We start from the raw sequence: 115,343 nt of genomic DNA on the forward strand, positions 1-115,343 counted from the left end.
CGAACTGGAGCCGAATTCCATGGCAATCACCACCTGCTGAACCAGATCGGCGGCGGACGGGCCAACAATGTGGCAGCCCAGCACCCGATCGGTCTCGGCATCGGCGATGATCTTGACCATGCCATCGGTGTCATTTGCCGCGAGTGCACGTCCGCTGGCGGCAAACGGGAAAACACCCACTTTAAAGTCTACGCCGTCTGATTTCAGTTCCTGCTCGGTGCGCCCCACGGCAGCCACCTCAGGATGCGTATAGATAACAGACGGGATGCAATCGTAATTCAGTTGCGCCTTCTTGCCGGCGATACGCTCCGCCACCATGACGCCCTCTTCCGAGCCCTTGTGCGCAAGCATGGGGCCGCGCACCACATCGCCCACCGCATACACATGCGGCGCTTCCGTTGCGCAATAGTCATTGACGTATATGAAGCCGCGCTCGTCGAGGTTGACGCCACAATCCGTCGCCAACAGGTCTTCCGTGCGCGGGCGGCGGCCGACAGACACAATCAGCTTGTCGAACACCTCCCGGTGTTCGCCATCGGCATTGGTAAAGGTGACCTCCACTTTGCCGCCCTTCACTTCCGCACCCGTCACCCGGGTGCTGAGGCGAATATCGAGCCCCTGTTTCCGGAAGATCTTGCCGGCTTCCTTGGCAATCTGTGCGTCCATCATCGGCAGCAGATCATCCAGTGCCTCCAGCATCACCACTTCGGAACCCAGGCGTGCCCAGACGCTGCCAAGCTCGAGGCCAATGACACCCGCGCCAATGACGCCAAGCCGCTGCGGTACTTCACTGAATTCCAGTGCGCCGGTGGAGTCGACAATGTACTCGTTGTCCACCGGTGCCGGCGGTATGGCGATGGGGCTGGACCCTGCCGCAATGATGATGTTCTCAGCCTCAACGACGCTGACCTTGCCGTCCTTGTCCGTCACTTCAACCTTGCAGCCGGCGAGCACCTTGCCGCGGCCCTGGATGCTGGTGACACCGTTGTGCTTGAACAGGCCGGTAATGCCCCCGGTGAGCTGGTCAACGATTTTGGTCTTGCGCGCCATCATCGCCGCAATGTCCATACGCGGCTCGTCGATGGCGATACCGTGCAGGCTGAAATGATCCCGCGCTTCGACAAACTTCTGGCTACTGTCGAGCAGCGCCTTGGAGGGAATGCAGCCCACGTTCAGGCAGGTGCCACCCAGGCGGGTCTTACCTTCCGTATCCACCCATTGTTCAACACAGGCCGTGGTCAAGCCGAGCTGGGCCGCTTTGATTGCTGCCACATAGCCGCCGGGGCCTGCGCCTATTACCACTACGTCGTATTTGTCAGCCATTGTCTTTCCTATTCCCGTCGAGTGCTTACAGCTGCAGCAGAATGCGGGCCGGATCTTCGATCAGGTCCTTGACTGCCACCAGGAACTGTACCGCCGTCTTGCCGTCAATCAGGCGGTGATCGTAGGACAGCGCGAGGTACATCATGGGCAGTATCACCACTTCTCCATCGACGGCCATGGGCCGCTCCTGGATTTTGTGCATGCCCAGAATACCCGTCTGGGGGGGATTCAGAATCGGTGTCGACATCAGCGAGCCGAACACGCCGCCGTTGGTGACGGTGAACGTGCCGCCGGTCATGTCATCAATCGTCAGCTTGCTGTCGCGGGCGCGCAGGCTGAGGTCGCGAATGGCCGCCTCCACATCTGCCAGGCTCATGAAGTCGGCATCCCGCAACACCGGCACCACCAGTCCGCCGGGCGCGGAGACCGCGACACCGATGTCCTGATAGCCGTGGTACACCACGTCGGTACCATCGATGGACGCGTTGACTTCGGGGAATCGCTTCAGCGCCTCGCAGCAGGCTTTGACGAAGAAACCCATAAAGCCCAGGCGCGTGCCGTTGTGCACTTTCTCGAACTGCTCTTTGTATTTCTCGCGCAGGGCCATGACGGGGGCCATGTTGACCTCGTTGAACGTGGTCAGCATCGCGGTGCCGTGCGTGGCTTCCAGCAGGCGCTCGGCAATGCGGGCACGCATGCGCGTCATCGGCACGCGCTTCTCTACGCGCTCACCAGTCGGACCGGCGGGCACCTGCGGCATGCTGTCTTTGCTGGCGCTGGCCTTGGCCGGGCTGGCGGCCGCTGCAGGAGCAGGTGCCGGCTTGTCTTTCAGGTGCGCCAACACGTCTTCCTTGGTGATACGACCGCCCTTGCCCGTGCCGGCAATGCTGGCGGGATCGAGTTTGTGCTCGGCAACCAGCTGACGCGCGGCAGGACCCATCAGGCCATCTGCCTCATCGCTGTCCTTTTCATCGGCGCTGTCGGCGGGTTTGTCGGACGCCTTGTCCGCCTTTTCCGCCTTGGGTGAAGCGCTCGCCGACGCGCCCGCTTCCAGCGTCGCAAGCAGCTGCTCGCTCTGGATGGTCTCGCCTTCGGCTGCATGGATCTTGCTGATCACCCCGTCCTCCGGAGCCACCACTTCCATCACCACCTTGTCGGTCTCTATCTCCACGATCAGTTCGTCGCGAGAGACCGCCTCCCCTTCCTGCTTGTGCCAGGTGGCAATTTCCCCGTCGGCAACGGACTCGGGGAATGCTGGGGCCTTGATTTCGATAGCCATTTCGGTTCCTTTGGAAAGTGCTAGTTCTGGTTCTCTTCGAGCCAGGTCGGTGCCAGGGCATCGTTGATAAACGCTTCCTGCTGCGCCAGGTGCAGGGCCATATAGCCCGCCGCCGGTGCCGCTGAGGGTTCCCGACCCGCGTAGCGCAGATACACATCGGGGTTATGGGCATACATCACACGCCGCATGTGATGCTGGCTGGAATACCAGGCACCCTGATTCTGGGGTTCCTCCTGGCACCAGGCGGCGTCGGTGACATTGGGGTAGTTACCGAGCACCTGCAGCAGCTCTGCCTCGGGGAACGGATAAAGCTGCTCGAGCCGAACAAGTGCCACATTCTCAAGGCCGCGCTCGCGGCGAGCGGCCAGCAAATCGTAATACACCTTGCCGCTGCAGAGAATAAGACGGGTGACCGCGGCCTTGTCGAGGTCGTCGGAGTCATCCAGCACGTTGTGGAAGTGCCCGTTCGCGAGATCCTCCAACGAGGAGACGGCTTCCTTGTGCCGCAACAGGCTCTTTGGCGACATCACCACCAGCGGCTTGCGCAGCGGCCGGATGGCCTGACGCCGCAGCATGTGGAACACCTGCGCCGGGGTGGTGGGCACACACACCTGGATATTGTGCTCTGCACAGAGCTGCAGAAAACGCTCCAGACGCGCTGAGGAGTGCTCCGGGCCCTGCCCCTCGTAACCGTGCGGCAGAAGCATGGTGAGGCCGCAAAGACGCGACCACTTGTGCTCACCACTGGTAATGAACTGGTCGATCACAACCTGCGCGCCGTTGGCGAAGTCGCCGAACTGCGCTTCCCATATCACCAGCCCGGTGGGTGACGTGGTGGCATAGCCGTACTCGAAGGCGAGCACCGCTTCCTCTGAAAGCAGTGAGTCGTAGATGTCGAAAGGGGCCTGTTCATCGCTGATATGCTGCAGGGGCACGTAACGAGAAGCATCCTTCTGGTTGTGCAGCACTGCGTGACGGTGCGAGAAAGTGCCACGGCCGACGTCCTGACCTGTAAGGCGCACGGGGTACCCCGCCTGAAGCAGGCTGGCGTAGGCCAGGGTTTCTGCGGCGCCCCAGTTCAGTGACATGGCGCCCGCCGCCATCTTGCGGCGGTCCTCAAGAATCTTGCTCACCTGGCGCTGCAGGGGGAAGCTGGGCGGCGGTGTGTTGGTCAGTTGCGCCAGCTGCTGCAGTGCATGCATGTCCATGCGGGTATCGCAGTGCAGCGTCCATTCATGGCCCAGATAGGGATTCCAGTCAACAAAGAGGCTGACGTTGGGCTCGGACACCAGGCCGCTGACCAGTGGCTCGCCCCGGTCCAGCGACTCGCGGTATTCATTGACGAGGTACTCGTCTTCCTCGGCACTGAGGACACCGTTTTCAACCAGCTTCGCCGCGTAGAGGTCGCGTGTTGTCGACTGCTTGCGAATGCGCTCGTACATGCGCGGCTGGGTCACCGAAGGCTCATCAGCCTCGTTGTGACCGCGCCGGCGATAGCACACGAGATCGACCACCACGTCGCGCTTGAACGTGTTGCGGAAATCCACCGCCAGCTGGGTGACGAAGTGCACCGCCTCGGGATCGTCCGCGTTGACGTGAAAAATCGGCGCCTGCACCATTTTGGCAACGTCAGTGCAGTACTCCGTGGAGCGCGCATCCTCGCGATCACTGGTGGTAAAGCCCACCTGGTTGTTGAGCACGATGTGCAGTGTGCCCCCCGTCTTGTAGGCACGCGTCTGGGACATCTGGAATGTCTCCATCACCACGCCCTGCCCGGCAAATGCCGCATCGCCGTGGAGAACCACCGGCACAACGGTATCCCCGGCCGGGTCTTCGCGGCGGTCCTGCCGCGCGCGCACGGAACCCTCTACCACCGGTGACACAATCTCCAGGTGTGAGGGGTTGAATGCCAGCGCCAGGTGAACCTCGCCCCCTGAGGTCATCAGGTTCGAGGAAAAGCCCTGGTGATACTTCACGTCACCAGACTTGTCGTAGACCACGCGCCCCTCGAATTCGGCAAACAGATCCGAGGGCTTCTTGCCGAAAATGTTGATCAACACGTTGAGGCGGCCGCGGTGGGCCATGCCGATGACAATTTCCTTGGCACCATAGGAGCCGATGCGCTGGACCATCTCAGAGAGCATGGGGATGAGCGACTCACCGCCCTCGAGGCCAAAGCGTTTGGTACCCGGGTATTTCGAACCAAGGGACTTCTCCAGCCCCTCTGCCTTGATCAGCCGGCGCAGGATCTGCTTGCGTATATCATCGGAAAAAGCCGGTGCGGAACGCACGGACTCCATGCGCTTCATGATCCAGTGACGCTGCTCGGTATCCACGATATGCATGAACTCGGCACCGATCGTGTTGCAATAGGTCGCCTCCAGCGAGTCGACGATCTCGCCCAGAGTGGCATCGGCCTTGCCGATGTACATGCTGCCGGTCTGGAATACCGTGTCCAGATCTGCCGCAGACAGCTGGTGGAACGACAGGTCGAGGTCCGGTACGGGTTCCCGCACGTGCAGGCTGAGCGGATCCAGGCTTGCCTTCTGGTGACCACGCTGGCGATAAGCGGATACCAGCTGTACCACCTTGACCTGCTTGCGCTCGTACTCGGTGGCCTGGGAGTCGTGGGCCACGGTCGCTTCCGTGCGCACCCGCATCTTGCTGATCTGCGCAAACCGGTCGCGGATGGTGGAATGCGGCACGTCCTGCATCTGCGCCACAGAAGAGTTGACGCGAGGCAATTTGTCGAAGTAATCCCGCCATTGTTCCGGAACGCCGTTGGGGTCCCGGAGGTAGGATTCGTACAAATCCTCTACATAGGTGGCGTTGCCGCCGGCAATATGGGAGCTCCTTTTCAGGAGCTCCATCGGACTCTCTTGCATCATGCCCTTCCGGGATTGGATTAGGCCGGTGGTGTTCCGGCTGATAGCACCGCGTTCGTAATCAGGTTGCCCGAGTCAACAGCATAGTACGAATGTGACCAATAGCCCGCGTCGGGTTCAAACCCTTGGGGCACACATTGACACAGTTCTGGATGCCATGACAACGGAAAACACTGAACGGGTCGTCCAGGCGCGACAGGCGCTCATCGGTTGCCGTGTCGCGGCTGTCAGCCAGGAAGCGATAGGCCTGCAGCAGGCCGGCCGGGCCGATAAAGCGGTCCGGGTTCCACCAGAACGAGGGGCAGCTGGTGGAGCAGCAGGCGCACAGGATGCACTCGTAGAGACCGTCCAGCTTGGCGCGGTCCTCCGGGGACTGCAGGCGTTCAATTGCCGGCGCCGGCGTGTTGTTCTGCAGGTACGGCTGGATCTTTTCGTACTGCGCGTAGAACATGCTCATGTCGACCACCAGATCACGAATCACCGGCAGGCCGGGCAGTGGCCGCACCACCAGCTTGTTGTTCTTCACCGTGGCGGACAGCGGCGTAATGCAGGCCAGGCCATTTTTGCCGTTGATGTTGAGCCCGTCGGAGCCGCACACACCCTCGCGGCATGAGCGACGATAGGTAACCGAGCTGTCCTGTGCCTTGAGCTGCTCCAACACGTCCAGCACCATCAGGTCCTTGCCTTCGGTGTCGAACTGGAAATCCTGCATGTAGGGCTGCTGGTCGGTTTCCGGGTTGTAACGATAAATGCTTACTTGCAGCATGTTAGTGACCTCTGGGTAGCTACACAGTCTTAATACGTACGGGCTTTCGGCTCAAATGTGGGCACGGTGCGTGGCTTGAAGTTCACATCGCGCTTGCCCACTCGCTTGTCTTCCGGGTAATACATGGAATGGCAGAGCCAGTTTTCGTCGTCGCGCTCCTGGAAGTCGTCGCGGGCGTGCGCGCCGCGGCTCTCCTTGCGCTCCTCTGCGGTAATCGCAGTCGCTTCGGCCACTTCCAGCAGGTTCTGCAGTTCCAGTGCCTCAATACGCGCCGTGTTGAAGGTGCTGCTGCGGTCGGTCAGGGCTGCGCCTTCAATGCGGCCGCGCAGGTCAGCCAGCTTGCGAATACCATCCTGCATGAACTCGCCCTTGCGGAATACGCCGAAGTGGTTCTGCATGACGTTCTGCAGCTCCTTGCGCAGGTCGGGGAACTTCTCGCTGCCGGTGGCCTCGTCGAGGCGGCGCAACCGGGACATGCCCTGCTCGATATCGTCCTGGGAGGCATCGCGCATCTCGATACCTTCGCGCAGCGCATTCTCGATGAACAGGCCTGAGGCGCGCCCGAATACCACGAGGTCGAGCAGTGAGTTGCCGCCCAGGCGGTTGGCACCGTGCACAGACACACAGGCAACCTCGCCACAGGCGTAGAGGCCCGGGATGATCTGGTCGTTACCCTGGGCATCCACGGTCAGGGCCTGGCCGTGCACGTTGGTGGGGATACCGCCCATCATGTAGTGGCAGGTAGGCACGACAGGAATCGGCGCCTTCACCGGATCCACGTGCGCAAACGTACGCGACAGCTCACAGATACCCGGCAGACGCGACTCAAGCACTTCCTCACCGAGGTGGTCGAGCTTCAGGAACACGTGGTCCGCCTCAGGACCGCAGCCGCGGCCTTCGAGGATCTCGAGGACCATGGAGCGCGCAACCACGTCCCGGCCGGCGAGGTCTTTGGCGTTGGGCGCGTAGCGCTCCATGAAACGCTCGCCATCCTTGTTGATCAGATAGCCACCCTCACCGCGGCAACCTTCGGTGACCAGCGTGCCAGCACCGTAAATGCCGGTCGGGTGGAACTGCCACATTTCGATGTCCTGTACCGGGAAGCCGGCGCGCAGCGCCATGCCGATGCCGTCACCGGTATTGATGTGGGCGTTGGTGGTGGAGGCATAGATGCGCCCTGCGCCACCGGTCGCGAAGACGGTCGCCTTGGACTTCACGTACACCGTTTCACCGGTTTCCATGCAGATGGCGATAACGCCTACCACAGCGCCATCCTGGTTCTTGACCAAATCGGTGGCATACCACTCGTTGAAGAACACGGTGTTGTTCTTCATATTGCCCTGGTAGAGGGTATGCAATAACGCGTGACCGGTGCGGTCAGCAGCCGCGCAGGTGCGCGCCGCCTGAGTGGGATCGTCCGGCCCCTTGGATTGGCCACCAAAGGGGCGCTGGTATATGCGCCCCTCTTCCGTACGGGAAAACGGCAGGCCCATGTGCTCAAGCTCGAAAACCGCTTCCGGGCCCACGCTACACATGTACTCGATCGCGTCCTGGTCACCGATGTAATCGGAACCCTTGACCGTGTCATACATGTGCCAACGCCAGTCGTCGTTCGGGTCGGCGCTGGCTATAGCGCAGGTAATGCCACCCTGCGCAGACACCGTGTGAGAGCGCGTGGGAAACACCTTGGAAATCACCGCGGTCTTGTAACCGGACTGCGCCAGTTGCAGCGCGGCCCGCATGCCGGCTCCGCCGCCACCCACAATCACGCCATCAAAAGAAATCGTTCGCAATGCTGTCATAACTCAATATCCCCAAAGGACTTGCACGCCCCAGACCACGTAAACAAAAAGCACCAGCGCAATCACCAGCTGTGACGATATACGCAAAACATTGCCCGTTGTTCCCATCATACGCTCGGTCAGGTAGTCAGTTACCACGGACCACAGACCAATCCAGGCATGCGCCGCCAGAGACAGTAGAGCCATGAGGCTGAAAACGCGCACCCAAGTCTGCTTGAAGAGGGCGCTCCAGCTGGCGTAGTCGACGCCGTTTGCCACAACCGCAGCGATAAACAGGAAGTAAACCAGCAAAATAACGCCGCTAACGCGCTGCACCAGCCAATCGGAAGTGCCTGAGCGACCAAAACTCGTAACTGCAGTTACCATATCAAAACCCCCGCGAGCAGAATCAGGACTACCGACAGGCCAATCACGAAGCGGGCCGCCAAAGCGCCACCCTCAAAGCTTTCACCTATGCCGAAATCCATAAAAATGTGCTTGATACCGGCCAGAGCGTGATAGATCAGGCCTGCCACTATCGCCCAGAGAATCAACTTGGCCAGCGGGCCGGTCAGCACCTCCTGCAATGTGGCAAAGTCCTCGGGGCTGCGCAGGCTCATGTCGAGTGCCCACACCAGGAAGACCATGGCGAAAAAGAGAAAAACACCGGAGGCGCGATGGGTGATCGAAGCCCATGCGGTTATGGGAAGCCGCATGCTGCCGATGTCCAGGTTCACGGGACGTTTGTCTTTCACAGTTCAATTCCACCGTTGCGGACGCCACAAAGGGCGATTAAATGGGGCCAGCCGGGGCGGCTTGGCGCTGCTGCTTTTCGCAAAAAACGTGCGGAGAAAGCGCGCAGAATTATAGAGGGATGCGTTTCTAATTACAAACCTGTACCCGCAGCGGGCAGGCCCGGCAAGCAAGTCGCGAACGTCGCCGATCTTCGGGTTTCGTGATCCGGGACTTTAGCGACCAAAAGGCTCAGGATGCTGGCAAATAGCCCCAGATCAATTGACAAAAGCTGTCGAGACTTTATAGTTGGGCACCCCACAGAACCACATCGCAGGACCTTTCATGAGCGACAAAAAAGCAACCCTGAAAGTAGACGGGCTGGACGAAACCATTGAACTCCCCGTGTACTCCGGCACCCTCGGTCCAGACGTGATCGACGTGGGTGCACTCACTTCCAGGGACATGTTCACCTACGATCCGGGGTTCGTCTCCACCGCTGCCTGTGAGTCGCAAATCACCTATATTGATGGCGGCCAGGGCGTACTGCTGCACCGCGGCTACCCCATCGATCAGCTGGCCGAACACAGCGATTACCTCGAGACGTGCTACCTGCTGCTGTACGGAGAGCTCCCGACCGCTGAGCAGAAAGAGACCTTCGTCAGCACGGTCAAGCGCCACACCATGGTGCATGAACAGATCCGCACCTTTTTCAACGGCTTCCGCCGCGACGCGCACCCGATGGCCGTCATGTGCGGCGTTGTCGGCGCTTTGTCCGCCTTTTATCACGACTCGCTGGACATCTCCGACGAGCACCACCGCCAGGTTGCGGCATTTCGCCTGATTGCGAAAATGCCCACGCTCGCCGCCATGAGCTACAAGTTTTCTATCGGCCAGCCCTTCATGTATCCCGACAACAACATGGGCTACGCGGAAAACTTCCTGCATATGATGTTCGGCAACCCCTGCGAGCCCAGCAATGTGAGCCCGGTTCTCGCGCGCGCCATGGACCGTATCTTCCTCCTGCACGCCGATCACGAACAGAATGCCTCCACCTCGACCGTGCGCCTGGCAGGCTCCTCCGGCGCCAACCCGTTTGCCTGTATCGCCGCGGGTATCGCTGCACTCTGGGGCCCTTCACACGGTGGCGCCAACGAAGCGGTACTGGAAATGCTGGAGGAAATCGGTGATGTATCGCGAATCGATGAATTTGTTTCGCGCGCCAAGGACAAGGACGACCCCTTCCGCCTCATGGGCTTCGGTCACCGCGTCTACAAGAACTTCGACCCACGTGCCAAGGTGATGAAAGAAGCGGCGGACGATGTACTGGCGGAGCTCGGCATTGACAACGATCCACTCCTGGCCATTGCCAAACGCCTGGAACAGATCGCGCTGGAAGACCCTTACTTCATCGAGCGCAAGCTCTACCCCAACGTAGACTTCTATTCCGGCATCATTCTCAAGGCCATCGGCATCCCCACCAGCATGTTCACGGTGATTTTTGCCGTCGGCCGTACCGTGGGCTGGATTGCACACTGGCACGAGATGATCAGCGGCAGCTACCGTATCGGTCGCCCGCGCCAGCTCTACACGGGTCACCCGCAGCGGGACTTCGTCGCGCTGGACAAGCGCGGCTAAAGCCCGCTGCCACCCCGAAAAAGGCCGCCCTCCTGCGGCCTTTTTTGGTTACACTCTTCCATTAACGTCACGCAACAGGAAATCCGTAGGTCATGAGCGAGGTTGTCATCAGCGGCACCGGGCTATTCACGCCCACGCAGTCCATCAGCAACGCTGAACTGGTCGAGTCATTCAACACCTGGGTCGCACAGTTCAACGCGGAAAATGCCGCTGCTATTGCCGCGGGTGAGATTGCACCCATGCAGCCCTCCTCCGCGGAATTTGTGGAAAAGGCCTCTGGCATCAAGTCGCGCTACGTGATCGACAAGGCGGGCATTCTCGACCCCCAGCGCATGGTGCCGAGAATTCCGGAGCGGCCCGACAGCAGCCCCTCCGTGCAGTGCGAAATCGCCGTTGCCGCCGCGCGTGAGGCCATGGCCCAGGCCGGCAAGCAGGCAGCCGACATTGATGCTGTGATCGTTGCCTGCTCCAACCTGCAGCGCGCCTACCCGGCCATCGCTGTGGAGGTGCAGGACGCACTGGGTATCGAAGGCTTCGGCTTTGACATGAACGTGGCCTGTTCATCGGCCACCTTCGGAATCCAGCAGGCACGCGACAGCATCAACGCCGGCAGCGCGCGCTGCGTGCTGATTCTGAACCCGGAGATATGCAGTGGTCACCTTAACTTTCGCGACCGCGACTCACATTTCATTTTCGGCGACGTGTGCACCGCGATTATTCTGGAGCGGGCTGACAGCGCCTCCGCCAGCGAGACTTACCGTATTCTGGACAGCCGGCTGCAAACACTGTTTTCCAACAATATTCGCAACAATTTCGGCTTTCTCAACCGCGCCGCTGAAGAGGGTGTAGGCAAGCCCGACAAATTGTTCGTGCAGGAAGGACGCAAGGTGTTCAAAGAGGTCTGCCCGGCCGTAGCGCGGCAGATCAGCGAGCAGCTGCAACGCCTGGACATCGCCCCCGAGCAACTCAAGCGCCTGTGGCTACACCAGGCCAACCTGAGCATGAACCAGTTGATTTCGCGCAAGGTGCTGGGGCGCGACGCAACGGCGGAAGAAGCCCCCACCATTCTGGACGAATACGCCAATACCAGCTCGGCCGGCTCCGTCATTGCCTTCCACAAACATCGCGCAGACTTTGCCCCCGGCGACCTCGGCGTGCTGTGTTCCTTTGGCGCGGGTTACAGCATTGGCAGCGTTATCCTGCAGCGCCGCTGAACTGTTCTCCCGCACCCTGAGCGTGCGAGGCGGCTCTCGCCGCCACGGCGCGACCAGTCTAGGCGCTATCGACGGCGAGTAACTCCGACAGCGCCTCAAGCAACGCTTCGCACTGGGCATCGGTACCCACGCTGATACGCAGGAAGCTCGAGATCCGCGGCTTATTAAAATGCCGCACGATGATCCCGCGCTCCCGCAGGGCCAGAAACAGCGCCTGCGCATCGTATTGCGGTGCTGGTGCAGCAAACACGAAATTTGCACTCGAGGGCAACACCTGAAAGCCGAGCTGCTCCAGCCCGGCGGTAAGGCGGGAGCGGCTGGCAATCACCTTGTCGCAGGAGGCCCGGAACCACTCTTCATCCGCTAGCGACGCCAGCACAGCGCGTTGTGCCACGGCATCCACCGGGTAGGAATTGAAGGAATTCTTGACCCGTTGCAGGCCGTCAATCAAGTCCGCGTGACCAAACGCCACACCCACACGCAAGCCGGCAAGTGCCCGCGACTTGGACAGGGTTTGCACCACGAGCAGGTTGTCATGCTCGTTCACCAGGGCCACCGCCGACTCGCCACCGAAATCAATGTAGGCTTCATCGACGACCACCACGCTGTGGGGATTCGCCTTCAGCAAGCGACGTATGTCACCAAGCCCCAGCAGCATACCCGTGGGAGCATTGGGGTTGGGCAGGATAATGCCGCCGTTGGGCCGCGCATAATCTTCAACCGCAATACTGAAATCATCACCCAGCGGCACACACTCGCCGGCGATGCCGTAGAGATCACACCACACAGGGTAGAAACTGTAGCTGATATCCGGAAACAACAGGGGCGCATCGTGTTGCAGCAAACCCATGAACACATGCGCCAGCACCTCGTCCGACCCATTGCCCAGGAATACCTGTTCCGGCTGTAATCCCGCTGCGCTGGCAAATGCCGCGCGCAGCGCTACGGACTCCGGATCGGGGTAACGCCGCAAGGCATCGCCATCCACTTCGTGAATGGCATCCAGCACACGTGGCGACGGTGGGTAAGGACTCTCGTTGGTATTGAGCTTGATCAGACGGGGGTGCCGCGGCTGCTCGCCGGGCACGTAAGGCGTGAGACGCCGCACCACGTCACTCCAGTAACGACTCATGAGCAGTTCCGATAAATGGCGTCCCCTAGGGGGTTCGAACCCCTGTTCCCGCCGTGAAAGGGCGGTGTCCTGGACCACTAGACGAAGGGGACGCAGACGCATCGGCCGAAATGCCGAGGCCCATATTGTAATCAAGCCACGCCGGGCAACGCAACGCGATTGCACTGGCATGGCACCAAAAGCGTATAGCCCCCCGTGTCGCGCCAGGCGCAGCCTGCGGGGATCAGTACTTGAAGGATGTGTCGAAGATCACCCGGTCATAATCAATCGGGTCATCGAAGCGACTGCTCAGGGTTTCGTTGTCGATGAACAGCGTCAGGCCAACGTGCCACTGCTTGTCCACTGCAAACACGGCACCGAGCTTGTGACCGCGCACATCCGTGCCACCGCCACCGATGTTGGAGTCACTGAGCAGCGCCAGCAGGGAGTCCGCCTCGATCGACGCGAACTCGTAGGCGACCTGCCAGCTGCCCGCAGCGCTGGCCTTGCCCAGGCGCGCGCCGGCCGACCAGGCGGTATCCTCGTCGTCTGCATCCAGGTTCTGCGCGTAGTGGCCGTACACGGCGGCAGGCATACCCAGGCCATCAATATCCAGTGTCGCAAAGAGTTCAAGCTCTTCGTAGTTGTTGTCGTAGGTACAGAAGGTGAGCAAGATCGAGTCACAGCTGAAACTGTTGCCAAAGAACACGTCGGAGCTACCGTAGTAGGTGTTCTTGCCCTTGACCGGCATATCGATATAGCCACCACCCGCCGTCAGGCCGAGGGTCTCGCCCAGTGCCAGGGTAAAACCGGACTGTACACCGTAGTAGAACGCGCTGTTGGCGCGCACGCTGTCACTGTCGAGCGCGTGTGCAACGGCATTCACGAACACCGCGTCATTCGCCCAGCCCAGGGCAATACCCTCTGGCGTGTAATCCGAGTCCCAAAGCAGCCCCGAGCCCTCCGGACGATACATGGGGTTTTTCATTTTACCCACAGTCGCGTAAGCGCCCGTGAAAGGCCGCCAGGTCGCCCAGGCCTGATCCAGGTACAGGTCCTTGCTCTGACCGCCACCGCCCAGGGTGGCGTTGCCGGACACCGGCGAATCATTCCCCGCCGCCACTTTCAGCCCAACCTGCACATCCTGTGGTAGCTGTGCAACAAACCCGGCCCGCGCTCGCACACGGTGACGCGTGCGCACAACGCGCTGGCCGATATCGATTTCTTCGTAGCGGTAACGGAAGTCACCGGAAAACTGCAGGGTATCCTCGGCACCCGTGGGCGCTGCGCGCAGCGGCACCGCTGCCACCTGCTCCCGGGTGAGGCGAATCTCGGACACGGCATTAGCGGTATTCTCGCGCAGCTCCGCGTTCTCTTCTTCCAGCGCCGCCACGCGGGCCATCAGGCCCGCCATCTGCGCCTGCAGCCGGGCAAAGTCGGCCTCGCTGACCGCCGCGACAGCGGTTCCGGGTGAAACCACAGAAGCAAGAGATGCGGCGGCGACTGCCAACCCCAGGGAGAGTCTGTTCATGATTGTTCCTCGTCTGCCTGTGCATGCGCCGCCGCGCATGACACTTAAATGTCAATATTATGCGATTTTTATGACATTTTCATGACAACGGCGAAGTCTTGCGCGCAGAGGGAGCGAACTACTGGTGCTCTTCAACCTGCGCTACAAGGTCATCCGGCTCTACATGACGCACGTCGAGGCCGCGGACCAGATAGATGACATGCTCAGCGATGTTGCTCGCGTGGTCACCCACTCGCTCGAGGCTACGCAGAGACCACATCTGACCCAGTACAGGACCAATGGTCCGCGGATCTTCCATCATGAAGGTCACGAGGCTGCGCATGGCACTCGCGTACTCGGAGTCGACCTCCCTGTCCGCGATGACCGTCTGCACCGCCATATCGACATCCAGGCGGGCGAACGCATCAAGTGCCCGTCGCAACATGTCGCTCACGTGATTGCCGATGTGGCGAATCTCGACGAAGCTGCTGGTGTTTGCAGAGCCGTCTTCCGTTGCTTTCACCGCCTGGCGCGCAATCTTGCTCGCCTCGTCACCGATGCGCTCAAGGTCGGTTGTGACTTTGGATATCGCCAACACCAGACGCAGGTCGCTGGCGGCGGGCTGGCGCCTGGCGAGAATACGTGAGCACTCCTCATCAATGTTGATTTCCAGTTCGTTGACCTGTTCGTCACCGGCGATGACCTCTTCCGCGAGGCCGCTGTCGCGATTCAACAGGGATTCAACCGCCTTGCCAATCTGCTGCTCTACCAGCCCGCCCATTTCCAGCAGGTGGTTTTTGACTGACTCCAATTCGGCGTTGAACTGGGCGGAGATATGTTGCTTGTAACTGTCCTGATGGAGCATGGCGTTGTCCTCAGCCGTAACGGCCGGTGATGTAATCCTCGGTCTGCTTCTGTTCCGGGTTGGTGAACAGAGTATCGGTATCGTCGTACTCAATCAATTTGCCCATGTACATGAACGCGGTCATATCCGACACGCGAGCAGCCTGTTGCATATTGTGGGTGACGATCACGATGGTGTAGCGCGACTTCAGCTCATAGATCAGCTCTTCGATCTTGAGCGTGGAGATGGGGTCCAGTGCCGATGCCGGTTCGTCCAACAAGAGCACTTCCGGCTCCACCGCAATGGTGCGGGCAATCACCAAGCGCTGCTGCTGACCGCCGGACATGCCCAGCGCGCTCTCGTGCAAACGGTCCTTGACTTCATCCCACAGGGCCGCTGCGCGCAGGGATTTTTCAACCACCTCATCCAGTACACGTTTCTTGTTGATGCCCTGGATACGCAAGCCGTAAGCCACATTTTCGTAAATGCTCTTCGGGAACGGATTGGGTTTCTGGAACACCATGCCGACACGACGGCGCAACGCGGCCACGTCAACGCGGCGATCGTAGACATCCTCATTGTCCAGCAGCAGGCGGCCCTGCACCCGGCAGCCATCCACCAGATCATTCATGCGGTTGATACAGCGCAGCAGGCTGGACTTGCCACAGCCACTGGGGCCAATAAACGCCGTTACCCGCTGACGGGGTATCTCCAGGTTGATATCAAACAGCGCCTGCGAGTTCTGGTTATAGAACAGATTGAGGTTTTCCATGCGCAGGCTGGTTTCCGCCGGCCCTGCCGGGCCCTCAGATGGCGCCTGATCACGTTTCAGTGCCTGAATATCCAAAGCGTGGGTTTGCATGACAGGTTCCTGTTTAGTGTTCGAGTGACTTGTAGCGTTCGCGCAGCCTGTTGCGCAAACTGACGGCGGCCAGATTGAGCAGGGCGATAATCAGCACCAGCAACAAGGCTGTTGCATACACCAGCGGGCGCGCTGCCTCCACGTTCGGGCTCTGGAAGCCGACGTCGTAGATGTGAAAGCCCAGGTGCATGAACTTCTGGTCGAGATGCAGGTAAGGGTAGTTGCCGTCCAGCGGCAGCGTGGGCGCGAGCTTCACCACGCCAACCAGCATCAACGGCGCGACCTCCCCTGCCGCCCGGGCAACGGCGAGAATAAGGCCGGTCATCATGGCCGGGCTGGCCATGGGCAATACCACCCGCCACAGCGTTTCCGCGCGGGTGGCACCCAGCGCGAGAGAACCCTCGCGTACGGTGGAGGGAATACGTGCCAGCCCCTCCTCAGTCGCCACGATAACCACCGGCAGCGTGAGCAACGCCAGGGTTAACGATGCCCACATGAGACCCGGCGTGCCGAAGGTTGGACGCGGCAGCGAGGCGGGAAAAAACAGCTGGTCCAGCTCGCCACCCACAAAGTAGACAAAAAAGCCCAGGCCAAAAACACCGTAAACAATCGAGGGCACCCCGGCCAGGTTGTTCACTGCCACGCGTATGGTACGAGTGACAAAACCCTGACTGGCGTACTCGCGCAGATACACCGCCGCCACAACGCCGAACGGCGTGACGATGATGGACATCAGAATCACCATCAACACCGTGCCGAACATGGCCGGGAACACCCCGCCCTCGGTATTGGCTTCACGCGGCGGCTCGGAGAGAAACTCCCAGAGGCGCTCGACATACATCGCCATCTTGGCGAACACGTTCATGGCATTGGGTTGGTAGGCACGCACCACCTTGGCGATGGGCAAGGTAACCACGCGACCATCAGCCAGCTCGGCGCTATAGCTGTGGTCTTTTATGCTGTCGTACAGTGTGTAGAGTTGCTCCTGCAAAGCGCGGAAACTGGCTTCCTGTTCTGCGCGCTTGCTCGCCAGGTCGGCCTGGGCCGCCGCATCGAGGCGCCCCTCCAACTCAAGCCCGCGCTCGCGCAGGCGCAGGCGCTCCAACTCGTAGTTGATGGCACCAATCTCGCCCTGCTCGATCTCGTGGATTTCCTCGCGCACGGCAACGGTGTCGACAATCAAGGCCTGCATTGCCTCCAGGGTCGCCGCTTCGCCGTGCTCAGCTACGGTCACCGGGTCTTCGCCGAACCGGCTGACAGCGCGCAGGTAGCCGTAGAAGTTGCCCCACTCAAGGCGTTCCACGACCAACACGTCGAGAGGATAGCGGCGGGGGCCGAACTGCTCATCGATAAGCCAGGTGAAGTCCGTGCCGAGAAAATCGCGGTTGCCCTGCTTCATCAGGGTACGCTGATAAAACGGCCCCGGACCCTGCAGCTCAAAACCGGCCTCGCGCAACTGTGCACCCGGGACTTCGACCTGTTCGACGACCTCGCCCAACAGCTCACGAGTCTGCCCCTGGTAGCTGACGGAGACCGCCAGCACATCCGCCGGCCAGAAGTGGCTTAGTCCGCGCACAGCCAGCAGTAGTAGCAGCCCCACCACCGCAATCACACTCACACTCACCGCGGCGCCGTTAAGCCATATCAGCGGATCGCCGCCGCGCAACCACTTGCCCACACCGGGAGCACGGTCGCTGTGAAGTTCCTGCTCGTTGATCATCCTGTTCATCAAAGTGACCCGTACTTGATGCGCAACCGCTGCCGAACCAGCTCGGCCACGGTGTTAACCATGAAGGTGAACATGAAGAGCACAAAGGCAGCCAGGAACAGCACACGGTAGTGCGTGCTATCCACTTCGGCTTCCGGCACTTCCACCGCAATATTCGCCGACAGCGTACGCATGCCTTCAAAAATATTGGCATCCATGATCGGCGTGTTGCCCGTCGCCATCAGCACGATCATCGTCTCACCCACCGCGCGGCCCAGGCCGATCATAAGGCCGGAAAAAATACCCGGACTGGCCGTGGGAATCACCACACCCACCAGGGTCTGCCAGGGGGTCGCTCCCAGTGCCAGGCTGCCATAGCTCAAATGCTTGGGCACCGAGAAAATCGCATCCTCCGCAATCGAGAAAATAGTGGGGATAACGGCCATACCCATGGCGATACCGACGACCAGCGCGTTGCGCTGATCAAAGGAGATGCCCAGTTCCGTGGTAATCCAGCCGCGCATGTCACCGGCAAAGAACCACAGTTCCAGCACGTCGTTACTGGCGAAACTGGCGTAACCGATAAACAGAACCACCGGAACCAGCACCGCGGCATGCCAGCCGTCGGGCAAACGGGCGCGAATCGCCAGTGGCAGGCGCGACCAGAGAAAGGCGAACAGGATCACGCCAACAGGCAGCGCCAGCATCAGGGTGACCACGGCTGTCAGCTTGTCTTCTATCAGCGGTGCCAGCCAGAGGCCGGCGAGGAAACCGAGAATCACGGTGGGCAGCGCTTCCATAAGCTCGATCACGGGCTTGACCTTGCGCCGCAGCGCCGGCGCCATGAAATAGGCCGTGTAGATGGCACCGCAAATCGCCAGCGGCGCGGCAATCATCATGGTATAGAACGCGGCTTTCAGGGTACCGAAGGCGAGCGGCGCAAAACTGTACTTGGGCTCGAAGTCATTGTCTGATGCGGAGGACTGCCATACGTGAGCCGGCTCATCATAACTTTCGTACCACACCTCGCTCCACAACGCCGACCAGGAGACATCCGGGTGTTCGTTATCGATGTGCCAGCTGCGCAGGCTGCCATCGGCGTCCACCAGCAGCAGCGCGTCAGCACGCGGGGAGATAGCGGCTGCACCCGCGCCCAGAGGCAGTGCACTTTCACTCAACAGGCGCCGATGCGACGTGGTGTGATAGATCTGCACCTCGCCCTGCCGACCCAGCGCCACAAACCCCTTGCGGCGATGTTCCGGCAACAGCGTGGCGATGCTGACACCATCCGTATCAAATTCGCGAACGCGCTGCAGGCGGTGTCCACCCTCCCCGTCGCGGACCATGAAATACTGCACCAGCTCGGCACGGTCAGAGGCTGCAAGCAGGGAAATGCCGCCCAGCAGCATGGCGCTCTCGCTCAACTGACCGCCGCCGGAAAACAGTTCACCGCGGCTCGCCACCTCAAGCTTGCCCGTCCCGTCACGCTGCCGCAGGTTGATAACGGCGAAGCCACCCTTGCTGTCGATGTGGTAGAGCCAGTGCAGGTTTTCGTCGATATGAAAATCCGCCGTCTCGCCTGCGAGTGTTGGCAAAGGCAGTATTTCCAGGTCGAAATTCACCTCGCCGGTGAGGAAGTTTTCCGAACGGTTATAGCGCTGAGCGTGCAGGGCACCTGCGGCGTCCTGGGCAACAACCAGCAGCGCATCGTCATTGTCACCCAGCGCCAGCTTCTGCAACGGGCCCTCGCCGATGCGAATGGCAAGCTCCGGATACAGACGCTCAACTCGCGGCGTAATCAGGCGCTCCCCACCCGGGTAACTGAGGCGGTATTCATGCGCGTGCACAGACACCGCGCCCGAGGTGTGGGCAACTGCCAGCAAACGCTTGCCTGCGCTCTCTTCTGCCACCGCAGATACCGGACCCAGGTCAGTGGCCAGGTCCGCTTCGAGCACTACGCGCCCGCTATCCAACTGGAAAAAGCTGCCGCGCGCATCGGCAAATACCGCAAAGCCCATTTCCGTCTGCTCTTCCACGGCCAGATACAACGGCGCGGATGCAAAGGGTGAGGCCACCTCGGAACGCTTCTCTATCGAGGCATTGCCGAACAGGGGCAGCACCTCGTAGAGCAGGTAGAAGAAAATCAGCAGGATGGCGACCAGTACGCCAGCGCCGCCTGCCGTGACAGACACGGTGGCGGCGCGATCCTTGAAATGCCTCCAGCGGGGTGTGAAGGGAGACACGTGTTCGCTCAATTTAGTCAAGACAGAATCACTCGATCGGCGATTGTCGGCACCAGCCAGGCTGCAGGCAGCCTGGCCTGGCGATTCTCATACCTTACAGGCCCAATTGCTGACTGTAACGGTCCACGACTGCCGCGGGCAGAGGAATGTAACCGTCTTTCAACACAACATCCTGCCCCTGGCGCGAGAACACCAGCTTGAAGAACTCGCGCTCCAGTGGCGACAGCGGCTTGTTCGGGTCCTTGTTCACATACACATAAAGGAACCGCGCCAGTGGGTACCTGCCATTGATGGAGTTTTCCGCATCCGCCTCGACGTAGGCGCCGCCCTCGTCCTTGCTGATGGGAACCGTGCGCACGCTGGAGGTGCGGTAGCCGATGCCTGAATAGCCGATGCCGTTGATGGAGGTGGACACCGACTGCACCACTGAGGCCGATCCGGGTTGCTCATTGACACTGTTCTTGAAGTCGCCTTTGCACAGTCCAACGGTCTTGAAATAGCCGTAGGTACCGGAAACGGAATTGCGACCGAACAACTGCATATCACGGCCTTCCCAGGCACCGCCAAGGCCCAGTTGCCCCCACTGGCCAATATCCTGCGCCGCTCCGCATTTGCGTGTAGAGGAAAATACGGCGTCCACCTCGGCAATCGACATACCCTCGATCGGGTTGTCCTTGTGCACGTACACCGCAAGCGCGTCGATAGCGACCGGCACTGCAGTCGGCTTGTAGCCGTACCGTGTTTCGAAGGCCTCGATCTCCTTGTCGCGCATGTCACGGCTCATCGGGCCGATATTGGCTGTGCCCTCAGTCAGCGCCGGCGGCGCCGTGGAAGAGCCTGCGGCCTGAATCTGTATGTTGACGTTGGGGTAGGCGCGTTTGAAGTCCTCAGCCCAGAGGGTCATCAGATTGGCGAGTGTATCGGAGCCGATGCTGGAGAGGTTACCCGACACGCCACTGGCAATTTCGTAGTCCTTGAGACCGGGATCCAGCTCCGCCAATGCAACCGGCGCCATGCCCAAAACGAAAGCGCTGGCTCCCGCCACTGCTACCGACTTTCTCAGCCACTGTTTGATCGACATAAAGCACTCCTGTGTATAGCGGAATTGGACGGGGCACACAGTACCGCCAAGATGTGACACTATTATGACAATGGCATGTCGGGACGCACGTCAGCGCCGAAATGCCAGGGTAAAGGTACTGCCTTTGCCCAGTATACTGGTAATGCGCAGCTCCGCACGGTGCCCCGCAGCGATGTGTTTGACGATCGCCAAGCCCAGCCCCGTACCCCCGGTCGCCGAGGAGCGGCTGTCGTCAACGCGGTAGAAGCGCTCTGTGAGCCGCGGGATATGCAGGGCATCAATGCCAATGCCCTCGTCCTCTACCGCCAGAAGCAGCTCATCGTCACGCTGCCGCCACGAAACTGTCACCGAACTGTCATTTTTGCTGTACTTGAAGGCGTTGAGAATGAGGTTTGAGACCGCACTGTGCAGCTCACGGTAGTCACCGGGGATCTTTTCCCGGGTGTCCAGCTGCAGCGACAGCGTGCGCTCGGGGTACAGGGTCCTCAGCTCATCCACGAGTTCCTGCAGCAGGCCCGCGATATCGACCTGCTCGCGCCGGGCCTGCGTGCGCACGCTCTCCAGCCGCGACAGCCAGAGCAGATCCTTGAGCAGGCTCTCCATGCGCTCGGTCTGCTGTGACATCTGCTCCAGCGGGCGCCGAAAGCGTGCCTCAAGTTGCTGCGCGTTCGCCAGGATCATCTCGAGGTAACCCTTGATGACCGTCAGCGGCGTGCGCAGCTCGTGCGATACGTTACCGACGAAATCGCGCCGCATCTGCTCCAGATGCGCCTCCTTGGTCACATCGCGCACGAAAACGAGGCGGTCACCGTTGCCGAAAAGCGTGATGGCAAACTGCAGCGTCTGCTCGCGCTCTCCCTGCATGCGCAGTTGCAGCGGGTCATCAAAGGCACCCGCAATATAGTAGCGGTGAAAGGCGGGCAAGCGCACCAGGTTCAGCAGGGCCTGGCCGCGGTCTGCCGGGTAGCGCAGTCCCAACAGGCGCTGCGCGGCCTGATTGCTCCACTCGATCGAGCCGGCGGCTGTGATCATGATGGCGCCATCATGCATTGATGACAGTGAATCCTGCAGGTAGTCCAAGCGTGACCGCAGATCACTCTCGCGCTCCCTGGCCTTGCGCTGCAGCTGGTAGAGACGATCGTACATCTCCCCCCAGAAACCCAGCGCCTCCGGGGGCTCAATGGCAGGGTCCTCAAGCCAGCGCAGCAAGCGGCGCATCTGCCACAACCAACGCATGGCCAGCACAATCAGCGCAACGGAAAGTAACTCCCAGGGCAGGCCCAGCGGCCAGCCCACGGCCAGTGCCACGGCAACCAGCACAACCAGCCGGCGCAGCTCTGCCAGCCAGGCAACCTGTGGACTCACCGCGCGGGAACGCCGCGGGCAGAGAAGCGATAACCGGTACCGCGAACGGTTTGCACAAGGTCACTGTAATCGGCCTGGGGGGTTTGCAGCGCCTTGCGCAAGCGGCGGATATGCACGTCCACCGTGCGTTCCTCAACGTAAACGTTCGCGCCCCAGACCTGATCGAGCAATTGACTGCGGGTATAGGCGCGCTCAGGGTGTGACATGAAAAACTGCAGTAGATTGAATTCCGTGGGCCCCATATCGACCGGCTCATCCAGCAGGAAGATACGTCGGCTTTCGCCATCGAGTACCAGTTCCGCCACCTGGATGCGATCCTGCTCATCCCCACCCGCGGAGCGACGCATCAGCGCCTTGATGCGGGCGATCAGCTCACGCGGCGCGAACGGCTTGGTAATATAGTCGTCAGCGCCTACATCGAGGCCCTGGATGACGTTGTCTTCAGCAGTCTTCGCAGTCAGCATGATCACCGGCACGTCGCGGGTGGTATCGGTGCGTTTCAGGCGCCGCAGCAGCTCCAAGCCGCTGCCGCCGGGCAGCATCCAGTCCAGCAGCACCATATCGGGGCGCTCGTCGACGATCAAGGTGAAGGCATCCTGGATATTCTCCGCTTCCAGACAGCGGAATCCCGCGATTTCCAGCGCCATGCGCAACATGTCGCGAATGGCAAACTCATCATCAACAATTAATACCTGACGTTCATTCATTGGTCACATTGTCCCCTCATTCGCACTGGATAGTGCGTATTAGATGAGGAAATTGTGACAATAAAATGACGATAGCCCCTCTGTCACGGCTTTTCCGCCGTCTCAGAGGGGCTTCTGGCGAAATTCCTGCCTAACGCAGGCTTGCGTTGATGTTCGCCAGCACCTTGTCACCGGGGCAGAGATCTTGCTCGGTCAGGCTGTTCAGCGGACGGCGCGAGGTTTCCATGACGTCGTGCAAATCCCGAGAGTCCTTGTCCATGTAAATGAGGCCCGTGAGTATCTGGCCCTCGGCGCTGTGTTTCTGCAGCGCTACCATGGCGGACACACGGTCGAACGGGTCCAGGTCCGGGGCTAGCTTCTCCAGGTGCAACACGGAGCCATCGTGCAGCGTGACGTCCTGGGTACGGCCTGCCGGATAGCTGGCGGTGATTTCCTCGCGCATTGGCACGAAATCCACCGTACCGGTAGCTTCAGCATGTTCACGCACGAAATCGTAGCTCTTGGTAGAACCCGGGTTGTTGTTGAAGGTTACACAGGGCGAGATGACATCAATCAGCGCAAAGCCGCGATGCGAGATGGCAGCCTTGATCAGCGGCACCAGCTGGCCCTTGTCGCCGGAAAAGCTGCGCGCCACAAAGGTGGCCCCAAGCTGCAGGGCGAGGCCCGGCAGGTCGATGGCGGAAAAGGGGTTCGGGTCGCCCTTCTTGCTCGCCGACCCGGCATCGGCGGTGGCTGAGTCCTGCCCCTTGGTCAGCCCGTAGCAACCGTTGTTCATGACGATATAAACCATGTTCAGGTTGCGCCGCACCGCGTGGGCAAACTGCCCCATGCCGATGGATGCCGTGTCGCCGTCGCCGGAGACACCCAGATAGAGCAGATCCCGATTGGCCATATTGGCACCGCTTACCACCGAGGGCATGCGCCCGTGCACGGAGTTGAAACCGTGAGACTTGCCCAGGAAATAGGTGGGTGCCTTGGACGAACAGCCGATACCGGACAACTTGGCAATCCTGTGCGGCTCCAGCGCCAACTCGTGGCAGGCGCGCACGATGGCACCGGATATGGAATCGTGGCCACACCCCGCACACAACGTGGAGATGGCGCCTTCATAGTCGGCCCGCGTGTAGCCGAGCGTGTTGACCGGCAGATCCGGGTGACGGAATTTGGGAAGCTGATAGCTCATGAGCTGATCTCCGCGCCGGCGACCACGCGCTCGCGACGCAAGGGGGTAACGTTGTAGCCGGGCATCTGCTGCAATATCTGCTTGCGAATATTCCGGGCACTGATGGGATTGCCGTCGAAACAGAGTACGGACTTCAGTTTGTCCGGACCCAATTCAAACTCGGCCATAAGCAGCGTACGTAATTGCGCATCGCGGTTCTGCTCAATGACAAAAACACGTTCGTGACGCGCGATAAAGTCCGCGACTTCGTGGTTGAAGGGGAAGGCTCGCACACGCATGGCATTCAGCGGCACGCCGTCTTCGGCCAGGTAATCGCGGGCCTCCATCGAGGACTCTTCGCTGGTGCCGTAAAACAGGATTGCGGTATCAGTGCCCTGCTCGCTCTGTGTTTCCACCGGGCGCGGCACCCATTCCTTGATGGTCTCCCACTTCGCCATGAGGCGATGCATGTTCTTCTCGTATTCCTCGCCCTTCTCGGTATACACCGCATATTCGTCGCGCGAGGTACCACGGGTGAAGAACGCGCCTTTGTCCGGGTGGGTACCGGGAATGGTGCGATAACAGATGCCGTCGCCATCGACGTCCAGATAGCGTCCGTAGCGTTCCATTTCTTCCAGTTGCTCTGCATTCAGAACCTTGCCGCGGTCGTAGCGACGCGCATCGTCCCAGGTCAGTGGCGGCGACATATTGTCGTTCATGCCCAGGTCGAGGTCGGTCATGAGAATGATGGGGGTTTGCAAGCGCTCCGCCAGATCAAAGGACAGTGCGCCGAAATCGAAGCACTCCCTGGGTGTGGACGGGAACAGCAACACCTGCTTGGTGTCGCCGTGGGAAGCATAAGCGGCGGACAATACGTCGGACTGCTGCGTGCGGGTGGGCATACCGGTGGACGGCCCTGCTCTCTGCACGTCAAACAGCACCGTGGGAATTTCGGCAAAGTAGGCCAGGCCGAGGAACTCGCTCATCAGGGAGAGGCCCGGGCCACTGGTGGCGGTGAATGCCCGCGCGCCATTCCAGCTTGCACCCACCACCATGCCGATGGCGGCCAGCTCATCTTCCGCCTGCAGGATCGCGTAGTTCTTGCGCCCCGTGCCCGGGTCAATGCGCAGCCGTTTGGCGTAGCGATCAAAGGCATCAACCACGGATGTGGACGGTGTGATCGGATACCAGGCCGCCACCGTGGCGCCGCCGTAAATGGCACCCAGGCCAAGGGCAGTGTTGCCGTCGAGTAGGATATTGTCGCCCACCTTGTCAGAGGCGCGCACACGAATGCCAAGCGGGCAATCGAAGTGTTCCTGGGCGTACTGGTAGCCGAGCTCGAGCGCGTGGATGTTGGGCAGAATGAGCTTGTCCTTGCCCTTGAACTGGTCTTCCACCAGGCCCGTGAGCACGGCGAAGTCGATATCCAGCAGCGCTGCCAGCGCCCCCACGTAGATCACGTTGCGAAACAGCTGGCGCTGTCGCGGATCCTCGTATTCCTCGTTGCACATACGCGTGAGTGGGATGCCGATGATGTTGACATCATTGCGCATCAGGCGCAGGTCGAGGGGCTTGGTGTTGTCGTAGATGAAGTAGCCGCCCGGCTCCACTTCCTTGATGTCCTGCGGCATGCTCTGTGGATTCACCGACAGCATGATATCCACGCCGCCGCGGCGGCCGAGGTAGCCGCGCTCACTGACGCGCACTTCGTACCAGGTCGGCAGGCCCTGGATGTTGGAGGGGAAAATGTTCTTGGGGCACACCGGCAGCCCCATGCGGAAAATAGCCTTGGCAAACAGGTTGTTGGCGCTGGCGCTACCGGTGCCGTTTACGTTGGCGAACTTGATGACGAACTCATTGACTGATTGCAGCGCTTGCATGGTTTATTGCCCCGCTTTGGTGACGCTGTAGAGGAATTTCTGCATGTCCCAGGCAGAGGTTGGGCAACGCTCGGCGCACAGGCCGCAGTGCAGGCAGACGTCTTCGTCCTTCACCATGACCCGCTTTGTCGGCAGTTCTGTCGAGACATAGAGATCCTGGGCAAGATTGCCGGCCGTCGCGGTCAAACGCGTGCGCAACTCGCTTTCCTCAGCATTCTCAACAAAGGAGATGCAGTCAGTCGGACAGATATCGACACAGGCATCGCACTCAATACAGCGCGGGGTATCGAAAACAGTTTGCACGTCGCAGTTGAGGCAACGTTCCGCTTCCTTGAAGCCGGTGCCCTGGTCGAAACCCAGCTCCACCTCCAGCTTGCGATTGCGCAGCGTTTCCTCCAGTGGCGCCATGGGTACGACAAACCGTTTGTCGTTCTCGATCTGGTTGTCGTAGCTCCACTCATGAATGCCCATTTTCTGGCTGAGCAGGTTGGTCATGGGCGCCGGACGGTTGCTCACAGGCTCCGCCTTGCAGAACAGGTCGATACTGATGGCTGCCTGATGGCCGTGCGCCACTGCCGTAATGACGTTTTCCGGACCAAACGCCGCGTCACCGCCGAAGAATACCCGGGGATTGGTGGATTGGAAGGTGGCCTTGTCGACGACGGGCATATCCCAGTTGTCGAACTCGATACCGAGATCGCGCTCAACCCACGGGAAGGCATTGTCCTGCCCGATGGCCATGAGTACGTCATCGGCCTCCATGAACACGAGGTCCTCGCCCGTGGGCACCAGGCTCCGCTTGCCGTTTTCGTCGTAATGCGCTTCGACCTTCTCGAAGTGCATGCCCTTCAGCTTGCCATTCTCGACGACAAATTCCTTGGGCACGTGGTTGTCGTAAATGGGGATGCCCTCGTGCATGGCATCCTCCTTCTCCCAGGGTGATGCCTTCATGTCGGCAAAGGGGCTGCGCACCACCACGCGCACATCCTCGCCACCGAGCCGGCGTGAGGTACGGCAGCAATCCATTGCCGTATTGCCGCCACCCAGCACCAGTACCCGCCTGCCGATTGCACTGGTGTGCTCAAAGGCGACGCTGGCCAGCCAGTCGATGCCGATATGAACCTGTTTCCCGGCCTCCTCCAGCCCCGGCAGGTTAAGCCCTTTGCCGCGGGGAGCTCCCGTGCCGACAAAGACCGCATCATAGTCCTTGTCGAGCACACTCTTCAGGCTGGTGACTTCCGTGTTGAACTGCGTCACCACGCCCATGTCGAGGATGTATCCCACTTCCTCGTCCAGGACCGAAGCCGGCAGACGGAAAGAGGGAATCTGGCTGCGCATCATGCCGCCGCCGGCAAACTGGTTGTCGTAGATGTCGATGTCGTACCCCAGAGGCATGAGGTCCCGCGCCACCGTCAGGGAGGCCGGGCCGGCACCAATCAGGGCAATGCGTTTGCCGTTCTTCTGGGCCGGAATCTGCGGCAGGCGCGCGCTGATGTCGGTTTTGTTATCAGCCGCAACACGCTTCAGGCGACAGATAGCGACCGGCTCCTCACCCTTGGCGATGCGACCGCGGCGACAGGCCGGCTCACAGGGCCGGTCGCAGGTGCGCCCCAGGATGCCGGGGAACACGTTGGACTCCCAGTTCACCATGTAGGCGTCGTCGTAGCGGCCCGCGGCGATCAGACGGATGTACTCCGGAACCGGCGTATGCGCCGGACAGGCATACTGGCAATCGACAACTTTGTGGAAGTATTCGGGATTCTTGATATCAGTAGGGTTCACAGCGAAGACCTGTTTTGAACGTTAGGTAGCGGGCTCGCGACCATGACGGCACACGCCTGAAGTGTGTCATAAAGCGCATTCCTTTGCATCACCACGCGCCCCCATTTGCGCCCCGGGGGCTGCGTTATGAGGTGTTTAACGCTGCGCTGACAGCATTATTGAACCACCAGCGTCCCGGCTCAGAACCAGCCAAAGAGACCGCGCCCACGTGGCAGGGAGTCAGCGCAACCGTTCAGCTGCACCGTATACTGCGCAGCGCGATCGCGCACCTTGGTGGCGACACGCAATAGCCAGCCCTTGTCGCGATAGCTGCCGCGGTTATAGCCTCCATGTCCTTCGTGGTACGCCAGATACAGACGGTAGGCGTCGTTCTTCGCGATGCCACTGCGATGCAGCGACTCGTTATTGTACCAGCCGATAAAGTCCATGGAGTCACCGAAATCATCGCGGTCCGCGCCATAGTGACCGGTGCTGCGCTCATAGGCTTTCCAGGTTGATTTGATGGCCTGGCTGTAACCGTAGGAGTTGGATGGGCGAAAACCGGGAATGATGCCCAGAATACGTGTGCGCGGTGGTTTTGCCTGCGCAACGAAGCGCGACTCCTGATGCATGATCGCCAGCATCACCGGCACCGGGCTGCCCCATGCCTTCTGCGCCGCCAGCGCATCGTCATACCAGCCATCTTTTTCGCGGAAAATACTGCAGGCGTTGTCCACGTTGCCGGGCGGCGTTGTGGCGCAGGCGGGTACCAAGAGCAGCAGCAGATACGGCAGAAGGCGTTTCATAGCATCACACCGTGGGAACGCAACAGGGCCAACAGGGCCGCCTCATCGATCACCGGAATATTGAGCTCTGTCGCCTTGCCCAGCTTGGAACCGGCACCGGGCCCTGCGACCACGGTTGTGGTTTTTGCCGACACACTGCCCGCAACCCGCGCACCAAGTGCCTCCAGAGACGCCTTGGCATCGCTGCGCCCGAGGGACTCCAGCTTGCCGGTCACCACCCAGGTTTCACCCGCCAATGGCAAGGCTTCTGCCGGCCGCACCTCGAGATCGGGCCAGTGCACACCGGCATCGCGCAGCGCCTGCACCACGGCGAGACTGTCCGCGGAGTCGAGAAACTGTCGCAGGTGGTCGGCGACCACGGGGCCCACATCAGGCACCGCCAGTAATGCCTCTTCACTCGCCGCGGCGAGCGCTTCCCAGCGGCCAAAATGGCGCGCAAGATTGCCGGCGGTGGACTCCCCGACTTCGCGAATACCCAGCGCATAGATAAACCGCTGCAGTGTGGTCAGCTTGCTGTCTTCCAGCGCCGCGAGGAGATTGTCCACGGATTTCTCCCCCATGCGCTCCAGCCGCAGCCAGGCCTCTCGCGGCAGCGTGTAAAGGTCCGCCACGGTATGCACCAGCCCCTGGTCGACCAACTGCTCGACCAGCTTGTCACCCAGACCTTCCACATCCAGCGCACGACGGGACACGAAATGGCGGATTGCAGCTTTCTGTTGGGCCGGGCAAACCAGGCCGCCCATGCAGCGCCACACAGCCTCGTCGTCGGCACGCTCAACCACCGAGCCACACACCGGACAGCGCTCGGGAAAGACCACGTGGCGTGCGTTGGCGGGGCGCTGCTCGCTGACAACAGCCACCACCTGGGGGATAACATCGCCAGCGCGACGCACGATCACGCTATCGCCGATGCGCACGTCCAGCCGCTCCACTTCATCGGCGTTGTGCAGTGTGGCATTGCTGACGGTCACACCACCGACGAAAACCGGTTCCAGACGCGCGACCGGCGTGATGGCGCCGGTGCGGCCCACCTGAAACTCCACGGCGAGCAGCCGGGTCATTTCTTCCTGCGCCGGGAATTTGCGCGCGATGGCCCAGCGCGGTGCGCGCGACACGAAGCCGAGCCGCTGTTGCAGGCCGAGGTCATTCACCTTATAGACGATGCCATCAATGTCGTAGGGCAGTTCGGCGCGCCGCGCCGCAAGCGCCACATAGTAGGCTTCACAGGCTGCAATCCCGGTCACCACTTTCGATTCGGCGTTGATGCGCAGGCCCCAGCCGTGCAGGCGCTCCAACACCTCGGAGTGACGGCCAGGCAGCTCGCCGCCCTGATACAGGCCGACACTGTAGCAACACATCTGCAAGGGACGGCGGGCCGTGATACGGGCATCCAGTTGACGCAGGCTGCCCGCCGCTGCGTTGCGCGGATTGACGAAGGTCTTCTCGCCGCGCTCGCGCGCTTCCCTGTTCAACTGCTCGAACCCGGCGCGGGGCAGGTAGATTTCGCCACGCACCTCGAGCAGTTCTGGAAAACCACTGCCGCGCAAGCGCAGCGGCACCGAGGCGACAGTGCGCACATTGTGCGTAATATCCTCACCGGTGCTGCCGTCACCCCGAGTGGCGCCACGCTGTAAGCGTCCTCTACGGTAGAGCAGGCTGACGGCGATACCATCGAGCTTCGGCTCACAGGCGAACTCCAGGGCATCGTCCGCCTCGCGCCCCAGTCGATCCAGCAGCCGCCGATTGAAATCCGCAAGCTCCCCGGCGTCGAATGCGTTTTCCAGCGACAACATGGGGACCTCATGCTGCACCTGGCTGAACTGGGCGAGAGGGGTGGCACCCACCCGCTGTGTAGGCGAGTCGGGCACGCAGAGATCGGGGAATAGCGTTTCGAGTTCGCGCAGACGCTGCATGCAGCGATCGTATTGCGCATCCGGCACGCTGGGGTCGTCCAGCACATGGTACTGGTAGTTCCAGTCGTCCAGCTGCTCACGCAGGCGGACCGCTTCTTTGCCCGCTGCAACCGCGTCTGCCATGTACCTGAGCCCTAGCGCGCGTGGGCGAGCATACGGCGTTCGAGATCGCGGATCTGCTGCCGCGAATGCTCCAGCGTCTGCCGGGTCAACGCACTGCGGGTTTCATCCAGCACGTCACCCTTCAGGTTGTGGGCCACGGTCTGCGCTGTCTCCAGCATGTAGTCAAAGGCCTGCATCATGTCCACAGGGCCCGGCAGTGTGACGAAAAAGACCAGCCCCGGCGTGCTGAAATCGGACATATTGTCGATGTCGAAAACACCCGGCTGCATCATGTTGGCAACGCTGAACTGTATCGGCCCGCGCCCCGCCTCCTGTTCGTGACGATGAAAGAAGCTCATGTCACCAAAGCGCAAGTCGCAGGCCAGCAGGATGTGCAGTATTTCGTCGCCGCGGAAGCCTTCGGGATCACGCGCCACTACGTTCAACATGAAGACTTCCGGCTGCACGTCACGCGGCAGCCGGCCCGGCTCTTCGCTGGCGGACAGCTCCCGCTCTTCGGCGTCCAGAGCATCCAGCCAGTCGAGGTTCTCGGGCTCATCGCGGCTACTCAAGCCACTTACCAGGCCATCGTCCGGAGGCTCCGCTTTTGCCGTGCGTTTGCGCGCAGCGCGGCCCCGGGTCGCGCGCGGCTCCCCGGGTGTTCCGTCAGCCGAAGGGCGTCCAGGGGCTGCATTCGCTGGATGCTCATCGGTGGCATCGGAGGCCTGAGGTGATACAGCCCCGGCATCGCTGGCCTTGTGCTGCGCCTGCGCATCCAGCAGGTCTGAGCGGTGCACCACGCGGGCGCCGCCGTTGGGCAGCTCGCGGAATACGGCAATATCCGGCTCGCCGGTGCCCTCCCCCTCTTCGCCAACCAACTTGATGCGCACGGCCGCACGGCGCTCATTGCGCACCCGCCGCCAGGCATCCAGCAGCACCGCCAGAATCAGCAGCACACCGGCAATCACCATCCAATCGCGTATCGTCAAGTCCATCACAGCTGCGCCCGCTTCCTCCGCTTGTCCTAACTCGCCGCCAGTTCCGCTGCCTCTTCGACATCCACGGTAACCAGGCGTGACACGCCCGGCTCGTGCATGGTGACACCCATCAACTGATCCGCCAACTCCATGGAGATCTTGTTGTGGGTAATATAAATGAACTGCACTTTCTCGGACATTTCCTTGACCATGCGTGCGTAACGCCCGACGTTGGCATCGTCCAGCGGCGCGTCCACTTCGTCAAGCATACAGAACGGCGCGGGATTCAGTTGGAAAATCGAAAACACAAGGGCAATGGCGGTCAGCGCCTTTTCCCCGCCTGACAGCAGGTGAATGGTGCTGTTCTTTTTCCCCGGTGGGCGCGCCATGATGGTAATGCCGGTATCGAGCAGGTCGTCCCCGGTCATTTCCAGATAGGCATTGCCACCACCGAATACGCGGGGGAAGAGGTCCTGCAGGCCGGAATTCACCTTATCGAACGTGTCGCGGAACCGGCTGCGCGTTTCCTTGTCGATTTTACGAATGGCGGAGGCGAGTGTCTCCAGCGCCGTTTCCAGGTCCTCGTTCTGGGCATCGAGGTAATGCTTGCGCTCGGACTGCAGGGCATATTCATCAATGGCCGCGAGGTTGATCGGCCCCAGCCGCGCCACCCTGGCCCCCACACGTTCAAGGGCAAGCTGCCACTCCGTTTCCCCGGCGCCCTCGGGCATATTCGCCAGCACCGTATCGACGTCCTGCTCCAGTTCCCGCAGCTGGCGCAGCACGTTCTCCCGCTGCACCTGTAAACCCTGCTGCTGCAACCGCTGCTGCTCCAGCTCGGCGCGCACGCCCTGCGCTCGCTGCTCAATGGCGGCACGCTGCTGCTCGGCCTGGCGCAGGGCATGCTCCACCTCGGCAACCGCCTGGCGCGCCTGGGTCAGCTCGGTCTCGGATGCCAGACGCAACGCCAGCTGCGCTTCCAGCTCGTCCTGCAACGCCACTACCGGGTCGTCGCTTTCCATGAGGCTGCCCTGCAGGGCCTCGCGGCGCTCCTGCAGCTGGGTGACCTGGGAGCGGGCCCGCTGCATGGTTTCCGCCACGCCCCCTAATTGCGTCTGCAGCGACTGGTGACGCATCGCTGACTGGTGGGCCGCATCCTTGTCGTGACGGGCCCTCTGGCGCACGCTGTCGAGCTGATTGCGCGCCGCATCCCGGCGCGCGAGCAACTCCTCGCGCTGGCGCGAGTCTGTTTCCATGCGCTCGATGGCCTCTGCCAGCAGCAGGCGCGCCTCCGATACGGCCTCCTGCTCCTGGCCGAACTGCCCGCGGGTGTCGCTGATATCCGCGGCAAGGCGCTCACGGCGCGCGCTGATCTGTTCCAGCCTGGCCTGCTGCGCCGACAGTGCAGCGCGCAGCTCCGCGTGCTGCCGCGACAGCTGCTGCTGCTCGCGCTGGCTATCCTGGCGCTGGGCTTCCAGACTCTGCTGCTGCTCGCGCAGGCCATCCAGCGCGCCTTCGAATTCGGTGACCTGCTGCGCCGTGGCTTCGACTTCCAGCAACAGCCGCTCGAGCTCCTGCTGGCGCTGGATCACGCCGCCTTCCTGCTTGCCCGGGCGCGTCACTCGCAGCCAGTCGCGGCCCAGCCAGATCCCGTCCGCGGTAATCACCGACTCACCCGCACCCAGGCTGGCGCGCAGCTGCAGTGCAGCGGGCAGGTCTGCTGCCACACGCACACCCGCCAGAAGGCTCGCAGCAGCGGCGCTGCCATGCACATGTGAGGCGAGGAACTGCGGCCCCGGGCTGCCCTGTGCAGCACCACTCTCCACCAGGCTGACCTGGCCCTGCTCCAGCGCCTGCAGGCAATCAGCGAGGTCACCCAGCTGCTCGACACAAACAGCCTGCAGGTAATCCCCCAGCGCGGTTTCCACCGCCTGCTGCCAGCCTTCGTCCACCTGCAGGTTGTCCAACAACCGCGGCCGCGACTGCAAGCCCTGGGCGGCAAGCCACTGGCTGACGCCCTGGTCGCGATCCTCCGTAGCCGCCTGCTGCAGCGCCTCCAGAGACGCCTGGCGACCGCGTAGCTGCTGCAAGCGGGAGCGGCTTTCGTTAAGTTGCCCTGACAGTCGGCTCTCTTCCTCGCGCGCCGCCGCAAGTTCCTCCACGCGCTCATCGCTGCGCAGTTCGGCTACCGCCATCTGCTCTTCCAGCAGTGCGATCTCCTCGGCAGCGGCCTCGAGGTTGGCGTCGTCTTCGCCTACCACCAGCCCTGCGCGCTCCTCTTCAAGCTGCTGGACGCGTCGCTGCAGACGCTGTTGCGCTTGTTCCAGGTGCTGGATACGCGACTGCTGCACTTCGGCCTGCTGCCGTGGCGCCGCCGCCTGGTGGTTGAACTCATCCCACTGCTGCTGCCAGTGCAACATGGCGTCTTCGGCTTCCTGCAGCGCGCTGGCGGACTCCTCTTCAGCCGCCTGCAGCAACTCCAGTTCTGGCGCCAGCTCTTCCAACTCCAGCTCCCAGGTTGCGAGCTTGTCCTGGTCCTGCTGCAAATGCGCCTCTGCCTGCTCCAGGCTGTCCAGCGCCTGGCGCAGGTCGGCATGCAGCTGCTGCGCGCGCTCCTTCTGGAACTGGATGGCCTGCTCCAGACGGGCCACTTCCGCGCCCAGCGCGTAATAGGTGGCCTGCACGGCATTGAAGCTGTCGGTACGATCGGTGTAATCCTGCCGGTGCTGCTCAATGCCGGTGTCCACCTGCTGGTGTTCCGCATTCACGGCCTCCAGCCGCACCTCGAGCTCACCAATCGCCTGGCCGCAGCGGCCGGCCTGGCTGTCCAGCTGCTGCCACTGCAGCGCGTGCAGCTGTGCTTTCAGGGTGCGCTCTTCAGCCTTGAGTTCACTGTACTTTTCCGCCGCCTGCGCCTGGCGCTGCAGGTGCTGGAGCTGACGTTGCAGCTCGTCACGCAGGTCCGTGAGGCGCTCGAGATTCTCCATGGTGCGGCGCATGCGGGTTTCGGTTTCCCGACGCCGTTCCTTGTACTTGGAAATACCCGCCGCTTCCTCGATAAACACACGTAAATCTTCCGGACGGGACTCGATCAAGCGGGATATCATGCCCTGCTCAATGATGGCGTAGCTGCGCGGCCCCAGGCCCGTGCCGAGGAAAATATCGGTGATGTCGCGCCGCCGACAGCGGCTGCCGTTGAGGAAATACTCCGATTGCGCCTCGCGGGTGACCAGGCGTTTGATGGAAATCTCGGCATAGCTGGCGTATTCACCACCCACACCACCATCGCTATTGTCGAACACCAGTTCGATGGACGCTTGCCCCACCGGTTGGCGGTTGACTGAACCGTTGAAGATGACATCGGTCATCGATTCGCCGCGCAGGTTCTTGGCAGAACTCTCGCCCATCACCCAGCGCACGGCGTCGATGACGTTCGACTTGCCACAGCCGTTGGGCCCCACCACGGCACACATGTTGCTGGGGAAGTTGACGGTAGTGGGATCGACAAACGACTTGAAGCCGGCGAGCTTGATGGATTTTAGTCGCATATCACTTTAAATTTGTATTGTATCTTAATGTTTTATATAGCATTTATGCCCGAAAACCCGGCTTGACTGCCACCCCGATAACACTAGATGTAGTGTACCCAACTTCCCCCGGCAACACTATGCCTGAGGCACTTAATGTGGCGTCACCCCTGGCGGGGCTGCAGGGTGATGAGCTGCGGTTCTTCAGAGAGGGAGGGCTGCAACGGCCCGAGGCGACCAAGCCAGGTGGCGTTCTCCTCGCCAGGGGTACCCGCCGGAGAGACCTGCACCAGCACCAGGATTTCGCCCGCCGTCGAGAGTTTCTGGCCCGCCATGGTGCTGCTGTCGTCCAGGCGCAGGGTGGCCGGCAGCTGGCTGGCCGCCAGGCGCTGCGCCGCAATCGGCATGCGGCTTTCGCTGCCTGCAGCGCGCGCGAGCACGAATACGGTGTCGGAATCAGCCAGCGACGCGCCCTCGGGCAGGGTTACGGTGACCGTCACGCCAGTGCTCGGGGCCGCCACCTCATCGGTGGGGGTTACCGCTTCACCCAGTCGCTGACGCGCCTCATTGATGACGCCGGCAATCAATTGCTGTCCCTCACTACCGGGGGCCTCCATGACAATCAGGCGCTCCCAGTACTGAATAGCAGCGCGGAATTGCCCGCGCTCAAACGCCGACATGCCCAGCAGGCCCAGGGCCGTGCGCTGCTGCGGATCAATGGCCAGCGCCTGCTCCGCACGCGCCTGCGCGCTCGGGCTGAGCGTGCGCCCGTCCGCCAGGAACCTGGCCTGGGCCGAATAGGCCAGGGCCTGCGGGTCCTCCGGGGCGGCCTGCACCAGACGATCGTAGGTTTCCGCGGCCAGCGCATAATCGCCCTGCCCCATCTGATAACGACCCAACAACGCCAGGTAATGGAGATTGTCCGGGCGCTGCACGGCGCGCTCCTCGATCGCCACCATCAGCTCGCTGAGCTGCGCCTCTGTCGGTGTTTCGCCCAGATCGCCGAGCTGCTGTGCAATCCTGACATCGGTCACCGAACCCAGCTGGTAATAGAGGACTGCGGCCATCACTGCGACAACCGGCACGAGCGCCCACAGCGGAAACGCTCGGCGCGCAGGCTCCTCGGTTGCAGCGGCTGCCAACTGACCCTGCTGGTCTTCCAGCAAACGCAGCTGGGTATCGGTTTCCAGATCTGCTTCCCCGGCATCCGCCAACTCCGCGCGACGCAAGCGGTACCAGTCGAGATTGGCCTGCGCGCCATCATCAACCGGGCGCCTGGTTGCCCAGCCGGGGAACAGCAGAAACAGGCCACTGAGCACAACGAGGCCGGCACAGGCGAGCAGGAATGTCGTCAAGCGTCTTTCTCCGAATTCTTGAGCAATGCCGCCAGCTGTGCTTCGTCGTCCGCGGTGAGTGAGCCGCCGCCCTGGCGCCGACCGCGCAGTATCAATAGCAGACCGGCCACGCCCGCCAGCAAGAGCAACAGGGGAGCCAGCCAGAGCACAGCAGTCACCGCGTTGAACGCGGGCCGGTAGCGCACGAACTCGCCGTAGCGGGCAACCATGAATTCCAGTATCTCTTCATCACTGGCCCCGGCCTCCAGTTGCTGGTGCAGCAGGCGCCGCAAATCCTGCGAAATTGGCGCATTGGAATCGGCGATATTCTGGTTCTGGCACTTGGGACAGCGCAACTCTTCACTGAGCAGCTGATAGCGTGCCTCCAGTGCCGGCGTGCTGAATTCGTAGGTTTCTATCACCGCTGCGGCGTACGCACTCAGTAACAGCATTACACCCAACAAGGAGGCGCGCATTCTCATGGCTCCTGTGCCATGGCCAGAACCTCGCGCCACAGCGGCTCCAGGGTATCGCGCCATACGCGGTCATCGATCACGCCCACATGCCGATAGCGGATCACGCCGTCAGCGTCCACCAGGTAGGTCTCCGGGGCGCCGTAAACACCAAGGTCCACCCCCAGGGAGCCCTCGCGATCAACGATATTGGCGCGGTAGGGGTCACCGAGCTCTTGCAGCCAGCGGCGCGCGGCCTGGTCTTCGTCCTTGTAGTTGATGCCGTAGATGGGAATGCCAGTGTCAGCCAGTCGCTGCAGATACGGATGTTCCGCGCGACAGGAAATGCACCAGGTGGCCCAGACGTTGAACAGCGCTGGCTCGCCAATGACATCGTCGCGTGTGAGCGCGCGCCCATCCGCCAGCGCGGTCAGGGAAAATGCCGGCAGGGGCTTGTCGATGAGTGCTGAGGGCAGCTCCATCGGGTCCAGCGACAAGCCGCGATACAGAAACCCCGCCAGCACCACGAAGATCACCAGCGGCAGGAAAAGCTTAAGCCTGGGCGCCACGCACACCCCCTTCACGCAGACCTTCACGCGCCACTGTGCGCTGGCGACGGTAGCGCTTGTCCGCCACCGTCATGAAACCGCCCAGCGCCATCAGCAGAGCGCCTGCCCACATCCAGCGCACGAAGGGCTTGTAGTGCAGACGAATAGCCCAGGCGCCATCGACCCCCACCGGCTCACCCATGGCGACAAACAGGTCGCGGAACAGGCCGGCATCAATGGAGGCCTCCGTCATCACGCTGCCGCTGGCCAGGTAACGGCGCTTCTGCGGGGCCAGGCGCACCACCTCGCGTCCGTCCCGATAGACCACAAAGCGCGCTTCGTCGGCCACGAAGTTCGGGCCCTGCACAGCGCCCACATCAATAAACCTGAACTCATAGCCGGCGAGAGTGTCACTTTCGCCCGGGCTCATTTTGAGGTCGTGCTCGATCGTGTATTGACTGGTAAGCACCACGCCGATAATGGTCGCGGCGAAGCCCACATGGGCGATCACCATGCCCCAGTAGCTGGGAGTGAGGCGGCGTAAGCCCGCGCCCAGGGAGGCACTGTTGCGAACCCGGTTGGCTAGATCGCGCAGCAGGCCAACCACCAGCCAGCCGGCAAACAGGACCGCAAGCGCCACCCAGAGGTTGTAGTCGCCGGTGTGCAAGAGGGGCAGCGTCAGCGCGCAGGCAAGCGTGACCAGCCCCGGCACCAGCAGTTCCGCCTGCCAGCGGCGGACACTGTCACGCTTCCAGCGCGACAGCGGGCCAACGCCCATAAACGGCACCAGCAATGCCATCAGCGGAATGAATACCGCGTTGAAATAGGGGGGGCCCACCGAGTACTTGCCCTGCCCCAGTGCATCCATCAACAGCGGAAACAGGGTGCCGAACAGCACCGTCAATGTGGCGACCAGAAACACCACATTGTTCACCAGCAACAGCGATTCGCGGGAAATCCAGGTGAAACTCACGCGGCTGGCCACGGCCGGGGCGCGCAGCGCATACAGCACCAGTGAACCGCCGGTAACAATGCCCAGAAATACCAGGATGAACATGCCGCGGGCGGGGTCTGTGGCAAAGGCGTGCACAGAGGTCAGCACCCCGGAGCGCACCAGGAAGGTACCCAGCAGGCTCAGGGAGAAGGCAAAAATGGCCAGCAACACCGTCCAGCTCTTGAACAGTCCTCGCTTTTCCGTCGCCGCCAGCGAGTGCACCAGCGCAGTACCCGCCAGCCAGGGCATAAAGGAAGCGTTCTCCACCGGGTCCCAGAACCACCAGCCGCCCCAGCCAAGTTCGTAGTAAGCCCACCAGCTGCCCAGCATGATGCCCAGGGTCAGAAAGGCCCAGGCGACATTCGTCCAGGGCCGCGACCAGCGTGCCCAGGCCGCATCCAGGCGACCGCCGAGCAAGGCGGCGATGGCAAAGGCAAAGGCCACCGAAAAGCCCACATAGCCCATGTACAAAAGCGGCGGGTGGATGATCAGGCCGAAGTCCTGCAGCAGCGGATTCAGGTCCTGACCATCTGCGGGTATGCCCGGCAGCAGGCGCGCGAAGGGGTTCGACGTGAACAACGAGAAGGCGAGAAAGCCAACGCCGACAAAACCCATGACGGCCAACACACGCGACAGCATCACCAGCGGCAACTGCGGGCTGAACACGGCCACAGCGCAGGTCCAGAGGGCGAGAATGAGCGCCCACAGCAACAGCGAGCCCTCGTGATTACCCCACACCGCAGAGAACTTGTAGTACCAGGGCAACAGGCTGTTGCTGTTATTGGCGACCACCTCTACCGAAAAATCGTCCTGCAGAAAGGCCCAGGTGAGGCAGGCAAAGCTGAGCGTGGTAAAGACCAGCACGCCAATCGCGAGATTGGGGGCCAGCGCCATGGCGGTGACGTTGCGCTGCCAGCTACCCCACAGCGGAATCGTGCACAACAGCACGGACAGGCAAAGCGCCAGGATGAGGGCGAAGTGACCCAGCTCCGGGATCATTGGCCATACCCCTGTTCACCGCTCTGCTCTGCCATGCGCGATTTAGACGCCTCCAGTGCCTCCGCAACCTCCGGCGGCATGTAGTTCTCATCGTGCTTGGCCAGCACTTCCGACGCCTGTAACACGCCGTTTTCGTCGAGTTTGCCCGCCGCGACGGCGCCCTGCCCTTCATCGAACAGGTCCGGCAGGATGCCGGTGTAGACGACTGGCACAACGGCCTCGTAGTCGGTCACCTCAAAGCGCACTTCCAGGCTGCTGTCGCTGCGCTGCACACTGCCCTCAACCACCATGCCGCCCACACGAATGTTCTGGCCGACTGGCGCGAGCCCGGCGGCCACTTCAACAGGGGGATAGAACAGATTGATATTGCCGCGCAGGGCGTAGGCCATGAGGCCGATCGCGGAACTGGAGAAAACAACAAGAAACAACACCAACCACAAACGCTGCTTGCGAACCGGGTGCATCACACCTCCTTGCTGGCGCCGGGCGGGTTACCGCCCTCGCTGCGCCGAATTTGCCCCTCGAGCTGGCGCAGGAACCGCTGTTCCCGCCGCCGGGGTGCGTAGACCATCAGGGCCACCACACCAATTGTAATGAAGTAGGCAGACCAGACAAACGCGCCGTGGCCATCCATCTGCAACGCTGCTGCCAATGAGTCGAAGTACATCAGCCTGCCGCCCCCTTGTTGGCCAGTGCCTTGACCCACGCGGTACGTTGCTCGCGCTGCAGGATTTCCACCCGCATGTTGAGCAACAGGGCACAGGTGAACAGGCAGTAGAATGCCGTGATCATAAACAGCAGCGGATAAAGCATGCTGGGGTCAATCGTGCTGCCGCCAGTGAACTTGATGGAGGCCGGTTGGTGCAGGCTGTACCACCAATCCACCGACTTGTAGATGATGGGAATGTTCACCGTGCCAACCAGGCTGAGTATCGCGCAGGCCTTGGCGGCAAGGGCTTTGTTCTCGTAGGCTTCGTACAGCGCCACAACCCCGAGGTAGAGGAACAGGAGGATCAGCATCGACGTGATGCGTGCATCCCACACCCACCAGGTACCCCAGGTGGGCTTGCCCCAGATGCTGCCCGTTACCAGCGCAACAAAGGTCAGGGCCGCGCCGATCGGGGCACAGGCGCGCATGGCGATATCGGCCATTTTCATACGCCAGATCAGGCTCACCGCGCCAGCTATGGCCATCACGTAATAGCCAGCGAGAGCCACCACGGCCGCAGGTACGTGAATGTAGATAATGCGGTAACTATTGCCCTGGCGGAAATCCGGTGCGGTAAACAACAATCCCCATATCGCGCCGCCGATCAATGCCAGCAGGGTAATCGGCAGAAGCCAGCGCAGGATGGACCCGGACAGGCGATAGAGCCAGGGCGGGGAACCGAATTTATGGAAGAGCGTCCACATGGCGCGCGATTATACAGCGACCGCGGCCCCGAACAATCCAAATCAGACGAAATCGCTCAGGTATCGACACTGATACGCAAACCCGCTGCAATCGCCATGGGGGCCAGCGCGATTGACATGCACAGCAGCGCCCCGAGAATCGCCAGAAAAGGTCCCGCCGGATTGCCATTCAACGCCGCCTGCACGGCGCCACTGCCGAAGATCAGCACCGGCATGTAAAACGGCAGAATCAGCAGGGAAATCAGCATGCCGCCACGCTTCAACCCCACGGTCAGCGCGGCGCCAATACCCCCGATGAGGCTGAGCACGGCGGTACCCAGCAGGAGGCTCGCCGCGAGCGCGGGGATGGCGGCAGGCGCAAGGCCCAGCATCAGCGCGAATAAGGGCGAAGCCAACCCCAACAGCAGGCCAGTGAGCAACCAGTGCGCCAGCACATAGGCCAGCGCCGAGAAATACAGCGGCTGAGGTGCCAGCAGCAACTGCTCCAGGCTACCGTCCTCAAGGTCACTGCGGAACACCGCATCGGAGGTGAGCAGGTTCGAGAGCAGGGCCACAATCCACAGGATACCCGGGGCAAACGCCGCCAACGTGTCGGGCGCGGGCCCCAGGCCGAGGGGGAACAGCGCCACGACCATGGCAAAGAACAGCAGCGGATTACCGAGCTCTACCGGCCGGCGCAGCCCCAGCACCAGTTGTCGGCGCAGCAGGCGCAGGCAGAAGGTGGCAGTGGCCGCAGGAGTCATTGCAGAGTACCCGTGGCGAGGTCCAGCCGCAGCAACGGATAGGCCAGGGTGACCGGCTGATGCGAGGTCAGGAGCACGGCACCGCCCTGCTCCAGGTGCTGCAGCAGACGCGCCTCCAGCGCGCCAACGCCCGCCCGGTCAATGGCCGTGAAGGGCTCGTCCAGCAGCCACAGCGGTGCCCGGGACAGGTAGAGCCGGGCGAGATTGACGCGGCGATGCTGGCCGGCGGAGAGCGCGTGGCTGGGCACGTCCTCGTAGCCATACAGGTTGACCGCTGCCAGCGCCGCGTCGATCTCTGCTGCGCTGAAACCGGCCTCCCCCGCCACATGCCAGGCGAGGTTTTCCCGCGGCGTCAGCAACCCCTTGACGGCACTTTGATGACCGAGGAACAGCTGGGGTGCCCTGTGCTCAACACGTCCGGCAAAGCCGTAGCGGGAAAGCCCGGCAAGAATGCGCAGCAGGCTGGTTTTGCCGGCGCCGTTGGCGCCCTCTATCTGTACCAGCTGACCGCGCAGCAGCTGCAGGCTTATGCCGCTGAACAGCTCCCTGCCACCGCGCTCCAGGCTCAACCCGGACGCGCTGAGCAACACATCATCTGCCGCGCCGCCGTCTGTCACCTAAAGGTTGACGACACGGATCGCGGGCAGGTGCAGGTCGCGGTCGACCTCGGCGCGCAGGTTGCTGAAATCGAACAGGGCGGTATCCGCCAGCTGCGAGGGGGCCACGTTGCAAATTCCGCGGAAAATGGTTTCTGTGCGACCCGGGTACTGGCGCTCCCAGTCCGCAAGCATCTGCTTGATCTGCACCCGCTGCAGGTTCTCCTGGGAACCGCAGAGATTGCAGGGAATGATGGGGAACGCCTTGTAGTCGGCGTAGGCCACCAGGTCTTTTTCCTTGCAGTACGCCATCGGCCGAATGACCACGTTGCGCTTGTCATCGCTGAGCAGTTTCGGCGGCATCGCTTTCAGGCTGCCCCCGAAGAACAGGTTCAGGAACAGGGTTTCGACGATATCGTCACGGTGGTGCCCGAGGGCGATTTTGGTGGCCCCGATATCGGCGGCGAAACCGTACAGGCTACCCCGCCGCAGGCGCGAGCAAAGGCCACAGGTTGTCTTGCCCTCGGGGATCACCGAGCGCACCACGCTGTAGGTATCTTTCTCCAGGATGTAATAGGGCACATCCAGCGCTTCCAGGTAGGCCGGCAGCACGTGCTCCGGAAAGCCGGGTTGCTTCTGGTCGAGGTTGACCGCTATCAGTTCGAAGTCCACCGGTGCGCTGCTGCGCAGGGCCAGCAGCACATCCAGCATGGCGTAGGAATCCTTGCCCCCGGACAGGCACACCATAACCCGGTCACCGGCTTCAATCATGGTGTAGTCGGCGATGGCATTGCCCACATTGCGCCGCAAGCGCTTCTGCAACTTGTTGAATTCGGTTCGTTCTTTTCTGGAAAGCTCGCGCACTAGCCGCCTGCCACTGATCACCCGGAAGCGGCGCATTTTACAGGTAGCGGCTTGTTTTTTCACCCGTTTCACTCGACAATATGGCCCCCTTGTTTGCCATCCACCCGACCCTTGAGGACTCCCTTCCCATGAAAGCACCTGTTCGAGTGACCGTTACCGGCGCCGCCGGCCAAATTGGCTACGCGCTGCTGTTCCGTATCGCCTCCGGCGCCATGCTGGGCGACGATCAGCCCGTGATCCTGCAGTTGCTGGACATCACGCCGGCCATGGAAGCCCTCAACGGCGTGCGCATGGAGCTGGACGACTGCGCGTTCCCGCTGCTGACCAACATCATCTGCACCGACGACCCCGCGGTCGCCTTCAAGGACACCGACTACGCCCTGCTCGTGGGTGCACGCCCCCGCGGCCCCGGCATGGAGCGCAAGGATCTGCTGGAAGCCAACGCCGCCATCTTCTCGGTGCAGGGCAAGGCCATCGACGCGCACGCCAGCCGCAACATCAAGGTGCTGGTGGTGGGTAACCCGGCGAATACCAACGCCCTCATCACCCAGCGCAATGCGCCGGACATCAACCCGCGCAACTTCACCGCCATGACCCGCCTGGATCACAACCGTGCCATGACGCAGATTGCCCAGAAGACCGGGAAAACCGTCAATGACGTGAAAAAGATGACCATCTGGGGCAACCACTCCGCCACCCAGTACCCCGATCTGTTCAACGCTGAAGTCGATGGCAGCAAAGCCATCACCCTGATCGACCAGGCATGGTACGAAGGCGACTTCATTCCCACGGTGCAACAGCGTGGCGCGGCAATCATCAAGGCCCGTGGTGCGTCCTCTGCCGCCTCTGCCGCCAACGCCGCCATCGACCATATGCGCAGCTGGGCGCTGGGCACGGAAGGCGACGACTGGGTCTCCATGGGCGTTTATTCCGACGGTTCCTACGGCATTGCCGAGGGCCTCATCTACTCCTTCCCCTGCCGCTGCAACAACGGCGACTGGGAAATCGTCCAGGGCGTTGATGTCGGCGACTTCAGCTGCGGCAAAATGCAGGCCACCGAGCAGGAACTGGCCGAGGAACGCGATGCCGTTGCGCATTTGCTGCCCTGAATGACGGCTTCTGAACCGCAAGCCGCCCGGCAACGCAGCTACCATCACGGTAACTTGCGGGCGGAATTGCTGGATTCGGCACTGGAGCAGCTCGAGACTGCCGGTGCCGACGCGTTGAGCCTGCGGGCGCTCGCCCGCGGTGTCGGCGTCTCGCAGACGGCACCCTACCGACACTTCAACGACAAAGGCGACCTGCTCGCGGCGCTGGCGGCGGTCGGCTACCGGCGCCTGCTCAACGATTTGCGTCAGGCTGCGGAAGACACCGGCGATTGTCCTGAGGAACAGCTGCATGCGCTCGCGAACAGCTATGTGGCCTATGCCGGCCGCTACCCGCAGATGTTCAAGCTGATGTTCGGGCCCTCGGTACAGCCCGCAGAAACCTACCCGGAACTGCGCGAGGCAAGCCGCGATACCTTCCAGCAGGTGCAGTCCATCCTCCAGCACGGTATCGAGCGCGGCACCTTCCGTGAACTTGACCTCGCCTACCTGACCAACGCGGCCTGGGCTGGCATTCACGGCCTTGCCACCCTGCTGGTTGACGCCCCCCAGCTGTTCCGGCGCCACATTGACCTGCAGCGGCAAATTCAGCTGAGCGTGCAAACCTTTATCGACGGCATCAGCACGCACTGATCCGTGAGCGCAGCGCCTAGAGCTCGCGCAGCACGGCCAACGGCGGGCTGGAAACCACTTTGCGGCAACTGAACACACCCAGGCCGGCAATCAGCAGCGCGCCACCCCCAATACCCACCGGCCACACCCAGGGCGAAGGCGCATAGTCCATGCCCATGACCTGAGCCTGCAGGATATACACGGACAACTCTGCCCCCACGGTGGCGAGCACGCCGGCGAACACACCCAGCGCGGCAAACTCGATCCACAGGCCACCCAGCACCAGGCGGCGGCGGGCACCGAGGGCGCGCAGGATCGAGCTTTCATGCATGCGGGCGTCCACACTGGCCTGTACACCTGCTACCAGAACCAAAGCCCCGGCGGCCATGATGACCGCGAGCACCAGCTCCACCGCCGCGGACACCTGGCTGACTATGCCGCGAACCTGCGCAACCACCACATCCATCTCAACCACCGTGACCGTGGGGAACTGTCGGATAAACCCGTTCAGAAACGGTTTCTGCTCCGGCTGAAGATAAAAACTGGTCATGAAGGTAGCGGGATACGGGGCCAGCAGGCGGGGCGGAAACACCAGCCAGAAGTTGGGATTGAAAGATTGCCAGTCGAGCTCACGAATGCTGGTGACCGTGGCCTCGAACGGCTCTGACCCCACCTGAAAGCCGATTCTGTCACCCAAACCGACACCGAAGCGCTCGGCAAACTCGACTTCGAGCGACACCTCGGCGGCATCGCTGCGCGGTGCCCACCAGCGGCCTTCCAGCAGGCGGTTATCCCCGGGTAACGTATCTGCCCAGGTGAAATTGGCTTCGCGCTGACGGCGCCCCTCTTCGGGGTCATCCGTCTGCGGTAGGGCCACTCCGTTCACCGACAGGATACGCCCGCGTATCATCGGGTACAGCGGCGCCCCGGGAATATCGCCGCTGCGCAGCAGTTGCTCCACGCCCTGCACGTCTTCAGGGGCAATATTCAGGGCGAAATGGTTGGGGGTATTCTCCGGCAGCTGGGTTTGCCAGGCATCTATCAGCGATGTGCGCACCAGCAGCAGCACGAGTAGCAGCATGATAGCCATGGCAAATATCACCACCTGCAGCGCATTCGCGGTGCCGCGCCGCTGCAGGCCCGCCAGCGCCAGACGCCAGATGCTGCCGGCGCTCATACCCACAAGGCGGCCACCGCGCAGCAGTGTGAGGGCCAGGCCAAGCCCGAGTAACACAGTGGCGGCCAACCCGCTCAACACCGCGAGGGTGATTTTCCAGTCACCGCTGTACCACCACATGAGGCTGGATACGGCGGCCAGGCCCACCGCGTAATCAGTGAGGGTGCGTCGCTGTTCCTGCGGCATATCGCGACGCAGCACACGCAGCGGGCTGGCCTGGCTCAAGCGGCGCAGCGGCGGCCAGGCGAAGCACAGCAGGCAGACCAGCGCGGTGGCGGCGCCAATGCCGTAAGGACGAATGCCCGCAGGCCCGGGCGCCACCGGCAACTGGTCGCCGAACAGGTTGAAGAAAGCTGACTGCAACGCCCAGCCCAGCGAGCAACCCAACAGCGTGGCCAGCAAACCCAGCAGGAACAGGCTGCGACCGTAGAGACGTGTGATGCTGCCGGACGTGGCGCCAAGGCTTTTCATGATGGCGACATAATCGTTGTGGCGCTCACTGAAGCGACGAGCGGCCAGCGCGATGGCCACGCCGGCGAGCACCACGCCCAGGCTGCCTGCCAACAAAAGAAAGCTCTCGGCTCGCTGCAGCGCCTCGCCGAGACCTGGCTGCCCCTCGTTCACATCCAGCAGCCGCTGCCCTTCGCCGAGCTGCGGTTGCAGCCAGCGCTCGAAGCTCTCGACGGCGGCGGGCTCCCCGGCATACAGCTGTCGGTATTCTACCCGGCTGCCGGGTTGTACCACGGCGGTCGCCGCAATATCGGCGTAATGCATCAATACACGCGGCCCCAGGCCGAGGAAAGAACCGCCCTGGTCAGGCTCGGTACGCGCCGCCGCCACGACCCGAAACTCCGCCTCACCCACCGCCACGGTGTCGCCTATCGCAATGTCGAGCAGCGGAAACAGCCGCGAGTCCAGCCACACGGTGCCGGGTTCGGGCCCACGGCCACCCGTGATCAAGTCACCGAAGGGCTGCTCGCTGTAGCGCAGCTCTCCGCGCAGCGGGTAGGCATCGCTCACTGCCTTGACGGAGGCCAGCACCATGCCCTCCTCACCCGCGTAGACCATGGAGGGAAACGTGAGGACCTGTGCGGTACCGAGGTCTCGACGCGACGCCTCCTGCAACCAGTCCGCCGGCGCCTCGCGCCCACTGCGCACCACCCGGTCTGCAGCGAGGAAGCGGTGGCTTTCCTGCGCCAGAGCCGTTTGCAGGCGCGTGGTGAAGGCGCTGATGCCGGAAACCACGGCAACCGCCAATACCAGCGCTGCCACCAGAACACCCAGCTCGCCGCCACGCCAGTCCCGCGCCAGCATGCGCGTTGCAGTCATCGACATGGCTCAGTCTCCGTCGACCAGGGCGCCGGCTTCCAGGCGAAACCGGTGCTGGCAGCGCTCCGCAAGGCCGAGGTCATGGGTCACCAGGACCAGGGTGGTATTTTGCTCGCGGTTGAGTTCGAACAGCAGGTCAATGATGTGACTCCCGGTTGCGGTATCCAGGTTGCCCGTGGGCTCATCCGCGAACAGGATCGACGGCGTGTTGGCGAAGGCGCGGGCAATCGCCACCCGCTGCTGCTCACCGCCGGACATCTGCCGCGGGTAATGCTGGATACGCTCCCCCAGGCCCACCCGCTCGAGAAAGGTCTGGGCCAGCGTCAACGCCTTGCCCTGCCCCTGCAACTCCAGCGGCAACATGACGTTCTCCAGCGCAGTCAGGGCCGGCAACAACTGGAATGACTGGAACACGAAGCCGACGTGCTGCCCGCGAAACAACGCGCGCTCATCCTCATCCAGCGCGCTGATGTCGGTGCCGTTAATGACCACCCGGCCAGCACTCGCCTCGTCCAGCCCGGCCAGCAAGCCCAGCAGTGTCGATTTGCCGGATCCGGAAGCACCGATGATGGCCACCGACTCCCCCGACTTGATTTCCAGAGTGATCCCTTTCAGTATCTCCAGCTCGCTGCCCGCCATGGGCACCCGTTTCTGGAGATTTTCAGCCTTGATCATGTCGCGATTCCTTTTCGCACTGATACGCACTTCACGCGCCGCCGGATTGTGTCTGCTGCTGGCAATGCCGCAGTCGGCACTGGCGGAGAAAGCCCTGCTTGTGTTGGGTGATAGTATCAGCGCCGCCTACGGCATGTCTCTGGAACAGGGTTGGGTGAGCCTGCTTGCCGCACAACTGCGCAGCAGCCACCCCGAGTACACGGTGGTCAACGCCAGCATCAGCGGCGAAACCACGGGTGGCGGCCTGCGCCGGCTGCCAGACCTGCTGGCGCAACACCGCCCGCAGGTGGTGGTGCTGGAGCTGGGCGGCAACGATGGCCTGCGCGGCCACCCACCCGTCCGGATTCGCAGCAACCTGCTGCGCATGGCGGAACTGGCTGAAGACAATGGCGCCAAAGTGTTGCTGCTGCCCATGGAGATCCCCCCGAACTACGGCAAGCGCTACACCGCTGCCTTTCGGGAGAGTTTCGCCGCCGTGGCGCAACAAACCGACGCACACCTGGGGCCCTTCATTCTCGACGGTATCGCCACCGATGCCTCGCTGATGCAGGATGATGGCATTCACCCCACCGCCGCAGCACAACCCCTGCTGCTCGACAACATCATCGCAAGCCTGCTGGAGATTCTGTGACCGCAACAGCACCCGACTGGATGCAGCTGCAAACTGCCGACGCCGCGCATATCTGGCACCCCTACGCATCCGCCATTGATCCGCCTGAGGTCTACCCTGTGCGCAGCGCGCGCGGGGTGCGCCTCACCCTCACAGACGGTCGCGAGCTGATTGATGGAATGGCGTCCTGGTGGTGCGCCATCCACGGCTACAACCACCCGGTACTGAACCGGGCCGCGCAGGCTCAGCTCGAATCCATGTCGCATGTCATGTTTGGCGGCCTGACCCACGCCCCGGCCGTACGTCTGGCACAGCTGCTGGCGGAAATCACGCCCCCTGCACTGGAACGGGTGTTCTTCAGTGACTCCGGTTCCGTGGCCGTGGAAGTCGCGCTGAAAATGGCCATCCAGTACTGGTACTCGACCGGCCACCCGGAAAAGCAGAAATTCGTTGCCCTGCGCAACGGCTATCATGGCGATACGTTTGGCGCCATGTCCGTGTGCGACCCGGTCACCGGCATGCACCACTTGTTCGGCGATGTGTTGCCGCAACACCATTTTGCCCCGGCACCGACCACGGCCTTCGGGGAAACCTGCGACGACAGCGCGATGGCCGCCATGGAGGAACTGCTGGCGACCCACCATCGGCAGCTGGCAGCGGTGATTGTCGAGCCGATCGTGCAGGGTGCCGGCGGCATGCGCTTCTACTCGGCGGACTATCTGGTGCGCCTGCGGGCGCTCTGTGATGCCTTCGACGTGCTCCTGGTGTACGACGAAATCGCTACCGGCTTCGGCCGCACCGGCAAACTTTTTGCCCTCGAGCACGCCGGTGTGGAGCCGGACATACTCTGCCTGGGAAAAGCGCTGACAGGTGGCTACATGACGCTCGCGGCCACGCTGTGTACCCGCCGCATCAGCGACGGTATCAGTGGCGGCGAAGCCGGGGCCTTCATGCACGGGCCGACCTTCATGGGCAACCCGCTGGCCTGTGCGACCGCCGTGGCCAGCGTGGAATTGCTGCTGTCACAGCCCTGGCAGCGTTGTGTGCAGCGCATTCAGCGCGGCCTCGAGAGCGGGCTCGCGCCGGCGCGGGACCTGCCCGGCGTCACGGATGTGCGCACCCTGGGTGCGATCGGTGTTATCGAGCTTGCGGAGCCCGTGGACATGCGGAAAGTGCAGCCGCTGTTCGTGCAGCGGGGCGTCTGGGTGCGGCCCTTCGGCCGGCTGGTTTACTGCATGCCGCCCTACATCATGCAGGACGAGGACCTGGCCACACTCACCTCGGCCATGGTGGCTACGGTCGCCGAGGTATGCGCGGCACGGTAATCCTCAGGGCATAAACTCGCCAGCCTGTTGCAGACGCTCAAGCACCGTGCTGCTTGCATCGCGCACGGCGGCCCAGTGCTCCAGGGCATCCGCGAAGCCACAGGCATACTGGCGGAAGCGCTGCAGCAGCTCTGCCTCGCTACTGCCCGCTGGCACGCCCCGCATCATAACCGGGGACTGCTGTTCCGCCAGCAGCGCCTGTATTTCCCCCAGGGCGCGCTGCAGATAGGCCTGCCAGGCCTCAGAGCCCACCTGTACCGCTTTCTGCTGCTGGTTGCCGATCATCCCCAGTTGACTGGCGTGGCTGTGCGCCACCTCGGTGCGAAAGTCCAGTAACAGGTCGCGGTCCGAACGCGCCGCAATCCGCCGTGCATCCTCCGCCACATGGCGCAGGCGCAACAATGGGCCGGAGGCGTCCTTGTAGTCGATATGGTCGGTGAGGTAGCGCGCGAATAATGGAATACCGCCAGTGGCTGCGATCGGTTCACGGATACTGAAGTGGCGCTCTTCCAACGGCATGTGTGGCACACACCAGGGGTACTCCAGCGAGCAGGCGCGGGGATGGATCGCCTCCACCATGGCCCCGAACAGCCGATCCTCGCCGCGGAAAGCCGGGAAATACGGTGGCAGGAGAGCTGTGTTGTCCAACCCTGTCATCTGCGACATCGACGCCACTTTGATCAGCGACAGACGCGGGCTTCCCAGCCAGTTGCAGCGGTTCTCGATAATGTCCACCAGTGATGCCTCCTGCCCCAGCAGCCGGGTCAGGGAGGCGTCCTGCAGGGAGAGCACCCAGTGTGCGGATGACGTACCCGGGTCACCCCAGGAGCCACTCTGGGTCACCAGAATCGGCGCGTCTGCCTCCAGCACGCTGGCCAGCGAAGCGTTAACGCCCCGCAGCTGCTCCTCCGCCAAGCCGCCCTGCCCCGCCGCGTCCACCACGGCGCCCACAGTGCGCCCCAGCAAACTGGCGTGGCCGCTGAGGGGGTCGAAGTCCGCCGGCACCGCGGCTCGGGCGAGCTCGTCCCGGTCCGCAAAAAAAGCGGCCTGGCGCGAGGCCATGCCGCCAATGGCCAGGCCGGGTTCGGTCACCGGCGGCAACAACGCCTGGCAGAGCACATCATCATCCATGATGATGGCGCGGTAGCCCACCGACAGCAACAGGCACAGCGTACGTGCACGGCCATAGGTCTTGTGGCCGGACCACTGGGCAGGATCGAGTAGAAAACGCAGGCCGTTCTCGGCTGCGGGCTGCGCGGCAATGAGCCCGTTGAGCAGGGCGCGTTGCGCCTCCTCCCCAACGTAGTGCATGTCGGTGGGGCTGCGTGTATTGAAACCGGCCACCAGCTCCCGGTTGGCAGCGCGGCACTCGGCCTGGCGCGAGTCGTCGACAAGGAAGAGCGACTCGTGACGCGATAACTTGCCGTTGCGCAACAGCGACTCCAGCAGGCGCTCCACCGCAGCAGGGCGATCACAGGTAATCACGAAGACACGCGTGGGCGCGGGTGCCCTGCCAGCACCTCCCGACAGACGTGCGGCAGCATCCCCGGCCCGCAACAGCATGCCGTTGGCCAACAGACCCTCCAGAGCCTGCACCGCCAGCTCTGGACGCCCCTGCAGTTCCGGGCGTGTTGCCGCGAGTACACTGGCATGTTCTTCAATGGTGCGAAACGTTGTGCAGGTGGTGAGGCCCTGCACCACCTGCGGCGACATCATCAACTGGCGATTGTTGTCCCGATTGATCACCAGCACCGCCGTGTCGCTTATGCGTACGAGTTCACAGTTGGCAAAGGCGACCAATGGTGCGTGGCTGGAAGAGACTGCTGGCGTAACATCAGTGGACATGGCGAACTATCTGACTCCGGAAATGAGCGCGGAATTCTACCAGAGTCGATCCCGACATGGCCCGGATGCGCAATAATACCGCCAGACGCGCCGGGTCACGCGGCAGGAAGCGCTGCAATCGCGTATACTACACGGTCATTCTGCTACCGTTCACCAGCCACAGTCATGTCCAACAGCCACAGCCCACAGCCCCTGTTTTCCTACCGCAAGTACTGGGCGGAATGCTATGGGGCAGCCCCGGAGCTGCCGATGTCCCGCGCGGAGATGGATGCGCTGGGCTGGGACAGCTGCGACATCATCATTGTCACCGGCGATGCCTACGTGGATCACCCCAGTTTCGGCATGGCAGTTGTGGGCCGCACACTGGAGGCGCAGGGTTTCCGGGTGGGCATCATCGCCCAGCCGGACTGGACCAGCGCAGAAGCGTTCACGGCACTGGGGCGGCCCAACCTGTTTTTCGGCGTGTCTGCGGGCAACATGGATTCCATGATCAACCGGTACACGGCCGACCGCAAACGACGCAACGACGACGCCTACACACCGGGCAACGTGGGGGGCAAACGCCCCGACCGCGCGGTGATCGTATACAGCCAGCGAGTGCGTGAGGCCTACCGGGATGTGCCCCTGATCATCGGCAGTATTGAGGCCAGCCTGCGACGCATTGCGCACTACGATTACTGGAGCGACAAGGTGCGCCGCTCCATTCTGCTCGACTCCCAGGCCGATCTGCTGCTCTACGGCAACGCGGAGCGAGCCCTGGTCGATGTTGCGCACCGCCTCGCCGCCGGCGAGCCGGTAAAACAGATTCGCGATGTGCGCGGCACAGCCTATGTCTGCAAGCGCCTGCCTGAGGCCTATCGGGTCATAGACTCCACCAGTATCGACCTGGTCGGCCCCATCGACCCGCCAGTGAACCCGTATATAGACACCAGCAGCCCCGCCTGTGCCGACGCCTCCGAGGCCGGTCAGAGCGAGGCACTGGAGGTGGTACCGGTGCGCCTGCTGGACCGGCCCGAGGCGGACGAGCAGGCGGTCATTCGCCTGCCCGCCTACGAACAGGTGCGCGACGACCCGGCGCTGTATGCCCACGCCTCGCGCATCCTGCACAAGGAAACCAACCCCTACAACGCACGGCCTCTGGTGCAGGCCCACGGCGACCGGGATGTGTGGCTGAACCCGCCACCCATCCCGCTGGAAACCGAAGAGCTCGACCTGGTTTTTGAGCAGCCCTACACACGGCTGCCCCATTCCAGCTATGGCGATGCGCGCATCCCGGCTTACGAGATGATCCGCCACTCGGTGAACATCATGCGCGGCTGTTTCGGCGGCTGCACTTTCTGCTCCATCACGGAACATGAAGGACGCATCATCCAGAACCGCTCGGAGGACTCGATCATCCGCGAGGTCGAGCGTATTCGCGATACCTCCAAAGCCTTTACCGGCGTTATTTCCGACCTCGGCGGCCCCACCGCAAACATGTGGCGCGTGGCCTGCAAGAGCAAGACCATCGAGGCTGCCTGCCGCAAGCCCAGCTGTGTGTACCCCGGTATCTGCAAGAACCTGAATACCGATCAAACCCCGCTTATCAGCCTCTACCGGCGCGCCCGGGCCGTGAGTGGCGTGAAGAAAGTACTGATTGCCTCGGGGCTGCGCTATGACCTCGCGGTGGAAACGCCCGAGTACGTGGAGGAGCTGGTCAAGCATCACGTGGGTGGCTATCTGAAGATTGCCCCGGAACACACGGAAGACGGGCCTCTGTCGAAGATGATGAAGCCCGGCATGGGCACCTACGATCGCTTCAAGGCCATGTTCGAGCAGTACTCTCAGGAGGCCGGCAAGCAGCAGTACCTTATTCCCTATTTCATCGCCGCACACCCGGGAACCCGGGACGAAGACATGATGAACCTCGCCCTGTGGCTGAAGCGCAACAAGTTCCGCGCCGACCAGGTGCAGACGTTCTACCCCTCGCCCATGGCCACCGCCACCGCGATGTACCACAGTGGCAAGAACCCGTTGAAACGCGTCAGCCGGCAGAGCGACTCCATGCCCACCGTGCGCAAGCTGTCGCAGCGTCGCCTGCACAAGGCCTTCCTGCGTTATCACGACCCGGAAAACTGGCCCGAACTGCGCACGGCGCTGAAGAAGATGGGCCGGGCTGACCTGATCGGCAATGGCAAGCTGCACCTGGTACCGCCCCGGCAACCGGCCAAGCGCCACGCCACCGTCCCCGCCGGCACCCGTGCCTTCGCCACCCAGCACAATGGGCTGCCACGCAACCCGGCGCGACGCAAGCGGCGCTGAGGCAGTCCCGGGGCTGCCTCAGCGCCCCGTAGACCGCCGCCAGGCCGGCATTACACCGAAACAGGACACTCCCGTGAGCACTGAATCCTTTAGCGCACTGCCGCTGCACCCCGACCTGCTGGCCAATCTTGACTCGCTGGACTACCACCGGATGACGCCGATACAGGCAAAAAGCCTGCCGCCGATTCTTGCCGGGCGGGATGTCATCGCCCAGGGTAAAACCGGCTCGGGCAAGACCGCGGCTTTCGGGCTGGGGCTGCTGCAACAACTGCAGGTCAAGCAGTTTGCGGTGCAGGCGCTGGTGCTCTGCCCCACACGAGAGCTTGCCGACCAGGTCGCCAACGAATTGCGGCGCCTGGCACGCAGCATCCACAACATCAAGATCCTCACCCTCTGTGGCGGCGCGGCCTTTGGCCCGCAGATTGGCTCGCTGGCACACGGGGCGCACATCATTGTCGGCACGCCGGGACGCATTGAAGAGCACTTGCGCAAAGGTACCTTGAAACTTGCGGAGCTGCGCACCCTGGTACTTGACGAAGCCGACCGCATGCTCGACATGGGGTTTCAGCCGTCGCTGGACGCCATTCTCGAGTACGTTCCCGCACCGCGGCAGACCCTCCTGTTCAGCGCCACATTTCCAGCGGGGATTGCCGACATCGCACAGCGCGTGATGCAGGAGCCACTGCAGGTGCAGGTCGAATCAACCCACGACAGTGGCACCATCGCCCAGGCTTTTCACCGGGTTGCAGACGACGAGCGCCTGACCGCGCTGCGACTGCTCCTGTTACAGCAGCGGCCCGATTCCGCCGTGGTGTTCTGCAACACACGGCAGGAGTGTGCCGCCGTCGCCGGCGAGCTGCGCCGCAGTGGCTTCAGCGTGCTGCCCCTGCACGGCGATCTGGAACAGCGCGACCGTGACCGCACCCTGGTGCAGTTCGCCAACAAGAGCCTTTCCGTGCTCGTCGCAACTGACGTGGCCGCGCGCGGCCTGGACATCGACGCACTGGACGCGGTGATCAACTACCACATCCCGTGCGACCTCGACGTCTACATTCACCGCATCGGCCGCACCGGGCGTGCGGGCAGGCATGGTCTGGCCTGCACCCTGTTCAGCGAGAAAGAGCAGCACAAGCTGGCGAAGCTCGAGGCACTGCTGGAGCAGCCCATCGCGCCCAGTGCGCTACCGCCGGCGAGCGTGCTGGAACAGCCAGACTACAAACCGCCCATGGTGACCCTGGAGATTGGCGCGGGCAAGAAGCAGAAGTTGCGCCCGGGGGACATTCTCGGCGCGTTGACGGGAGAAAACGGCATTGACGGTGCCGCCGTGGGCAAGATTACCCTGCAGGACAACTGTGCGTTTGTTGCGGTGGCGCGCGCCGCCGCCGGCGATGCCCTGTACAAACTTCAGCAGGGCAAGCTGAAGGGCCGCAGCGTGCGCGCCCGTGCGCTGGACACACGCGCCTGAATCGCGGCGTTATCGCACGCACACACGTTGCCGTGATGGCGCTTCAAGGGCCCGCGTGACAGCGGCTGACAAAGTCACCCAACAAGCGGAACTCGGCCCGGCGCGGTGTTTTCCGCCGCCACATCAAGCCGATGCTGCGCGCGACATTGCGCTCGCTGAACTCGCTGATGCAGACGTTGGTGCCCGAGAGTATATGGGCATCCAGGGCCATGCGCGGCAACAGGGTAATGCCGATGCCGTTTGCCACCATTTGCACAATCGTATTGAGGCTGGTGGCCTGGTAAGGCACCGACACATCGGAATCGCGCAGTTTACAGGCCTCCAGTGCGTGCTCACGCAGGCAGTGGCCATCCTCGAGCAGCAACAGCCCCTCGCCTTTCAACTGCGCCGTGCGCACCACAGGCTGCCCCGCCAGTACATGGCCGGGCGGACTGGCCAGCAGGAATTCATCGCTGAACAGGGGCATGGTTTCCACACCCTCCGCCGGAAACGGCAGCGCTAGCAGCAGTACATCCAGCTCACCGTGATGCAGCGCCGTGACCAGGTGCTGGCTGAGATCCTCGCGGATAAACAGCTGAAATGCGGGGTACTGTTCACGCAGACGGTTGAGCAGCCGCGGCAGGATGAACGGCGCCACGGTGGGAATTACACCCAGGCGCATTTTGCCCGAAAAAGGTTCGGCTGCCGCATCGCACAGGGTCACGAGGTCTTCTACATCGCGCAGCAGATCCTGGCTGCGGCGCACCACATCCTCGCCCAGAGTGGTCAGCAACACCTGCCGGTTGTTGCGCTCCACCAGTGACACGCCGAGCGTGTCCTCGAGCTCCAGGATACCCGCACTCAACGTGGACTGGCTGACATGGCAGGCCTTCGCCGCCTGGCCAAAATGGGCGTACTCAGCCACCGCGCAGAGGTAGCGCAACTGCTTCAATGTCGGTTGTCTGCTCATGCTCATTCAATCGCTTTTCTCGATCAGATTTAACCACTTTTCAAGCTGGACGAATAGCAACCGATAGCCTAGTTTATTAACACCGCACGTCAGTGTCGGCACTCTATCGCCAACAGGAGAAACGCCATGTCCTTGAAAGGCAGTCAAACCGAACAAAATCTCAAAGATGCGTTTGCAGGTGAATCCCAGGCCAACCGTCGCTACCTGTATTTTGCGGCCAAGGCTGACGTCGAAGGCTACAACGATGTGGCGGCGGTATTTCGCTCCACGGCGGAAGGCGAAACGGGCCACGCACACGGCCACCTTGAGTATCTGGAGGAAACCGGTGATCCCGCCACGGGCCTGCCCATCGGTGCCACCGCCGACAACCTCAAGGCTGCCATTGCCGGCGAAACCCATGAGTACACCGACATGTACCCCGGCATGGCAAAGACAGCGCGCGACGAAGGCTTTGATGAAATAGCCGACTGGATGGAAACGCTGGCCAAGGCAGAGCGCAGCCACGCCAACCGCTTCCAGAAAGCACTGGATACGCTGGACGCCTGAACCGGCTGCCGGGACCTGCCGACGCCACTCTGGCTGTACCTGAGAACGGGTTCGTGGCGCCCCTGCGAACCCGTTTTTCGTGATCGCCCGCAGACGAGGAATTCGCCGTGAGAGAAGGAAGCCTGGAAGCCCCCATACGACACCCGGTTGCATGGCGCTCGGATGACTTCTGGGATCAGGCCAAACTCGACGCCGAACTGGAGCGCGTCTACGACATCTGCCATGGCTGCCGGCGCTGCGTGAGCCTGTGCGACAGTTTCCCCACCCTGTTCGACCTTGTCGATGAATCCGAAACCCTGGAGGTGGATGGCGTTGCAAAATCCGACTACCACAAGGTGGTCGAGCAATGTTACCTCTGCGACCTCTGTTACATGACCAAGTGCCCCTACGTGCCTCCGCACGAGTGGGCGGTGGACTTTCCTCACCTGATGCTGCGTGCCAAAGCCAACCATTTTCGCAAGGAAGGCGCGCGACTGCGCGACCGGGTCCTCACCAGTACCGATCGTACCTTCGGCCTGGCGACCATTCCGCTGGTGGATATCACGGTGAATGCGCTGAACAACAACAGCACTTTTCGCCGGGCGCTGGAGTCGGGCTTTGGCATTCACCACGCAGCGCCGCTGCCCGCCTTCAGCAGCAACACCCTGCGCAAGCGGGTCAAGCCCCTGGTACGCAACCTGGCGCCCGAGGCGGTGGGTGAAACCACCGGTAAGGTCGCGCTTTATGCCACCTGTTATGGCAACTACAACAGCCCGCACATCGGCGAGGATTTCGTCAGGGTCTTCCAGCACAACGGCATCCACATCGATATCGTGCCCAAAGAGAAATGCTGTGGCATGCCCAAGCTGGAACTGGGCGACCTGGATTCGGTGGAAAAGCTGCAGAAAGCCAACATCCCTGTGCTCGCTAAACTGGTAGACGAGGGCTACGATCTCATTGCCCCCATTCCCTCCTGCGTGCTTATGTACAAGCAGGAACTGCCCCTGCTGTTTCCCGAAGATCCCGACGTGCAGAAAGTGAAACAGGCCTTCTACGACCCGTTCGAATATCTCTGGCTGCGCCACAAGGGTGGCGCCCTGCAGACGGAATTCCCCAACGCGATGGGCAATATCGCCTATCAGGTAGCCTGCCACCAGCGGGTGCAGAACATCGGTCTGAAAACCCGCGACGTATTGCAACTCGTGCCGGGGACGGCCGTCACCGCTCAGGAACGCTGCTCCGGCCACGATGGCACCTATGCGATCAAACAGGAAACCCGCGACAAGTCAGTCAAGATCGCCCGACCTGTGGTACGCAAGGTCGATCAGCAGGCAGCGGACCACTTCACAAGCGACTGTCCGATGGCGGCTACGCACATCGCCAACCTGTCAGACACGGTGGAACGGGCAGAACATCCCATGACCCTGCTGCGCAAGGCCTACGGCCTGTAACTGGAAGGAGAGATTTATGCGCCCGTTGACACGTGCAGACCTCTGGTCACTGGAAGAGTACGCGGTGGAACGCCCCCGGTTTCGCAGCCAGGTACTCGAGCACAAGAAAACACGACAACTCTCGCTCGGTGAGCACGCCCGCCTCTACTTCGAGGATGCGCTGACCATCAAATACCAGATCCAGGAAATGTTGCGCATTGAAAAAGTGTTCGAAGCCAGCGGCATCAATGAGGAGCTGGAGGCCTACAACCCGCTGATTCCAACTGGACACAACTGGAAGGCCACCTTCATGCTTGAGTACGCCGATCCTGTCGAGCGCGCCCGCCGGCTGGCGGAAATGATCGACATAGAAGACAGGGTCTGGCTGCAGGTGGGCAATGGCGAACGTATCTATGCCATTGCCGATGAGGATCTCGAGCGTAGCAACGCGGTAAAAACCTCGTCGGTGCACTTCATGCGCTTCGAGCTGTCCCCCGACATGATCACCGCCGCCAAACGCGGCGAGCCGATTCAGGCGGGCATCGACCACCCTGCGTACCCCATAGAGGGGTTCACCATCGAGCCCGGCATACGCGAGGCGCTGACCGCCGACCTGGCTGACAACGCCGTTCACTGAAGCACGGCACGGCTGCTCCCGGTCTCAACCGCTCTCTGCGCGCTTGCGGGTCAGGTGCGTGGCAACGGCAGTCAGCGGGTTGTCTGGCCAGGGGTGCTTGGGATAACGCCCCTTCATTTCCTTTTTCACCTCGGGGTACACATTGCGCCAGAAGGTGGCCAGGTCCTGTGTCACCTGCAGAGGCCGGCGCGCAGGCGACAGCAGCTGCAGTTGCAGGGGTTGCAAGCCGCCGGCGATACACGGGGTGTCCTCGCAGCCGAACATCTCTTGTAGCTTCACCGCCAGCACGGGTGTGTCGCCTGTGTAATCAATGCTGATATTGTTGCCGGAGGGCACTTTGATGCGCTCCGGTGCCAGCCGCTCCAGTTCCCGCGGCAGGGGCCAAGGCAGCAGACCGGCGAGTATGCTGCGCAGATCAACGCGGCCGAAGTCGGCCAGACGTGTAACGCCACCCAGATGGGGCAACAACCAATCGTCGATCGTAGCCAACAGGCTTGCATCGTCCAACGCGGGCCACGGCGCATCCGGGCGCGCTGGTTGCAGGTGCCGCAACAGCCTCACCCGCGCTCGCCATTGCTCCAGCCACGGCGTCCATGGCAGCACCTGCAAACCGCGCCTGTGCAGCAGTGCCCGCAATGCCTCATCTCTGGCACCGGCTGGCACCACTGCGAGGGTTTCGCGCTGCAGCAGCAGCTGGCCTACCTGCCGCCGGCGTTCAGCAACAAACCGCTCTTGGCGATCATCCCATTCCACCCGTTCCACAACCCGGACCAGCGGCGCCAACACATCTTCAAAGCGCACACTGTCCAGTGCGGCAGCGGCATAAACACGGTCACTTGACTGGCCCTGCACACCGCCCAGATCCGCTACCGCCAACCAGCGTGCAGCGGCCAGCGCGTCCTCCGGCGGCAGGCTGGCGCTGCGGCCATTGGCCAGCTGAAAAGCGCCCGGCGCAGCGCCCGGCCGGGCGCAGGCAACCCGTTCCGGCCAGGCCAGCGCGATCAGCACGGCCAGTTGCCCATCCGCCGAAAGGGATAGCGCCCCCACCTCGACTTCATGCGCACCCGGCGCTGATCCATGCTTGCGCGCGAGGCTGGTATAACGCCGTGCCTGTTGCCAGGTGCGCTGAAACCAGGCGCGCAGCGGCGCTTGTCGGGGCACCTCTCCCCGCAGGCACGCCAGCGCAGGGCTCAGGTCCACCCCCTCGGAAGAGAACGGGTTGCGCTCGGCGAGCAGCGCCGCGAGTAACGCTGCGGTTTCGGCCGCGCCCATGTCGGCCCCGCACAGCAACATATGACCCAGCCGCGGGTGCAGGGGCAAGCCGGCCAGCTGCACACCGTGCCGGGTCAACTGCCACTGCCCTGAGTCACGCACAAACGCCGCCGCGCAACGCTGCAATACCTCCAGAGCCTGCTGCCAGTGTGCCGCCGGCGGGGTGTCCAGCCAGGCCAGTTCCGCGGGCGAGCTCACCCCCCAGGCCAGCAATTGCAGGGCCAGCGGCGCCAGGTCGGATTGCAGTACCTCGGGAACCCGCTGCTCCGGCAGCGCGGCATACTGATCCGTACTGTACAGCCGCAGGCAATAACCGGGGGCCAGGCGGCCGGCGCGGCCAGCCCGCTGAGCCGCGGACGCCTGGGAAATTCGCCGCGTGGCAAGGCGTGTGGTACCCGTGGCAGCGGCAAACAGCGCCTGTCGCTCCAGCCCGCTGTCTATCACCGTGGTAACCCCCTCGATGGTCAGGCTGGTTTCGGCAATGTTGGTCGCCAACACCACCTTGCGCCGCCCGGCATCACAGGGGTCAATCGCTGCCTGCTGCTGGGCCAGGGAAAGGCCCCCGTGTAGCGGCAGTGTGCGCACATCCTCTGGCACATGGCCGGCAAGCCGGCTTTGCACACGGCGAATCTCCGCCTGCCCGGGCAGGAAAACCAGCACACTCCCGGCGCGTTCCGCGAGTACGCGCTGTACACCCCGCACTACCGGCCCCTCAACAGGCTCCGTACTGGACAGGCCCGCGCCATATTCGATGTGCACCGGAAATTGACGCCCCGGGGACACCAGCACGCATGGCGACTGCAACAGGCCCGCCACCGGAACCCCCTGCAGGGTCGCCGACATGACCATGATGCGCAGCGGCACGTCATCGCGGAAAAGCGCACGACTCTGCAGAGTGAGGGCGAGGCCCAGTTCGGCATCGAGATTGCGCTCGTGGAACTCATCGAAAATAACCAGCCCCACACCGGACAGACCCGGGTCTGCCTGCAGACGGCGCGCGAGCACACCTTCGGTGATGACCTCCACGCGTGTGGCTGCGCTGACCCGGCTTTCCAGACGCATGCGATAGCCCACCCGCTGACCCGTCGTCTCACCCAGGAGCTGTGCCATACGGGCGGCCGCTGCGCGCGTGGCAACGCGTCGTGGCTGTACCAGGAGAATCGATTGCTCTGCCAGCCATGTCTCAGAGAGCAGGGCCAGTGGCACCAGGGTGGTTTTGCCTGCCCCGGGCGGCGCCTCCAGCACCACGTCACGGCCCGCCGCCAGTGCCTCCCGCAAGGGTGGCAGTACGTCGGTAACGGGTAGCGCGGGCAGGTTCAGGGCTGGCATCGCGTCATGGTAGCTGAGCACGCCGGGCTGGCCAATGCTGGTGCGCAGCGCCGATCACTTGCACCGCCCTGGTGCACGCAGCCTGGTTCAGGCGTGGCTGCACACACGCCTGCATCGCACTGTCACGCCAGCTTCAAGCCTCCGTCATGCCTTTGTCACCGCCAGGAGGCACCCTATAACGCAGATGGCAGGCTTATTGCAGCAAGTATTGCGGCACACAGTACCCCGGTTGGCACCCGACTGACGACGACTGCGGTACCCGCAGAGGAGTAGCAGGCATATGAACACCCTGGTGATGCGCAATGAAGAGAACGCGCCGGCGCTGCAGCGCAGTTTGCCGGACCTCGAGTCGGTACTGCGCACGGCCCTCACCGGCCAGGCCGTGGCAGCCACATCCCTGCTGGGCACACTCGCTGCACGTTTCGGCGGCTCGTCACGAGGCAATGCCAATCGCATTACCCAGCTATTGGGTGACCTGGGTTGCGGCTTCGCCGGGCTGGAGCTGGATATCGATGGTCCTGAATTTCTGCGCCAGCGCGGGCCGGTGATCTATGTGTTCAACCACCAGAGTCTCCTCGACGCGATGATCCTGGCGCGGCTGCTGCGGCGCGACGTCGTACCGTTCTGCAAGCAGGAGATGGCTGGCAAGCCGCTGCTGGGCGCCCTGCTGGCCAACGCCGGTACTATTTTTGTTGATCGCGATGCGCCGGACCAGTCCGCGGTGTTGCAGGCAGCGCAGGCTGTGCTTGCCGACGGTCGCTCGCTGGTGATTGCGCCGGAAGGCACCCGCAGTGCCAGCGGCGCCCTGCAGCCGTTTCGCCACGGCGCCTTCTTTCTGGCAAAAAAGGCCCGCGTGCCCATTGTGCCCATCGTTCTGCACAATGTTCACGATGCCCTGCCGAAGGGCGGATTGCTGCTGCGACCGGCTACCGTGCGGGTTTCTGTTCTGCCCCCTGTCGCGCACGATGCCGAGCGCAACGTACGCGGCTTGTGTGCACAGGTGGAGGGGGCCTACCGCAGCCGGCTCGGCCAGCCACACCGGCCACAGCTGGCCTCGGCTGGCTGATTCAACTGCGCTGATTGGCAACCCATGCGTCCATACGGCGCTCCAGGGCATCCAGCGGAATCGCACCCGCGCCCAGCAGATGGTCGTGAAAAGCGCGAATATCAAACGCGTCGCCCAACGCATCTTCGGCGCGTTCACGCAGCGCCAGAATCTTCAGCTGGCCAATCTTGTAGGCCAGTGCCTGCCCCGGCCAACCGATATAGCGGTCAATTTCGTTGACGATATCGGCTTCGCTCTTGCCCGCATGCGCCGTGAAGTAATCGATGGCTTCCTGCCGGCTCCAGCCAAAGTAATGAATGCCGGTATCGACCACCAACCGCACCGCACGCCACATATCGTAAGTCAGCTGTCCGTAGCGTGAGTAGGGGTCGGTATAGAGCCCCATCTGATAGCCGAGCCGCTCGGAGTAAAGGCCCCAGCCTTCGATAAAGGCCGTCTCCCCTCCCGTGGTACGAAACAGGGGCAGGCCCTCGAGCTCCTGGGCCAATGCGATCTGCAGATGGTGGCCTGGCACCGCCTCGTGTACGGACAGGACTTCCATTTCGTACTTCGGCCGCACTTCGGGGCGATACAGGTTCACGTAGTAATAGCCGGGCTGGGTACCGTTGGCTGCTGGCCGGCTGTAGTAGGCAGTTGTTGTGTCGGGGGCGATGGTATCCGGGATCGGGCGCACACCGTAGGGCATGCGCGGCAACTTGCCAAACAGTTTTACCAGCTGCGGATCAAGGCGCTTGGCAATGGCCAGGTAACCCTCGAAAAGTGCCTCCGGGCTGTTGTAGTAGAACTGCGGATCCGAACGCAGGAACGTATTGAAAGCCTGCAGGTCTCCCGCGAAGCCAACACTGCGTTTTACGTCCTCCATCTCCTCCAGCAGGCGCGCCACTTCGGCCTTGCCGACTTCGTGAATGGCCTCTGGCGTCATGTCGGTGGTGGTGAAATAGCCTGCGAGGAAGCGGTACAGTGCTTTGCCTTCGGGCAGGCTGCCAATGCCCGGCTGTTCGCGGCAGGCAGGCAGATAAGTGGCGAGGAGAAATTCGCGGAATTCAGCCAGCGCCGGATTCAATCCCCGCTCGATCACCGCACTGGCCTCGCGCCGCAACTCAGCCATCCGGGCTTCATCAAGCCCCGCGGTGGCGCTGTTGAACGGTTTGTAGAATGGGCTATCCTCAGGTTCGCCCGCCAGCAAGCGGTCGATTTGGGCGGGAACACGTTCCATGACGACGCGCGCCTGGGTGCGCTCCTGGCGAATACCCTCCTGCAATAGCGCGCGGTAGTCAGCCAACAGCTGCGGCAGCTGCTGCAGGCGTTGCAGCCAGTCGCGGTAATCGCGCTCGCTATTGAAGGTCACACGCTCCTGCAGGGTGTGCAGGTGTTGCGGTCCTGAACGCATATTGATCGGCATCAGGTAGAGGCCAAGGGCGTATTCACTGCGCTCGCTGCGCAAGCGCCGCAGGAGCATGGCATGGCTAAGCTGCTGCTGCTCGTTCAGGGCGTCAACATCCACCGCTTCAAGCTGCGTGAGAAAATCAGCACGCTGTGCGTCGCGCTGTGCGTGCGCTGCCAGGCCCATATCGCCCCAGCGGTCATTGGCACCGGTGTCCCCGAGGTAGGTGCGCAACTGCGGTGATTGCTCGAGTGTCCAGGACCAGTGGGCATCCACTATTGCGTTGAACCTGTCGGCCGGGGCCGCAACTGCGCAGGTGGCACCCAGCACGAGCAAGGCAAAGAGTACAGATTTCATGTCGGCCTCCTGTCCAAAAGGGGAATCATACCTGCACCAGGCGCAGTGTGTCGTGGGTGCTCACGGCAGGCCTGGCACCCTCCGCATCGCCATAGACGCCATCGCTGCGCACGTCCTCCGGCACTCGTGCTAATCTCTGGACGGGTCTTGCCAGCGTTTGCTGCGCCTATGGCGTTAGGGGTATTGATGATTTGGTTGAGCTGTATTGTGACCGCTGCAGCGCTGCTTGTTGCAATGCTTGTTTGCTGGCGGGTGCGTGAACAGAAAGCGGAAAACAACGCCTGGCGCGAACTCGCCGGCATACAGTACGACGCCGGTGAAACGTTCCAACCCGCGATGGTCGCCGATCTTCCCGAGCCGGCTCGGCGTTACTTCAACTTCACTATTCAGCCCGGCACCAAGCTGGTGCAAGCGGTCGAAATCGACATGACCGGTGAGCTGAGCCTGGGCACAGCTGAGGAGCCCGCCTACCGCCCCATGAGCGCCCGCGAGATTCTCTGCCCGCCCTGCGGGTTTATCTGGTCACTGCGGTGCGGAGCCATCAGCGGCACTGAGGGCATTCTGCACGGCGCGTCCTGGACCCGTTTCTGGTTGTTGAGGCTGCTGCCCGTGGCGCGCGCCGGCGGGCCGGACCACCTGCGCTCGGCGTTTGGCCGCCTGGTAGCCGAGAGTGCCTTCTGGGCACCCGCCAGCCTGCTGCCCGGTGCCGGCGTAACCTGGGAGGCTCTCAGTGCCAACAGCGCTCGTGTGACCCTGACGGCAGGCCCCCTGATGGCAGGCCCCCTGATGGCAGGCCCCCTGCAACAGTCCGTGGAGATTCACGTGGATGCACAGGGTGCGCCCGAGCGCGTCATCTTCCAGCGCTGGAGCAATGCCAACCGCGATCAGGCGTATCGACTACAGCCCTTCGGCGGTGAGCTTTCCGGATTTCAACAGTTCGATGGCTACCGGCTACCCACGCGCGTGGTCGCAGGCAACCACTATGGCACGCCGGACTACTTTCCGTTTTTCAAAGTGACCGTCACGGATGTGCGCTTCCCTTGAACGGAGCAACATGCCCATACCACGCGCTACCCGCAAGGGGCAGGCCGGTGCGGGCAGCGCGGTAACGCGCAAGCAGCGCGTCAGTCCTGCGGCAGTACGAGGTATTTCTCACCCGTCGCGCGGCGATTGTAGGCTTCTATCGCGTCGACACTGAGCGCCTCGGCCAGCGTGACCCGCCGCGTGTAATGGCTGGCAAACGTCGTTTTGATTTCCGCCGCCACCCGCGCACGCATCTCGCCCACCTTCTGGTGACCGGCTTTCTGCAAAAACAGGGGCAACAACCAGCCGCCAATGTTCCACGCGAACCCGAAATTGCGCGTCAGCACCGTGGGGCCCAGATCGAGGGCGCCATAAATATACAGCTGCTTGAACGTGTTGGACCCGTAGCGGTTGTACTCGGTCATCTTGCGCGCTGCGACCGCCTCCATGCTGTTGAGGATGGTGCCGCCCAACTTGCCGCCACCAATGGCATCAAAGGCAATTGTTGCATCCGTGGCGTCCAGCGCTGCCAGCAAATCCTGCTGGAACGATTCGGACCCGGAATTCACGACGTACTCTGCTCCCTGCGACGTCAACAGCTCACTCTGCTCGGTTTTGCGCACAATATTCACCAGCGGAATGGCGTCAGCCTGGCACAGCCGGTTCAGCATCTGCCCCAGGTTCGACGCGGCCGCCGTGTGCACCAGCGCCTTGTGACCCTCCATGTGCAGCGTTTCCACCATGCCCAGTGCCGTCATCGGGTTGACGAAGCAGGACGCACCCTCAGCGGCTGATGTCCCATCATTCAGCACCAGGCAGGCGTGTGCGTTGACACAGCGATACTGGGCAAACATCTCACCGCCAAATGCGCCTACGGTTTTTCCCAGCAGGGCCTGAGCGGCATCGGAGCTGCCCGCGGCGACCACGGTACCGGCGCCCTCGTTGCCCGCCGGCAGCGCCTGCCCCAGGCGCGCCTGCACGAGGCGCATGGCCGAGGCCGGAATATCTGCGGTGATGACCGGACGCTCAGCACTACCGCTATTGCGTGCGGTGCTCATGTCGGCCGGCCCGAACAGCAGGGCGAGGTCGGACGGGTTGATGGGCGCCGCCTCCACGCGCACCAGCACTTCGTCGGGGCCCGGCTGCGGTAGAGGCACGTCCTCCAGCCAAAGCGTCAGGGTGTTGTCATCGTTCACGCGCGTACGCAACTGCAATCCGGTATCTGCCATGCGGGTTTCCTCTCTTTGTAGGCTGGCAACGATCGGGCACTATAGCGGATACTAGAGACAAGTGCTTCACTCCCCGCCACCAGGGCACCGGAACACCAATCGATGAATACGCTGCAGGAACTGACCCGCATTGTGCAAGCCGCCGCCCAGGCGGACCAGACCGAAGACCAGGTAAAGCTGATCGTGGAAGCGATCCACCGCGCGATCGCGGTCGATGTCTGTAGCCTGTACATTGCCGCAACCGATGGCGCCATGGTACTGGTGGCCAGCCACGGCCTGGACCAGCAGGCCGTGGGCTACAGCCGCTTGCCCGCGGGCCGCGGCCTGGTGGGTCGCGTGGCGCAAACGCGACACCCCATCAACGTGGCCGAGGCCGCGTCGCACCCCGATTTCTGCTATCTGGCGGAAACCCGTGAAGACGAATTCATCAGCTTCTGCGGGGTTCCCGTGGTGCGAGCCGGTGCCGTTATCGGCGTGCTGGTGGTGCAGTCTCGCGAAGGCCGCCTGATGTCCGCGGATGAACAGGCGTTTCTGGTGACGCTATCGACCCAGTTGGCTCTGGTACTGCCTCCCGAACCGCTCGCCGTGCATGCGCCGGCCAACGCCGTGCGGCGGGTGCGGGGCGTGAAGGGTGCGCCCGGCACCGGCATCGGCAACGCCTGGCTGTGTGAGAACGTCGACCTCTACGCCGTTCCCGACCGTCCCTGCGAAGACCCCGCCGCCGCGATCAGCGAGTGGCACCAATTGCTGGCCAAAGTGAGCGATGACGTCGAGAACGAACGCAGGCAACTGGGTGAGCAGCTCTCGGAAGGGGTCAGCGCGGTGTTCAAGGCCTACCAGATGCTGCTCAATGACCCGGGGCTGCGCCTGGGTGTCGAACAGGCCATCGCAGGTGGACAATGGTTACCCGGTGCCCTGCGGCAGGTCGTGCATCACTACGCCGAAGTGTTCCTGGCCATGGAGGACCCCTATCTGCGCGCGCGCAATGAAGACCTCCATCACCTCGGCAACAAACTCTACCAGTCCTGGGCCGGTGCCAGTGGCAATGCGCCTGCCGACGATCACGGCCCCCTGGTGCTGGTTGGCGCCAAGGTGAGCGTGTCGGATATCGCCGCCTGTGACCCACTGCGCCTCGCGGCCATCGTCTGCTACGAGGGGTCGAGCCTGTCACACACGGCGGTGCTGGCCAACGCGCTGGGCGTACCCGCGGTCATGGGAACCGGCAAGTTGAAGGGCATTGACGACGGCAGCCCCCTGATTGTGGATGGCAATACAGGGCAGGTCATACTCTACCCCAGCCCCTCCATCCGGCTGGAATTCGAGCGGCTGCAGCGCGCCGAACAGGCACTGAAGGGGGAGCTCGCGAGCCTGCGGGACGAGCCAGCAACCACGACGGATGGTGAACGGGTGCGACTCATGGCCAACACCGGCCTGCTCGCGGATATTTCGCCGGGGCTCGCCAACGGCGCCGAAGGCATCGGGCTGTACCGCACCGAAATGCCTTTCATGATCAGCGAAACCTTCCCCTCGGAAGAGGAGCAGCTGAATATCTACCGGCAGGTGCTGGACGCCTACCGCGGGCGGCCGGTCTACATGCGTATCCTCGATATCGGTGGCGACAAACCCCTGCCCTACTTCCCGATACATGAAGAAAACCCTGCTCTTGGGTGGCGCGGCATCCGTTTCTGCCTGGACAACAGTTCCCTGCTGATGACTCAGGTGCGCGCCATGCTGCGCGCTGCGGAGGGTGGCGCAGACCTGCATATACTGCTGCCAATGATCAGCAACAGCGGGGAAATTGCCGCTTTCGGGGGCGTCCTGAACGATGCCCTGCAGCAGTTGCGCGATGAGGGCGTTGACGTCCACCGCCCCAAGGTGGGGATTATGGTGGAAGTACCGGCGGCCATATCACTGCTGCCGGCCTGGGCAAACAGGCTGGATTTCATCTCCATCGGCTCCAACGACCTCAGCCAGTACCTGCTCGCACTGGACCGCAACAACCCACGCGTGGCGGGTGCCTACGATCACATCCACCCTGCAGTGCTGCAGGAAATAGCGCGTATTACCACCCACGCCCATGCCGGCGGGCTGCCACTCAGCCTCTGTGGCGAGATGGCGGCGGACCCCGCCGCGGTGGTATTTCTGCTTGGCATCGGTATTCGTACACTGAGTATGAGTGCGTCCAAGCTGCCGCGAATAAAGTGGTTACTGCGCTCAATATCGGCCCGGGATGCCGCAGACCTCGCGCAGCAGGCCCTCACCCTGGACAACAGTGCTGACATCCGCGCGCTGCTGGAGGGTGCGCTGCATCAACGCGGCCTTGGGCGCCTGCTGGGCAGTGAATGATACAATCACGCGTTCACGCTATCGGGAAAACACATGACGGCTCTGGACAAAGACAACCAGCCCCTGGCTGGCGAACGCCTGCAACGGCATATCGAGCGCGCGCTGGCACTGACTGAAGTACCGCAGAGCCGTGACCTGCAAATTGCCTACCAGCTCATCAAACGCCTTTTCCGGCCGGTGGTCAGCGGCGTAGAGCACATTCCCGATAAACCGTGCCTGTTCGTGGGCAACCACAGCCTGTTTGCCCTGGACGGCATGATTGTTGTTTCGATTCTGCAACAACAGTACGGACGTTTCCTGCGCCCCCTGGGCGACAAGTTTTTGTTCACGCACCCATCACTGGAAAATGCCTTGCTGGCACGCGGTGCGGCCATGGGCCACCCCGAAGTCTGCCGCGCGCTGATGGCCCACGGGCAGGACCTGCTGGTGTTTCCAGGCGGCGCGCACGAGGCCGTGAAGCCCAACCGGCTGCGCTACCAGCTGCAGTGGAAGGAGCGCTTCGGCTTCATTCGCATGGCCGCGGAACACGGTTACACGATCATGCCCTTTGGCATCGTTGGCCCGGACGAGTTCTACGACCACCTGATCGAGAGCGAAGCCCTGCCCGACTCACTCCCGGGCCGGCTCTTACAGCGCGTGGGCCTGCTCACCGACGATACCCGCGGCGATGCCCTGCCCCCGATTGCGATGGGCGCACTCGGCAGCCTGCTGCCAAAACCCCAGCGCTGTTATCTGGGCTTTGGGCAGCCGGTCAGCCTCGCGGCCTACACCCGGCGCAAACCGGGCAAGGTGCAACAGCGCAAAATTCGCGACCAGATTGCCGGTGAGATCGAGCAGCAGCTGCGCGAACTCCTCCTGCTGCGGGAGCAGCAACGCGGGGAGAACAGCCTGCTGCGACGCATCCTGACGCTGTAACAGGCAGGCTGCGCTAGTCCGCCATCACCCGCGCCAGCCGCGAGGGCTTGCGCCAGGTCGAACCGCGCAGGCGCAGCAGGTAGACCACCGCAAGGGCAAGCAACATGGCCACAAAGCCCCACCAGCTTACCAGCGGCCCCACCTCGAGATGCTTGATCATCACGTACTGGGCGACCAGCATCAGCACGTGCAGGCTCATTGACGTGTTCATCAGCCAGCGGGTGTCTCCAGCGCCACGCAGCACACCGCTGCAGACCAGTATCACCGCATCGGCCACTACATACGTGGCCATACCCAGCATCATGCGCGCTCCCAGGCTGGCGATTTCGCTGAAGTCCTCGCCGGGCGTGGCGAACACCATCATCAACTCGTAGCGAAACAGCACAAAGAACAGCGCCAGTACCACCGAGAATCCCAGCGCAATGGTGAAGCCCGCGGCGATAAGCTGGCCCGCTCGCGTCATATCCCGCGCACCCACATAGCGGCCAATCATGCTGGTGATCGCGATATTCAGGCCGATCAATGGCACGTAGTTGAGCATATCCCAGTTGAAGACAATGGCCATGGCCGCACCTTCGGCAATGCCGTAGGACTGGAATAGCAACAAAAAGAAATTGAACGTTGCAGCGCCGACAAAAGTCTCGAAACCAGAGGGCAGGCCCAGCCGCACGTAGCGACGCAGAATGCCCGGATCAAAGCGGAACGAGTCGGCCACGTGGAACCGCTCGCGGTGAATACGATTGAAGTAAAAGGCTGCGTAGATCAACAGGCTGCAGGCCGTGGCAATCACCGTGGCCAGCGCCGCTCCACGGATGCCCAGCTCCGGGAAACCCAGTTTGCCGAAGATCAGCGCCCAGGTCAGCGGGATATTAATGAGCACACCCAGCACATCGGTAATCATTACAACGCGGGTTTTGCCAATGCCACAGAAGTACCCCGCGACACAGGCCTTCAACAACGCAAAGAACGCGCCGCTCATCATCACGAAGTAGTACTGGCGCTCCAGAACAACCTGTTCGGGTGGATGGCCCATGGCGGAAAACAGCCCACCCATGCCCCAGGCGATAACCAGCAGCAACGGCTGACACGCCAGCGCCATGATCGCGCCCTGGGTGAGTACGCGCGGGCATTTTTCCAGTTGCCCGGAACCGTAGTACTGCGCCACCAGTGCCGTGGCGTAGGACATGATGCCGATGAACAGCGACACACTGACGAAAAAGGTGACACCGCCACCCAGCGCTGAGGCGATATGCAGGGCGTCAATGCGGGATAGAAAAAAGCGGTCGGTGAATACCATGAGCGCGAACGCGCTCTGCGACACTACCATAGGTAGCGCCATGCGGAGCAATTCGCGTGTTTGACCCGTGCTGAGCATTACCCTCTCCAGCGGTGCATACGCGATGCCCGCCGCTGACTCAGCGCGCGACTGCCTGCTACCTCAGGTACCGCGCCATGGTCAGCTTCGCTTGCAGAAAAAGGCTGACATTATAGGCTCCGGCTGTTGAAGTGCCAGTGCAGGGATGGGTAAAAAGACCGGCGGCAGATCGGCGCGACGAACGCCAACCTCCCGAGTGCCGGTAGCGCCCTAGCGTTTGGGGATGCCCAGGGCGGCGAGGTTTGCCGCCATATCCTGCGCCGCGGTGGCGGGGCTGATGGAACGGTCGATCTTGAGAATAGTCCCGTCAGCGCCAATGTAGAACGTATGGCGTTTGGCGAACCCCATCATGGCCAACACGCCATAAGCCTCCGCGACCTGTTTGTCGGGGTCACTCAGCAGCGGGAAATCCGCCTCCGTCTCCTCGGCGAAGCGACGATTTTCTTCCACCTCATCCACGCTGGCCATGAAATACGTCACATCGTACTCGCGGATGAGATGGCCGTTTTCGGCCAGTGACTTGCACTCCACGGTGCAGCCCGAGGTGAAGGCGCGCGGATACCAGGCCAGCACCACAGCCTGCTTGCCCTTGAAATCGGCCAATGCATGGCGTTTGCCATCACTCCCCAGCAAGCTGAAATCGGGGGCGGGATCGCCCACCGCCAACTCCTCGGCCATGGCAGGCACCACACAGGCAAGGGCCAGCAGCAACGTGAATGATCGAATGATGTTCATGTGGACTCCAGTGTCAAGGTTGGGCGCGTTTCCCTGCGGACAAACTCCGTAGTAAGGTACGCGCCTGTTAGCGGCTGGATCACCGCAGCACAGCATCCGCCGCTCTGTTGACGCTGACAACCCCGGATATTGCCATGCCCAGCCTAACCCGAACACTGTGTTTTCTGCTACTCGCCAATGCACTGGCAGCCGCCACGTCCCAGGCACGGGACGAGAACAGCTGGCGTGTAAACGCCCCCGATTTCTCTACACCCGCCACCCGCGCCACGATTGACGTGAACGAGGGTACCTGGATGAGTATTGACGTCTCGCCGGACGGCAAACACATTGCGTTTGACCTGCTTGGCGACCTGTACGAAATCCCCATGGAAGGTGGCCCCGCAAAACCACTGACCAGCGGCTTCGCTTGGGACATGCAGCCCCAGTACAGCCCCGACGGCCGCCATATTGCATTTACCTCCGACCGCGACGGCGGGGACAACCTGTGGGTGCTGGAGCGCGCCAGCGGCGAACTGCGTCAGGTCACTTTCGAGGATTTCCGGCTGCTCAACAGCCCGAGCTGGAGCCGGGACGGCAACTACCTTGCTGCGCGCAAGCACTTCACTACCTCGCGCTCGCTTGGCACCGGCGAAATCTGGCTGTATCACCTCGGCGGCAGCGAGCAGAACAGTGGGCAGATGCTGGTTCCCCGCCCCAGCCCGACCTTCCAGAAAGAGCAGGGTGAACCGGCCTTCAGCCCCGACGGCAAGAGCCTGTACTTTTCGCTGAACACCACCCCCGGCGATACTTTCATCTACCACCAGGACAGCAACACTGAGCTGTTCCAGATTCGGCGGCTCGACCTGGCAACCGGTGATATCAGCACAGTTGCCGGCGGGCCGGGCGGTGCGGTCCGCGCCACCCCGTCGCCGGATGGCAAGCGCCTCGCCTACGTCAAACGGGTGCGCGCGCAGTCGCGACTTTTTGTGCAGGACCTCGCGACCGGCACCGAGCGCATGCTGTTTGATGGCCTTGACCTGGACATGCAGGAAACCTGGGCGGTGCACGGCCTCTATCCCACCATGGAATGGACGCCAGACAGCCGCGATATCGTGTTCTGGGCGCAGGGCAAGCTCTGGCGCCTGAATACTGCCGACGAGTCGCTGGCCGAAATCCCCTTCGAGGTCAGCGGCAGCCGCGACATCTATCCCGCCGTGCGCTTTCCGGTAAAGGTTGCTCCGGAAGAATTCGACACCCGCATGGTCCGTTTTGCCACGCCTTCACCGGACGGCAAAGCCGTTGTGTTCGAGTCTCTGGGGCGCCTGTACGTGAAACGTGGCGACAATGCCCCCCAACGCCTGACGAACGGTGACACAGACGGCTTCGACTACGCACCCGTGTGGAGCCCCGATGGCCGCGAAATACTTTTCCTGCGCTGGAGTGACAGCGAGCTCAGCCGCATTTATCGCGTGGCCGCGCGTGGTGGCAAGGCGCGTGCACTGGACCACCCGAAAGGCCAGTATACGGAGCTTGCTATCGACCGCAGCGGAGAAACCCTCGTCGTGCGCAAACTTGCCGGCAGCGCTCTGCTCAACCCCGAGTGGTCGGTGCAGCCGGGCCTTTATCTGGTCGAGCGCAAGTCCGGGGACATGCAGTTTGTCAGTGCGCGCGGTGAACACCCGCACTTCGGCCCCGATGGCCGCCTGTATGCCCAGGAACGCGCCGAAAGCGCCAGCGGTCGTGGCAGCAGCACCGCCAGCACGGTGCTGATTTCCATGTCCCGCAGTGGCCACGATGTGCAGCAGGTGGCCAGCGCGGAGCTGGCCACGCGCATCCAGCTCGCGCCCGACGGACAGCACATTGCCTTCATCAACGGGCATCAGGTGCACCTCGCGGCAACCGCGCCCAGCGCGGGTGAAACACTCATCCTTGACGCGACCAAACCCGCGTTTCCCACCTTGCGGCTGAGCCGTGTGGGCGGTGAATACCTGGCGTGGAATGCCGATGGCAGCGCCGTGAGCTGGAGCACCGGGGCTGAATTCAAAACTGTGCCGGTGGCCGACGCCATGCGCCCCGGCTTCAGCCCTCCGCAGAGCGGCACCAACCTGAGCATGCGCGTCGCTGCGGCCCGCCCCGACACGCGCCTGGCGCTGACCAACGCGCGGGTTGTCACGCTGAATGCACAGCGCGACGTGATCGATAGCGGCACGGTGTTGCTGGAAGGCAACCGCATCCGCGCTGTGGGCGACAGCAGCCTGGCCATCCCCGATGGTTTCCGCCAGGTTGATCTCGACGGCAAAACCGTAGTGCCCGGCTTTGTCGACATACACGCACACGGCCCCTATGGCCGTGCCGACATCATTCCCCAGCAGAACTGGGATCTGCTGGCTCACCTGGCACTGGGCGTTACCACCGTGCACAACCCGTCCAGCCAGGCCTCGCTGGTATTTGCTGCCGCCGAATACGCCCGCGCCGGACGCATCCTCGGGCCGCGTATTTTTTCCACAGCAGAGATCATCTACGGCGCAAAATCCACCTACTACGCCCCGGTGGAGACACTCGACGATGCCCTGGCACACGTTCGCCGGCTCAAGGCCCAGGGCGCGGTTACCGTCAAGAACTACAACCAGCCGCGCCGCGACCAGCGCCAGATGGTGATTGAGGCATCCCGCCGCGAGGGTGTGATGCCCGTGGCAGAGGGCGGCGCGCTCTACCATATGGACATGAACCTGATTGGAGACGGCATTACGGGAGTCGAACACAACGTCCCCACCCTGCGTCTCTATGACGACGTACTGCAGTACTGGCGCCAGAGCGAGGCCGGCTATACACCCACCCTCGTGGTGACGTTCGGTGGCCTGACCTCGGAAGACTACTACTACCAGGACACCGAGGTGTGGAAGCACCCACTGCTCGCCAATTTCGTGCCGCCGGCGGTGTTGCAACCGCGGTCAGTGCGCCGACCAATGGCACCGGAAGCCGACTATCGGGACGATGATGCAGCGGCGGCGGCCAAAGCATTGCTGGACGCCGGCGTACTGGTCAACACCGGTGGTCATGGCCAGCGCGAGGGGCTGGCCACACACTGGGAGATGTGGAGTTTTGTACGCGGCGGATTCACGCCCATGGAAGCGCTGGCCGCGGCTACCATCAACCCGGCACGCTACCTGGGTATGGATGCCGACATCGGCTCGCTGGAGCCCGGTAAACTGGCTGACCTGGTGATTATCGATGGCAACCCGCTGGAGAATATCCGCCACACCGACCACATCAGCCACGTGGTACTGAATGGACGCGTGTACGCGGCGGACTCGCTGTCGGAAGTCTTCACCGGCGACAGCACCCTGCAGCCCTTCTACTGGGAGGCCAAGCCGGAATCGGCGATTCGCTGAGACCCGTCGCGCTCAGGCAGAGCCGGATGGCGCGCCAGTGCGCGCCAACATCCACTCTGCCAGCGCCTGGCGTGCTGCGGCGGCACTGCGCGGCTGGCGCAGCGCAGCAAACCAGCGCGCCAACTGCCGGCGCTCCGCATCGCTGACATCTGCCAACAGCGCCGTATCCAGTTGCAAGGCACTACGGTCAGCGTGGGTACGGCTGCACAGGCGCTGTTGATGCAGTAGCGCCCTGCCCAGCAGAACAAACGGAAAATTGGGGTTGCGCGATGGCCCGTAGCTGACCAGTTTACCGCCACTGGGAATGCCCTTGACCCGCAGCTGCGCGATTTCATCGGCGTAGCGCAAGGCCGCTACGCCACCGGACGCGGCACCCAGGGTGCCGCTGATTAGCGTTCCCATGCCCCCGGTAAGCCCCGCCGTCATGCCATCCAGCGCCAAGCCGGTGCCGCCGCCGAGCAGCGCACCCGCCGATGCGGCCACGAGCGTCAGCGCGCGGCGGTCCAGCCCCCAGAGGTACCACTGCTCCACGTTGAACAGTTCGGAAGCCTCCAGGTCGATATCCAGCTCACTGCGCTGCAGGCGATGATAGTGATACACCTCCTCCACCTGACGCCGACAGCGGCGCTCGCGCGCCTGCAGCTCGTGTTGGTAACGGGTGAACAGCAGGTCCTCGACCGGCTTTACCGGCAATCCCTCCGGCACCCGCTGCGACAACTGAAATGTCAGCGCATCGGCAATCCACTCGGTAATCAGGGACGCCGCCTCACGGTGCTCGCGGCCGCGCTCACTGCGCAAGACTGCCACGGCGCGGTCCAGTGCCTGTCGCCAGTGCTCGTCCAGATGCCCGAACAGCACCAGCAGCTCCAGCTGCTTTTCCGCTTCGGCGCGCTGCGCATTGAACAACCGCACCGTCTGGAAATACTGCCCCAGCCCGGCCTGCCACTGGGCCACATAGTCTTCATTGTCGATGGGGTTGATCAGCGCCAGGCTGGGGCGCCCGGTCCAGCGCAGAATTTCCATTTCCGCTTCGTAGTCCGCTCCGAAGGGCACCGAGCCATCGACGACATAGATGATACCGGCGCCATCGACAATGGGCTGCAGCAGCGCGCACTCGTCGTGAAAGCGGGCATCGCCGCGATGTTCGGCGACAAAATCGCGCACCGCCCGTGGTCTGCTGGCAGCATCCTCGGCGTGTGCGCGCAACCAGTCGAGTACGGCGCGCGCACGCTGGATGCCGGGCGTATCCACCAGTGTGTAAAGCGTTTCGCCATCCACGCGCATGGGGAACTCACGCGCCTCCCGGGTCGAGCCCGCGCGGGCTTCAATGCCCACTGAGTCGTCTCGCGCCAGTGTGGCGACAATACTGGACTTGCCTTTATTGGGGCGCCCAACCACCGCAAAAACCGGCACGTTCACGCGGCCACCACCGGGTTCAGCAACTGCACATCCACGCCCTCAAAAGGCAAGCCGCGAGCAAACAGGCGCCAGTCCTCCACCTTGCGATGCGGCAGCGGACGGCCCGGCAACGGCACCAGTAGAATGCTGCAGCGGCTGACCGCGGACAATGGCTCCAGCAGGTCTGACAGTTCCGCGACCGGTGGCTCCCAACCTTTCACCGCCAGATAAAGCCGGTCGATATCCTGCAGCGGCAGCGCCGCGAGCGTACGCTGATCCGCGGCAAGGTCGCCACTGGCCAGGCTCGCGCTCTGTGCCGGTTGTCCGTCAGCCAACTCTTCATAGCTGGCGGGGGCGCGCTCGCCAAAAGCGCCCGCCACTTCCAGCAACAGTGCCCGCGGCCAGGCAGCCCTCGGGACCTCGTCGCGCAGACCGCCACTATCGGTGCTTTCAGCAGCCGGGGGCATTGCATCTGCCGTGCCGCCAGTGGCGACCAGGGGCGCCTGCATGCGCGCCAGTACGCGTTCGACTCCCGGGTAACCCAGCAGGCTGGCAATCAGCTGACGCCGGTACAGCCAGCGCGACAACGCATAGAGACACACCCGTGGCAGCAGGCTGTAAACGAGCAGGCAGAGCAACAGAAAGCCCCACCAGCCACGCATGCGCTCCAGGCGCTGCGCATCCAGCACCTGCAGGGCGGCGTGATAGCGGCTGGCGCGTAACAGTTCCGGATCGATGGTTGCCCCCGGCAGCAGTTCCCGCCAGGGGCGCGCAAGCGAATTGACCAACCACTGCATGAATTGATCGCTGAGGGGGTAGGTAGAGCCCCACACGAAAACGTAGTTATCCACCGCGGGCAAGACAATAAATGCTACCGCCGCGCCCGCGGCGAACAGGGCACCTACGGTCTGCCCGTGGCGTAAAAACAGCAGGCGCAAAAGCGGCTGTGCTTCACGCAGCGCCCGGCTATCCGGCCAGCGCCGGCGCAACACCCAGCGCATGGGCTGTACCGGCGACGCCGGCGGCACGCGGCCGCGCAGTAACTGAAGCAGCGCAAGCAGGGAACCGGCCATCAACAGCCATTGCAGCCCAACAAACAGCAGCAGCCAGAACAATACATTGACCAGCGCCTGGGTGCTGCCGAGCAATAAACCCGCCATGGCACCGAAACCGGCGATCAGCGCGAGCACATTCAACAGTATCGCCGGATTGGCCCCGCCGGCCCAGGCGGGCTGGTGATGCGCCTCGGGATCGACAGCGTGCAGCCAGTAGCGCAGCCGTTGCCAGTCACCCTTACCACCGCAGCCCTGGCCAATCTCCCGGTCGCGCTGGCGCAGCTGGTCCAGCGGCAGGTCCCGGTCGTGTTGGAGCTGACCGGCAAGGTGGTAGAGATCACTGATGTCGGGAGACGCGATGGCCATGTCCTCGGTATTCGCTGGCTGCACTGAGGTGTACGATACAGGCAATTCACCCTGAACGGGAACAGGCATGACTGCAACACACTCCGACCCCTGGCCTATCCGCTGGGACCTGTTGGTGCGCTACCGTTACATCGAAACCATTGCACTGTGGGAAGGTCGGCTGACCACCCGCCACCTCTGCGAGACATTCGGCATAGGTCGCCAGCAGGCGAGCAAGGATATCAATCGCTACATCCGGGATATCGGCCCCGGCAACCTCGTCTACGATGCATCACTCAAAGGCTACATGCCGGCACCGGAGTTCCGGCCGCGGGTAACCGAAGGTGTTGCCGACGAATACCTGCACCTGATGGCGCGCAACAATGAATTGTCCAATGTGTTTGAGTCGCTGGCACTGAACGTGGCGAACATCGAGGTGCTGCGGGTGCCGGTACGCGATGTGCGCCCCGAGGTACTGCGCCCCATCATGCAGGCTGCGCGCCAACGCAAGCGTCTGGAGGTGGACTACGTTTCCCTGCACAATCCCGACCGGGAGGGGCGAATCATTGTACCGCATACGCTGGTGTTTACCGGCTTGCGCTGGCATGTGCGCGCCTGGTGCGAGAAGAACCAGGCCTATCGCGACTTTGTGCTCAGCCGCTTTCGCGACATTCCTGAAATACTGGATGATTCCAGCCAGGGCGTGGAAGAGGATGACGACTGGAACACCCACGTGACCTTGCGGGTTGTGCCCGACCCGCGTCTGAACCCTGCCCAGCAACAGGTTGTAGCGACCGACTACGGCATGCAGGATGGCGCTCTGGACATTACGGTGCGCGGGCGGCTGGTCCCCTACGCCCTGAAACTCCTGCACATCGACCCCGAACCGGCACTGGGAGACCCCATGGCGCAGCAGATCGTGGTGGAGAACCGGGCGCAACTGGCGCCCTGGCTGTTCAGCGCAGGGTGAGGATGATTTTCCCGATGTGGGCACTGCTCTCCATGAGCTCGTGGGCCGCCGCCGCATCCTGCAGCGGGAATGTTGCGGCAATCACGGGGCTGATATCACCGCTCTCCAGCCGCGGCCAGATGTGCTCAAGCAACTGAGAGGCGATGGCTGCTTTTGCCTCGGCGGACTGTGGGCGCAAGGTCGAGGCGGTGAGCGTCAACCGCTTCAGCAATACCGGCACGAAATTGACTGCAGCCTCAAACCCGCCCTGGAACGCGATATTCACGATGCGGCCATCGGTAGCGGCCAGACGAATATTGCGGTTGATGTAATCGCCACCCACCATATCCAGGATGACATCCACTCCGGCACCACCGGTGCGCTCCTGCAGCACGGTTTCGAAATCGTCGTTGCGATAGTTCACCGCATGGTCAGCTCCGAGTTCTACGCAGGCAGCGCATTTCTCGGCGCTGCCTGCCGTGGCGTACACTGTCGCCCCCATAGCACGCGCCATCTGAATGGCACTGGTGCCGATACCCGAACTGCCACCGTGCACCAGCAGGCTCTCGCCGGCCTGCAATCCCCCGCGCATGAACACATTGGTCCACACCGTGAAGAAGGTTTCCGGCAGGCCGGCGGCGGCAACAAAGTCCATGCCCGCGGGCACAGGCAAACACTGCCCAGCCGGCGCCACGGCCTGCTCCGCGTAACCGCCGCCATTGGTCAACGCACACACACGGTCGCCCACCTGCCAACCGGTCACGCCCGCACCGACAGCTGCCACCTCACCCGCAACCTCCAGCCCCGGCAGGTCCGAGGCGCCGGGGGGCGCCGGGTAAAGCCCCAGGCGCTGCATCACATCGGGCCGGTTGACCCCGGCCGCAAAAACGCTGATCAGCAATTCACCGGCCCCGGCAACCGGCGCCTCCCGCTGCGCCGGTTTCAATACAGCCGGTGCCCCGGGCTCACTGATTTCAATGCACTGCATAGAAGACTCTGCTCCGAAGGTTTAAGAGGTGAATTTCTTCATGATATCCACCGGCAGTGGGAAAACAATGGTCGAACTCTTGTCGCCGGCAATTTCCACCAGGGTCTGCAGGTAACGCAGTTGAATGGCTGATTCTTCCGTGGCCAGCATCTTGGCGGCCTCCGCCAGTTTTTCGGCTGCCTCTGCCTCGCCCATGGCGTGAATCACCTTGGCGCGCCGTTCGCGCTCCGCCTCCGCCTGCTTCGCAATTGCACGCACCATGGACTCGTTGAGATCGACGTGCTTGATCTCCACATTGGCCACTTTGACACCCCAGGCTTCAGTCTGTTTGTCGAGGATGGACTGGATATCGTCGTTCAGGCGGTCTCGCTCGGCGAGCATGTCATCCAGGTCATGCTGGCCCAACACCGAACGCAGGGTGGTCTGGGAAAGCTGGCTGGTCGCCTCCAGGTAATTTTCCACCTGAATGATGGCACGCTCCGGATCCACCACACGGAAGTAGATCACGGCGTTGACCTGCACCGACACGTTATCGCGGGAAATCACGTCCTGCGTGGGCACGTCCATTACCAGCGTACGCAAATCCACCCGCACCATCTGCTGCAGTACCGGAATGATCACGATCAAACCGGGCCCCTTGACCTTGTAGAAGCGGCCCAGCATGAAAATCACGCCGCGCTCATACTCGCGCAGCACCCGGAACATCGACAGCAACAGCACTATCGCCAGCACGATGAAAACGGCACTGAACATCTCGATCTCGAACATCAGGCTTTTCCTTCTGAGTTGATTTCTGTCGACTGTCGGCGAACCACTGCCGTCAGCCCCTCAATTGCCAGCACAACCACTGGCACATCCGCTTGCAGGGGCTCATCGCTGCGCGCATGCCAGAGCTCCCCATCCAGCCATACCCAGGCCTCGCCGTCGTGCATGCGTGCCACGCGGGTGCTGATCCCCACCAGCCGCTGCACACCGGTCACCACCGCCCGCTTGCGCGCGCGCAGAACCATCCCCAGGGCAAAGACCAACAGGCCCACACTGAAGACGGTTACCGCCAGCACTATGGGCATCGCCAGCTGATAGGCAGGAAGCGTGGTATCCATCAGCATGATGGAACCGGTAACAAACGCGGCTGCGCCTCCCAGGCCCAGTACGCCAAAACTGGGCGCAAACGCTTCCGCCACCATCAGCGCCACACCGAGCAGGAGCAGCCCCATGCCGGCATAGCTGATAGGCAGCATCTGCATGGCATACAGCGCAACCAGCAGGCTCATGGCTCCGACGATACCGGGCAGGCCAATGCCCGGGTTATAGAACTCGATAACCAGGCCATAAATACCCACCAGCAGCAGGATATAGGCCATATGGGGATTGGTAATCACGGCAAGAAACTCACTGCGCCAGTCCGGCGACTGCTGCACAATTTCCGCTCCCGCCGTGTTCAGCACCCGCGCCTCACCATCGACCTGCACGATTGTGCCATCAACGGTCCGCAATAACAGCGGGAGCGAATCGGCCAGCTGCTCGATAACGCCTGCGGCCAACGCATCCTCCGCCGAAAGGCTAACCCCCTCACGCACGGCGCGCTCCGCCCAGTCGCCGTTGCGGCCGCGCAGCTGCGCCAGGCTACGAATATAGGCAACCGCGTCATTGACCACTTTGCGTTCCATGGCCGTGCCACCTGCACTGTCGGGTGAGGTGGCTTCGCCATCCTGTTCCTCGCCCTCGCCCGGCAATGCAGGCAAGCCACCCCCTCCCAGTTGCACAGGTGTTGCCGCACCCAGGTTGGTGCCCGGTGCCATCGCCGCAATGTGTGTGGCATAGAGAAGATATGTGCCGGCGCTCGCCGCACGGGCGCCGCTGGGGCCCACATAGCCGAGCACCGGCAGCGGGGCGGCCAGCACCGCCTTGATCATGTCGCGCATGGCGCTGTCGAGTCCACCGGGCGTGTCGATACGCAGCACAACGGCCTCCGCGTCGGCGGCGACCGCCCGCTCCAGCGAGCGAATCGTATGGTCCGCGGCCGCGGGGCCAATGGCACCGTCAATATGAATGACCCAGACCTGCGCAGACGCAGCCGGCGCCAGCAAGGCGCAGACCAATGCCAGCAGGCACAGGAGACTGGAGTGATGACACTGAGGAAGCCTGTTCATGGCACCCAGTATAGTGCAACGCGGAACGCTACGCCGAACTGCGGCCGTGCGCCACGCACTAGGGATTCAGCAGCCGCAGCTCACCGTTCAGGTGTACGTCCCGCTGAGGGAAGGCGATGACCAGCCCCTCCTCGCGGAACAGCGCCTCGATCTGGAAACGCAGATCACTGCGGATCATGCGCAGCCCACGCTCCGCGGTGGAGTGCACCCAGAAATTCAGTTCGAATTCCAGTGAGCTATCGCCGAAATTGTCGAATATCACCAGGGGCTCCGGTACTTTCAAGACATCGGGGTGCTCTTGCGCCACGCGATACATCAGGGTCTCGGTAAGTCGCACGTCGCTCTCGTAGGCAACACCCACGCGCACAACGGTGCGTACCAGATCATCCACCAGTGTCCAGTTGGTCACCGTATTTTCCAGCAGCTGGCTATTGGGTATGAGCAAGTGCACACCGTCGACGCGACGGATACGTGTGGAGCGCGTGTTGATCGACTCCACCGTGCCACGTACCTCACCCAGCTCAAGAAAGTCGCCGATCTTGATGGGGCGCTCCCACATCAGGATCCAGCCGCTGATGAAATTGTTGATGATGTTCTGCGCACCGAAACCAAAGCCGATTGCCACGGCGCCCGAGACAAAGGCAAAGGCCGCCAGCGGCACACTCAGCAGGTCCAGCGTGGACATGCCCACAATCGCCATGCCCAGAATGAGATAGGCGCGAAAAGTGAGCTGCACGACATTGGGGTCGATGCTGCGCTTGAGCATGCGTGAACGCAGGAAGCGGCCACTCCACAGCACAAAGAAAATTCCGCCGACCAGCAACGCCAGTACCGTCAGCACCTGCGCCATGGTGATACTGACATCGCCAAAAACGATTAGAGGCACCTGGAGGATTCGGTTAAGCTGTTCCATGCAGAGTTTCCTTGAAGGGTTGCGGATACATGATCAGGGCAAAATTACTCTCTTCGCAAGGGCAGTACCAGACCGGCGACGAAACGTTGATCGCGCTTTGGCGCGAACAGGAGAACAGTACCCTCTGGCTGGACCTGGAAGGCGAACTCACCGCGGACAGGCAGGAGCTGCTCGCCGCACTCAACTGTGACCGGCTGGCAGTGGCCGACTGTGTGCGCACCCGTCACCCGCCGAAAGTCGAGGAATTCGACCACGACACGTTTATCCTCTTTCGCGGCATGACCAGCCTGGACGACGACCTTGAGCTGCAACCCATGCCGGTGGGGATGTGGGTGGGCAAACGGCTGCTGATCACCACGCACCCGGGCACGGCGATCAGTGTAAACCACTTCTGGGACCACGAAGAACAAGAGTTGTTACTGAAGACGCCCAATGTACTGGCGTTGCGCATCCTGCACTATGTGGGCGGGCGCTATCTGGAAAAACTCATGGATTTTGAAGATACCCTCGCCGGGCTGGAAGACGCCCTGCTCACAGACCAGACCGATACCGTGATGAAGGAGCTGGTGGTCTACCGCTCCCGGTTGCGCAAGCTGTTGCGCATTTTCAATTACCACGAGGCACTGGCCGAGCATATTCTCCACAGCGGCACCTCACACCTGGGTTCCGGCAAGGACAAGAGCCATCACGTGCGTCGCGACCTGTTCGATCGCTGCGAACGCCTGCAAACCCTGTGTTCCATGTACTACGAGATCTGCGGTGACCTGGTGGAGAGCCATATTTCCATCAGCTCGCACCAGCTCAACCAGACCATGAAGATTCTCACCATCATCACCGCCATTTTCGTCCCGCTGGGTTTTATCGCCGGTCTCTACGGCATGAATTTCCAGTACATGCCCGAATTGCAATTCCGCTACGGATACTTCGTGGTTCTGGGGCTGATGGCCATGCTAGCGGTGGGTATGCTCACCCTGTTCCGGCGGGTGCGCTGGCTGTGAGCCTGCAATTCCCCCTTCACGGGCAAGGGCTTTAACGCTATTGTTCAGGCGAGAAAGTACTATAACAACAGGTAAATCCTATGCGCCCAGTGAACCTCGCCGATGCCGGCTTCCTGATGATGGAGAAACGCCAGACCCCGATGCACGTTGGCGGTCTGCACCTGTTCAATTACCCCAAGGGGGTCGACCAGCGTGAATTCCTGCAGGAAATTCTCACCGCCCTGCGCACAGAAGAAGAGTATCGGCGCCCGTTCGGTGAGTACGTCACGACCGGCCGCGCCGGACCGTTGCGGCTCTACTGGGAAACTGACGACCATTTCGATATCGACTACCATGTACGACATTCTGCGCTGCCCCAGCCCGGCCGCTACCGCGAGCTCTTCATGCTCGTTTCGCGCCTGCACAGCACGCTACTGGACCGTACCCGTCCCCTGTGGGAAACCCACCTGATCGAAGGGCTACAGAACAACCAATTCGCGCTCTATAGCAAGGTGCACCACGCGGCCACCGATGGCGCCTCGGCGATGCACATGATGAATGCCATGTACTCAACGAGTGCGCGCACCCGGGCACGCCACTCCGCGCTGTCACACGAGGCCTATGAACGCTACAAGTCCCAGCGACTGCCGCCGGCGGCCGGCCGTATCGAGCCCCGGGGACGGGAATTGAAAAACGTGTTGGAAGCGCTGCGCCAGCAGTACGACACCACCACCAGCCTGATGAGTGCATTCCGTCAGTTCGGGGGTGCCTTTTTTGGCCGCAGCGGCAACCTCGCAGTGCCCTGGCATCAGGTGCCCCGCACATCTATCAACACCAACGTCACGGGTTCCAGGCGATTTGTGGCGCAATCCTTTGACTTCGAGCGCGTACGCGGGGTTTGCAAGGCAACCGATGCCACCGTGAATGACGTGGTGCTGGCCATGTGTGCCGGGGCCCTGCGCCGCCACCTGTCCAGCCAGAATGAACGTCCACCGCATTCCCTGAAGGCCATGGCACCGGTGTCGCTGCGCGACGACAACGACCTTGACTCGTCCAATGCCATCGGTTTTATCACTGCTGACCTCGCCACCGATGTGGCTGATCCGGAACAGCGCCTGCGCAAGATCCAGGCCTCCATGGCGGCAGGCAAAGACCTGTTGCGCAGCATGTCGCAACGGGAGGCGACGCTGTTCATGCAGATCACCCAGGTACCCGCGCTGCTCTCATCCGTGCTTGGACTCGCCGGCCATTTCCCCGCTTTCAGCACCGTCATCTCCAATGTGCCGGGGCCGCGCGAGCAGCTCTACTGGAATGGGGCCAGTCTGGAGGGCGTCTACCCCGCGTCCATCGTCTTCGACGGCTTCGCCATGAACATCACTCTGGTAAGCTACCGCAAGCAGCTGGATTTCGGCATTGTCGCCTGCCGCCGCTCCATGCCACAGGTACAGCGCATCATCGACTACCTGGAAGAGGCGTTGGGGGAGCTGGAAGAGCTCGCCGGTCTGCGAACCGCACCACGGCGCAAACCCAGCGCCAAAGCAAAGCCGGCCGCGGCGACCAAGCCCAAAGCCAAAGCCAAGCCCAAGCCCAAGCCCAAGCCCAAAGCCAAAGCTGGCAAGGCAACCACCGGCAGGCAGGCTGCACGCACCGAACCGCCGCGTGCCAGCAAACCCAAACTGGCGGGCACCGCTACAGCAAAAGGATGACCGGGTAACAATGAGTGAGCAGATCCTGATCGGTGGTAACGCCGAGGCACAATGCGGGCTGTTGCCACGCTACGCCAACCGCCATGGCCTCATCGCCGGCGCCACCGGAACCGGCAAAACGGTGACCCTGCAATGCCTGGCGGAGAGTTTCTCCGACCGCGGCGTGCCGGTGTTCATGGCGGATGTAAAAGGCGACCTGTCAGGCATCAGTCAGGCGGGTACACCCCACCCCAAGGTGGATGAGCGCAACCAGCGCATCGGCATTACAGACTACCAGCAGCGCGGCTTCCCCGTGGCGTTCTGGGATGTCTTCGGCGAACTCGGCACGCCGGTACGCACGACTGTGACTGAAATGGGGCCCGCACTGCTCACCCGCCTGCTCGACCTGAACGAGACCCAGGAAGGCGTGATGAACGTGGTGTTCGAGTTCGCCGACAACGAAGGACTGCTGCTGGTGGACCTCGCGGACCTGCGCACCACGCTGGAATACCTCGCCGAGCACGGCTCGGACCTCGGTGCGGGATATGGGGTGGCCAAGGCCTCGGTGAATGCCATACTCCGCCGGCTGCTGGTGCTGGAGCGCGAGGGTGGCCGCGCGTTCTTCGGCGAGCCCTCACTGGCGCTCAGCGATTTCATGCAAACCACCCGCGACGGACGTGGCGTTATCAACCTGCTCGCCGCCAACACGCTGATCCAGAGCCCGCGCGTTTACTCTACCTTCCTGCTCTGGCTGCTCTCGGAGCTGTTCGAAACGCTTCCCGAACTGGGCGATCCGGAGCAACCGGTGTTGGTGTTCTTTTTCGATGAAGCACACCTGTTGTTTCGCGACGTGCCGCGCGCACTGCTGGAAAAAATCGAGCAGGTTGTGCGCCTTATCCGCTCCAAAGGTGTCGGCGTCTACTTCATCAGCCAGAGCCCCAGCGACATCCCGGATGCGGTGCTGGGGCAGCTGGGCAATCGCATTCAGCACGCGCTGCGAGCCTATACGCCCCGGGAACAGAAGGCGGTGCGCGTGGCGGCGCAGTCCTTCCGCGCCAATCCGGCGCTGGACACGGTCACTGCCATTACCGAGTTGGGGGTGGGCGAAGCGCTGGTCTCCATGCTGCAGGACAAGGGTATTCCCGCCCCGGTACAGCGTGTGCTGATCCGCCCCCCCTGCTCCCGTATGGGCCCTGCGACTGCACAAGAGCGCGCCGCTGTACTGGCACACGACCCCAATCAGCGCATCTACGCCAACGCGGTGGACCCGCGTTCCGCTCATGAGGTATTGCGCGAAAGAATCGAAGCCGCCAGCGCGCAACAAGCAGCTGATGCGGCAAAGAAGCGCGACAAATCCACCACCCGCAGTTCGAGTGGACGCCAGAGCACCAGTGAAGCGTTTATCAAGAGCATGGCGCGCAGCCTCGGCTCTGCCGCCGGCAGCAGCCTGGGTCGCAAACTGTTTCGCGGGCTGCTCGGCTCCCTGCTCAAGTGAACCGCCCTCCATCCGCACGAGGGAACTCGCCGCTGGTTCCCGCGGTCTACTGTTGACAATCGCCCTGTCATCGCCTGCGCGCTGCCGCGCGTAACAACGGCGACCTATCTCACAGGAGAGCTCTCATGCGCAACACCGCCAGGCTGGCAGCCACGCTGCTGGTTGCACTCATCACCGCCACGGCGGGCCATGCTCGTTCGGCCTACGCGCCCGGTAACGAAAATCTGGCCGTCGCGACCTTTGCCGGCGGCTGTTTCTGGTGTGTCGAGGAAGGTTTCGAGAAGATACCCGGCGTGGTGGAAGCCGTTTCCGGCTACAGCGGCGGCAAGGAAACCAATCCCAGCTACGAACAGGTCTCCGCGGGCCAGACCGGTCACACTGAAGCGGTACAGGTGTACTACGACCCCGCGGTAATCACGTACGAAGGCCTGGTAGAAGGCTTCTGGCGTTTCGTGGACCCCACCGACAGCGCCGGACAATTCGTTGACCGTGGACGCCAGTACCGCCCGGCCATTTTCTACCATTCACCGGAACAGCAACGTCTCGCACAAGCATCGCGGGATGCGCTGGAGGCCTCGGGCCGTTACGACAAACCGGTTGTAATTGAAATAACGCCCTTCACGACCTTCTACGATGCCGAGGCCTATCATCAGGACTACGCCAGCAAGAATCCGCTGCGTTACAAGTTCTACACCTTCAACTCCGGCCGCTATCAATTCATTGACCGGGTGTGGGGCGACGACCAGACGCTTGATTTCTCGCGTTTCCAGCCCAGCACAAACAGTGAAGGCAAACAGGCCGGCTTCGATCCCGCAACCTTCACGCGCCCATCGGACGCCGCCTTGCGACAGCAGCTGAGCGCAGAACAGTTTCGCGTGGCGCGCGAGGACGGCACCGAGCGCGCGTTCAACAACCCCTACTGGGATGAGAAACGAGCCGGGATCTACGTCGACATCGTTTCCGGCGAACCGCTGTTCTCCTCTCGGGACAAGTACGTTTCGGGAACCGGTTGGCCGAGCTTTACCCAACCCATCGCGGGCGACAGCGTTGTAGAGAAAGATGACAGCAGTTTTTTCATCTCGCGCACCGAGATACGCAGCCGCCATGCCGACTCACACCTCGGTCATGTATTTGACGATGGTCCTGCACCGACTGGCCTGCGCTACTGTATGAATTCGGCTGCCATGCGCTTTATCCCGCTTGAGGAGATGGCCGCGCAAGGCTACGGCGACTACATTGCTGCGGTTACCGGCGAGACGTAACCGAAGCAATGGAGCAGCGCCAACCCCAGCCGCCCCTGAGCAGCACGTCGCCCACGAGCTACCAACGACTGCCCTGGGCACTCTGCACCGCCATCATCCTGCTGCAGTGCAGTTTCTGGGCGGCCGGTGTCAGCGCGGGGCCCTGGAAAGCTGTGCTGGCCGCGCTGGAAATGGCCCTGCTCGGTGGCTTGCTGTGGAACGGCTGGCGCATTCGCAGGCGGGTATACCGCAGCAGCGAGGCACAAGCGCGCTCGCGCGCGGTCGCCGACCTGGCGGTTTTCGGGCTGGCTGTCTGTCTGCTTGGCGACGCCGTGAACCGCAATGTGCCCGCGCGTTTTTACAGCTACGACAACGTTGTACAGCACAGCTACCTGGCGGATTCCGTCTGGTTCTTTTTCCCGGGCTATGCGCTGCTGATCGCAGCCGTGTGGCTGGCAACCGCAGGCCGCGTTAGCCCCTTGTGGCGGGCTCTGTCGTTGGCCGTGGCCGCTGCCGGTGGCGGCTTCGCGTTCAGTCAGGTACTGCTGCCCGGCACTGCGACCTACATCGCCTGGCTGACTGGCGCCTATTCAGTCCTGATTGCACTCATGCTGCCCTGTGCGCTTTGGATCTGGCTGGCGTTTGGCAGCAGCGGCCGCTGGGTGGCGCTTGGTGCGGCATTGGCCACAGCAGCCGATGGCCTGATCGGCCACTTCTGGCTCTACGGCAGTGGTTACTACCCGGGCATCGCCTACGCCAACTTCATGCTCTACTTTGTTTCCCAGGCCCTGCTGCAACAGTTGCCGCTGCTGGCTCAGAACTCGTATTCCAGTACCCCGCGCAGTGTGTAGTCTGCCGTGGTGGCATCCAGTCCCCACACCACGCCCGCTTCCCAACGCAGCGCTTGACGGCTGCCCAAACGGGCCATGCCCTGCAGCATCGGGCCGAGTGCCCGGGTATCCTCGCCCAGGTACAACTCAAGCGCCGGCTCGAGCAACGGGGAATGCCGGTAGCGCGCCTGCAATGCGGCGGCGGTTTCGAACTCGTCTTCGATATCGTCACCCCATTCGTAGATCACACCAAGATTGGCGGTTGCGCTGAAGCGCCCCAGTTCGCGCTCCAATAACAGTGTGGTCGCGTACTCCCAGATTTCTTCGTGCCGGTATTTTTCCAGTTCGAACAGCACGCCGTAATCGAGCAGGAATTCACCCTGCTCCGAGAGTTGCCACAGCGCCTCCAACTCCCAGGCGTCAACGCTGAAGGCACTATCACTGCCTTCGCGCCCTATCAGGTAAGCCTCGGCAAACAGAAATTCCGACACCGCCCGACCCAGGCCCACGCGATGTGTCGACTGACGGGCTTCGACGCTGGACGGTGCGTTGTACGCCTGCACCGCGCGCCACTCCAGCTCCCACTCAAGCTGCTCTACGTAGGGGTGATACACTTTGTCCACAACGCTGCCATCCGCCAGCACCCCGGCAGACAACGAAATGCCCATCACCAGGGATATTCCCCAGCGGTTAATCCAGAACTGCATGTTTCGCCCTCCCCGTACTGCCCCACCACAGCGCAATACCCGCCAGCAGCAGACAGCCCACGTAAAGGCTCACCTGCAGCGGACCGGGGGTCGCTTCGTACCCCAGTACCGCGTAAAGCAATTCGCCCACAAACGACTGTTCACTGAGCAGTGTCGAGCTGTCCCACAGCGGGGCCTGGTCGGGCAGCCAATCGACTTGCTCCAGCAACATCGTGGCCTGCATGATCATCCCCGCGCCAATCAGTGCCAGCGTGGCGCAGCAGGCCGGCAGCGCCCAGCGCTGGGGCACGGCTCGCAGGGCACCGTAGACCAACACGCCAGCGCTGATACCGATCCCCATGCCCAGCGCACTACCTGCCCACACGGCAGCGGCGTGCTCGCCGAGTGCAGCAAAGGCCCGCACATAGATATGAATCTCGGCGCATTCGCGCACAATGGCGCAGGTGATTGCCAGGGTCATCAACAAGGTCAGCCATTGCCGTCGCCCCTCAGCGCTGCAAGCGAGCACAAGAATAGGCAGCAACAGCAGGTACACGCCGGCTTGCAGACTGGCGTTGAGCACTTCCTGGCCAGCACCGTCCAGGGCATCGGTAATCACCGCCAGAAACGAGGCATACAGCGCCACACCAATAGCCGCCAGTGGCAGCGCCAACCAGAGCCAGCGCTGTCCCAAATGTACCGTACGCGCCAGCGCCAACAGTGCACTGACCAGTACCGCTGCCTCGAGCACCTCCCGCAATACGATCACCACCGAATTAAGAAACACGATGACGCCTCATTCAACCACCACCCTGCCCTGCGCCGTGCGCGGGTTGAACTCGCCAAAAAACGGGTAGACACCAGGAGCGAGGGGCCCGATGAAAATATTGGCCTTGTTGCCGCCGAGAATGACTTTTTCGCGATTGAGCTCGTAACTCTCGAACTCCTCAGGGGTCGCGTCGCGGTTGTACACCACGAGCTTGACTTTGGTATTGGCCGGAATACTGATTTCCTCCGGAATGAAAAGATGATCGCGTATCTCCAACTCAATAACCGGCGTTGCTGCCTGCGCCGCATTGACCACCAGCAGACACAAGGTCACTGACAGGTATCGGCAGAAGCTACTCACACGGATACCGCGGTATTGGGAAAGCGCACAACAACCGCCAGGCCGCTGCCCAGCGGGCTATCCGCGAGCTGCACCTGCGCACCGTGCAACTGCACAATATGCTGGGTGATGGCCAGCCCAAGCCCGGCGCCTGATACGTCTTCGCCTGCTCGTGCACCCACCCGGTAAAAACGCTCAAACACACGCTGCCGCTCGCTGGATGGGATCCCGGGGCCGCTATCGGCCACTTCAAGTGTTGGCGTGCCATCGCGGTAGCCAGCAAATACCGTAATTTCACCACCCGCCGGGGTATATTTACGCGCGTTATCGAGCAGGTTGCGTATGAGAATGGCAAGCATTGTTTCATCACCCTGCATCGTCGCAGGCTCACCCTGCAGGGAGAGCGACTGCTGCCGTGCCTCGAATGCCGGCCACAATTCTGCCGTTACCCGCTGTGCCAATGTGTGCAGGTCGGTGGTGTGAAAGTTCGCCGTGATCAATTCCGGCTGTGTGCGTGCAAGGTCCAGCAGCTGTTCGACCAGGTGATGCATGCGTTCGATGCCCTCGTTGGCGTGCTGCAGGGCACTGCTTCCCGCGGGAACCTCGCTTTCCAGATTGTGCAGATGAATCTTCAGCGCGCTGATGGGCGTGCGCAATTCATGCGCCGCATGGGAAGCGAAATGTTTTTCCCGCTGCAGTGCAGCTGCCAGGCGCAGCAGAAGCCCATTGGTAGAGCTGATAACCTGCTGCAGCTCGGTCGGCGGATCCGCGTAATCCAGGGGCGCCAGATCATCACTCGCCTTGCGATTGATCTGCGCACTGAGTTCGCGCAGAGGTGCAAGGCCCCAACCCACCAGCACCCAGATCAGCAGTGCCGCAACCGGCAGCCAGAGCAGCAGGGGGATGACCGACTCCAGCACAACGCTCTCCGCCAGGGTGTGGCGAACATCCGCGCGCTCTGCCACCATTCCCCAGCGCTGCCCGCCCATCGAGACGGTCAGGGTGCGCCAGCGAAAGCCGTCGAAATTGGCATAGCGATAGCCCTCCTCGAACGCAGTAACAGGCGACTCCGGTGCCGCAGCCGAGCGCAACACGGGGTGTTCACCGTCCCATATCTGGAAAACAAACCCCTCCACGCCGCCACCCAACGTTTGCCCGCTGCTTTCACTGGCACCCAGGCCAACGAGAATTTCCGCTGAATATTGCAGCTGCGCATCCAGCAGAGCTTCCGCCTTGTCCATACTCGCGCGATAGCCATTCAGCGCCGCGACGAACGACACCAGCGTGAACGCCGCAACCAGCATGGTAACCAGCGAACGACGAATGGAATTCATTGCCGTGGCACGGTGTAACCAATACCCCGTACGGTCTTGATAAAGTCGTCCGGGAGCTTCTTGCGCAAGTGGTGGATATGCACCTCCAGTGCGTTGCTGCTGACTTCTTCGCCCCAACTGTACAGACGCCCCTCCAGCGCTTCACGAGTCAGCACTTTGCCCACACTTTCCATCAGCGCTTTAAGCAGCATGTACTCGCGGCGCGGCAGGTCAACCGGTTGTACGCCGATCAATACCGTATGCGCAGCCGTATCGAGCGCAACAGCGCCAACCGTGAGGCAGCTGTTGGAAGCAGCGCTGGACAGGCGTCGCTCAATCACCCGCAAGCGGGCGGCGAGCTCCTTTACGTCAAACGGCTTGGCCATGTAGTCATCAGCGCCGCGATCCAGTCCGCGCACTTTATCCTCGGCACCGTCGCGCGCGGTCAACAACAACACTGGCAGGCTGCGATTGGTTTCGCGCAGCGCGCTCAGTACCTGCAAGCCGTCCATGTCGGGGAGGCCGAGATCAAGCACTACCATGTCGGGCGGCTCGGCACGGACTGCAGCCAGGGCGTGGGCTCCGCAAGCGACATGATTCACGGCAAAACCTTCACGGCTTAACGCCGCCTGCAGGCCCGCCGCGAGTGATCTGTCGTCTTCAACCAGAAGGATACGCATGGACTTAGTCTACTCGCCGGCTGCCTTGCCAGCCAGCGCATGGCGCCGAATCACCGGCAACTGTTTCACCAGTGATTTCTCTACCAGAGAAGGAAACAGGCCATTGAGTTTGATGAAAAAGCGCTCCGGCCAACCGACGAAGCGCAGGCCACGGCCCGAGTGCAAGAGCGCCAATAATTCCCTGGCTACGCGCTCCGGTTCATCTACCGCAGTACCCAGCTCCGCGTTCATCGCGGCCGTGGGCCCGGCATTCATCTCCGTTGCCGTGGCTCTGGGTGCCAGGTAATGCAGGGTGACTCCAGTGCCGGACAGCTCCCGACGCAGTGCCTCGGTGAGCCCGCGCAGGCCGAACTTGCTGGCGCTGTACGCCGCGTATCCCGGAAAACCGATGCTACCGAATGCGGAACCGACATTGACGACCCAGCCACCGCGCACCTGCAGAACGGGCAATAAGCCCTGCACCAGAAGCATCGGCACCATCAGGTTCAGTTCCAGCGTCTGACTCCACTGGGCCTCAGTCTGCTCGGCAAACAAACCGAAATGATTCACCCCGGCATTATTGATCAGCCCGTCCGCTTCCTGCCCTGCCGCGATCACGGCTGCGCGGCCCTCGTCGCTGGCGAGGTCGGCCACCACGATGCGATGTCCTTCACCGGGAAGCGTCTTGCTGAAGTCTTCCAGCACCTCGCCATTGCGTGACACCAGGACCAGCGCAGCGCCCGCCTGTGCCAGCGCCCGTGCCGATGCCTGGCCGATACCACCCGCCGCTCCCGTGAGCACAATACGTTTACCTGCAACACTCATAGCGCCCCCTACGCCGCCAGACGCTGTGCCTGATCGGCGCTGACGCTGCGGAACACGTCCGCGTAAAGATGATAGAAAATTCTGGCACAGTGCAGGATCTGTCGCTGGTCTTCAGGCGGCTCAATGCGATTCATCAGGTTTTCGAAGAACTGTACGTGCTCGATATCCAGCGCACCATGGGAGCCCAGATAGCTGAACGCCTTGCGCGGCAGGCCGGTCGACGCTGCGATAGCATCCGCGGCGCTGTCGGCGACACGAATGGATGTACCCTCAAGTACGTGGACCATGCCGAAGAATCCCACCGGATTGACTCTATCAATCACGTGGTAGGCGTAAGCTACCATCAATTCTGTGGCACGGTTGGGCGTGCTCAGGCGGGCGCGGTCGCGGTCGTAGCCACAGGCTTCGATGTCGTTGAGAATCCACTCCTGGTGGCCAATCTCTTCTTCGACGTACTCGGCGAGCGCCGTGCGCAACCACTCCTTCTCCGACGGCATGCGCGAGCCGGCAGCCATCAGCAGGGGCACCGTGTGGCGTACATGATGGTAGGCCTGTACCAGAAATGCGACATAGCGCTCCGTGGTCAATTGCCCCCCCAGTGCATCCTGTACTAGCGGGGTGGCAACAAGCGCCTCCCGCTCATCCCTGGTGCTGTCCTGCAGGGTTTGGAAGAAACCATTGCCTGATGTGTTCATGGTGCCAAGCACTCCTTTTCGGGTAAATAACACTGGGCAAGGCGCGCCGCAAAGTGCTCCGCAATGCGTGCCCGACGGGGCCGCCCATTTTCCGTAAGCAATCCGTTGTCCGCAGACAAGGGGGATGCCAGGCGGATCCAGTCCTGCACGCGGGCGTAGTCCGGTAGCGCTGCATTCGCCGCCTCGATACTTGCGTTGATCTGGGCGTTACTGATGTCCTGGCGCGCAGGGTAAACGAGAGCCACGCAATACGGACGAGCGTCACCCAGTACCACGGCCTGCAACAGACAACCGTCGGCAAGCAGCTCGCTTTCCACCCATTCCGGGGAAATATTACGTCCATAGCTGCTGATCAGCAGGTGTTTGCGCCGACCGGATACCGTCAGGAAGCCCCGGGCATCCAGCTGGCCGAGGTCACCCGTTGCCACCGGCCCTGACTCCCAGCTCGCAGGGTCGCCCAGATAACCCAGAAAGCGATTACCGTCGACCATGATTTCACCGTCTCGCACGCTGACCTTTACATGCGGCAGGACGCGACCACTGCTTCCCGCGTGGTCCGCAGCCGGTGTGTTGAGGCTGACCACTGAGGCACATTCAGATAATCCATAGCCCTCGTACACCGGCAGCCCACCCTCGCGCACCCGATGCAGCAGTTCGGGCGCCACCCGGGCACCGCCCACGGCGACAAAAGCCAGTGCAGGCGGAGGCTGCCAGCCGGCCCGCAAGGCCCGGTCAAACAGCGTAAGCAATTGTGGAATCACAATCAGCGTGTGCGGGTTCCAGCGCGATATTGCTGACAGCAGTCGCTGTGCATCGACACCCGAACTGCCCGCCAACCCCAACTCCGTGGGCGCAGGCAGGATGACGCTGCCACCCGCGAGCAACGGCATATAAACGCCGGCAATATTCTCCAACAGCGTGCTCAGCGGCAGGATCGACAAGTGGCGAGGGGCTGAAAGCCCAACAGCAGCCTGCAGCGACTGCGCCACACGCAAGCACTGTTGCGTCGAGAGACAAACCCCCTTGGGGCTACCGGTGGAGCCGGAGGTGAAGGTGATTTTCGCCGTACCTGGCGGAATCGCGCCACCGGCGCTCGTGGCAAGCGGTGCCATAGTCAACCCGGTGAACAGGGCTTCGTGACGGCTTGCTATGGCTACCCCCGACAGTGCGTCACGTAGTGCGTCACGTAGCCCGGCACTGACCACAATCGCCTCCGCGCCGGACGCCTCCAACACATGCGCACGCTGGCTGGGACTGAAAAATGTCGGCACCGGCACCAGGCAAACACCCGCCACTTGTGCAGCCAGATCAACGCGAACCCAGTTGGGCGCATTGTCTGCCAGCAGCGCGAGCCGCCGGACACCCTGCGCACGTAACGCCCCCGCCAATTGCTCCACGTCATGCCAGAGCGCCGCGGCGCTCACCGTCTCACGCCCGTCATCCAGCACGGTGGACTGTGGCTGCTGCGCCGCGCGGTGCGCCAGTGCTGCAGTGAGTACGTTCACCCGGCGTGGTTCCGGATAGTGGAGGCAAGGGCCGATATCATGGCCGCATGGCGCTCAAGCTCAGCGGCCATCGCCGGACGCGCGCAAGCCTGCTGGTGGGTGAGCAGCATATCGCCGATCATCACCTGCGGGTCACCCTCGTAATAGCGACCCCAGTCTTGCGCCGCGCTACCCAGACGCTCCGGTCGGGCCGGCGCCACGGCCTGCGGCGTAAAACCGCTGCGACGGATAGACAGCCGCACCGCACGATTGGCAGCGAAAGCCAGATAGCGGATGCCGGCCTCATGAATTGCAGCCGTTACCAGTAAATACAGTACAGCGCCCTGCCCCGGCGCAGAGGCGGCCAGATTGCCCAGCTCCAGAATATCGCCGCGACAACTGGCACCGCCGTGCAGCGCATCCACAGCAGCGGTGACTGGCACATCCAGGTACTGCTCGCAAAACAGAGCGCCGTGGTTGCCGCTGCGCAGACCGAGTGCGGCAAGCAGGGTTCCCTTCTGCTCCAGGCTGCAAAGCAGGGGCAGAAACGACAACACGCGCGCATCCCAGGCTGCCTGGAACACACTGGAAATATAACGCTCGATACGCTCACGCCGGGGATCAAGCCCCTCACAAGCATTCAGCACGAAGGGTTCCGTCACCGGCGCGGTGGCCTGCAGTACTGTCAGTGTGCCGCCGCCCAGGGCGTTATGCAGAGAAGCTGTCACGGGCCTACCTCACAATGCTCTCGATGAAAGGCAGTGTGAGGTACGAAACTTAGAGAAAACTTAACACATGGAAGATTTCTCTACTCCAGGGCAGCTTTAGTGTCGCTTGCGCCGCCGCTGCGGCTTGGTTACCGCCGCCGGGGTTTTAGGATAGCGCGGCAACTTGCCACCCGAAAGGTAGCGGTGTATCGACTCCTGTGAGCGGATCATGGCGCCTTTTGCGCGCCGCGGCACATAATCGTTCACCTGATGCTGGTCGATGATGCGCGCCTTGACGTTGTCGTGCCACTGCTGATCGAGAATATCCTGCAATACCCGCTGTGCCGCCGGATCGCGGATGGGGCACAGCACCTCAACCCGGTAGTCGAGATTGCGCGTCATGAGGTCGGCGGAGCCCAGCAGGTAGCGAGGATTGCCACGGTTGTAGAACACGTAGGCACGAGGGTGCTCCAGGAAACGGTCGACAATGCTGATCGCCTCGATGTTCTCGGAAATCCCACGCACACCCGGCAGCAGTGAGCACATGCCGCGAATAATCAGCTTGATCGTTACGCCCGCATCGGACGCCTCATACAGTTTCATCACCAACTGGTTGTCGACCAGGTTATTGCACTTGAGCGTCATCTCTGCGCGGTAACCGGCACGTGCGTTGGCAATTTCCTGCTCTATAAGATGCATGAGACCAGGCCGCGTACTGTGTGGCGACACCAACAGGGTTCGGTAGCGCGGGCGCTTGTAGGTGAACTGCAGGAAGTCAAACACATCGTAGATGTCGCGGCCGATATTCTGGTCGTAGGTCAGCAGGGTGAAGTCGGTGTAAAGGCGGGCGGTCTTCTCGTTGAAGTTGCCCGTGCCGATATGACTGTAGTAGCGCACCTGGCCCTCTTCACGGCGCTCAATGAGTAGCAGCTTGCTGTGCACCTTGAGGCCCGGGATGCCGAAAATCACATCGATACCGTTCTCAGTCAAACGCTGTGCCCAGCTGATATTCGCAGCTTCGTCAAAGCGTGCCGCCAGCTCCACCACGGCGAGTACGCGCTTGCCGTTCTGCACGGCATTGACCAGTGCATCAATTACGCGGGAGACCTTGGCAACCCGGTACAAACAGATCTTGATGGTCGACACGGTGGGGTCCAGTGCGGCCGTCTTGAGCAAATCGATAATGTAGTCGAATGGGTGGTAAGGGTAGTAAAGGAACACGTCCCGTTCGCGAATATTGTCGAACAGGCTGCCCGGCTCGTCCAGGCGCGGCAGGCGAATGGGCGGCAGGGGGCGGAATTCCAGATACTTCGGCCCAACGTTGGGAAAGGACATGAAATCCTTGGAATTGTGGTAACGCCCGCCTGGAATCAGGCTGTCGTATTTACCAAACCCGAAGCGCGAGCAGAGATAATCCAGCAAACGCTGTGGCATGGCGGCGTCGTAGACAAAGCGCACCGCCTCTGCCTTGCGCCGTTGTTTGAGGCTGGTCTCCATTTTGTCGATCAGGCTCTCGGTGATACCGGGGTCGATCTCCAGCTCGGCATCGCGCGAAAACTTAAAGCAGTAGGCCGCCGTTTCGTCGATGTGGAACACGCCGCGAAACATCTGCGGCAGGCAGAAGCGGATCACGTTGTCGAGCGCGATAAACACCTTGCCCGCACGCCCCTTGCGCTTGGGTATCTGCACGAAGCGGTCCAGCCGGTCCGTGGGCACTTCCACTACCGCGTAGTTGTAGTCCTCACCCGAACGTATATCCAGCGCCAGATAGATGGACTCATCGTTCAGTGCCGGGATCGCCTGCCCATCGCGCAACAAAATGGGCTCCAGCTCGGGCAACACCGTGCGCGTGAAATAGGCCTGCACAAACGCCGCCTGCCCCGCGTCCAGCTGGCGCTCGTTGACCATGTAGATCTGGCGTGCCCGCAAATCGCGCAACACCACGTTGTAGGTTTTTTCGAAGTGCTTCTGCAGTTCCACCACCCGCTTGACGATGGCCGCGAGCAGATCCTTGGCGCGCTGTTTGGAGGCGGCATCGGAAACGGTTATCAGCCGGCGCACCTCCGCCACGCGCACACGGAAAAATTCATCCATGTTGTTGGAGAAAATACCCAGGTAGCGCAGCCGCTCGATGACCGGCACGGTTTCATCAGCCGCTTCCTGCAACACCCGCGCATTAAAGGACAGCCAGCTGATTTCCCGCGGAATGAACAGATTCTCGTCGAGGTCCGCCAGCCGTCTCTGCAGGGAATTGTGGGGGTCCGCCATTTCGTCACCTGCCCGCAGGCAGCCTCAATAAAAAGGTGCCAGTCTAGCGCGCCCGCAAGCGCAGTAAAGCCGCTTTGTGGACGCTGTTGATGAAACTTTTATGACAGCCGTTCAGGCGTAGAACCAGTAGGCCACAACAATTGCAGCCACAATGCCCGCGGCGTCCGCGGCGAGCCCGCAGCCCAGTGCGTGACGCGCGCGACGGATGCCCACCGCACCAAAGTAGACCGCCAGGGTATAGAACGTGGTTTCAGTGGAGCCCTGCAGTGTGGCGGCCAGGCGCCCCTGGAATGAATCGACGCCGAAGGTGTTCATGGTATCGATCATCATGGCGCGCGCCCCGGAGCCGGACAGGGGCTTCATCAAGGCCGTTGGCATCGCATCTACCCACAACGTATCCATGCCCAGGGCGTCCACCCCACTCCGCAGCAGCGTCAGCACCTGGTCGAGGGCACCGCTGGCGCGGAACACGCCGATTGCCACCAGCATGGCCAGCAGGTAGGGAATAATGCCGATTGCCGCCTCGAAGCCCTGCTTGGCACCCTCGATAAACGTGTCATAAACGTTGACGGCTCGCCGATGCGCAACCACCAGAAAAAGAACAATCAGGCTCACGATCAGCAGGTTGCTGACAAGGCTGGACTGGCGCTGTAACTCCTCGGCACCGAGCGTCGAGAACCAGCCCACCAACGCCAGCAGCACAGCGAAAGCACCACCCAGAAATCCCAATACGACGGTGTCGCGCAGGCGAATACGTTGCACCCAGGCGGTGACCAGCAACCCGGCCAGCGTTGAGCAGCTGGTCGCTATCAGAATGGGAATGAACACCGCGGCGGGGTCTGCCGCACCCATCTGCGCCCGGTAGAGCAGAATAGTCACCGGGAACAGTGTTACCGAAGAGGTATTAAGCACCAGAAACAGTATCTGCGCGTTCGTCGCCACATCGGGCTGTGGGTTCAGGGTTTGCAGGTCTTTCATAGCCTTGATACCCAGGGGCGTGGCGGCGTTGTCCAGCCCCAGAATATTCGCCGAGAGGTTGAGCGTCATGGAAGAAATGGCCGGGTGACCGCGTGGCACCTCCGGCATCAGCCGCGTGAACAGCGGCGAGAGCAAACGCGCCAGACGATCGACCAGGCCGGATGCCTCACCCACGGCGACCACGCCCAGCCAGAACGCCATCAGGCCGATCAGCCCGATAGCCAGTTCCACCGCCAATCCCGCCATGTCGAACAGGCTGGAAACCATGCGCTGGAACACGGCCGCATCGCCAGCCACCAGCCATTGCACCAGCGCAGCCAGGAAGGCGAGCAGGAAAAACCCGAGCCAGATACGGTGCAGCATCAGCCGGGATGCCGCGCGAGAAAATCCAGCACTCGCTGCGCGGTGGGCTCAGGATGTTCCAGCGGAAACAGGTGCCCCCCCGGCACGCTGTGCAGCTCTGCCTGCGGTTGCAGGCATGCCCAGCGCTGCAGCCCGGCGGCGGACAGAATGTCCGAGTGTTCGCCGCGCAAGCCCAGTGTGGGCAGGCGCAGGCGCAACAGCCGCAGCCACACCAGCGGCAGCGAGGAATAGACGGCGGCCTCCCATGCCGGGGAGTAGGCAAGTTCCCAATCACCCTCTGGCGCTTCGCGTACCCCGGCGCGCATGTAGTGCCACAGTACCTCGTCGGACAAGCCGCTGTAGGCACGTTTTTCGCGGTGGAACGCGTAGGCCTGCTCCACACTGGGGAAACGGTCGGGACGGCCCAGCGCGCGGCGCACCATGGGAATTTTCCGCAGGCGGCCCGGGGGCGTCAGGTTCAGCCCCAGGGCCAGGCGTGTGGGCATGAATACGGGGTCCAGCAGCACCAGGCCACGGAACAGCTGCGGGCGCTTGCGCGCCGCCAACATGGCCACCACGCCACCCAGAGAGTGTCCCATCATCCACACCGGCTCCGTGAAACAGGTCTCCAGTGTGTGAATGAGGTCATCGGCAAACAGCCGCCAGTTGGCGCGCACGGGGGCCGGTTCACGCGACCACAGCGGCCGGTGACGGTAGCCGTGCACGGTGAAGTGTTCGGCGAGCGGTGCCAGCAGGCTCTGGTAGCTGCCCGGGGGATAACCATTGGCGTGTGCAAAAACCAGTGCGTCGCCCCGGCCGCCGAACGATTCCAACCTTTCCTGCATGCTGTATTACGCCTCCCAACCATCGCCTCAAAGCGGCTTCGCCGTGGTGGCGCCAGCCTAATGTAAAACCGCGCGCTTGTCCTGCTCTGCACTGCGACTTACCATGGCAGCCTGCATTTACACAGGGAGTTGCCGATGAAAACCCGTGCCGCCGTTGCCTTTGCCGCTGGCAAACCATTGGAAGTGATTGACGTCGACCTGGAGGGCCCGCAAGCGGGCGAAGTACTGGTGGAAATGATGGCCACCGGCATCTGCCACACCGATGCTTTCACGCTGTCCGGTGATGACCCCGAAGGCGCATTCCCTGCCATTCTTGGCCACGAAGGCGCCGGTATTGTGCGTGAGGTGGGTGCCGGTGTGAAATCGGTAAAGCCGGGCGACCACGTTATCCCGCTCTACACCCCCGAGTGCCGGGAATGCAATTTCTGCCTGCATCCGAAAACCAACCTCTGCCAGGCGATTCGGGAAACCCAGGGCCGCGGGGTAATGCCCGATGGCAACAGCCGCTTTTCGCTAGACGGCAAGCCCCTGCTGCATTACATGGGCTGCTCCACCTTTTCCAACTTCAGCGTCATGCCTGAAATCGCTGTCGCCAAGGTGCGCGAAGATGCCCCCTTCGACAAAATTTGCTACATCGGCTGCGGTGTCACCACCGGCGTTGGTGCCGTGGTCTATCGCGCCAAAGTCGAGCCCGGAAGCAATGTGGTGGTGTTCGGCCTGGGCGGCATTGGCCTGAACGTTCTACAGGGTGCACGCCTGGTAGGTGCCAATCGCATCATCGGCGTGGACCTCAACCCGGAGCGCGAAGCACTGGGACGCAAGTTCGGCATGACCGACTTCATCAACCCGAAACAGGTCCCCAACGTGGTGGAGGCCATTGTCGAACTCACTGGCGGCGGCGCCGACTACAGTTTCGAGTGCATCGGCAATGTCGACGTCATGCGTCAGGCGCTGGAGTGCTGTCACAAGGGTTGGGGTGAGTCCTATATCATCGGTGTTGCCGGCGCGGGCAAGGAGATCGCCACGCGGCCCTTCCAGCTGGTGACCGGCCGCTCCTGGCACGGCGTTGCCTTTGGTGGCGCGCGCGGCCGTACGGATGTGCCGCAAATCGTTGACTGGTACATGGACGGCAAGATCAACATCGACGACCTGATCACCCACACCATGCCGCTGGACGACATCAACCGCGGCTTCGACCTGATGCACGGCGGTGAAAGCATCCGCTCGGTCGTGATTTACTGAGGACGGAGAGACAACAGTGGAGATTATTGCCGAACACCGCACCTTTGAGGGTCGCCAGTTGCGCTTTGAGCATCAGTCGGCAACCCTTGCCTGTCGCATGCAGGGTGCCCTTTACCTGCCGCCTCAGGCCGAGCACGGCCCGGTGCCGGTGCTCTACTGGTTATCCGGCCTCACCTGCACGGATGAGAACTTCATCCACAAGGCCGGTGCCCAGCGCTACGCGGCAGAGCATGGGCTGGCCATCGTCTGCCCCGATACCAGCCCGCGCGGCGACGACGTGCCGGATGACCCGGAGGGTGCCTGGGATTTCGGCCTGGGCGCCGGGTTCTACGTCAATGCCACGCAGGCCCCATGGCAGCAGCACTACCAGATGTACGACTATGTTGACCGGGAACTGCCGGCGCTGGTGGCGGCGAACTTCCCCGTGCAGGCTGAACGCTGCGCGATTGCCGGCCATTCCATGGGCGGCCACGGCGCGCTGGTGCTGGCGCTGCGCAACCCTGGGCGCTTTGCCTCGGTGTCGGCTTTTGCCCCCATTGTGGCGCCCACACAGTGCCCCTGGGGAGAAAAAGCCTTCAGTCACTACCTCGGACCGGAACGCGACAGCTGGGCGCAGTACGACAGCTGCGCTCTGATTCGCGCCGGCGCGCCACAACTGCCAATGCTGGTCGATCAGGGCGAGGCAGACAACTTCCTCGAACCGCAGCTGAAAACCTCACTGCTGGAGGCGGCCTGCGCTGACCGCGGTTTCAAGGCAACGATTCGTCGCCAGCCAGGCTACGACCACAGCTACTACTTCATCGCTTCATTTATCGGTGAACATATCGCCTTCCACGCCGAGGCACTCGCCTCGGCGTAATTGCGGCGTCAGTGCGCGGGGGCGGGATACAGCAGGCTGGTCCAGCTGCGGCGTTCGAAAGGCTTCCAGCCGTCGACCGGCTGTGACAGACGATCGGCCACCAGATACCAGATAGCCGGGTTGAAGGTCATGCCGCAGTGGCTGCCGCGCACCTCGATGTTCTGCGTGAGGGCATGCCCGGCGCGCTGCAACGTCGTCTGCCAGTTCACCACCCCGTCTCCGCGACTGTATATTGCCGTGGTGGGTACAGGGGGTGCGACATGCAGGATACCTTGGTCAATCGGCAGGTCCTCCGGTGGATTGAGGGCACTGAACAGGCGCGCAGGATAGGAGGCGATCATGCGCCCCTCTCCGAAAGGGCTGCCGAGGGAAATCACCTGCCGCACCCGCTCGGGAAAGGCGCGCGCCAGTTCACGTGCAAATATGCCGCCGAGACTGTGGCCAATGAGGGAAATGGGGCCGTCATACCGCTCGGCGAGAAAGGTTATGCGCTCCTCAAGGCTTTCCAGCACCCCTTCACGCGGGCCCAGGTTGCGGCCGAGGCCCCAGCCGTGCACGGCGTAACCCAGTTTCGTGAGGTAGCGGCGAAAACCGGCGTTGTAACCATCGGCCCCGAGAAACCCGGGCAGCACCATCACCGGGTGACCATCGCCGCGCGGCGCTTTATCCAGCAAGCGGCGACTGAGGCCCAGGGTCACCGCTTCCATTGCGGCGCGGTGTGCCTCGGTAAGCGCCAGCAGGGCGTGCGGTGGTGGCACCACCGGCTCAAGTACCAGCGGAGCGCCGCCGTCAAAGGTTTCCATTGCCGTCATGCCACCCACCTCTCGCCAGCGCCCACGAGCGGGACTACTTGCGTAAAAAGAATTACCGGAGGCAGGATAGCGTATCCCTCCGGGGCGGGGGAAGCCCCGGCAAGGGCGACCTAGAGGCGCGATATTTCCCGGTCGAGCTCGTACTGCCTGGAGGTCACATAGCTTTCCATTGCCTCAACACGGCGCAGGGCGGCGTCCAGACGTTCGCGGGCACGGCGCAAGCGCACGGGGCCTGGCTCACTGTAGCGGAAGACCTTGCGCGGGCGGTAGTCGTGATGCCGCTCGTCGTACTCCATATCCACCGCCGGCTCAGGGTCGTCACCAGGGCCACCCGCGCTACCTGCCGCCCTGCCTCGCTGCTGCGGTCGGGGGGCGAGCAGCAACCATGCTCCCAGGTAGGCCCAGAGCGCCAGGGTGCCGGTAAACAACACCGCCGCGACCCACAGCAAACGCACCACCCAGTGCGCCACGTCAAAATACTCCGCCAGGCCGGCACACACGCCGGCTATACGGCGGCTGCGGTTACTGCGATACAGGTTCATCCCCCAGCCAGCTTCGCGCCGCTGCCGGAATCCCCGCTCTGCCGAGCGCCAGTCGGGCCCGTGAGGATTGCGATTGCGCTGATAATTGTCACTCATTGTTGTACTCCTCCTTACGCGGCTGGCGGCCAGACTGCTCGCGCCAGGTGCTGTGGTCTGCATCCAGAATCGTTTCCAGGGCGCCAATACGCTCGGTGAGCCGGTCAACCGTGGCCAGCAGATCTTCCAGGTCCTGCCGGTCCGCCGCATTCAGGCTCTGCGAAGAGCGGTTAACGCTGCGATAGTGCATGGTGATCCAAATGGGGGCCACGATGACCAGAAATAGAATGGTTGGCACGAACATGAATTGCCAGAACTGCATGGGCGGTATCCTCGAACTGTGTAGGGAACCCGGCGAAGCCGACAAGGGCGATCATAGCAGGCATCACGCCTTGGGCTCTGTGCCGCCGGACATTTCCGCTTTCAGGCGCTGCAATTCATCGCTGATGCGCTCGTCCTCTTCCAGCGATGCGATTTCAGCCGCGAGGTCGGGGGCAACGTCCCGGCCCACATCAAGCAGTTCCAGCTGGCTCTCGAGGTTATCGATACGCCGCTCGAAATGCTCGAAACGCTGGAAGGCGGTGTCCAGGGCTTCACGGTGCATCTGGCGCTTGACCTTGATACGCGACTCGACAGTCTGGCTGCGCATGAGCAGCGCCTGCTGACGTGCCCTGGCGTCGGAGAGCTTCTGCTGCAACTGGCCGATCTCGGTGCTGAGCTGGGCGATGTGCTCATCGGTGGCACGCAACTCGGCTTCCACCACCGCGACTTCGTCTTCAATGGCATGCTTTTCCTGCAGCGCGGCGCGCGCAAGATCTTCGCGCCCCTTGTTCACCGCCAGCTTGGCCTTGCGCTCCCAGGCCTCCGCTTCTGCCTGCACCTGCTGCAAGCGGCGCGCCGCCGCCTTGCGGTCCGCCAGTACCCGCGCGGAGGAACTGCGCACCTCCACCAGGGTGTCCTCCATTTCCTGAATGATCAGGCGGATCATCTTCTGCGGGTCCTCCGCCTGATCCAGCAAGGCGTTGAGGTTGGAGTTAATGATGTCGCTCATCCGCGAAAAAATGCCCATGTGTGTTCTCCCCGGGTCGTGCCCGTTTGCCGAATGCCGTGACTGGCGTTTCCACGGCTATCAATACAGGAAGCGTGCCACATCGCCTAACCGACTGTTTTAACTGGAAATTGTTCTCTATCACGGAAAAACCGCGCTGCCAGCTATTGATTTATGAGCTAATTTCACCTTTTATAGGTTTAATTAACCTTATTTAAAGGTCTTTATAACCCATGGCATCAGGCGAGGGCATTATTGGCAGTTCAGGCGCATTGGCCCATGCGCTTGATCACATTTCGCAACTGGCGGGTATCAACCGGCCAGTGCTTGTGCGCGGCGACCGGGGCACCGGCAAGGAGCTGGCCGCTGAACGGCTGCACTTCCTCTCAGCGCGCTGGGCGGCGCCCTTCGTGAAGGTGAATTGCGCCGCTTTGTCAGACACCCTGCTCGACTCCGAGCTGTTTGGTCATGAGGCCGGCGCCTTTACCGGTGCAACACGGTTGCGCCAGGGCCGTTTTGAGCGGGCAGACGGTGGCACACTGTTCCTGGATGAACTGGGCACCATGCCCCTACCGGTGCAGGAAAAGCTGCTGCGGCTGGTGGAATACGGCGAGTTCGAACGCCTCGGCGGTCAGCAGACGCTGCAGGTGGATGTACGTGTGGTGGCAGCCAGTCATGCGGACCTGCGTGCGCTGGTCGCCGAAGGGCGTTTCCGCGCCGATCTGCTGGATCGCCTGAGTTTTGACGTGGTGCACTTGCCGGCACTGTGTCAGCGCACGGAGGATATTCCTGAACTCGCCCAGCATTTTGCCCTGCTCATGTGCAAGGAGCTGGGCTGGGCACTGTTTCCAGGCTTTACCGCGGCGGCGCTGGCCAGCCTGCAGGCACATGACTGGCCGGGCAATGTGCGGGAGCTTAAAAACACGGTGGAACGCTCACTGCATCGCTGGGGTAACGAAGCGAGGCCCGTGGCGGAGATCGTGCTCGACCCGTTTCTGTCGCCGTTTGAGCCCCTGCCAGCGGCACCTGCTCCGGGCGCACCAGCACCCGCTCGAACGGCGACGAGCGAAATCGCCACTCCCGGCATCACGGATTTCGGTGCCCGGATGCAGGCCATTGAACGGCGCCTGCTGCATCAGGCGCTCGCCGATCACGGCCATCATCAACGGCGCACGGCGGAGTCACTGGGCCTGAGCTACGACCAGTTGCGCGGGCTGGTGCGCAAACACAAGCTCAGCGGTCGCCGGCGACGGTCATGCTGAGCGCTGCAGCGGCGCAAAACTGCCCCGGAATCGCTATAGTGTTCCCGTGGTTATGCCCCCGGGGCGGCCTCTACATTCTGCGCTACACTACCGGGCAGAACGCAATGCACACTCTGTACGCACGAGGAACACACTATGGACCTTTCACTGTCGGACCCCACTCTACTGCAAACCCAGGCCTACATCGGCGGTACCTGGGTGGATGCAGATGATGGCGCCACCTTCCCTGTCAGCAACCCGGCCAACGGCGAATTGCTGGTGCGGGTCGCGAAAGTGGGAGCCACTGAAACACGGCGCGCCATTGAAGCCGCCAGCCTCGCCATGGAGGGGTGGAAAGCACAGCCTGCCAAACACCGCGCGGGCGTGCTGCGTAAATGGTTCGACCTGATGCTGGAGAACCAGGAGGACCTGGCCACCATCATGACCGCCGAACAGGGCAAAATACTCGCGGAATCGCGTGGCGAAGTCGCCTACGGCGCCTCGTTTATCGAATGGTTTGGCGAGGGAGCCAAGCGCATTGATGGCGATGTGATACCCGGCCCCAGCGCGGACCGTCGCATCGTCTGCATCAAACAACCCGTAGGTGTCGTCGCCGCCATCACGCCGTGGAATTTTCCCAACGCCATGATTGCCCGCAAGGCTGCGCCGGCGTTGGCAGCAGGCTGCAGCATCGTCATCAAGCCCGCCAGCGAAACGCCGCTCTCGGCGTTCGCCATGGCGGTACTGGCGGAGCGCGCAGGCGTGCCGGCCGGTGTGCTGAACATTGTCGCGGGCAGCTCCTCTGCCATTGGCGGAGAGTTGACCAGCAATCCCACCGTCCGCAAGCTCACCTTCACCGGCTCCACCCCGGTGGGCAAGATGCTGGAGGCCCAGTGCGCGGAAACCATGAAAAAAACCTCCATGGAGCTCGGCGGCAATGCGCCGTTCATCGTCTTCGACGACGCCGACATTGATGCCGCGGTCGAGGGCGCCATTGCCTCCAAATACCGCAACTCGGGCCAGACCTGCGTCTGCTCCAATCGCATGTTGGTGCAACACAGCGTTTACGATGAATTCGTGCGCAAGCTGGTGGCCGCGACCGCTGAATTAGCCGTAGGCGATGGCTTCGCCGAGAACGTCAAAATCGGTCCGCTGGTCAATGCCGCGGCCGTCGACGATGTCGATGCGCTGGTGCAGGCCTCGGTCAACGCCGGGGCGCAGGTCGCCCTCGGTGGCGGCAAGCACGCGCTGGGAGGCTGTTTTTACCAGCCCACCATCCTCACAGACGTCACCCGCGACATGCCCGTGTTCCGCAATGAGATCTTTGGCCCGGTTGCACCCGTAGTGCGTTTCCACACCGAGGCGGAGGCGATAGCGATGGCCAACGACACGGAGTTTGGCCTCGCGTCCTATTTCTACACGCGCGATATCGGCCGTGTGTGGCGGGTTGCCGAAGCACTGGAATACGGCATTGTGGGCATCAACGAAGGGTTGATCTCCAACGAAATGGCGCCCTTCGGCGGCGTCAAAGAGTCCGGCTCCGGGCGCGAGGGCTCCAAGTACGGCATGGATGATTACCTCGAAATCAAGTACATGCTGATGGGTGGCCTGGACCGGTAGGCTGCAGCGCGATGCACCCCATTGATACCCGGCAACTCCGTCATGTCATCATGCTGGCGAAACACCGCAGTTTTCGCAAAGCGGCAGACGCCCTGTTCATCACCCAGCCCGCGCTCACCAAAAGCATCAAGAACCTGGAGCAGCAGCTGGAGGTCTCGCTCTTTGACCGAAAGTCGCAAAGCGTGGACCCAACCCCGCATTGCGACGTGTTGATGGAGCACGCACAACGCATCATGCGCGAACTGGATGACATTCACCACAGCCTGGATGCACTGTCGGACAGCCTGCGCGGCGAGCTGCGCGTTGGCAGCGGGCCGATTGTTGCACGTGGGCCAATAAGTGACGCCGTGGCACGCCTGGTGTCAGAGCACCCCGGGCTCAGCATTCGCGTCGCTATCGACAATTGGGCGGGACTGGTGCAACAACTGCACGCCGGGACGCTGCACCTTATGGTCGCGGACATCGGCGAATTCGAGGGACAGGACGACCTTGAGATCGTGCCCCTGACACCTATCCGCTCTATCGCGGCGTGCCGTCCGGGGCACCCACTGCTCAAAACAGGCTCTGTGCGGACAGAAGACCTGGCCAGCTATTCTCTCGCCCTGCCCTCACTACCGCGGCGCTGGGTCGAGTGGCTGCGCGACAATGCGCCGGACGGGGCAGACCCGGATCTCTTTATCGCCCGGGCCTGCCGTATCTACTGCGAGGATTTCAGCCTGCTGAGCAAAGTCGTGCTGCATTCCGACTTCATCACCTGTGCTCCGGAGCGGATACTGCGTGACAGCGTCGTGGGCGCCAAGCTTGTGGAAATCGACTTTCCGGGCTTCACCGACATCATGGTGCGCCCAGGTATCGTCTATCTACGCAACGCCACCCTGCCACCCGCGGGCAGGGCTCTGATTGACCAACTGCTTCACGGGGAAGCAGCAACCACAGCGTGAACCTGAATCAGCCCTCGCCTGCTGCGGCCACCCTCACGCTGAGCAGGTAGGCGAGCAGATCCTCGGCGTTCGCCTGCTCCAGGCGCTCTGCAAAGCCGGGCATACCGCCCTGGTGTCGCAGGCCGCCGAGCACAATGGCACCAAACTGCGCCACGGTTTCATCGGACATGTGCCGCAGGTCGGGGATGTTGCTGCCGGATACCGCGCGGTCACCGTGGCACATATGGCAGTTGCGCATGAACAGCACCCGGCCGCGTTCAATCGCATCGGCATCTGCCGCTGCCTCGACTGCAAGTGAGACTTGCGCGGCTGCGGTCGATGATGAAGCTGGCACCTGGGTGCGATCACGGCTGGCTGCAACCGCAGGCAGGGCCGCGGTGCCGCCCTGGCGGAAGGCCAGTATCCTGCTGTTGGTGACGGAACCCGCACTGCGACTGGCCAGCTCGCCACCGGTCAGCGCGAAAGCACCACCCCAGCCCGCAGCCACCGCAACCAGCTGTTCACCACCGGCCTGGTAACTGATGGGCGCAGCGACGATGCCGGTTTGCGCCGGGAAGCGCCACAAGCGCTCCCCATTGGTGGCGCGATAGGCGACTAGTTCGCCCTCCGCGTTGCCCTGGAACAGCAGATTACCCGCGGTGGAGAGCAAACCCCCGTTCCAGATGTTATCGTGCTGAATGCGCCAGACTTCGCGCCCCGCAACCGGGTCCCAGGCACTGACATGGCCCTTGGTCAGTTTGCCGAACTCGGCGCGCACCGCCTCATCGTCCGGCATACCGGCCGCTTCCAACGCCACGCCTGTGTTCCAACCCCCGGGGCTGTAGCTGAACTGTTCGTCGCGTGAGTAGTTCATGCCGATTTCCTGCGCCGGGATATAGACCAGGCCGGTGTTGGGGCTATAGCTCATCGGGTGCCAGTTGTGTCCGCCGAGTGGATGCGGCCAGATCAATGCTGCCTCGCCCTGCTCGTAACGCGCCGCGGGGTTTTCCACCGGCCGCCCGGTTTCCAGGTCAACGCGATCCGCCCAGGTTACCTGTGTGTAGGGCTCCGCCGACAGCAACTCGCCGGTCAAGCGGTCCAATACGTAGAAGAAACCGTTCTTCGGCGCCTGCATAATCACTTTGCGCAGTTCGCCCTGCCAATCGATTTCAGCAAGAATCATGTGCTGTGTAGCAGTGTAATCCCAGCTTTCACCAGGTGTGGTCTGGTAGTGCCAGACGTATTCCCCGGTTTCCGGGCGCAGCGCGACCATCGAGGACAGAAAGAGGTTATCGCCGCCGCCGGGACTGCGAATACTGCGATTCCAGGGCGAGCCATTGCCGGTCCCGATATACAGCAGATCGGCCTCCGGGTCATAGGCCATGGAATCCCAGACAGTGCCACCGCCACCGATCTTCCACCACTCACCGCCCTTCCAGGTGTCCAGTGTCATCTCCAGTGCCGGGTGCTCCAATGGCAGGGAGGGGTCTCCCGGGACCGTATAAAAGCGCCACTGCAGCTCACCGGTACGGTAATCGTAGGCGGACACAAAGCCGCGCACACCCAGCTCTGCCCCGCCGTTGCCGATGATCACGCGGTCCTTCACCACACGTGGTGCACCGGTTATCGAGTAGGGGCGATCCAGCGGCGTGGTGCGCGTCTCCCAGAGCAGTTCCCCGTTGCGTGCGTCGATGCCCTGCAGCCGGCCGTCCAGGGTGCCGGACAGCACAACCCCTTTCCAGACCGCTACGCCGCGGTTGACCACGTCACAGCACAGATTCCCTGCCCATTCCCGCGGCACTTGCGGGTCGTACTGCCAGAGCAGGTCACCGCTGGCGGCGTCCAGTGCAAACACCTTGCTCCAGGCGCCGGTGACGTACATCACGCCATCAACCACAATGGGCGTGGCTTCTATACCGCGGTCATCCGGCAGATCGAAGTACCAGGCAAGGCCAAGCTCCGCAACATTGGATTCGTCCAGTTCCTCGAGCGGGCTGAAACGCTGTTCGCTGTAAGTGCGCCCATGGCTCAGCCAGTTCCCCGGTTGTTGATCGGCCTGCTGTATACGCTGGCCGTCAACGGCGGCAACGCTTGCAGGAACTGACGTTGCCGCAGGCTCGGTAGCCTGCTGGCCACAACCGACCGTTGCAACAAACAGCCCCCCCACTACAGCGGCCCTGAAACAGGCCAACTTGCTACCGGATACTGCCATACCGCCCTCGCTTTTTATCAAAAATTATAGGTTGCCTGCACGGCTACCGTTCGCGGGCGCTCCACGAATGCAAAGTAGCTTGTCACCGGCCCGGTGAGCGGCACATCGTTGGCAAAGGTGATGATTTCTTCATCCGTCAGGTTTTTGCCAACCAGCGCGACTTCCCAAGTACCATCCGCGCGGCCCAGTGCGAAACGTGCATTCAGCTTGACGTAGCTGTCCTGCAGCGCGTTGGGATCAAGATCAGGCGCGGCGTAGTAATCGTCCGAGTATATGACATCCAGCGTTGACCTCAACTCCAGATTCCCGAATACAGGCTGTACAAAATCGACACCCAGGGTGCCGCTGAATTCGGGCGTGAACTGGTTGGTGTTGCCGGACCAGTCACAGAACGGCACACCATCGACCACCTGGTTCGGTTGCTGGCCCTTATAGCAGGCACCATCTTCGTAATCCTCAAATTCAAAATCCGTATAGGCAAACGCGCCGGTCAGCCGCAGTTTATCGGTCAGCTGCCAGCGGCCATCCATCTCCAGGCCCTGTGTAGTCGCAGAGGCCGCGTTCTGCACGTCAAAGCCCAGAACGCCGTCGAACACGCTGACCTGAAGGTCGTCGTACTCCGTGCGGAACACCGCAACATTCAGTTCCGCGGCGCCATCCATCAGCCCAAGCTTGGCACCCAGCTCCATAGAGAGTGCCTCCTCTTCCTCGAATTCAAGCGCGGGGCGACCATCGGGCAAGGTGGCCCGGTTGCTACGCGCATCAAATCCACCCGCTTTGTAGCCCGTCGACACGCTTGCGTACAGCATGGCGTCGGTGGCAACGTCCCATTGCAGATTCAACAAGGGGGTTACCACTTCTTCGTCACGCTCACCCCTCAGGTCATGCGGTGTGACTCCGAGGGGCGGCAGCGGCATGCCCAGTTCAGCAAACCCCGACAGCCCCAGCGGGTTGAATACGCTGCCATCCAGATTGCGCGTCACGAGCTTGCGTCCGCCCTCCTTGTCTTCAACGGTGTAGCGTAAACCCAGCGTGGCGCGAAAGTTGTTAGAGACATTCCAGGTGGACTGGCCGAACACCGCCCAGAGGTCGCTGTCGGAAAAAAAGTTCCGGTCCAGCTCTACCGCTACACTGGGCAAGGTGATCCGGGCAGGTTCGGCATAGTCCGTCTCGGATGTCTGGTAGAACACGCCAAGTATGTGCTCAAACGTCTGCCCGAGGGGCGACACCAGGCGCAATTCCTGACTCAACTGCTCGAAGTCCTCTGCCGCCGGAGACTGCACCGTGCTGCCCACACCAAAATCGGTGTCGACCTCCTCTGTGTAATCGTAAGCAGACCACCCGGTGGTCGACACCAGTTCAAACTCACCCAGCTGATAGTTCAAGGTCAGGGTTGCGTTGTCGTAGTTGTTGTCGCTGAATTCCGGGTCCAGCGCGGCCTTGCGCGTAAAATCATTGAGGACCGGCGTAGCGCCACCCGGCGCAGGACTGCCGATGATAATGGAATTGCGCCCCACAGAATTGAACTCACCCGTCTCGAGTTTCAAGTCAACCTGCAGGTTCTCGGTGGCATCCCAGCGCAGCGCGCCGCGTACCACCGTTTCCTCCGTCTCCATTTCATCAAGGTCTTTGGCCACATTGTCGATGAAACCATCGATTTCCCTGTATCGAACTGCCAGACGCCCGGCCAGCGCGTCGGTAATGGGCCCGGAAAGTACCAGGCTGGTTTCAAGCTCACCATGGTCAGGCTCAAGCAGCGCAGAGATACTGCCCTCAAATTCATCCGTCGGTTTTGCGGTGACCAGGTTCAACGCACCCGCGATCGAATTCTTGCCGAACAGGATACTCTGGGGGCCACGTAGAACTTCAACCCGCTCCAGGTCAAAGAAAGGAGCGCGCAACTGCCGCGGGCGACCAAAATAGATGCCATCGACGTAGGTTCCCACCGACTGCTCGAAGCCCTGGTTAACCTGCGAGCCTACCCCGCGGATATAGATATTGGAGCCGATGGCCGCCTCGCTCATGGTGAGGTTCGGCACATACACCTGCAAATCTGCTATGCGGGTGATTCCGGCCTCTCTGAGCTTTTCACCGGACACGGCGTTTATGGATATCGGTACATCCTGCAGGCTCTGGCTGCGCTTCTGTGCAGTCACCACAACCTCTTCCAGCATTTGCGCCGATGCTGTGTTGGTAACACAGGCACAGGCGACCGCCAGCGGCAGGACTTTCAGGCTTTTATCGAATCGGGCAAACATGCGCATCTCCGTTATTGTATGGTTTTGCGGGAACCATACCGGGCCAGTCTGGCTCGCGGAAATGACTAATTGTTATCGGATGCATAACCGGAAGCCGCGAACTCTCCGACCGCGCAAGCCCCGTCCCGATGACAGCCCGGAGCCATTGCGTATACGCTCCCGGCGCTGTTACTGCCGGTCGTCGAAGGCAGCCTCGAGCACCTGATCTACAGTAAAAGAAGCGGGACGCTGACGCGGGGGGAATTCTTCCAGCGTGGCGAGAAACCGCGACAAATGCATTCTCGAAAGTGAAATGAAGGGCCCGGCAATGCGTCCCCACCACTCGTTGTAGGCGTTGGAATCGGTGTCGGCCCGCTCAAAAGGGTCACGACGCAGGTTGAACAACTTGGGAATTCGCAGGGGCACGAACGGATCGCGCCATACGTCGAAGCGGGCGGCTCGCTGCTCGGCGAACACCACTTTCCAGTCGCCAATACGCATGCCGGTCAGCTGTCCATCGTCACTCCAGTAGATAAAGCTCTCCCGCGGACCCGCTGGCGTCTCACCCGTCAGATAGGGTAAAAAGTTGAAGCCATCAAGGTGCACACGATAGTCCTGACCATTTACTCGCATGCCGCGCTGCAATCCTTCAACAACGTCCGGGGCGCCCGCTGCGGCCGCCAGGGTGGGTAGCCAGTCCATGTGGGACATGATCTCGTTGGACACTTTTCCAGAGGGAATACGGCCCGGCCAACGCACCATGGCGGGCACTCGGTAACCGCCCTCCCAGTTGGTATTCTTCTCGCCGCGGAACGGCGTAATCGCGCCGTCTGGCCACGTATTGTAGTGGGGGCCATTATCCGTGGAATACACGACGATGGTATCGTCGCTGACACCGAGTTCATCCAACTGGTCAAGCAAGCGACCAATCAGGGCGTCGTGAGCCACCATCGCATCATTGTAAAAGCCTTGCCCGGAGAGGCCACGCTCGGCATCGGTAATGTGGGTGTAAAAGTGCATGCGCGTTGTATTGAACCAGACAAAGAACGGCTTCTCCTGGCGCGTGGAACGACCGATGAAGTCCGTCGCTGCCGCGAGGAATTCTTCATCCACCGTTTCCATACGCT

Annotated in this window: 94 protein-coding genes and 1 tRNA gene (2 of these 95 cut by a window edge); 27 read left to right on the forward strand and 68 right to left on the reverse strand. The window is 62.3% G+C overall.

What is annotated here, in order from left to right; translation table 11 throughout:
• The 7 genes from lpdA to sdhC all read right to left on the reverse strand — a co-directional run.
• Positions 1 to 1,323: the 5' portion of a dihydrolipoyl dehydrogenase gene (lpdA, locus tag G533_RS0100855; protein WP_027948316.1), read on the reverse strand. 117 nt of this gene lie to the left of the window's left edge; 1,323 of the gene's 1,440 nt are visible here — the first part of the coding sequence; it begins with the start codon at positions 1,321 to 1,323; its stop codon lies off the left edge, out of view.
• A 25-nt stretch (positions 1,324 to 1,348) separates the two neighbouring features.
• The gene (gene odhB / locus G533_RS0100860; RefSeq protein ID WP_027948317.1) at positions 1,349 to 2,602 is read right to left on the reverse strand and encodes a 2-oxoglutarate dehydrogenase complex dihydrolipoyllysine-residue succinyltransferase; all 1,254 of its coding nucleotides are present in this window, start codon (positions 2,600 to 2,602) and stop codon (positions 1,349 to 1,351) included.
• Positions 2,603 to 2,622: 20 nt separating this feature from the next.
• On the reverse strand, positions 2,623 to 5,472 hold the full coding sequence (locus tag G533_RS0100865) for a 2-oxoglutarate dehydrogenase E1 component (protein ID WP_144079746.1): 2,850 nt from the start codon (positions 5,470 to 5,472) through the stop codon (positions 2,623 to 2,625).
• Between the two features lie 76 nt (positions 5,473 to 5,548).
• Positions 5,549 to 6,253 carry a succinate dehydrogenase iron-sulfur subunit gene (locus G533_RS0100870; RefSeq protein WP_027948319.1) on the reverse strand — a complete coding sequence of 235 codons (705 nt, stop codon included), beginning with the start codon at positions 6,251 to 6,253 and terminating at the stop codon, positions 5,549 to 5,551.
• A gap of 29 nt (positions 6,254 to 6,282) precedes the next feature.
• A complete protein-coding gene (gene sdhA, locus G533_RS0100875) occupies positions 6,283 to 8,055 on the reverse strand; it encodes a succinate dehydrogenase flavoprotein subunit (RefSeq protein ID WP_027948320.1) in 1,773 nt (590 codons plus the stop codon).
• A gap of 3 nt (positions 8,056 to 8,058) precedes the next feature.
• A complete protein-coding gene (sdhD, locus tag G533_RS0100880) occupies positions 8,059 to 8,421 on the reverse strand; it encodes a succinate dehydrogenase, hydrophobic membrane anchor protein (RefSeq protein ID WP_027948321.1) in 363 nt (120 codons plus the stop codon).
• Entirely contained in the window at positions 8,415 to 8,789 is a 375-nt protein-coding gene (sdhC, locus tag G533_RS0100885) for a succinate dehydrogenase, cytochrome b556 subunit (protein WP_027948322.1), read from the reverse strand. The genes sdhD and sdhC overlap by 7 nt, the downstream gene beginning before the upstream one ends.
• 322 nt (positions 8,790 to 9,111) lie before the next feature.
• On the opposite strand from sdhC, the gene gltA reads away from it, so the two are divergent.
• Positions 9,112 to 10,404 carry a citrate synthase gene (gene gltA, locus G533_RS0100890; protein ID WP_027948323.1) on the forward strand — a complete coding sequence of 431 codons (1,293 nt, stop codon included), beginning with the start codon at positions 9,112 to 9,114 and terminating at the stop codon, positions 10,402 to 10,404.
• 92 nt (positions 10,405 to 10,496) lie between these two features.
• A complete protein-coding gene (locus G533_RS0100895) occupies positions 10,497 to 11,618 on the forward strand; it encodes a beta-ketoacyl-ACP synthase III (protein WP_027948324.1) in 1,122 nt (373 codons plus the stop codon).
• A gap of 58 nt (positions 11,619 to 11,676) precedes the next feature.
• Here the strand turns inward: G533_RS0100895 and hisC are convergent, their stop codons facing one another.
• The 27 genes from hisC to ttcA form a co-directional block, all read right to left on the reverse strand.
• Entirely contained in the window at positions 11,677 to 12,750 is a 1,074-nt protein-coding gene (hisC, locus tag G533_RS0100900) for a histidinol-phosphate transaminase (protein ID WP_027948325.1), read from the reverse strand.
• 16 nt (positions 12,751 to 12,766) lie between these two features.
• Positions 12,767 to 12,842 (reverse strand) — tRNA-Glu (locus G533_RS0100905).
• Between the two features lie 131 nt (positions 12,843 to 12,973).
• Positions 12,974 to 14,260, reverse strand: coding sequence for a putative porin (locus G533_RS0100910; protein WP_027948326.1), 1,287 nt, complete (start codon positions 14,258 to 14,260; stop codon positions 12,974 to 12,976).
• Between the two features lie 118 nt (positions 14,261 to 14,378).
• Positions 14,379 to 15,104: a phosphate signaling complex protein PhoU gene (gene phoU / locus G533_RS0100915; RefSeq protein WP_027948327.1), complete on the reverse strand. Its 726-nt coding sequence runs from the start codon at positions 15,102 to 15,104 to the stop codon at positions 14,379 to 14,381.
• Positions 15,105 to 15,114: 10 nt separating this feature from the next.
• Positions 15,115 to 15,945 carry a phosphate ABC transporter ATP-binding protein PstB gene (gene pstB, locus G533_RS0100920; RefSeq protein ID WP_027948328.1) on the reverse strand — a complete coding sequence of 277 codons (831 nt, stop codon included), beginning with the start codon at positions 15,943 to 15,945 and terminating at the stop codon, positions 15,115 to 15,117.
• Between the two features lie 13 nt (positions 15,946 to 15,958).
• Positions 15,959 to 17,674, reverse strand: a complete 1,716-nt coding sequence (pstA, locus tag G533_RS0100925; protein ID WP_240472332.1) for a phosphate ABC transporter permease PstA — start codon at positions 17,672 to 17,674, stop codon at positions 15,959 to 15,961.
• Positions 17,674 to 19,917, reverse strand: coding sequence for an ABC transporter permease subunit (locus tag G533_RS0100930; protein WP_051229850.1), 2,244 nt, complete (start codon positions 19,915 to 19,917; stop codon positions 17,674 to 17,676). Before G533_RS0100930 ends, pstA begins: the two co-directional genes overlap by 1 nt.
• Positions 19,918 to 19,990: 73 nt before the next feature.
• Positions 19,991 to 20,977 (reverse strand): PstS family phosphate ABC transporter substrate-binding protein, encoded by a 987-nt coding sequence (locus G533_RS0100935; RefSeq protein WP_027948331.1) that lies wholly within the window; start codon positions 20,975 to 20,977, stop codon positions 19,991 to 19,993.
• A 90-nt stretch (positions 20,978 to 21,067) separates the two neighbouring features.
• Complete coding sequence (gene phoR / locus G533_RS0100940) at positions 21,068 to 22,342, reverse strand: phosphate regulon sensor histidine kinase PhoR (protein ID WP_027948332.1); 1,275 nt, start codon at positions 22,340 to 22,342, stop codon at positions 21,068 to 21,070.
• Positions 22,339 to 23,049, reverse strand: a complete 711-nt coding sequence (phoB, locus tag G533_RS0100945; RefSeq protein WP_027948333.1) for a phosphate regulon transcriptional regulator PhoB — start codon at positions 23,047 to 23,049, stop codon at positions 22,339 to 22,341. Before phoB ends, phoR begins: the two co-directional genes overlap by 4 nt.
• Before the next feature lie 130 nt (positions 23,050 to 23,179).
• Positions 23,180 to 24,232: a 2-oxoacid:ferredoxin oxidoreductase subunit beta gene (locus tag G533_RS0100950; protein WP_027948334.1), complete on the reverse strand. Its 1,053-nt coding sequence runs from the start codon at positions 24,230 to 24,232 to the stop codon at positions 23,180 to 23,182.
• On the reverse strand, positions 24,229 to 26,091 hold the full coding sequence (locus G533_RS0100955; protein WP_027948335.1) for a 2-oxoacid:acceptor oxidoreductase subunit alpha: 1,863 nt from the start codon (positions 26,089 to 26,091) through the stop codon (positions 24,229 to 24,231). The genes G533_RS0100950 and G533_RS0100955 overlap by 4 nt, the downstream gene beginning before the upstream one ends.
• 3 nt (positions 26,092 to 26,094) lie before the next feature.
• Positions 26,095 to 27,873, reverse strand: coding sequence for an FAD-dependent oxidoreductase (locus tag G533_RS0100960; RefSeq protein ID WP_027948336.1), 1,779 nt, complete (start codon positions 27,871 to 27,873; stop codon positions 26,095 to 26,097).
• 179 nt (positions 27,874 to 28,052) lie between these two features.
• A complete protein-coding gene (locus G533_RS0100965; protein ID WP_027948337.1) occupies positions 28,053 to 28,658 on the reverse strand; it encodes a transglycosylase SLT domain-containing protein in 606 nt (201 codons plus the stop codon).
• Entirely contained in the window at positions 28,655 to 30,694 is a 2,040-nt protein-coding gene (gene ligA / locus G533_RS0100970) for an NAD-dependent DNA ligase LigA (protein ID WP_027948338.1), read from the reverse strand. Before ligA ends, G533_RS0100965 begins: the two co-directional genes overlap by 4 nt.
• 11 nt (positions 30,695 to 30,705) lie before the next feature.
• Positions 30,706 to 31,668 carry a cell division protein ZipA gene (zipA, locus tag G533_RS0100975; protein ID WP_027948339.1) on the reverse strand — a complete coding sequence of 321 codons (963 nt, stop codon included), beginning with the start codon at positions 31,666 to 31,668 and terminating at the stop codon, positions 30,706 to 30,708.
• A 29-nt stretch (positions 31,669 to 31,697) separates the two neighbouring features.
• Positions 31,698 to 35,198 carry a chromosome segregation protein SMC gene (gene smc / locus G533_RS0100980; protein ID WP_027948340.1) on the reverse strand — a complete coding sequence of 1,167 codons (3,501 nt, stop codon included), beginning with the start codon at positions 35,196 to 35,198 and terminating at the stop codon, positions 31,698 to 31,700.
• Positions 35,199 to 35,341: 143 nt separating this feature from the next.
• Positions 35,342 to 36,532 carry a c-type cytochrome biogenesis protein CcmI gene (gene ccmI / locus G533_RS0100985; protein WP_027948341.1) on the reverse strand — a complete coding sequence of 397 codons (1,191 nt, stop codon included), beginning with the start codon at positions 36,530 to 36,532 and terminating at the stop codon, positions 35,342 to 35,344.
• The gene (locus G533_RS0100990; RefSeq protein ID WP_027948342.1) at positions 36,529 to 36,987 is read right to left on the reverse strand and encodes a cytochrome c-type biogenesis protein; all 459 of its coding nucleotides are present in this window, start codon (positions 36,985 to 36,987) and stop codon (positions 36,529 to 36,531) included. The genes ccmI and G533_RS0100990 overlap by 4 nt, the downstream gene beginning before the upstream one ends.
• A 2-nt stretch (positions 36,988 to 36,989) precedes the next feature.
• A complete protein-coding gene (locus tag G533_RS0100995) occupies positions 36,990 to 37,532 on the reverse strand; it encodes a DsbE family thiol:disulfide interchange protein (protein ID WP_027948343.1) in 543 nt (180 codons plus the stop codon).
• Positions 37,516 to 39,504, reverse strand: a complete 1,989-nt coding sequence (locus tag G533_RS0101000; protein ID WP_027948344.1) for a heme lyase CcmF/NrfE family subunit — start codon at positions 39,502 to 39,504, stop codon at positions 37,516 to 37,518. The genes G533_RS0100995 and G533_RS0101000 overlap by 17 nt, the downstream gene beginning before the upstream one ends.
• Positions 39,501 to 39,968, reverse strand: coding sequence for a cytochrome c maturation protein CcmE (ccmE, locus tag G533_RS20030; RefSeq protein ID WP_035525804.1), 468 nt, complete (start codon positions 39,966 to 39,968; stop codon positions 39,501 to 39,503). Before ccmE ends, G533_RS0101000 begins: the two co-directional genes overlap by 4 nt.
• Positions 39,968 to 40,171: a heme exporter protein CcmD gene (ccmD, locus tag G533_RS0101010; protein ID WP_027948345.1), complete on the reverse strand. Its 204-nt coding sequence runs from the start codon at positions 40,169 to 40,171 to the stop codon at positions 39,968 to 39,970. Before ccmD ends, ccmE begins: the two co-directional genes overlap by 1 nt.
• Entirely contained in the window at positions 40,171 to 40,917 is a 747-nt protein-coding gene (locus G533_RS0101015) for a heme ABC transporter permease (RefSeq protein WP_027948346.1), read from the reverse strand. The genes ccmD and G533_RS0101015 overlap by 1 nt, the downstream gene beginning before the upstream one ends.
• Before the next feature lie 56 nt (positions 40,918 to 40,973).
• A complete protein-coding gene (gene ccmB / locus G533_RS0101020) occupies positions 40,974 to 41,660 on the reverse strand; it encodes a heme exporter protein CcmB (protein WP_027948347.1) in 687 nt (228 codons plus the stop codon).
• Entirely contained in the window at positions 41,657 to 42,277 is a 621-nt protein-coding gene (gene ccmA, locus G533_RS0101025; RefSeq protein WP_240472334.1) for a cytochrome c biogenesis heme-transporting ATPase CcmA, read from the reverse strand. The genes ccmB and ccmA overlap by 4 nt, the downstream gene beginning before the upstream one ends.
• Complete coding sequence (gene ttcA / locus G533_RS0101030; protein ID WP_035526028.1) at positions 42,278 to 43,120, reverse strand: tRNA 2-thiocytidine(32) synthetase TtcA; 843 nt, start codon at positions 43,118 to 43,120, stop codon at positions 42,278 to 42,280.
• Positions 43,121 to 43,248: 128 nt separating this feature from the next.
• Here ttcA and G533_RS0101035 point away from each other — a divergent pair, with 128 nt between their 5' ends.
• Both G533_RS0101035 and G533_RS0101040 read left to right on the forward strand, forming a co-directional pair.
• The gene (locus G533_RS0101035) at positions 43,249 to 44,229 is read left to right on the forward strand and encodes a malate dehydrogenase (protein WP_027948350.1); all 981 of its coding nucleotides are present in this window, start codon (positions 43,249 to 43,251) and stop codon (positions 44,227 to 44,229) included.
• Positions 44,230 to 44,859, forward strand: a complete 630-nt coding sequence (locus G533_RS0101040) for a TetR/AcrR family transcriptional regulator (RefSeq protein ID WP_027948351.1) — start codon at positions 44,230 to 44,232, stop codon at positions 44,857 to 44,859.
• 16 nt (positions 44,860 to 44,875) lie between these two features.
• On the opposite strand, the gene G533_RS0101045 is transcribed toward G533_RS0101040, so the two are convergent.
• Positions 44,876 to 47,350 (reverse strand): ABC transporter permease, encoded by a 2,475-nt coding sequence (locus G533_RS0101045; protein ID WP_338035391.1) that lies wholly within the window; start codon positions 47,348 to 47,350, stop codon positions 44,876 to 44,878.
• Between the two features lie 3 nt (positions 47,351 to 47,353).
• Positions 47,354 to 48,019, reverse strand: a complete 666-nt coding sequence (locus G533_RS0101050; RefSeq protein WP_027948353.1) for an ABC transporter ATP-binding protein — start codon at positions 48,017 to 48,019, stop codon at positions 47,354 to 47,356.
• Here G533_RS0101050 and G533_RS0101055 point away from each other — a divergent pair.
• Complete coding sequence (locus tag G533_RS0101055) at positions 48,018 to 48,650, forward strand: arylesterase (protein WP_027948354.1); 633 nt, start codon at positions 48,018 to 48,020, stop codon at positions 48,648 to 48,650. The two genes, G533_RS0101050 and G533_RS0101055, sit on opposite strands and share 2 nt — an antisense overlap.
• 20 nt (positions 48,651 to 48,670) lie before the next feature.
• Positions 48,671 to 49,954: an adenosylmethionine--8-amino-7-oxononanoate transaminase gene (bioA, locus tag G533_RS0101060; protein ID WP_035526034.1), complete on the forward strand. Its 1,284-nt coding sequence runs from the start codon at positions 48,671 to 48,673 to the stop codon at positions 49,952 to 49,954.
• 3 nt (positions 49,955 to 49,957) lie between these two features.
• Here bioA and G533_RS20035 read toward each other — a convergent pair whose 3' ends face one another.
• Complete coding sequence (locus G533_RS20035) at positions 49,958 to 51,799, reverse strand: hypothetical protein (protein ID WP_144079748.1); 1,842 nt, start codon at positions 51,797 to 51,799, stop codon at positions 49,958 to 49,960.
• Between the two features lie 165 nt (positions 51,800 to 51,964).
• Between G533_RS20035 and G533_RS20040 the strand changes: the two genes are divergently transcribed.
• Entirely contained in the window at positions 51,965 to 54,100 is a 2,136-nt protein-coding gene (locus tag G533_RS20040) for a YgiQ family radical SAM protein (protein WP_035525808.1), read from the forward strand.
• Between the two features lie 73 nt (positions 54,101 to 54,173).
• On the forward strand, positions 54,174 to 55,565 hold the full coding sequence (gene dbpA, locus G533_RS0101075; RefSeq protein ID WP_027948356.1) for an ATP-dependent RNA helicase DbpA: 1,392 nt from the start codon (positions 54,174 to 54,176) through the stop codon (positions 55,563 to 55,565).
• Positions 55,566 to 55,608: 43 nt separating this feature from the next.
• Here dbpA and G533_RS0101080 read toward each other — a convergent pair whose 3' ends face one another.
• The gene (locus G533_RS0101080) at positions 55,609 to 56,514 is read right to left on the reverse strand and encodes a hydrogen peroxide-inducible genes activator (RefSeq protein ID WP_027948357.1); all 906 of its coding nucleotides are present in this window, start codon (positions 56,512 to 56,514) and stop codon (positions 55,609 to 55,611) included.
• 126 nt (positions 56,515 to 56,640) lie between these two features.
• Here G533_RS0101080 and G533_RS0101085 point away from each other — a divergent pair, with 126 nt between their 5' ends.
• From G533_RS0101085 to G533_RS0101095, 3 genes are all read left to right on the forward strand, one after another.
• On the forward strand, positions 56,641 to 57,060 hold the full coding sequence (locus tag G533_RS0101085) for a rubrerythrin family protein (RefSeq protein WP_027948358.1): 420 nt from the start codon (positions 56,641 to 56,643) through the stop codon (positions 57,058 to 57,060).
• Between the two features lie 107 nt (positions 57,061 to 57,167).
• Entirely contained in the window at positions 57,168 to 58,490 is a 1,323-nt protein-coding gene (locus G533_RS0101090) for a heterodisulfide reductase-related iron-sulfur binding cluster (protein WP_027948359.1), read from the forward strand.
• 16 nt (positions 58,491 to 58,506) lie between these two features.
• Positions 58,507 to 59,106, forward strand: coding sequence for a DUF3501 family protein (locus G533_RS0101095; RefSeq protein WP_027948360.1), 600 nt, complete (start codon positions 58,507 to 58,509; stop codon positions 59,104 to 59,106).
• 24 nt (positions 59,107 to 59,130) lie between these two features.
• Here the strand turns inward: G533_RS0101095 and hrpB are convergent, their stop codons facing one another.
• On the reverse strand, positions 59,131 to 61,707 hold the full coding sequence (hrpB, locus tag G533_RS0101100) for an ATP-dependent helicase HrpB (protein WP_205622517.1): 2,577 nt from the start codon (positions 61,705 to 61,707) through the stop codon (positions 59,131 to 59,133).
• A gap of 280 nt (positions 61,708 to 61,987) precedes the next feature.
• Between hrpB and G533_RS23240 the strand changes: the two genes are divergently transcribed.
• Positions 61,988 to 62,773, forward strand: coding sequence for a lysophospholipid acyltransferase family protein (locus tag G533_RS23240; protein ID WP_027948362.1), 786 nt, complete (start codon positions 61,988 to 61,990; stop codon positions 62,771 to 62,773).
• Between the two features lies 1 nt (position 62,774).
• Here G533_RS23240 and G533_RS20050 read toward each other — a convergent pair whose 3' ends face one another.
• Positions 62,775 to 64,514, reverse strand: a complete 1,740-nt coding sequence (locus tag G533_RS20050) for a DUF885 domain-containing protein (RefSeq protein ID WP_035525811.1) — start codon at positions 64,512 to 64,514, stop codon at positions 62,775 to 62,777.
• A gap of 186 nt (positions 64,515 to 64,700) precedes the next feature.
• Here G533_RS20050 and G533_RS0101120 point away from each other — a divergent pair, with 186 nt between their 5' ends.
• Positions 64,701 to 65,558 (forward strand): DUF6544 family protein, encoded by an 858-nt coding sequence (locus G533_RS0101120; RefSeq protein ID WP_027948363.1) that lies wholly within the window; start codon positions 64,701 to 64,703, stop codon positions 65,556 to 65,558.
• An 80-nt stretch (positions 65,559 to 65,638) separates the two neighbouring features.
• Here G533_RS0101120 and G533_RS0101125 read toward each other — a convergent pair whose 3' ends face one another.
• On the reverse strand, positions 65,639 to 66,766 hold the full coding sequence (locus tag G533_RS0101125) for a zinc-binding dehydrogenase (RefSeq protein WP_027948364.1): 1,128 nt from the start codon (positions 66,764 to 66,766) through the stop codon (positions 65,639 to 65,641).
• 102 nt (positions 66,767 to 66,868) lie between these two features.
• Between G533_RS0101125 and ptsP the strand changes: the two genes are divergently transcribed.
• Both ptsP and G533_RS0101135 read left to right on the forward strand, forming a co-directional pair.
• Positions 66,869 to 69,112, forward strand: coding sequence for a phosphoenolpyruvate--protein phosphotransferase (gene ptsP, locus G533_RS0101130; protein WP_027948365.1), 2,244 nt, complete (start codon positions 66,869 to 66,871; stop codon positions 69,110 to 69,112).
• Between the two features lie 33 nt (positions 69,113 to 69,145).
• On the forward strand, positions 69,146 to 70,027 hold the full coding sequence (locus G533_RS0101135; RefSeq protein ID WP_027948366.1) for a lysophospholipid acyltransferase family protein: 882 nt from the start codon (positions 69,146 to 69,148) through the stop codon (positions 70,025 to 70,027).
• Between the two features lie 13 nt (positions 70,028 to 70,040).
• Here G533_RS0101135 and G533_RS0101140 read toward each other — a convergent pair whose 3' ends face one another.
• Both G533_RS0101140 and G533_RS0101145 read right to left on the reverse strand, forming a co-directional pair.
• On the reverse strand, positions 70,041 to 71,354 hold the full coding sequence (locus tag G533_RS0101140) for an MATE family efflux transporter (protein WP_051229901.1): 1,314 nt from the start codon (positions 71,352 to 71,354) through the stop codon (positions 70,041 to 70,043).
• Positions 71,355 to 71,612: 258 nt separating this feature from the next.
• Positions 71,613 to 72,137, reverse strand: a complete 525-nt coding sequence (locus G533_RS0101145) for a peroxiredoxin (protein ID WP_027948368.1) — start codon at positions 72,135 to 72,137, stop codon at positions 71,613 to 71,615.
• A gap of 134 nt (positions 72,138 to 72,271) precedes the next feature.
• On the opposite strand from G533_RS0101145, the gene G533_RS0101150 reads away from it, so the two are divergent.
• Positions 72,272 to 75,508, forward strand: coding sequence for an amidohydrolase family protein (locus G533_RS0101150; protein WP_027948369.1), 3,237 nt, complete (start codon positions 72,272 to 72,274; stop codon positions 75,506 to 75,508).
• A 12-nt stretch (positions 75,509 to 75,520) separates the two neighbouring features.
• Here the strand turns inward: G533_RS0101150 and G533_RS0101155 are convergent, their stop codons facing one another.
• A complete protein-coding gene (locus G533_RS0101155; protein WP_027948370.1) occupies positions 75,521 to 76,927 on the reverse strand; it encodes a DUF3482 domain-containing protein in 1,407 nt (468 codons plus the stop codon).
• On the reverse strand, positions 76,924 to 78,396 hold the full coding sequence (locus G533_RS0101160) for a DUF2868 domain-containing protein (RefSeq protein WP_027948371.1): 1,473 nt from the start codon (positions 78,394 to 78,396) through the stop codon (positions 76,924 to 76,926). The genes G533_RS0101155 and G533_RS0101160 overlap by 4 nt, the downstream gene beginning before the upstream one ends.
• Between G533_RS0101160 and G533_RS0101165 the strand changes: the two genes are divergently transcribed.
• On the forward strand, positions 78,395 to 79,276 hold the full coding sequence (locus G533_RS0101165) for a helix-turn-helix transcriptional regulator (protein WP_027948372.1): 882 nt from the start codon (positions 78,395 to 78,397) through the stop codon (positions 79,274 to 79,276). The genes G533_RS0101160 and G533_RS0101165 overlap by 2 nt on opposite strands.
• On the opposite strand, the gene G533_RS0101170 is transcribed toward G533_RS0101165, so the two are convergent.
• Genes G533_RS0101170 through G533_RS0101185 form a run of 4 tightly spaced genes read right to left on the reverse strand, consistent with a single transcriptional unit; the run spans position 79,263 to position 83,309 of the window.
• Positions 79,263 to 80,243, reverse strand: a complete 981-nt coding sequence (locus G533_RS0101170) for an NAD(P)H-quinone oxidoreductase (RefSeq protein WP_027948373.1) — start codon at positions 80,241 to 80,243, stop codon at positions 79,263 to 79,265. The two genes, G533_RS0101165 and G533_RS0101170, sit on opposite strands and share 14 nt — an antisense overlap.
• Positions 80,244 to 80,264: 21 nt before the next feature.
• Entirely contained in the window at positions 80,265 to 81,011 is a 747-nt protein-coding gene (locus G533_RS0101175) for a slipin family protein (RefSeq protein ID WP_027948374.1), read from the reverse strand.
• On the reverse strand, positions 81,011 to 82,396 hold the full coding sequence (locus G533_RS0101180) for an NfeD family protein (protein WP_051229853.1): 1,386 nt from the start codon (positions 82,394 to 82,396) through the stop codon (positions 81,011 to 81,013). The genes G533_RS0101175 and G533_RS0101180 overlap by 1 nt, the downstream gene beginning before the upstream one ends.
• Positions 82,397 to 82,454: 58 nt before the next feature.
• A complete protein-coding gene (locus tag G533_RS0101185; protein ID WP_027948376.1) occupies positions 82,455 to 83,309 on the reverse strand; it encodes a mechanosensitive ion channel family protein in 855 nt (284 codons plus the stop codon).
• A gap of 29 nt (positions 83,310 to 83,338) precedes the next feature.
• Between G533_RS0101185 and G533_RS0101190 the strand changes: the two genes are divergently transcribed.
• The 5 genes from G533_RS0101190 to G533_RS0101210 all read left to right on the forward strand — a co-directional run bounded on the left by G533_RS0101190 (position 83,339) and on the right by G533_RS0101210 (position 89,558).
• Positions 83,339 to 84,307, forward strand: a complete 969-nt coding sequence (locus tag G533_RS0101190; protein WP_027948377.1) for a magnesium transporter CorA family protein — start codon at positions 83,339 to 83,341, stop codon at positions 84,305 to 84,307.
• Positions 84,308 to 84,387: 80 nt separating this feature from the next.
• Positions 84,388 to 85,992, forward strand: a complete 1,605-nt coding sequence (locus G533_RS20055; protein WP_084638729.1) for a WS/DGAT/MGAT family O-acyltransferase — start codon at positions 84,388 to 84,390, stop codon at positions 85,990 to 85,992.
• Between the two features lie 10 nt (positions 85,993 to 86,002).
• Positions 86,003 to 87,466: a helicase HerA-like domain-containing protein gene (locus G533_RS0101200; RefSeq protein WP_027948378.1), complete on the forward strand. Its 1,464-nt coding sequence runs from the start codon at positions 86,003 to 86,005 to the stop codon at positions 87,464 to 87,466.
• A 125-nt stretch (positions 87,467 to 87,591) separates the two neighbouring features.
• On the forward strand, positions 87,592 to 88,728 hold the full coding sequence (gene msrB, locus G533_RS25430) for a peptide-methionine (R)-S-oxide reductase MsrB (RefSeq protein WP_051229854.1): 1,137 nt from the start codon (positions 87,592 to 87,594) through the stop codon (positions 88,726 to 88,728).
• A gap of 8 nt (positions 88,729 to 88,736) precedes the next feature.
• Complete coding sequence (locus G533_RS0101210) at positions 88,737 to 89,558, forward strand: hypothetical protein (RefSeq protein ID WP_027948380.1); 822 nt, start codon at positions 88,737 to 88,739, stop codon at positions 89,556 to 89,558.
• On the opposite strand, the gene G533_RS0101215 is transcribed toward G533_RS0101210, so the two are convergent.
• The 12 genes from G533_RS0101215 to G533_RS0101270 all read right to left on the reverse strand — a co-directional run bounded on the left by G533_RS0101215 (position 89,522) and on the right by G533_RS0101270 (position 101,447).
• The gene (locus G533_RS0101215) at positions 89,522 to 90,244 is read right to left on the reverse strand and encodes a hypothetical protein (RefSeq protein WP_051229855.1); all 723 of its coding nucleotides are present in this window, start codon (positions 90,242 to 90,244) and stop codon (positions 89,522 to 89,524) included. The two genes, G533_RS0101210 and G533_RS0101215, sit on opposite strands and share 37 nt — an antisense overlap.
• Positions 90,228 to 91,010 (reverse strand): FTR1 family protein, encoded by a 783-nt coding sequence (locus G533_RS0101220; protein WP_027948382.1) that lies wholly within the window; start codon positions 91,008 to 91,010, stop codon positions 90,228 to 90,230. The genes G533_RS0101215 and G533_RS0101220 overlap by 17 nt, the downstream gene beginning before the upstream one ends.
• A gap of 9 nt (positions 91,011 to 91,019) precedes the next feature.
• Positions 91,020 to 91,352 carry a cupredoxin domain-containing protein gene (locus G533_RS0101225; RefSeq protein WP_027948383.1) on the reverse strand — a complete coding sequence of 111 codons (333 nt, stop codon included), beginning with the start codon at positions 91,350 to 91,352 and terminating at the stop codon, positions 91,020 to 91,022.
• A complete protein-coding gene (locus G533_RS0101230) occupies positions 91,349 to 92,665 on the reverse strand; it encodes an ATP-binding protein (protein WP_027948384.1) in 1,317 nt (438 codons plus the stop codon). The genes G533_RS0101225 and G533_RS0101230 overlap by 4 nt, the downstream gene beginning before the upstream one ends.
• A complete protein-coding gene (locus G533_RS0101235) occupies positions 92,662 to 93,324 on the reverse strand; it encodes a response regulator (RefSeq protein WP_027948385.1) in 663 nt (220 codons plus the stop codon). The genes G533_RS0101230 and G533_RS0101235 overlap by 4 nt, the downstream gene beginning before the upstream one ends.
• Positions 93,325 to 93,333: 9 nt before the next feature.
• Positions 93,334 to 94,128 carry an SDR family oxidoreductase gene (locus G533_RS0101240; protein WP_027948386.1) on the reverse strand — a complete coding sequence of 265 codons (795 nt, stop codon included), beginning with the start codon at positions 94,126 to 94,128 and terminating at the stop codon, positions 93,334 to 93,336.
• Positions 94,129 to 94,136: 8 nt separating this feature from the next.
• Entirely contained in the window at positions 94,137 to 94,823 is a 687-nt protein-coding gene (locus G533_RS0101245; RefSeq protein ID WP_035525821.1) for an iron-containing redox enzyme family protein, read from the reverse strand.
• Positions 94,820 to 96,328 (reverse strand): AMP-binding protein, encoded by a 1,509-nt coding sequence (locus G533_RS20060; RefSeq protein ID WP_051229857.1) that lies wholly within the window; start codon positions 96,326 to 96,328, stop codon positions 94,820 to 94,822. Before G533_RS20060 ends, G533_RS0101245 begins: the two co-directional genes overlap by 4 nt.
• The gene (locus G533_RS20065; RefSeq protein ID WP_051229858.1) at positions 96,325 to 97,035 is read right to left on the reverse strand and encodes a thermostable hemolysin; all 711 of its coding nucleotides are present in this window, start codon (positions 97,033 to 97,035) and stop codon (positions 96,325 to 96,327) included. The genes G533_RS20060 and G533_RS20065 overlap by 4 nt, the downstream gene beginning before the upstream one ends.
• A 96-nt stretch (positions 97,036 to 97,131) precedes the next feature.
• Positions 97,132 to 99,282 (reverse strand): polyphosphate kinase 1, encoded by a 2,151-nt coding sequence (gene ppk1, locus G533_RS0101260; protein ID WP_027948388.1) that lies wholly within the window; start codon positions 99,280 to 99,282, stop codon positions 97,132 to 97,134.
• Positions 99,283 to 99,393: 111 nt separating this feature from the next.
• Positions 99,394 to 100,623 carry a nucleoside recognition domain-containing protein gene (locus tag G533_RS0101265; protein ID WP_027948389.1) on the reverse strand — a complete coding sequence of 410 codons (1,230 nt, stop codon included), beginning with the start codon at positions 100,621 to 100,623 and terminating at the stop codon, positions 99,394 to 99,396.
• Entirely contained in the window at positions 100,623 to 101,447 is an 825-nt protein-coding gene (locus G533_RS0101270; protein WP_027948390.1) for an alpha/beta fold hydrolase, read from the reverse strand. The genes G533_RS0101265 and G533_RS0101270 overlap by 1 nt, the downstream gene beginning before the upstream one ends.
• A gap of 135 nt (positions 101,448 to 101,582) precedes the next feature.
• Here G533_RS0101270 and G533_RS0101275 point away from each other — a divergent pair, with 135 nt between their 5' ends.
• Both G533_RS0101275 and fghA read left to right on the forward strand, forming a co-directional pair.
• The gene (locus G533_RS0101275; protein WP_027948391.1) at positions 101,583 to 102,689 is read left to right on the forward strand and encodes an S-(hydroxymethyl)glutathione dehydrogenase/class III alcohol dehydrogenase; all 1,107 of its coding nucleotides are present in this window, start codon (positions 101,583 to 101,585) and stop codon (positions 102,687 to 102,689) included.
• Positions 102,690 to 102,705: 16 nt separating this feature from the next.
• Entirely contained in the window at positions 102,706 to 103,548 is an 843-nt protein-coding gene (gene fghA / locus G533_RS0101280) for an S-formylglutathione hydrolase (protein WP_027948392.1), read from the forward strand.
• Positions 103,549 to 103,556: 8 nt separating this feature from the next.
• Here the strand turns inward: fghA and G533_RS0101285 are convergent, their stop codons facing one another.
• From G533_RS0101285 to pspA, 4 genes are all read right to left on the reverse strand, one after another.
• Positions 103,557 to 104,360 (reverse strand): lipase family alpha/beta hydrolase, encoded by an 804-nt coding sequence (locus G533_RS0101285; protein WP_051229859.1) that lies wholly within the window; start codon positions 104,358 to 104,360, stop codon positions 103,557 to 103,559.
• Positions 104,361 to 104,470: 110 nt separating this feature from the next.
• Positions 104,471 to 104,998 (reverse strand): PspC domain-containing protein, encoded by a 528-nt coding sequence (locus G533_RS0101290; protein ID WP_027948394.1) that lies wholly within the window; start codon positions 104,996 to 104,998, stop codon positions 104,471 to 104,473.
• Complete coding sequence (pspB, locus tag G533_RS0101295) at positions 104,991 to 105,260, reverse strand: envelope stress response membrane protein PspB (protein ID WP_027948395.1); 270 nt, start codon at positions 105,258 to 105,260, stop codon at positions 104,991 to 104,993. Before pspB ends, G533_RS0101290 begins: the two co-directional genes overlap by 8 nt.
• 63 nt (positions 105,261 to 105,323) lie before the next feature.
• Complete coding sequence (gene pspA / locus G533_RS0101300; RefSeq protein ID WP_027948396.1) at positions 105,324 to 106,007, reverse strand: phage shock protein PspA; 684 nt, start codon at positions 106,005 to 106,007, stop codon at positions 105,324 to 105,326.
• 212 nt (positions 106,008 to 106,219) lie between these two features.
• Between pspA and pspF the strand changes: the two genes are divergently transcribed.
• The 3 genes from pspF to G533_RS23245 all read left to right on the forward strand — a co-directional run bounded on the left by pspF (position 106,220) and on the right by G533_RS23245 (position 109,788).
• On the forward strand, positions 106,220 to 107,248 hold the full coding sequence (gene pspF / locus G533_RS0101305; RefSeq protein ID WP_027948397.1) for a phage shock protein operon transcriptional activator: 1,029 nt from the start codon (positions 106,220 to 106,222) through the stop codon (positions 107,246 to 107,248).
• A gap of 135 nt (positions 107,249 to 107,383) precedes the next feature.
• Positions 107,384 to 108,847, forward strand: a complete 1,464-nt coding sequence (locus G533_RS0101310) for an NAD-dependent succinate-semialdehyde dehydrogenase (protein WP_027948398.1) — start codon at positions 107,384 to 107,386, stop codon at positions 108,845 to 108,847.
• 11 nt (positions 108,848 to 108,858) lie between these two features.
• On the forward strand, positions 108,859 to 109,788 hold the full coding sequence (locus G533_RS23245; RefSeq protein WP_051229860.1) for a LysR family transcriptional regulator: 930 nt from the start codon (positions 108,859 to 108,861) through the stop codon (positions 109,786 to 109,788).
• Positions 109,789 to 109,795: 7 nt separating this feature from the next.
• Here the strand turns inward: G533_RS23245 and G533_RS20075 are convergent, their stop codons facing one another.
• The 3 genes from G533_RS20075 to G533_RS0101330 form a co-directional block, all read right to left on the reverse strand.
• The gene (locus tag G533_RS20075; protein ID WP_084638731.1) at positions 109,796 to 111,979 is read right to left on the reverse strand and encodes a PQQ-dependent dehydrogenase, methanol/ethanol family; all 2,184 of its coding nucleotides are present in this window, start codon (positions 111,977 to 111,979) and stop codon (positions 109,796 to 109,798) included.
• A 17-nt stretch (positions 111,980 to 111,996) separates the two neighbouring features.
• Entirely contained in the window at positions 111,997 to 114,237 is a 2,241-nt protein-coding gene (locus G533_RS0101325; RefSeq protein WP_051229861.1) for a TonB-dependent receptor, read from the reverse strand.
• 168 nt (positions 114,238 to 114,405) lie between these two features.
• Positions 114,406 to 115,343, reverse strand: the 3' portion of a protein-coding gene (locus tag G533_RS0101330; RefSeq protein ID WP_035525825.1) for an arylsulfatase. The gene runs 604 nt beyond the window's last position; 938 of the gene's 1,542 nt are visible here — the last part of the coding sequence; its start codon lies off the right edge, out of view — the gene reads right to left on this strand; the stop codon is at positions 114,406 to 114,408.

The sequence above is a fragment of the Haliea salexigens DSM 19537 genome (assembly GCF_000423125.1).
In the GTDB taxonomy this organism is placed as follows: domain Bacteria; phylum Pseudomonadota; class Gammaproteobacteria; order Pseudomonadales; family Halieaceae; genus Haliea; species Haliea salexigens.

Bases quoted from the DNA above. Each gene is read 5' to 3' on its own strand.
- G533_RS0101080 (WP_027948357.1), bottom strand. From the start codon at position 56,514: ATGAGCAGACAACCGACATTGAAGCAGTTGCGCTACCTCTGCGCGGTG.
- G533_RS0101140 (WP_051229901.1), bottom strand. From the start codon at position 71,354: ATGGTAGTGTCGCAGAGCGCGTTCGCGCTCATGGTATTCACCGACCGC.
- G533_RS0101095 (WP_027948360.1), top strand. From the start codon at position 58,507: ATGCGCCCGTTGACACGTGCAGACCTCTGGTCACTGGAAGAGTACGCG.
- G533_RS0101285 (WP_051229859.1), bottom strand. From the start codon at position 104,360: ATGACGGCAATGGAAACCTTTGACGGCGGCGCTCCGCTGGTACTTGAG.
- ppk1 (WP_027948388.1), bottom strand. From the start codon at position 99,282: ATGGCGGACCCCCACAATTCCCTGCAGAGACGGCTGGCGGACCTCGAC.
- G533_RS0101145 (WP_027948368.1), bottom strand. From the start codon at position 72,137: ATGAACATCATTCGATCATTCACGTTGCTGCTGGCCCTTGCCTGTGTG.
- G533_RS0101270 (WP_027948390.1), bottom strand. From the start codon at position 101,447: ATGCAGGAAAGGTTGGAATCGTTCGGCGGCCGGGGCGACGCACTGGTT.
- G533_RS0101175 (WP_027948374.1), bottom strand. From the start codon at position 81,011: ATGTTCGAGATCGAGATGTTCAGTGCCGTTTTCATCGTGCTGGCGATA.
- zipA (WP_027948339.1), bottom strand. From the start codon at position 31,668: ATGGACTTGACGATACGCGATTGGATGGTGATTGCCGGTGTGCTGCTG.
- G533_RS0101290 (WP_027948394.1), bottom strand. From the start codon at position 104,998: ATGAGTGACAATTATCAGCGCAATCGCAATCCTCACGGGCCCGACTGG.
- G533_RS0101040 (WP_027948351.1), top strand. From the start codon at position 44,230: ATGACGGCTTCTGAACCGCAAGCCGCCCGGCAACGCAGCTACCATCAC.
- G533_RS0101275 (WP_027948391.1), top strand. From the start codon at position 101,583: ATGAAAACCCGTGCCGCCGTTGCCTTTGCCGCTGGCAAACCATTGGAA.
- G533_RS0101245 (WP_035525821.1), bottom strand. From the start codon at position 94,823: ATGAACACATCAGGCAATGGTTTCTTCCAAACCCTGCAGGACAGCACC.
- ptsP (WP_027948365.1), top strand. From the start codon at position 66,869: ATGAATACGCTGCAGGAACTGACCCGCATTGTGCAAGCCGCCGCCCAG.
- ccmE (WP_035525804.1), bottom strand. From the start codon at position 39,968: ATGCACCCGGTTCGCAAGCAGCGTTTGTGGTTGGTGTTGTTTCTTGTT.
- sdhA (WP_027948320.1), bottom strand. From the start codon at position 8,055: ATGACAGCATTGCGAACGATTTCTTTTGATGGCGTGATTGTGGGTGGC.
- G533_RS0101310 (WP_027948398.1), top strand. From the start codon at position 107,384: ATGGACCTTTCACTGTCGGACCCCACTCTACTGCAAACCCAGGCCTAC.
- G533_RS0101180 (WP_051229853.1), bottom strand. From the start codon at position 82,396: ATGAACAGGCTTCCTCAGTGTCATCACTCCAGTCTCCTGTGCCTGCTG.
- pstB (WP_027948328.1), bottom strand. From the start codon at position 15,945: ATGCAAACCCACGCTTTGGATATTCAGGCACTGAAACGTGATCAGGCG.
- G533_RS0100965 (WP_027948337.1), bottom strand. From the start codon at position 28,658: ATGAAACGCCTTCTGCCGTATCTGCTGCTGCTCTTGGTACCCGCCTGC.
- pspA (WP_027948396.1), bottom strand. From the start codon at position 106,007: ATGGGCATTTTTTCGCGGATGAGCGACATCATTAACTCCAACCTCAAC.
- G533_RS0100895 (WP_027948324.1), top strand. From the start codon at position 10,497: ATGAGCGAGGTTGTCATCAGCGGCACCGGGCTATTCACGCCCACGCAG.
- G533_RS20040 (WP_035525808.1), top strand. From the start codon at position 51,965: ATGTCCAACAGCCACAGCCCACAGCCCCTGTTTTCCTACCGCAAGTAC.
- G533_RS0100865 (WP_144079746.1), bottom strand. From the start codon at position 5,472: ATGGAGCTCCTGAAAAGGAGCTCCCATATTGCCGGCGGCAACGCCACC.
- G533_RS0101135 (WP_027948366.1), top strand. From the start codon at position 69,146: ATGACGGCTCTGGACAAAGACAACCAGCCCCTGGCTGGCGAACGCCTG.
- G533_RS0100955 (WP_027948335.1), bottom strand. From the start codon at position 26,091: ATGCAAGCGCTGCAATCAGTCAATGAGTTCGTCATCAAGTTCGCCAAC.
- G533_RS0100990 (WP_027948342.1), bottom strand. From the start codon at position 36,987: ATGCGCGCCTCCTTGTTGGGTGTAATGCTGTTACTGAGTGCGTACGCC.
- phoU (WP_027948327.1), bottom strand. From the start codon at position 15,104: ATGCTCCATCAGGACAGTTACAAGCAACATATCTCCGCCCAGTTCAAC.
- ccmD (WP_027948345.1), bottom strand. From the start codon at position 40,171: ATGTACTTCGACTCATTGGCAGCAGCGTTGCAGATGGATGGCCACGGC.
- bioA (WP_035526034.1), top strand. From the start codon at position 48,671: ATGCAGCTGCAAACTGCCGACGCCGCGCATATCTGGCACCCCTACGCA.
- G533_RS0101150 (WP_027948369.1), top strand. From the start codon at position 72,272: ATGCCCAGCCTAACCCGAACACTGTGTTTTCTGCTACTCGCCAATGCA.
- G533_RS0101045 (WP_338035391.1), bottom strand. From the start codon at position 47,350: ATGTCGATGACTGCAACGCGCATGCTGGCGCGGGACTGGCGTGGCGGC.
- G533_RS0101200 (WP_027948378.1), top strand. From the start codon at position 86,003: ATGAGTGAGCAGATCCTGATCGGTGGTAACGCCGAGGCACAATGCGGG.
- G533_RS0101265 (WP_027948389.1), bottom strand. From the start codon at position 100,623: ATGCTGCACCGTATCTGGCTCGGGTTTTTCCTGCTCGCCTTCCTGGCT.
- G533_RS0101235 (WP_027948385.1), bottom strand. From the start codon at position 93,324: ATGCGTATCCTTCTGGTTGAAGACGACAGATCACTCGCGGCGGGCCTG.
- G533_RS0100935 (WP_027948331.1), bottom strand. From the start codon at position 20,977: ATGTCGATCAAACAGTGGCTGAGAAAGTCGGTAGCAGTGGCGGGAGCC.
- G533_RS0101125 (WP_027948364.1), bottom strand. From the start codon at position 66,766: ATGGCAGATACCGGATTGCAGTTGCGTACGCGCGTGAACGATGACAAC.
- odhB (WP_027948317.1), bottom strand. From the start codon at position 2,602: ATGGCTATCGAAATCAAGGCCCCAGCATTCCCCGAGTCCGTTGCCGAC.
- G533_RS0101015 (WP_027948346.1), bottom strand. From the start codon at position 40,917: ATGTGGACGCTCTTCCATAAATTCGGTTCCCCGCCCTGGCTCTATCGC.
- gltA (WP_027948323.1), top strand. From the start codon at position 9,112: ATGAGCGACAAAAAAGCAACCCTGAAAGTAGACGGGCTGGACGAAACC.
- G533_RS0101170 (WP_027948373.1), bottom strand. From the start codon at position 80,243: ATGCAGTGCATTGAAATCAGTGAGCCCGGGGCACCGGCTGTATTGAAA.
- sdhD (WP_027948321.1), bottom strand. From the start codon at position 8,421: ATGGTAACTGCAGTTACGAGTTTTGGTCGCTCAGGCACTTCCGATTGG.
- hisC (WP_027948325.1), bottom strand. From the start codon at position 12,750: ATGAGTCGTTACTGGAGTGACGTGGTGCGGCGTCTCACGCCTTACGTG.
- G533_RS0101325 (WP_051229861.1), bottom strand. From the start codon at position 114,237: ATGTTTGCCCGATTCGATAAAAGCCTGAAAGTCCTGCCGCTGGCGGTC.
- ligA (WP_027948338.1), bottom strand. From the start codon at position 30,694: ATGGCAGACGCGGTTGCAGCGGGCAAAGAAGCGGTCCGCCTGCGTGAG.
- pspF (WP_027948397.1), top strand. From the start codon at position 106,220: ATGGCATCAGGCGAGGGCATTATTGGCAGTTCAGGCGCATTGGCCCAT.
- G533_RS0101165 (WP_027948372.1), top strand. From the start codon at position 78,395: ATGACTGCAACACACTCCGACCCCTGGCCTATCCGCTGGGACCTGTTG.
- G533_RS0101035 (WP_027948350.1), top strand. From the start codon at position 43,249: ATGAAAGCACCTGTTCGAGTGACCGTTACCGGCGCCGCCGGCCAAATT.
- G533_RS0101190 (WP_027948377.1), top strand. From the start codon at position 83,339: ATGATCAGGGCAAAATTACTCTCTTCGCAAGGGCAGTACCAGACCGGC.
- pstA (WP_240472332.1), bottom strand. From the start codon at position 17,674: ATGAACAGGATGATCAACGAGCAGGAACTTCACAGCGACCGTGCTCCC.
- G533_RS0101230 (WP_027948384.1), bottom strand. From the start codon at position 92,665: ATGAATTCCATTCGTCGTTCGCTGGTTACCATGCTGGTTGCGGCGTTC.
- G533_RS20055 (WP_084638729.1), top strand. From the start codon at position 84,388: ATGCGCCCAGTGAACCTCGCCGATGCCGGCTTCCTGATGATGGAGAAA.
- G533_RS0101055 (WP_027948354.1), top strand. From the start codon at position 48,018: ATGTCGCGATTCCTTTTCGCACTGATACGCACTTCACGCGCCGCCGGA.
- G533_RS20075 (WP_084638731.1), bottom strand. From the start codon at position 111,979: ATGGCAGTATCCGGTAGCAAGTTGGCCTGTTTCAGGGCCGCTGTAGTG.
- G533_RS0101120 (WP_027948363.1), top strand. From the start codon at position 64,701: ATGATTTGGTTGAGCTGTATTGTGACCGCTGCAGCGCTGCTTGTTGCA.
- G533_RS0101185 (WP_027948376.1), bottom strand. From the start codon at position 83,309: ATGGAACAGCTTAACCGAATCCTCCAGGTGCCTCTAATCGTTTTTGGC.
- G533_RS0100870 (WP_027948319.1), bottom strand. From the start codon at position 6,253: ATGCTGCAAGTAAGCATTTATCGTTACAACCCGGAAACCGACCAGCAG.
- G533_RS0100950 (WP_027948334.1), bottom strand. From the start codon at position 24,232: ATGAGCTATCAGCTTCCCAAATTCCGTCACCCGGATCTGCCGGTCAAC.
- G533_RS0101050 (WP_027948353.1), bottom strand. From the start codon at position 48,019: ATGATCAAGGCTGAAAATCTCCAGAAACGGGTGCCCATGGCGGGCAGC.
- G533_RS0101000 (WP_027948344.1), bottom strand. From the start codon at position 39,504: ATGATCCCGGAGCTGGGTCACTTCGCCCTCATCCTGGCGCTTTGCCTG.
- ccmB (WP_027948347.1), bottom strand. From the start codon at position 41,660: ATGACTCCTGCGGCCACTGCCACCTTCTGCCTGCGCCTGCTGCGCCGA.
- G533_RS20035 (WP_144079748.1), bottom strand. From the start codon at position 51,799: ATGTCCACTGATGTTACGCCAGCAGTCTCTTCCAGCCACGCACCATTG.
- phoB (WP_027948333.1), bottom strand. From the start codon at position 23,049: ATGAATGAACGTCAGGTATTAATTGTTGATGATGAGTTTGCCATTCGC.
- msrB (WP_051229854.1), top strand. From the start codon at position 87,592: ATGCGCAACACCGCCAGGCTGGCAGCCACGCTGCTGGTTGCACTCATC.
- hrpB (WP_205622517.1), bottom strand. From the start codon at position 61,707: ATGCCAGCCCTGAACCTGCCCGCGCTACCCGTTACCGACGTACTGCCA.
- smc (WP_027948340.1), bottom strand. From the start codon at position 35,198: ATGCGACTAAAATCCATCAAGCTCGCCGGCTTCAAGTCGTTTGTCGAT.
- G533_RS0101210 (WP_027948380.1), top strand. From the start codon at position 88,737: ATGGAGCAGCGCCAACCCCAGCCGCCCCTGAGCAGCACGTCGCCCACG.
- G533_RS23245 (WP_051229860.1), top strand. From the start codon at position 108,859: ATGCACCCCATTGATACCCGGCAACTCCGTCATGTCATCATGCTGGCG.
- G533_RS20050 (WP_035525811.1), bottom strand. From the start codon at position 64,514: ATGAAATCTGTACTCTTTGCCTTGCTCGTGCTGGGTGCCACCTGCGCA.
- pspB (WP_027948395.1), bottom strand. From the start codon at position 105,260: ATGCAGTTCTGGCAATTCATGTTCGTGCCAACCATTCTATTTCTGGTC.
- G533_RS0101240 (WP_027948386.1), bottom strand. From the start codon at position 94,128: ATGAGTGTTGCAGGTAAACGTATTGTGCTCACGGGAGCGGCGGGTGGT.
- G533_RS0101085 (WP_027948358.1), top strand. From the start codon at position 56,641: ATGTCCTTGAAAGGCAGTCAAACCGAACAAAATCTCAAAGATGCGTTT.
- G533_RS23240 (WP_027948362.1), top strand. From the start codon at position 61,988: ATGAACACCCTGGTGATGCGCAATGAAGAGAACGCGCCGGCGCTGCAG.
- G533_RS0101215 (WP_051229855.1), bottom strand. From the start codon at position 90,244: ATGCAGTTCTGGATTAACCGCTGGGGAATATCCCTGGTGATGGGCATT.
- G533_RS0100910 (WP_027948326.1), bottom strand. From the start codon at position 14,260: ATGAACAGACTCTCCCTGGGGTTGGCAGTCGCCGCCGCATCTCTTGCT.
- G533_RS0101160 (WP_027948371.1), bottom strand. From the start codon at position 78,396: ATGCCTGTTCCCGTTCAGGGTGAATTGCCTGTATCGTACACCTCAGTG.